Raw genomic sequence first — 93,044 nt, 5'->3', positions numbered from 1 at the left:
ACCGAAGCCAGGCACTCGACCAGGTACGGCATCGCTTCGTACGCCCCGATGATCACAGTCACATCAGGCTGCGTGACGGTCACGTTTCCCCCTTGTCAACGGGATATTTCCCCCGTATCGCCTCATTCGCTACTTGATAGACGGCTGGGTGTTGCAAGCGGTTGCCTCAGGCCCGTGTTTTGGTGGTCCAGATCACATCGCGAACTGACATGGGCTCAGGTGATTCGGGAAGTGGAAGGGGCCCGTCAGAAACAACGAAGCGGCCCCCGAGGATCGCTCCTCGGGGGCCGCTTCGTCGCGTCCGTGGGTCAGGCGGTCAAGTCGTCCCCGTCCGCCGACCCCCGCGGCACGGGCACGGTCGCCGGCACGGGGTCGGGCTCGGGCTCGGGGTCCATGTCGGCTCCGGCCGACACCCGGGACTCCTGGCCGACGTTGCGCGTCTCGGCCTTGATCGCGAGGTTCGCCACCGCGGTGTTGAACTGCTCGATGGACGTCGGCTCGTCCGGGCCGAGCAGGTACCGCTTGAGCTCCACGCGGTCCTCGGCCAGCGCATCGGCGGCCGGATCCCGTACGGCGTCCAGCAGCTCGCCCAGTTCGGCCGCGCTGTTGGACAGGATCGTCGCGGCGCGCACCGCGGTGTTCGCCCGCTTGAACTCCTCCACGCCCAGCTCGGCGGAGTCCGTGACGGCGTACGGCTTGCCGCTGGCGATGAAGTCGGAGACCACACTGGAGATGTCGGAGACCATCGCGTCGGAGACGTTGAAGCAGTCGTACAGGCGCGGCTCGGCGCCCGTGATGACGCGGTGCTCGTGGCCGGGGAAGGAGCGCCAGTACGCGGTGTTCCACTCGGCGCGCAGCCGGGCGACCTCCTCGTGCCTGGCGATGTCGACGAGCCCGTCACGGGTGGCCTCGGCCTCGTCACCCTTGCCGTTGCCGTTGCCCTTCCCGTTGCCCTTGCCGGACAACTCGGCGAGGCGGGTCTCGATGCGGGCCAGCTCGGCCTTGGCGGCGGTCAGCGCGGCGGCGTCGACCGCGAAGCGCGCGTCGGTGCCCCGCTCGGCGGCGGCCTGCTCGACCAGGGCGATGATCCGCCGGTGCGCGGCGCCGGCCTCCTTGCTGACGGTGCCGGTGAAGGGGTGCGGCTTGTACAGGACGCGGACCGGCGGGTCGGCCGAGACCAGCTTCGTCACGATGGACTCGCCGGCGAGCACGATCGAGGTGTTGCCGGGGTTGCCGTCCCAGCCCTCCCAGGTCGGCGCGTAGAGAACCGTCGGGATCCGGTCCTCGGGGGCACCGCTGAAGCCCTGGATCGGCGCCAGCTGCGGGCGGCCGACCTCGACGATGTCGGCGTCGCGGACACCGACGTCGGCGATGGCGTAACGGTCGCGGCCCGCGCGCCCGGCGGTCCACACCTCGTCGTAGACCTTGCTGTACGGGTTGACGCTGGCCAGCTTGTCGCTGTCGCCGTGGCCGATGAAGACGTGCTTCATGGTCGGGACGCGCAGCAGGTGGATGTTCTTGCCGACGTTCGCGGCGTACAGCGCGACGCGCACGTTCGACAGGTCCAGGTTCATCAGGTGCACACCGCCGGGCACGCAGATGACGGGGACCGTGGTGGGCGCGAGGTTGTTCAGGATGACGCGCTCACGCAGGATGATCAGCGGCTTGGAGTCCAACTGCTCCATGGTCTCCAGCCACATGTTGACCTGGTACGCGGAGTCCTTGGAGCCGGAGAAGTACAGCACCGTCTCGGGCCGGTACTCGGCCAGCCAGTCGTCGACGGCGACCAGGACCTTCTCGGCGTTCGGCGGGATCTTCGCGCCGCGGACGTACGGCACGAGCGCCAGCACGTAAAGGCAGCCCACGCCTACCGTGATGCCGATGCCGATGAAGCCGACGACGGCCGACTCCAGGGACGCGGAGACGAGGATGCCGGCGACGGCCGCGAGGTCGAGGTGCAGCATCTTCTCGGCGGAGCGGTGCAGCAGCCTGCGCGGCGGGGCGTCCGGGATGCGGATGCGCGAGGCGAGATCGACGTTGCGGGTGGCGACCGGCATACGGCGGCGGTTGCGGATCAGGGTGACCAGCGCGCCGTGCGGGGCCTGGAGGCCGTAGAAGGCGATGAAGCAGGCGATCGCGCCGTAGTAGATCAGGTCGTCCGCGAGGCCGAGCCGGGCCAGCAGCAGGATCAGCAGCAGCTGCCTGATCAGAAAGCGGATCGACAGACCTGCCCGCACCTTGCTCAGGCGGTTGACCAGATAGCTGCCCTTGCGGTGCAGATAGTGGTCCGCCAGGTACGTCACGGCGGCCGCGGCCGCGAAGGCGGGAACGCTCGGGACGAGCGCGGCCAGCATGAGTGCCGGGAAGCCCAGCATCATGAGGGCCGCCGCGGCCAGCTCGGCCGCGCTGCCCACCCGGGCGACGCGAATAGCGGTGGATATCACGGAGAACCTGCTCAGGGAGAGGGGCCGGTCTGAAGGGGGAAGGACTCAGGCCCCTGTGAATTCTTCGTGAACGAAGAATCGCAGAGGCCTGAATTCCATAAGGCTATTAACTGATGATTATGCCATGCCGTCCTGGCGGTCCAGAACACTGGCCAGCGCCTGCTCGAACCCGGACGCCTTGCCGGCGGGCGCCGTCGGGTCCTGCTGGCGGACGTCGATCACATGGCCGGTCAGCTCGGAGAGCAGCACGTCGAGGGACGTACGGGCGACGGCCTCGGAGGAGAGCAGGCTGCCCGAGGGCTCCTGACCGAAGGCCTTGGTGCGCATCGGGGTGGCGGTGCGCTCCGGGTTGATGCAGTTGACGCGGACGCCGTCGCCGGCCCACTCGTCGGACAGGGCCTGGGTGAGGTTCACCATGGCCGCCTTGGTCGAGGAGTACAGGCTGTACTCGGCGCGACCGCGGGTGTAGCTGCTGGAGGTGTACAGCAGCAGCTGGCCCTTGGTCTCGGCCAGGTACTTGTACGAGGACCGCGCGATCTGCACCGGGGCGAGGTAGTTGACCTTCAGCGCCTCCTCGATGGTGGCGTTGTCGGTCTCGGCGAGCTTGCCGATGCGCAGCACGCCGGCGGTGTTGACGACGTAGTCGATGCGCCCGGTCTCGGCGTACGCCTTGGACAGCGCGTCGTCGACCTCCTCCGGGTTCTCCACGTGGGTGCCGGTGGTGGAGCGGCCCAGCGCGTACACCTTCGCGCCGTAGGACTCGGCGAGTTCGGCGATGTCCTTGCCGATGCCGTAGCTGCCGCCGAAGACGACGACGGTCTTGCCGGTCAGCAGCTCGCGGTAGGTCTCCTCGCTGACCTGCTCGGGCGTGGCGGTGGAGGCCAGCTGGAAGAGCTTGTCGGCGATGAAGACGTCGACGGGCTGGGTGACCTTCATGTTGTACTCGTCGCCCGCGACGACGTGGATCGGCACGTCCGGCAGGTACTTGAGCACGACGGAGCAGTCGTCCGTGGCCTGGAAGTTGGGGTCACCTGCGGCGACCTCGTAGGCCCGCTTGATCGTGGACAGCTTGAACGCCTGCGGCGTCTGGCCGCGGCGCAGCCGGGAGCGGTCCGGGATCTCGGTGATGAACTCGCCGTCGTCGCCGTGGGTGCGGGTCACGATGATGGTGTCCGCGGACGGGATGGCGACGTCGACGGCCTGGAAGCGCTCCAACGCCACGACACAGTCGTCGATGACACGCTGGGACAGCAGGGGGCGCACGGCGTCGTGGAAGAGGACGTTCAGGTCCTCGCCCTCGGCCAGGCCCTCGCCGAGGGCGTCGATGGCGCGCTCGGTCGTCTCGTTCCGGGTCGAGCCACCCTCGATGATCTTCTTGACCTTCTTGAACCCGGCCTTGGAGACGATCTTCTCGATGTCCGGCACGTAACCGGGCGCCATCAACACGATGATGTCGTCGATCGAGTCGGCCTTCTCGAAGGTGGTCAACGTGTGCTCGATGACTGCCTTGCCGGCGATCTTCAGCAGCTGCTTGGGGATCGACAGACCCACGCGCTGGCCGGTACCGCCCGCAAGGATCACTGCGGTGGTACGGGGCTTGGCTATGTGCTGGGACACAGGTGACCTACCTTGTGGCGACTGGGAACTTGGAAATGGTCCCACTTGGGGTTACCGCAGTGCAAGGTGAGCGTCCCCGGCTGCATATGTGCGCGCAACCTGTCATTCACCTTGTACGCATGGTCATTGCGATGAAGCCCGCCGGAAGTTCCCGCCAGTTGCCGTGAGTAACGACACAGGCTCACCGAAGCCGCAGCCGCTTGAGGCAACGGTGACCGAGTACCCGCACCAGCTCCTTCGACGACGTCTGGTGAACGGTGCGCGATTTGGCCGGCGCGGCGTGCCGTACGGGAGCGCCCGCCGCCGCGGCAAGGGCCCCGTACAACGCATGCGCCGCAGCCTCGGGGGCGATGCGCGGCACGGCACCTGTCCCGGCCGCCGGCTTCTGCACGGCGGACAGCTGCATGGCGGACAAAAGGTTCATGTCGCCGACGATCCGTACCCCCGTCGACTCGATCCGGTCCGCCATTTCGGCACCGATCCCGGCGGCGACTTCGACGGCCCACTGCGGGGTGCAGATCTTCACGTCTCCGGGACCGGGAGCGCACGTGTTCTTCATATGCATCACGGCGCCGTTCCGGACGAGCTGTGAATAGAGCTCCTCGGGCAGTTCATTGGCGCGGAATTCCTTATTAAGATTCCGCAGCATTTCGGTCTCGGCGAGGGTGAGGGAGCGATTCGCCGCGTCCGGAATCGGCCGCAGTAGCTGCGCGGGCAGTCCGAGCAGCGCCTCGAAGGTGCGCAGCAGGCTCTCCCGGTCCCGGTCGTCGACCACGACGACGGTGACCCGCTCTGCGCCGACCACCCGCGCCCAGCGCTCGACGAGCCGGTCATGCCGGTGCCGGCGCCAGAAACTGGGGGTGGGCCTGTCGTACGGCGGCTTCCTGAGCAGGTGCTCCAGCCAGTCCTCGTAGCTCATGCGCAGGCCGTTCTGCACGTACTGCTGCCACTGCGAGGGCATGATCCGAGCGAGCGGGCGCAGCGTGACCAGGACGTGCACGCGCTCGCCGCCGAGCTGCTCGACGATCCGCTCGACGGTGTCGTCGTCGGGGGCGTCGGCGAAGAACTCGCTGCTGATCACGGACGTACGCCGTCCCGTGCCGCGCACCTGCTCCAGCAGCCGCTCCCAGTGCCGCTCGGTGGGCGCGGGGTCGCCCATCATGCCGGTGCGGGCGCAGGCGGCCAGGACCGCCTCCATGGGGTGCCGGGTGGCGGCGGGCCACACGACGCCGTGCCGGGCCATCTCGGCCCGCGCCTCGAACAGGGCGCCCTGGATCGAGGTGGTGCCCGTCTTGTGCGGGCCGATGTGCAGCAGGCGGGTCCCGGTGGCGAGCGGGGTGATCACGTCGCCGTTGGCCGGGAGTTCAGCTCTCGTACAGTCCGTCTCCATGGTCAGAGGACGGTAAGAGAGCTTGCTGAGAGAGCGCTGAGAGTGACCTGGGACACGGATGAGTCCCAGGCCCTCCAGCAGGCGTTACGGAAGTGACCGAGGTTGCCGGAGTTACACGACCTCGACGCCCGGCTCGCCCGACTCGACCCGCAGCCGGGCCAGCGTGCTCGGCGTGGCCGTCGGCGTGCGCACCGTGTCCACGATCCGCACCTGCGCGTCGATGCCGTCGCGGCGGATGTCGAAGAGGTGGTAGCCGCGATGGGCGTCGAGGAGCTTCCAGTGCGGGTTGTCCGGCAGGCGCGGGTCCCACTCCTTGTGGAAGGCGTCCTGGTCCTGGTCGCCGTTGCTGGAGATGGACGTTCCGACGAACTCGGCGCCCACCACGTCCGAGCCCGGGTCGGCGTAGTCCTCCTTGAGGTCGCTGATCATCGTCAGATGACGGTCGCCGGTGAACACGACCGGGTTGCGGACCTGCTTCAACTCCTGCATCAGAGCGTTGCGTTCGACCTGGTAGCCGTCCCAGGCGTCGTAGTACCAGAGCTTGCCCTCGCCGACCTTGAGGTCGGTCTCGGCCATCATGATCTGCGAGCCGATCATGTTCCAGCGGGCCGGCGAGTGACGCAGTCCGTCGATCAGCCAGCTCTTCTGCTCGGCCCCCAGCATGGTGAGGGACGGGTCCTGGGCCGCCTCCTGGCTCTTGACCTGGTCGCTGCGGTACTGCCGGGTGTCCAGCACGCTGAGCCGGGCCAGACGGCCGAACTCCAGGCGGCGGTACATCTGGATGTGCGGGCCGTTAGGGATGGCGCTCGCGCGGACCGGCATGTGCTCGTAGAACGCCTGGTAGCCCGCGGTCAGCCGGGCCACGAACGCCTCGTGCGGCTGCTTGTCCGGGTCCTGCGGGATCTCGCCGGCGAAGTCGTTGTCGATCTCGTGGTCGTCGAAGGTGACCACCCAGGGCGCGTTCGCGTGCATCGCGGCCAGGGCCGGGTCGGTGCGGTACTGCGCGTACCGGTTGCGGTACTGGACCAGGCTGTACGGCTCACCCGTGCCCTCGTGCCGGCGCACACCCGTCGCCGACGGCGTGGACTCGTAGATGTAGTCGCCGACGAACAGGACGAAGTCGGGGTCCTGGTCGAGCATGTCGGCGTACGGCGTGAAGTAGCCGTGCTGCCAGTTCTGGCAGGAGGCCAGCGCCATGCGCAGTCGACCGCCGGAGCTCGTCGGGTGGGGCGCGGTGCGGGTACGGCCGGTGGGCGAGAGCTGGCCGCCGGTGCGGAAGCGGTACCAGTACGTACGGCCCGGGCGCAGCCGTCGTACGTCGACATGGACACTGTGCCCCAGCTCGGGCCGGGCTTGGGCGACCCCGCGGCGCACCGGTTTGCGGAACCGCTCGTCCTCGGCGATCTCCCACTCGACGGAGACCACGCGGTCGGGCATGCCGCCGCCGTGCAGCGGGTCCGGGGCGAGGCGCGTCCACAGCACGATGCCGTCGGGCAGCGGGTCGCCGGAGGCGACTGAGAGGCTGAACACGCCGTCGGGCAGCGGAGTTTCGGCGGCCCGGGCAGCGGACGGCAGCCACAGCTGGGCGGAGGCCGCGGCGCCGAGCACCGCGGCACCCGCGGTCAGAAAGCGGCGTCGGTCGGGCGATACGGATCCGGAAACACCGGTCATCGGCGAACTCCCCTGCCTCGCTGGCCTCTTGGACACTTCGGATGCTCACGCCCGAGGGCGGCCTGACTGCTGAACTGTGAGCTTCGCGTGCATGACAACTAGGGAGACAACGGAAGACCCGCTGCGGCACGGCAAGGTGCCCTTGCCACAACGGGTCTGCCGGTCGATCAGTGAATGAACCCGGCTGGATCAGTAGTTGAACCCGGAGCCCAACTTCGCGTTCGCGGCGACCGTGCCGAGGGTCCCGGCGCCGAAGGTGAGCGAGCCCGCCGGGGTGATGCCGGCCGAGGTGGACTTGAACACCCACACCGACCCGGCGTTCGCGTTCTCCCCCGGTGCGCCTACGACGAGTTCCGCGCGGCCGTCGTGGTTGGCGTCCACGAGGTGGGTCGCGCCGCCGAAGGCGTCCTTGGTCTCCGCCGCGCCCGGCACACCCTCGGTGGCCTGGTTGACTCCGCCTGCGCCGGTGCCGGTCAACCCGTTCGCGCCGCCGCGCAGTACGACGGCACCGCCGGCGTCGCTCAGCCCGTCGAAGTCCTCACCGGGCACGCCCGTGGAGACGTCGGCGTACCCGTCGCCGTCGACGTCGGCGACCGAGACGTCGGAGCCGAAGCCGTCGCCGCGCTCGGCGGCGCCGGGGACTCCGGCGCTGTCCTGGTTGACGTACATCGCCTTCGTACCGACGGGCCCGTTCGCGGAGCCCGGTATGAAGGCGACCCGGCCGCCCGTGGGGATCGGGGTGTCGAGGTCGCTGTCGTAGCCGTCGACGGACCGGCCCACCACGATGTCCTCGTACCCGTCCCCGTTCACGTCACCGAGGTCGAGGGACTCGCCGCCCTGCACCCGCCAGTCCCTGGCGTCACGGAGCACGATCCCCTCGGCGAGGCCGTCCGGCGCGCCCCGCCAGTACGTGATGCGGCGGGCGTCGTACTCGTCGCCGTCGTGCATGGTGCCGACGACGTCGTCGACGCCGTCACCGTTCACGTCGCCGGTGGCCAGGTCCAGGAACCGGGGGTCGGAGTCGTCCAGGACGATCTGCTCCCCACCGCTCGCGGAACCGTCGCGACCGAAGGGGCCCTTGACGACCCGCAGCTTGACCTGGCTCTCGACGACGACCAGGTCCGGCGCCCCGTCACCGTTCACATCGCCGACGGTCAGCTGCCCCTTGGCGCTGAGCCGGTCATAGGTCTCGCGCCCGTACGCCAGCGCCGCCCCGCCGGACAGCCCGTTCGCCCCGCCCCAGACGACCTGCACGATCCCGGTCTCGGCACCGCCCTCGACGGAGTCCTCACCGGTGGCACCGACGATCAGGTCCGCGTAGCCGTCCCGGTCGAGGTCGGCGCTGCTCACCGCGCTGCCGAACAGGTCCTCCGTCTCGGCGGAATCGGTGACGCCGGCCGTGTTCTGGCTGATGACCTGCTTGGAGGCGGTCTTGAGCCCACTGTCCGACCCGTACACCACGGCGACGTAACCGGCCTTCGACTTCCCGTCGACGGTCGCCTCGGGCGCCGCGACCGCGAGGTCGGAGTAGCCGTCGCCGTTGAAGTCGTCCCGCAATTCGACGGCGGGCGGAGTGTCCCCGGCCGCGTGGGCGACGGGCACAGCGACCGCTCCCGTCACCGCCATGACGACGGCGAGTCCCGTGCGCCAGGTTCCTGTGCGCCTGTTCATGGTGCTGTCTCCTGTCGTTTTCGTGGGGGGATTTCGGTACGAGCCTGTGGCCGCTCTCAGTCGGCCAGCGACGATCCGAACTGCGCCGCGGTCACGGTCAGGCCCATGGTGGCCGGACCGAAGGAGAAGGAATTGGCGGCGGTGACGCCGCTGGAGGTGGCGGAGAAGACCCACGCGGACCCCATGTTGTAGTTCTCGGCCGGGTCCCCGACGACCAGGCCGTGCCTCCTGTCACTGTTGCCGTCGACGAGAGCGGTCTTCTGGCCGAAACGGTCCTGCCCCTCGGCGGTACCGGGCACCTTGCCGGTGTTCTGGCTGAACGACTTGTAGCCGGTGGCGGTCAGCCCGCTCGCGCTGCCACGCAGCACGATCACGGTGCCCGCGTCGGTGAGGCCGTCGAAGTCCTCGCCGGGCAGCCCGGTCGCGACGTCGAGGTAGCCGTCGCCGTCGGTGTCGCCGATGGACAGCCCCGAGCCCATGCCGTCGCCGTGCTCGCCGGCGCCGGGCACACCGGCGGTGTCCTGGTTGATCCACACCGGCTTGCGGGTGCTGGAGACGCCGCCGGGACCGCCGTAGACGACGGCCAACGCACCACCCTTCGTGGGCAGTTCGACGTCGCTGTCAAGGCTGTCGTTGGAGTGACCGACGACGATGTCGCCGTATCCGTCCTTGTTCAGGTCGCCGATCCTCGCGTCCTCGCCGCCGACGATCCTGCCCTGGGCGTCCTTGAGATTGCCCTGGTAGGTGAGGCCGTCGGGGCCGCCCGTGAGCAGGGACACCGCGCGCGAGTCCGGCTCGTCCTGGGAGGAGGTGCGCACGGCGAGGTCCGCAGTGCCGTCTCCGTTCACATCACCGGCCGTCACGGAGTGGTACGTCGAGTGCCCGTCGGGGTCGATGTCGAAGGAGCCCGTCTTCGCGGGCTTGCCGGTGCGGGTGAACGGGCCGTGCCACACCCTGCCGGGTGACTCGGTGTCCGGCCTGTCGTCGCTGACCATGACCACATCCGGTCGCTTGTCGCCGTCCACGTCCGCGACGGTGAACCGGCCGCCCCACTCATAGCCGGTCCTCCAGGTCAGTCTCGTCGGCGTGGCCGACAGCCCCTTCGGGCCACCCCAGTTGACGACGAGGGCGAACCCGGAGTCGACGTACGGCGTCTCCGACTCGGCGGTCGACAACAGGTCCGCGTATCCGTCCCCGTCCAGGTCCGCGCTCGTCAACTGGGCCCCGTAGTACCCCTCGTTCGTACGGTTGGGCCACGTCAGCACCTGCTTGCGCGAGGTCGACAACCCGCTGGAAGAGCCGTACAGCACACTGATCGCGCCGCGCAGCGGTGCCCCTCCCACCGCTGCGAACGGGGAACCGATCGCCGCATCGGGATATCCGTCGCCATTGAAGTCGTCGTGCAGCCGCTTGCTGCTCGGCGTGGCGGCCTTGGCCTCGGTGGCGGCGTTGACGGCGGGCACCACCAGTGCCCCGGCGACGAGCGCGACGCCGGTGGCGAGGACGATCCGTCTGCGGCGGAAACGCGGAGTACGGCGGTGGGAACGCGAAGCCATGTGATTCCTGACGTAGGAAGGTGTGGGTGATGGCGTGATGGGGGGCCGCTGATCAGCGCGGGAACCGGTCACCGAGCCGGGCGCCGCTCGCGACCGTGCCGAGGGCGCCGGCGCCGAAGGCGAAGGAACCCTTCGCGGTGACACCGGCCGAGCCGGACCGGAACACCCACACGCCTCCGGCACGCGCGTCCTCCCCGACCGCGGCGACGAGACGCACGTTCTCGCCGAAGCGGTCGTCCCTCTCGGCGGTGCCGGGAACGTCCGCACCGTTCTGGGCGAGGAGTCTGCCGCCGGCCCCGCTCGGCCCGTCCGGTCCACCGGGTACGACGACGAACGCGCCGGCCTGCTGCACCGTGCCCAGGTCCTCGTACGGGTCGCCGGCCAGGACGTCGCCGTAGCCGCCGCCGTTGATGTCGCCGACCGCGAGGTCGTAGCCGAGCACGTCCCCGGCCTCGTCGGTGCCGGGCCTGCCCGGCGTGTCCTGGGTGATGGTGCGGGGAACGACGGAGGCGGCCGGGCCGCTCTCCGTGCCGTTGAGGAAGCTGAGCCGTCCATGGCCCATGACGATGTCGTCGCGGTGGTCGCCGTTGACGTCGCCGAGGGCCGACGTGTGGCCGGGTCTGATCCTCTCTCCCTGGGCGTTCCTGAGGACGACGAGGGGACGCAGGCCGTGACGGCTGCCGCGCAGGAAGTTCAGGTGCTCGCCACGGTTGCGGTTGCCCTCGTCGTCCGCGTCGAACGAGCGGGCCAGGGTGACGAGGTCGGTGATGCCGTCGCCGTCCACATCGCCGGCCACCACCCTGACCAGGCCGAGGTCGCCGTCGACGAGTTGCGCTCCGGTCGTGCCGGCGGGCTGACCGCCGCGCCCGAACGGCCCGTACTCCACACGGCCGTTGTCGAGCAGGTCGTGATGCCCGTCGCCGTTGAGGTCACCGGTGACGGTCCCGTCGCCGCTCTGGTACGGGCTGTCTCCGACAGCGGGCCGCACCTTCCCCGAGGTGAAGCCGCCGGGGCCGCCCCACAGCACGGTGCGGCTGCCCTCCCGGGTGATGCCGCCCTGCTCCCACCGCTCGTCATCGGCGGCCACCTGCAGGTCGCTGTATCCGTCACCGGCCTCGACGCGAGTCGCCGCGTGGGCGGGCCCCGCCGGCAGTACACCGACACTCGCGGCCACCAGAGGGGCAGCCATGGCGGCGCTACGCCGCGTTCTGCGCGAAACAGCCTCGACCACGTCGACTCCGGGAATCCGATGGGCAGTTGACGGTGGTGAGGCCTCGAAAGTTCAAGATCCTCATCCCACGCCGCCCAGTACGACTCACCGGGGATCGAAGGGGTTGCCCTGGGATACGCCGCGAATTTTCCTGGAGTTAACCAATCCGGCCAGCGGCACACGCCGGCGCCAGGACACCGGCCCAGACGTCCCAGCCCGTCCGCGGTGCACTCTGAACGACAGCCCAGGCAAAGTCAGCCTGTCCGGCGCTTGAGGACGAGGCTGTTCAGGCCGAAGCGGGGGCCCGGGGGGCAGCCCCCGGTCGACGGCACCGACAACGCCGCACGCCCCCCAGGCCTCAGAACGGCTCGAAGTCGTCGAACTCCCGGAGGGCCTCGTCCCGTTCGGCCTCCTTGTCACGCCGCCGCTGCGCAGCAGGCCGCGGCGCCTCGAAGCGGTGGTCCTCGCCACGCCGGCCGAGCATCTCCGCCCCGGACATCAGCGTCGGCTCCCAGTCGAAGACGACGGCGTTGTCCTCGGGCCCGATGGCCACGCCGTCGCCGGACCGGGCGCCCGCCTTCATCAACTGGTCCTCGACACCGAGCCGGTTGAGCCGGTCGGCGAGGTAACCCACGGCCTCGTCGTTGTTGAAGTCGGTCTGCCGCACCCAGCGCTCGGGCTTCTCACCACGCACCCGGAACAGCGGCTCGCCGCCGAAGTCCTCGCGCGTCACGGTGAAGCCGACGTCGTCGACGGCCTTCGGCCGGATCACGATCCGCGTCGCCTCTTCCGTCGGCTTCGCCGCCCGCGCCCTGCCCACCAGGTCGGCCAGCGCGAACGACAGCTCCTTGAGGCCGAGATGTGCCACCGCGGACACCTCGAAGACCCGGTAGCCACGGGCCTCCAGATCCGGCCGCACCATCTCGGCGAGGTCCTTGCCGTCCGGTACGTCGATCTTGTTCAGGACGACGATCCGCGGCCGGTTGTCGAGCCCGCCGTACTCCTGCAGTTCCGCCTCGATGATGTCGAGGTCGGAGACGGGGTCCCGGTCGGACTCCAGCGTCGCGGTGTCCAGGACGTGCACGAGCACACTGCACCGCTCGACGTGGCGCAGGAACTCCAGGCCCAGGCCCTTGCCCTGGCTGGCGCCCGGGATGAGCCCCGGGACGTCGGCGATGGTGTAGACGGTCGAGCCCGCCGTCACGACACCCAGGTTGGGCACCAGCGTCGTGAACGGGTAGTCCGCGATCTTCGGCTTCGCGGCGCTCAGCACCGAGATCAGCGAGGACTTGCCAGCGCTCGGGTACCCGACCAGCGCCACGTCGGCGACGGTCTTCAGCTCCAGGACGATGTCCTGCAGGTCCCCCGGCTCACCGAGCAGCGCGAACCCGGGTGCCTTGCGCCGCGCCGACGCCAGCGCGGCATTGCCGAGCCCGCCCCGGCCGCCCTGCGCGGAGACGTACGACGTGCCGTGCCCGACCAGGTCGGCGAGCACATTGCCCGCCTTGTCGAGAACGACGGTGCCGTCCGGCACGGGAAGGACCAGGTCCTGCCCGTCCTTGCCGGAGCGGTTGCCGCCCTCACCGGGCTTGCCGCTGGTGGCCTTGCGGTGCGGGGAGTGGTGGTAGTCGAGCAGCGTGGTGACCGACTGGTCGACGGTGAGGATCACGTCCCCGCCGCGCCCGCCGTTACCGCCGTCGGGCCCGCCGAGCGGCTTGAACTTCTCACGGTGGACGGAGGCACAGCCGTGGCCTCCGCTACCCGCGGCGACATGCAGCTCGACGCGGTCCACGAAGGTGGTCATGGGATGTGCCTCCAGTTACGTACGGGGTGTTCTTTGAGAACTAACACGCGAAAGGCGGACCCGCTTCCCGTGAGGGAAGTGAGGTCCGCCTCGCGAAAGTTTCCGATCAGGCGACCGGAACGATGTTCACGACCTTGCGGCCACGGTGGGTGCCGAACTGCACCGAACCGGCCTGCAGGGCGAACAGCGTGTCGTCGCCGCCACGGCCGACGCCCGCGCCCGGGTGGAAGTGGGTGCCGCGCTGACGGACCAGGATCTCGCCCGCGTTGACGACCTGACCGCCGAAGCGCTTCACGCCGAGGCGCTGAGCGTTGGAGTCACGACCGTTACGGGTGGACGATGCGCCCTTCTTGTGTGCCATCTCTCCTCAGTCCCTTACTTCGCAGCCGCGGGGATCTCAGTGACCTTGATCGCCGTGTACTGCTGGCGGTGGCCCTGACGACGGCGGTAGCCGGTCTTGTTCTTGTAGCGAAGGATGTCGATCTTGACGCCCTTGTGGTGGTCCACGACCTCGGCCTGAACCTTGATGCCGGCCAGCACCCACGGGTCACTGGTCACAGCGTCGCCGTCGACAACGAGCAGGGTCGAGAGCTCGACCGTGTCGCCAACCTTGGCAGTGGAAATCTTGTCAACCTCAACGATGTCGCCGACAGCAACCTTGTGCTGGCGACCACCGCTGCGCACGATGGCGTACACGCGGATCTCACTCTCTCGCTCGGGAACGGCACCCCCGCAGTCCAGCCGCCCGGCACGCGAGCGGCCTCTCCAGAACACCCAGTGCTCCGGAGGGATGAGGTTTACGGGGATGTGGCGTGCCTATATCTACGGACACGCCGACGGTCAAGGTTACGGGGCCGCGGGCAAGGGGGTCAAACCGGGCCGGGCTTCAACGCAGTGCGGCCGGTCACATGGACCGGCCGCACCACGTATCAGGCGTCGCGCGTCACTCGTCGGTGGCGGCCGAGACCGTGGTCTTCTTCGCCGTCGACTTGGCAGCGGCCGTCTTGGTGGTCTTCGCCGCCTTCTTGGCCGTCACCTTCTTCGCGGCCGTCTTCTTGGCCGCGGTCTTCTTGGTGGCGGCCTTCTTCGCCGTGGCCTTCTTGGCCGTCTTACGGGCCGTCTTCTTGGCCGGAGCCGCCTCTTCGGCGTCGTCCTCGGCGGCCGGGGCCTCCGCGGCGATGGCGGACTCCGCCTCAGCGGCCGGGACGACCACGACGGCCGTCTCCTCGGACGCGGCCGGCGCGGTGGCCTTGCGCACGGCACGGCGCCGGGTCCGGGCCGGAGCGGCGCTCTCGGCAACAGCCTCGGCCGGAGCAGGCTCGGCCTGCTCCGAGGGAGCCTCGGCCGGGGCCTGCTCGGACGCCGGGGAGGCGACCTCGCCGACCGTCACGACGGCGGCCTCGGCCCCCGCGGGCGACCCGGCGGGTGCGGACACCTTGCGGGTCGCACGACGCCGCGTGCGCCCCTTGGGCGCGGCCTCCTCGGTGGCCGGGGCCTCGACGACCGCGTCCTCCACGGCCATCGGCTCGGCCTTCGCCTCGGCGGCCGACTCCGGCTGCACCGGACGCTCGACCTCCTGCTCGACGGTGACGTCCTGAGCCGTGGGAACCGCCTCGGACTTCCTCGGCGCACCCGCCGGAGCGGACGCCCGCCGACCGCCACGGCGGCGCGAACGACCGCCACGCCCGGCCGCGGCCTCCGCCTCGGCGACGCTGCTGTACAGCTCCTCGTCGGGCGCGAAGGCAGGCTCCGGGAGTGCGGCGGGCCGGACGGCCTCGGCAGCGACCTCGGCCTCGGACTCCGCCTCCTCCTCGGCCGTCTCGGCCGGCTCGACGGCGACGGCGGCCTCGTGCACGTGCTCCGGACCGGCACCGGCCCGCGCGCGCTTCTTGCGCTTGCCGCCGCCTCCGGCGGAGGTCGGCTGCTCCATGTGCACGATGACACCGCGGCCGTTGCAGTGGACACAGGTCTCGGAGAAGGACTCCAGCAGGCCCTGGCCGACCCGCTTACGGGTCATCTGCACGAGCCCCAGCGAGGTCACCTCGGCGACCTGGTGCTTCGTACGGTCGCGGCCCAGGCACTCCAGCAGGCGCCGCAGCACCAGGTCCCGGTTCGACTCCAGCACCATGTCGATGAAGTCGATGACGATGATGCCGCCGAGGTCGCGCAGCCGCAGCTGGCGGACGATCTCCTCGGCCGCCTCCAGGTTGTTCCTGGTGACGGTCTCCTCGAGGTTGCCGCCCTGGCCGGTGAACTTGCCGGTGTTGACGTCGACGACGACCATCGCCTCGGTCCGGTCGATCACCAGCGAACCACCGCTCGGCAGCCAGACCTTGCGGTCCAGCGCCTTGGCGAGCTGCTCGTCGATCCGGTACGTGGCGAAGACGTCGACCTCGGACGTCCACTTCGACAGCCGCTCGGCGAGGTCCGGCGCCACGTGCGAGACATAGCCGTGGACGGTCTCCCAGGCCTCGTCACCGCTGACGACGACCTTGGAGAAGTCCTCGTTGAAGATGTCCCGGACGACCCGGACGGTCATGTCCGGCTCGCCGTACAGCAGCGTCGGCGCGTTGCCGTTCTTGGCCTTCTTCTGGATGTCCTCCCACTGCGCCTGCAGTCGCTCGACATCGCGGCGCAGCTCGTCCTCGCTCGCGCCCTCCGCGGCCGTACGGACGATGACGCCCGCGTCCTCGGGGACGATCTTCTTGAGGATGGTCTTCAGCCGCGCCCGCTCGGTGTCGGGCAGCTTGCGGCTGATGCCGGTCATGGAGCCCTCGGGGACGTACACGAGGTAGCGGCCCGGCAGGGAGACCTGGCTGGTCAGACGCGCGCCCTTGTGCCCGATCGGGTCCTTGGTGACCTGGACGAGGACGGACTGGCCGGACTTCAGGGCGGACTCGATGCGGCGCGGCCCGTTGGCCATGCCGAGCGCCTCGAAGTTGACCTCACCGGCGTACAGGACGGCGTTGCGTCCCTTGCCGATGTCGATGAAGGCGGCCTCCATCGACGGCAGCACGTTCTGGACCTTGCCCAGGTAGACGTTGCCGACGTACGAGGTCGACTGCTCCTTGTTGACGTAGTGCTCGACGAGCACGTTGTCCTCGAGGACGCCGATCTGCGTACGGTCGCCGTGCTGGCGGACGACCATCACGCGCTCGACGGCCTCGCGGCGGGCCAGGAACTCGGCCTCGGTGATGATCGGCACGCGGCGGCGGCCCTGCTCACGGCCTTCCCGGCGGCGCTGCTTCTTGGCCTCCAGGCGCGTGGAGCCCTTGATGGACTGCACCTCGTCGGACGGCTCGGCCTTCGGGCGGGGCTCACGGACCTTGACGACGGTGCGCTCGGGGTCGCCCTCGCCGGGCTCGGTGTCCACGGAGGAGTCACCGGCGCGACGACGGCGGCGCCGGCGACGACGGCTGGAGGCGGAACCGCCGTCCTCGCCTCGGGCGTCGTCGGCGTCCTCTTCGTCCTGCTCGGCGGTGTCCTCGGCGTCCTGTGCGGCCTGCGCCGCGGCGACCTCGTCGCCCTCGGCGTCACCGCCCTCGGACTCGGAGTCCGCGGACTCACCCCGACGACGACGCCGGCCACCACGCCGACGGCGCCGGCGCGACCCGGTCTCCTCGGTGTCGTCACCGTCGGCGGCGTCCTCGGTCTCCGCGTCTTCGGCTTCCTCGGTCTCGTCCTCGGCGGCGGCCTCGACGCTCTGGGCGGCCTCGGCCTCGTCGCCGTACCCGGCACCCCGGCGCCGGCGACGACGCTTCGACGCGGCGGGCTGCTCCTCCGCCGCGAACTCCTCGACGTCCTCGGTCTCCGCCTCGGCGGCGGCCTCGGCGGCCGCGCGCTGGGGCGTCTGGAACTGCGGCTCGGTGAACACGGGCGCCTGGAACACGGCCACGGCAGGCCGCGCGGGGCGCTGCGCCTCGCCGCCCTCGGCGGCGGCGGACTGAGCCGGCGCCGCGAAGCCGGTGGCGGCCCGCTGGACGACCCGGCGACGGCGGCGGGGGGCGGCCTTCTCGTCGGCTTCGGCGGCGGGTGCCTCGGTGGGCTCGCCGACGCCGGCGACCGCGGCGGTCACGGTGTCGATACCGGAGGTCACGGGCGTCGCCGCCGTCACCGGCGTCTCGACGGGGGCCTCGGCGGCACTGGTCTCGGGGGTCTCATCGGCACCAGCGGACCCACGCCGCGTGGCGCGTCGGCGCGTACGACGCGGGGCAGCCTCGGCGGCCTCCTCGGCGTCGGCGGAGGCCTCGTCACTCACGGGCGCCTCGGCGCTCTCGTCGGCCACCGCAGAGGCAGCGGTCTCGTCGGCGGGAGCACCGGCGGGCACGGAAACCCGACGGGTCGCACGGCGACGCGTACGACGCGGCGCGGCCTCCTCGGCGTCCTCGACCGGGGCTGCGGCTTCAACGGCGGCAGGCACTTCAGCGGCCGTACCGGACGCATCCGAGACCACTGTCTCGGCGGCCTCCGTCGGCGCGGGAGCACCGGCGGGTGCGGACGCGCGACGCACCGCGCGGCGACGCGAACGCGGCGGCGCCGTCTCCTCGGCCGCGGGCTCTTCGGCGGCGGCGGGCGCCTGCTCGGCGACGGGTGCGGCGGCAGTCACCGGCACCACGGTCTCGGCGACCTCGGCGGCCGCCGGCGTTCCGGCCGGCGCGGAGGCGCGGCGCACCGCACGTCGACGCGTACGGCCGGCAGGGGCGGCCTCCGCCGTCCCCTCCGCCTCTTCGGCGTCCTGGGTCTCTTCGGCGTCCGCGTCCTCAGCAGTCGCCTCGGCCACGGCGGCCACGACGGCGTCGATGTGCTCCTGGGGCTTCTCGGCCGTCTCGGCGTCTTCGGTCAGGGCCGCCACATCGGAGGCGTCTGCGACCGGTATGGCCGGCTCGACCACCTCTGTGGGCTGCGCCTCGGCGGGAGCCGTCGGCGGGCCCGCCGGGCGGGACGCGGCACGGCGCCGCCGGCGCGGCGGCAGGGTGTCGCTGGGAGTGTTCAGTTCGGAACCCTCGTTGGGTTCGGTCGGTTCGAGCATGCGGGCGTTTCTCCCGTCAGGCTCCCGGGCGCCGCACCTGGTCCGGCGGTATGCCGGTGACGTCCGCGGCTCGCGCATTGCGCGACTGCCGCCGTCCGGGGCGCGGGCGCCGCACGGGAGCTCTCTGTGTCCTGTCTCGCCGGTTCCGTACGCCGAATGCGTACGGCCTGGCGAAAGTCTTCTGGTCGGTGCGCTGCCCGACCCAGGTGGCTCCCGAGTACGAGGGCGGCGCTTCGACGACCGTCCCTACGCGGAACCTTCCTTACGCCGGCGCCGTCGCGGCGGCAGCGGTCTCGGCCTCGGTTGGGGCCGTCGCTGCCTCGCGGTCGGGCGCGAGCGGGTCGGTCACCGTGCTGGTCTCTTCATCGAACAGCCCCTGCGCCAGCCTGGTCACCGCTGCGGGGACCGGCGGCGCCAGGTCGGCCACGGCGCGGAGACCGGACAGGACGTCGTCGGGTCGTACGGCAGGCGTCACGTGCCGAACAACCAGCCGCAGTATCGCACAGGGCTGGTCGGTCGGCCTATCAGCCGTTTCACTCTGTGTTTCAAGTTGTACGACCGCGGGGCGGGCGTCGAAGGTGCGGACGCCGTTCTTGGTCATCCGCTGGACCTCGACCGCCTCGGCGGCGTTGAAGGCCGCCACGGCTCGCTCGGCCTCGGCAGGCTCCACACCGTCCAGCCGCAGCTCCCACACGGAAGCGGTGAGCCGGTCGGCGAGCCCCGGGGTCCGGGCCTCGACCGCGTCGACGATGTCGAGGCCGGTGGGCAGCGACTCGTCGAGGAGAACCCGCAGCTTCTCGGGATCCCGCGCTGTGGTGAGCGCGATCTCCAGATACTCCGCCTCACTGCCCGTGCCGGTGGGTGCGGCATTGGCGTACGACACCTTCGGATGCGGCGTGAACCCTGCCGAGTACGCCATCGGCACCTCGGCACGGCGCAGCGCACGCTCGAAGGCGCGCTGGAAGTCACGGTGGCTGGTGAACCGGAGGCGGCCGCGCTTGGTGTAGCGCAGTCGGATGCGCTGCACCGCGGGTGCGGGCGGCGGGCCTTCGGGCTGTCGCTTGCCCAGTGTCGTTCAGTCCTTCGTGAGAGCGGTCGTACTGCTACCAAGAGTACGTGTCTCACGGCCGAGAGGTTCCCGTCGGTCCACGGTCTCCCGCTGCTTCGGCTCTCCGAACAGCATCCGCCGGACGTCGGCCCGCGCCTGCCGTACGGACTCCCGGGCGCCGGCGAGCGCCTGCCGGGTGGCCCGCCCCACACTGCGCGCGGCCTCGGCGGCGGGCCGCAGGACCGCGTCCCGGACGACGTGCCCGACCGGTGTGAGGACCGTCCGGTACACCCAACGCACCGGCTCCACGAAGATCCACCTGAGGAGGGTCGCGAGGAACCGTCCGACGGCGAGCGAGATCCGCCCGGCGACCCGCCACGCATGCCCGAGCGCCTCCCAGATCTCCCTGCCGATCACGGCGAGCACACGGCCGACGGGCGCGAGGACCCACCGGTACACGCCCAGCGCGGGCAGCACGAACAGCACCCGCCCGATCCAGTAGAGCGCCGTCCCGATTCCGGTGAGGACCGTGCTCACGGCCCACAGAAGGCCCCTCGCACACCAGGCGATCGCCCGCCCGAGGGGCGTGAGCACCCACTCGTACACCCACACGGCCGGAACGACGAGGAGATACCGCACCAGCCACGCCACGACGGCGAACGCGCCGAGCCCGAACGCGGCGAGCACCGCGCCGAGCCCCCTGAGGGCCCACATCGCCGCATGCCCGATCGGTGCGAGCACGCGCGCGTGCAGCCACCCCAGCCCGGCCCCGATCCCCCGCGCCAGCCACGCGCACGCGTGCCCGACGGGAGTGAGCACGTACCGGTACAGCCACACCAGTGGAACGACGACGAGTACGTTCCCCAGCCAGGCGAGCCCTATCGCGACGGGCACGACGACGTACCGCCACAGCCCCACGAACGGCCACACGAACAATGCCCGGCCGAGCCACAGCAACGCCCGCCCCAGCGGCCGCAGCATGGTGTCGTTCAGGAAGCGCCCGGAGACGACGAGCGCGTCCCACACCATCCGCACCGGCACGACCAGCACCAGCGCGACGATCCGCACGGGCAGCCGGATCGCGACGACGAGGCATCCTTCCGGCGCCGACGGCTGCTCGCGCCTGGCCGGTGGCTGCTGTGGGTCCGTGGCCGGGGGCTTCTCAAGGTCCATATTCGTGTAGACGCCACAGCCACCCGTCCGGATCCCATCGGTGCGCACAACCTCCGGCCCGAGGGCGGGCGTTCGCATTGCGGGATGCGCCGACCGGGTGAACAGTGGATTCGTAGAGTCGAGTCGGCCGAGTCGGCAAGCAGATGATGCAGTACACCGCACAGCGCATCTGGGACCACCATGGCCAGAACCACTCGGCGGTACGCCTTCCACAGGGTCAACGCATCTCTCCTGGCCGCGGCACTCGCACTGCCGGCAGGCCTGACGAGCGCGGTGGCAGCACAGCAGACCCCCACCGCGAGCGGGCGCCACGCCCCCGCCCGGACAACGCCGCCCCCGTCACCCGCGTCGACGCCGCCTCCCCCGACGACAACAGCCACTACCCCTACGGCCCCGCCCTCCACGCCGACCACGTCCACGCCCCCGACCGATACGTCGGATTCGGACTACACGCCGACGACTGATGACTCGTCGGGTACCGCCACCGCCACCCCGGACCAACCCGCGTCCAAACCGCCGTCGGAACAAACGCGGGCGATCGACGAGGTGGCGGCGGCCCTGAACAAGACACGGGGAGACGTACCCGAGGAACTCACGTCGACCGTCGACACCCTGACCGCCGCGCTCAGGACAGCGACGGACCCGGCGACGACAGCCCAGGACAGGGAAGCGGTCACCGAGAGCGCGAAGAAGCTGGCGTCGGCGCTGTCGGTCATCAGCGACGACAGCACGCCCCGTGAGCTCCGGGACCAGCTGACGGTGCTCGTGAAGCAGATGACCTCCACCCTCGCGGTGGGCCAGGAACCCGGCGTGCCGCCCGAGGACGGCGCACGGCTCCTCGTGGTGGTGGAGCGGACGGCATCCGCCCTGGACGCGGTCGGCGATTCCAGGACACCGAAGAAGCTGCGGGGGGAGCTGGCGGCGATCGTGGAGGAAGTGAGCTACGCCCTGGAGCAGAGCCGCGGCCAGGGCGAGATGGGCATTACGGCGTTGTGGGTGAGTTCGGCGCTGGGCTTTCTCACCCCCTCGACCGCACAGCCTGAGGAGACACCCACGCAACCGGAGCCGTCGCGCACACGATCCGAGCAGTCGGGCACACCGCAGCAGAAGGACCCGCTCGCGAAAGCGATTCATCAGGTCAGTCAGCCGATGAAAGAGGCGACCGACTCCAGTAACTCACCGGAGAATCGGAATGAAGCCCGGAAAGAGATGAGAGAGCGGACCGCCCGGATGAAGGATGAGCAGGACAAAGCCGCCTCGGAGCAGGAGCCGCCTGATGCCCCTGTGGGGAAGGCCGCCGAAGTGTGCACCAACGCCATACTCGAGGCCGTCCCGGACCCGAGACTCGAAAAGGGGTTGAAGGACCTGACTCCCTCGAACTGGGACAGCGCAGGGGTCAAAGACTTCTGGAAGGCCAAGGAAAACGGAAACGACGTGCTCGACGTCCGCGCCCAGTTGGAGAACGACGAACACGCCCACGCCCCCTTCGACATCGGGCCGCTCATCGAGGAGCTCGCCGACCTCCTGCCGGGGAAGGAACTGAACGCGACCCTCGGGCAGCCGGCCCTCCACTGCAGGCAGACGGCTGTGTACCTGTACCAGGACGGGATCACGGCAGGGACCTGGCTCGGCGACGAGTAGGCGGCGAGCCACTCGTCACGGCGAGCCACTCGTCACGGCGAGCCACTCGTCACAGCCCGGAGGATCTCATCAGTTCCGCGACGGACACCTCCGCGTCGGCCCGGACCCGCCCGGCTCCGTACCTGTCCAACTCCCTTCTCACTTCCTTGTAGGAACCGCCTTTGAATTTCCGTGATGAAATGATGGAAAAAGGCGGGAACCCGGGCGCCCAGATCGCTGCGACAAAGCGCGGTTTACGCGTCACGTTGATAAGGTTGTTGTTATGCCGCAGCCGTCCCTGATATACGAGCTGCTGCCCGCACACCTGCCATGCGCAGTAGAACTCTTCGTCTTCGTCCCACGAAGAGTGAGCAGTACTGAACTCGTCCACGTCCAGCTTTCCTCGATCCTTCCTCATATAGGAAACCTGAACGTCGACGCTCACCGTGTCGTACTGCGCCCCTTTGGGGACTTCGAAAACACGCTCAAGGTAATACTCCTGCCCGACTTCGAGCCACTTACCGGGGCCGTACAAGTGGCCACTGCTCAGTGTGGTTTTCTCGAGATCACTGACATGGAGGTCCGCCTCCCCGGTCGGGTAGCCCGGCTTGCCCACACTCTCCCGCCACTCACTCAACAATTCCTCATTGCCAGGGAATTCGGAGTACTTGGCAGCCCTGCCACGGACCGTGTAGCTGTCGTTGAGGATGTAGACGGGGATCCCGCCGGTGTTTTTCATGCGGAGCGACAGCGGCACGTGGACGAACGGCAACCCGCGGTCCTCGCGCGCAGCTCCGAACTTCGCGCGCAGGGTGAAGTGCATGGGGGCGGCGCTGGGTTGGTACATGGTCGAGTACGCCAGGCTGACGGCGGTCAGAAGCGCGGTCGCGACCACTCCGGCCGCGAACCGCTTGGGCTGCGGGACTCCTGTCCAGGATTTCTCCCTGACGAGCAGGACGAGCGCCCACAGGGACCAGCACCACAGAGGCAGGAAAACCAGCAGATAGGGCGTGTATTCCGCTTCCTCGAGCCACATGAGGAGGAGGAGACTGTCCGTGGCGAGCGAAATGAGAACACCCAGCAGGACGACCGCCCCGGAGACCTTGAACTGCCGTCGTCCCCAGTGGTCGAGCGCCATCAGCGCGGCTGCGCCCTGCACCAGACCGGACAGCACGAAGAAAACCCCGGTCACCCGTTGCGCAAAAGTCAGCGCGCCGGCGGCGTCCGGCCATCCCACAACCGCGTTGAGCCCCATGGAAGCCAGCAGCCCGACCGTCATCAGCACGAGGATTGCGCGTCTTCTCCACGCCCGGTCGGGCCACGTGCCGCTGTCACCGCCGCGCCAGCAGATGAGTGCCCGGTCTTCCAGATCCACGTCCTCCGGAAAACCGAGGCGGCCGAGCATTTTGCGCAGTTCGCCCAACGACCAGGCACTGCCCACCGTCTCACTGCCCACGGTCACCCGGCGAAGCCCTCGACTGTCCGGCGACTCGACGACGACCCAGGGACGCAGGCTCATGCCTAGCTCGCGGTGCGGTTGAAGCTGGTGATGTTGAGTTTGACGCCCTTCGCGGTCTTGAGCGTCGTGGGGGACTCACCCCGGGCCGTCTGGCCGGGTTGAACGGCGGTCTCCAGTTCCCAGCCGTTCTCCAGCCGGGTGCCACTGGCATCGACCGCTTCCCATTCCCATGAGTAGTCGGACTTCTCGCTGCTGCTGTTCTTGATGGTCCAAACGGCCCAGATATCAGTGATGCCGGCTGTCGAGCGATCGTCCAGCTGAAACCTGACCAGATCCGCCCGCTCACCCTGCGGTTCCTGCTTCTCCCCCTGTGACGCCTTCTCGGTCGCCGCGTCGGTGGGAGCGGATGTGGTGCTCTCGTCGTCATCCCCCAGCGAGGCCAGCAGCACAACCACGACGATGACAGCCACCACGGCCGCAGCCAAGGCGCCGACGCACCCCCAAATACACGCCCGCCCCCGCCCTTTCTGCTGCGGCGGCCCGGCGGGAGTCGCCCACTGCCCGGCAGGGGGAGGGCCTGCGCCAGGTCTCTCCCACTGGGGCCCGTCCGCACGCGGATCGTTCGCCGGCATGGTCGCCTCCTCCGTGGCGGATATCGCCACGGTAGGCAGCCAGGGGGAACCTCGCGAGCCGGAAGCAGCCAGCCAGGCGACAGCCGTCGGGTACGACGACAGCCCGTTACCCGGCGCGCAGGACCGAGGCGGCTCGGCCGGCCATCGTGAGACCGAAGCGGGCGGCGGTGTGGAGGAGTTGCGGGACACCCTCCTGGGTGAACGACCCCGCGTGCTCGGCAGCGAAAGCCTCGATGGTCCGCGGGGACCGCCCCGTCAGGTCCCGCACGGTGGTGCTGACCGTCGCGCCGGCACCGGCACGGAACAGCTCCGCCATCTCGACGAGATGCTCGACGTACCATTCGGGCTTCCCCTGACGCCGGAGCACGTTCGCGGCAAACCCGGACGGCATGCTGACGTAACGGACGCGTTGCCCGGTCGCGTCGGCAAGGACCGCGGCCAGTTCCTCGTAACCGAACGCGCGCGGACCGGTGACGTCGTACACCCGGTCGTGGTGGCTGTCGCCGGTCAGCACCTCGGCGGCGACGGCGGCGATGTCGCGTGCGTCGACCATCGCGATCGGTGCACCGCCCATCGGCGCCGCGAGCAGACCGAGCTTGGAGACCATCGGCGCTGCCGTCTCCAGGAGGTTCTGCATGAAGAAGCCGGGGCGCAGGAACGTGAACGGCACGCCCGACTCTTCGATTCGGTGCTCGGTCCGCCAGTGCTGACGGCCGATTTCCGCCGGGCCGCCGGGTGAGACCGAGGGCGCGATGCCGGACACCTTGACGATGTGGCCGACCGTTGAACGGAGCGCGGCGTCGACGGCGTTGCCCTGCAGTTCGGCCTGTCGGAGGTCCTGGGCCGAGACGAGGAACACGCGGTCGACGCCCTGCATCGCAGCGTCGAGCGAGGCGGCGTCACCCAGGTCGCCGGTAGCCGGCTCCACGCCTTGGCGGGCGAGGGCCTGCGCGGCTGCCTTCGAGGGATCGCGGACCAGTGCTCGTACCGGCGATCCGGTCGAGACGAGCAGGCGGGCGACCTCACCGCCGATTTTTCCGGTGGCCCCAATGACGAGAATCATGCGCGGCCGACCTCCTTCTGACTTCGGGATTTCAGGACTTCGGGCTTCTCGGCTTCAGGGCTTGGGGCTTCAGGGCTTCAGGACTTCAGGGCTTCAGGGCTTCAGGGAGCGAACCTTCTGCGCGCTTGGCGGCGGGGAGGCCGTGCCACGCACCAACGACCTGTACAAGTCCGCTACGCCGTCGAGGCCGCGAATGTCCGGCATCGCGAACACGATGCGATCCGGTCGCACGATCGCGAAGTCACCGCCGTGCCGGTCGAAGAAGTCGAGTGCGTAGCCGTCGAGGTCCTCGACGGCGACGGTGCCGGCCTCGCACGGTGTCCGACGCTGACCGGGGCGGCTGATGGACAGGTAGGCGGCACCGAGCGACGTCCACAGCGCGCGGCTCTCCGAACGCAAGTGGACCTGCGGATCGAGATCGCGGCCGAGGAGGGCCCAGCCGCTGCCGATGAGATCGTCGAGGGGCCGCAGCCGTCCCTCCGAAGTGCGGACCGTGGGCTGAGGGAACGCATGCCCGGCGCCCGCGCGACGTCCGGAACCGTCAAACGCTCCGGAGGAGTAACGAAGGTCGGGCTTGAACCGTCCTTCGGTGAAGTAGGGCAAGTGCGCCGCCCTCTTCAGAATCGCGTCCCGAACCGTGGCGACGCGACGACGGCGGGTCTGGACCATGGCGCCGGAGAAGCGGGTCAGCCGGGTCATACGTGTGACGTGCGGGCGTCGCTCGTCCTCGTAGCTGTCGAGCAACGACGGGGCGGCACCATCGGCTACGACGGCCGCGAGCTTCCAGGCGAGGTTGTGGGCGTCGCGCAGCCCCGAGCTCAGCCCCTGCCCGGCGAAGGGCGGCATGAGGTGGGCCGCGTCACCGGCGAGAAGCACCCGTCCGGAGCGCCACTGGGCCGCGGCGCGGGCGTGGAAGGTGTAGACGATGTGCCGGAGGATGGTGATCCGGTCGGGGTCGACCCACGGGGAGACGAGTCGCCGAGCGTTCTCCAGGGTTGCGAGTTCAGCGTGGTCCTCGCCCGGGAGGACCATGAACTCCCAGCGGTGGTGCGTCCCGGGCAGCGGCAGTGTCACGCCAGGACGGTCCGGGTTCCCGATGAAATGGAAGGACGTGACGTCGGTCAACGGGGCGTCGAGCTCGGCGTCGACGACGAGCCACGGCTGGGCGTACGTGGAGCCGGTGAACGCGATGGAGCGGAGACCGCGGACGGTGCTTCGCCCGCCGTCACAGGCCACGACGTAGCGGGCGCGGGTCGCGGTCTGCCGGCCTCGGTCGCCCTCGCGGGCCCACACGGTCACGCCGTCGCCGTCCTCGTGGAGCCCCTCGACGCGGACGCCCATCCGGACGGTGACATGGGGATACCGCGCGACCCCCTCGTGGAGCACCCGCTCGAGGTCGGGCTGGTAGAAGAACGCGAGCTGCGGGAACCCGTTGCGGCCCCCGCTGGGGCGCATGGTCACCAGCCGATCGCCGCGCACCGAGAGGAACTCCGTGCTCTGCCCCAGGTCGAGACCCGGGAGGAGTTGATCGACCAGGCCCGCCGCCTGAAAGACGCGGAGCACTTCGTCGTCGGTGGCGCCCGCGCGCGGCATGGTGTGCGGCTCGATATCACGTTCGAGCACGATCGTCCTGACCCCGGCCTGGCCGAGAAGGTTCGCCACCATCGCGCCGACCGGCCCGTAGCCGACGATCACCACATCGGCGCCCTCGGGGTCGTCGCCGGTCATGGCGCCCGCGTCCGACTCGGTCCGAGCTCTCATCAACATGGACTGTTTCTCCCGTTAGAGGGTCAGCCGTCTTGGAAGGCCAGCCACCACCGGATTGAAGATTTCCTCAACATCGAGGATATCTTCAGTTCACAAAGCGTCAAGAGATCGCACACGCAAGTGAGCCCCGGCATGATGCTGCTGCGCGCGGGGCGGTGAGAGTCGCTGTGTCCATGCCATCGGCCACTGCTACATTGCGCCCTCAAGATCAGAAAAACGGCCCTGGAGAGCGCCCTGCACGAGCTGGCCGACAAGGTGTGGGTGTCCAAGGCGAACCATCAGGGCGCCGAGCACGCCTCCATCAGGGGCATGAGCGCCGCGGGCGGCGAGGGCGTGACGACGATGCCCGCGCCCGGCACGCCGCCGCGCGGCCTGTCCGACTTCGGATGAGCGTCCTCCGCACCGCGTACGAGTCCGCGCTCCTGCCCTCACCACGACAGAAGGCCGCACCCGTCATGCCCGACGCCTACGGCGTCCACCTGCCCGCCCAGTGAACGGAAGGCCGATCCCCGTGAAGTCCCGCCACCGCCTGTCCACCGCCCTGGCCTTGCCGCTGACGGCCGTGATGCTGTCCGGGTGCGGCCTCTTCGGCCCCGAGACCTTCGAGGCCGACGAGCGGTCCATCGAAGTGGACGCGGGCGACACGTTCGAGCTGACGCTCCCGGCCAACCCCTCGATGGGCCAGGACTGGAGCATCGTGCGCCCCGGTCCCGACCATGCAACGGTGCGCCAGGAGGGCGGCCGGGAGGAGGACTTCGAGGGCGACAGCGGTGTCGACGGGGGTGGTGACGGTACGCAGACCTTCACCTTCCAGGCCGTTGCCGCGGGCACCACGAAGATCAAAATGAGCTACTGCGTGCTGGGCGACTGCCCCGACGGCGACGACCGCACCGCGACGGGCAGCCCAGGCAACGACCCGGCGTACTTCATCTACACCGTCACCGTGCGATGACCGGAACGGAGGTACCAATGAACCCAGCAAGACCGAGGAAGAGTCGGCCAGGCCGACGTCGCCATGCTCCTGCGCTACGGCATCGGCGCCCCGGGCCCGCGTCGCAGCGACCTGTTCGGCGACGGAGCCGTGGGCGCCGCGGTCACGCTCGACCGCCTCGGGGTCCAGCCCCGCCCGGTGACGTTCCTCGGCAGGACCGTCGCAGCGGTGGCACCGGCTACACCGCCCGGCTGCCGGAGCTACTGCCCGAGCCGGCGGCCTCGGACCTGATGCGCGCCCGGCTGGATGCGGCCTCGTCGGTGGCCCGGCCCGTGGAGGGGGACGAGGTCGTGGCCCGCTGGCTGGAGGCGGTCGCCGAACTCATCGGGCTGCGCCACACCACCCGGGAGCGCGCCGCCCGCTGTGCTCAGCCCTGCGGCCCGGTGGGGACTGCGTCCACATCGGTTGCCAGACGCGCCGACCGTCGCCCGGTGCACCGGCGGAGCAACATGCCGCGAAGAGAGGGCGCCGCCCCGCAACAGACCGCTCGGCGACGCCCCGCCGGACTCGGCGCTGTCGTCTCTCGCTCGCCCCGCCAACACCTCAAGCACCCGATCGAGGGCCTCGCCCACCTCAGTGCGAGTGCCCGCTCCCCGCAGAAGCCGGCGCCGCGTTCTTGACCGTCAGGGGCAGCAGCTTCTTGCCCGTCGGGCCGATCTGGATGTGTGTGTCCATCTGCGGGCACACCCCGCAGTCGAAGCACGGCGTCCAGCGGCAGTCCTCCACCTCGGTCTCGTCGAGGGAGTCCTGCCAGTCCTCCCAGAGCCAGTCCTTGTCGAGGCCGGAGTCGAGGTGGTCCCAGGGGAGGACCTCCTCGTAGGTGCGCTCGCGGGTGGTGTACCAGTCGACGTCGACGCCGAAGGGGACCAGCGCCTTGTCGGCGCACTGCATCCAGCGGTCGTAGGAGAAGTGCTCGCGCCAGCCGTCGAAGCGGCCGCCGTCGTCGTAGACCGCGCGGATGACCGCGCCGATGCGGCGGTCGCCCCGGGAGAGGAGGCCCTCGACGATGCCCGGCTTGCCGTCGTGGTAGCGGAAACCGATCGAACGGCCGTACTTCTTGTCGCCGCGGATCTTGTCGCGGAGCTTCTCTAGACGGGCGTCCGTCTCCTCGGCCGACAGCTGCGGGGCCCACTGGAAGGGGGTGTGGGGCTTCGGGACGAAGCCGCCGATCGAGACCGTGCAGCGGATGTCGTTCGAGCGGGAGACCTCACGGCCCTTCGCGATGACCTTCGTCGCCATGTCGGCGATCTGCAGGACGTCGTCGTCGGTCTCGGTCGGCAGGCCGCACATGAAGTACAGCTTCACCTGCCGCCAGCCGTTGCCGTAGGCGGTGGAGACCGTCCGGATCAGGTCGTCTTCCGAGACCATCTTGTTGATGACCTTGCGGATACGTTCCGAGCCGCCCTCCGGGGCGAAGGTCAGACCGGAGCGGCGGCCGTTGCGCGTCAGCTCGTTCGCCAGGTCGATGTTGAAGGCGTCCACGCGGGTGGACGGAAGCGAGAGGCCGATCTTGTCTTCCTCGTAACGGTCCGCCAGGCCCTTCGCCACGTCGCCGATCTCGCTGTGGTCCGCCGAGGAGAGGGAGAGCAGGCCGACCTCCTCGAAGCCCGTCGCCTTCAGACCCTTCTCGACCATGTCGCCGATGCCGGTGATCGAGCGCTCACGCACCGGGCGCGTGATCATGCCGGCCTGGCAGAAGCGGCAGCCCCGGGTGCAGCCGCGGAAGATCTCGACCGACATGCGCTCGTGGACCGTCTCGGCGAGCGGCACGAGCGGCTGCTTGGGGTACGGCCACTCGTCCAGGTCCATGACCGTGTGCTTGGACACGCGCCACGGGACACCGCTCTTGTTCGGTACGACACGGGCGATACGGCCGTCCGGGAGGTACTCGACGTCGTAGAACGCCGGGATGTACACCGAACCCGTCCTCGCCAGGCGGAAGAGGACCTCCTCGCGGCCGCCGGGGCAGCCCTCCGCCTTCCACGCGCGGATGATCGCCGTCATGTCCAGCACGGCCTGCTCGCCGTCGCCGATGATCGCCGCGTCGATGAAGTCGGCGATCGGCTCGGGGTTGAAGGCGGCGTGGCCGCCCGCCAGGACGATCGGGTCGTCGATGGTCCGGTCCTTGGACTCCAGCGGGATGCCCGCCAGATCCAGGGCCGTGAGCATGTTCGTGTAGCCGAGCTCGGTGGAGAACGACAGGCCGAACACGTCGAAGGCCTTCACCGGCCGGTGGCTGTCCACCGTGAACTGCGGGACGGCGTGCTCCCGCATCAGCGCCTCCAGGTCCGGCCACACGCTGTACGTGCGCTCGGCGAGGACGCCCTGCTGTTCGTTCAGGACCTCGTAGAGGATCATGACGCCCTGGTTGGGCAGCCCGACCTCGTAGGCGTCGGGGTACATGAGCGCCCAGCGGACGTCACAGGAGTCCCACGGCTTGACCGTGGAGTTGAGCTCTCCGCCGACGTACTGAATCGGCTTCTGCACATGCGGGAGCAGAGCTTCGAGCTGCGGGAAAACCGACGCAGCGACTTCGGCAGGCATCTCGCGAACCTTCGTGAGCTGGACTGGACTGACAGGGGTGACCATCTAGCCTAACGCGACCGCGGACACCCTCAGCACGTCCGAGGACTCAGAGGACGTCCGCCCCGCCCTTGACCCCGTCCCAGACTGCGGGCAGCTGGTCCTCCACGGCCGCCGCCCGGTGCTCCTCGCGCCCGTACAGCAGCCCGTAGGTGAAGGCGCTCTCCCCGGCCGCGTGGGCGACCGCGGACAGCTCGCTCAGGGTGTGGCGGGCCATGACGCTGTCCTGGTGCTCGCCGAGCAGGTTCTGCAGGGACTTCATGGTCTTGACCAGGCTCTTGGCTGGCTTGCCGAGCGCCGGAACCGCCGCCTCCGCCGCGTAGCGGGTGCGCTTGGTCTTCTTGCGGGCCTCGTGGATGGCGACGTCACGGTCGCTGCCGGGCTCCAGCTCCAGAGCCTGCTCGACGAGCGCGGACACCTTGCCGAAGTCCTTCCGCACGGCCTTCGGCAGCGCGTTCCCGGGCTCTTTTCCGGCCGCCTTCAGCAGCGGCGGGTCGGCGAGCAGCCCGTCGACGGCATCGAGCAGGGCCAGGTAGCGGTGGGAGTCCAGGACCCCGATCAGCCGGCTGCTCGCCCCGCCGGGCCTGTCCCCCGCCCAGTGGCTCAGCCGCTCGGTCACAGGACCGTAGACCAGCGTGTGGGGCACCTCGTCGAGAGCCGCCGACAGGCGTTCGTTCAGCACCTCGCGGTCGCGGTCCACGCCCAGCTCGCCGGCCAGCCACTTCAGCTCGTCGCCGATCGGGTCGGTGACCGCCCGATCCAGGATCTTGCCGAAGGACTTGAAGGTACTGCGCATCCGGCGGGTGGCGACACGCATGCTGTGGACGGAATCCTCGACGTCCTGGCGTACGGCCGGGTCGAGCTCGACGATCGCGTCCCGCTGGGCGCGGACGTACGCGAGCACGTGGTCGCCGGCGGTCACGGGGTCCTCGACGGACACGGGGGCGAGCTTCATCGGGGCGGTCTCGGCCAGGGCGCGCGCCAGCTTCGACGCCGACTCCGACGGCCGGACCCCCGCCTTGCGCAGCCGCTTCTCCACCTTGTCGAGCACTTTCGGGTCGACGCCGTCGGCCAACTCCACCTCGATCTCGGTCCACTGCGCGGTGCCGCTGCCGCCTGCAAGGCGCTCGGCCTGTACGGCGTCCACACTGACCTCCGCGAGCAGCCCGCCGTCGGCGTCCACGAGATGCCGCACGTCACGCTCGGAGCGGAGCCGGACCATGGGCACCAGCTCGGCGTCCCGGACCCGGGAGCGGACGAGCCCGGCGAGGGTGTCGGGCAGCGTGTCGGACAGCGGCGCCTGGACCTCGTCCCGCACGCCCGGGGCCACGGGGAACTTCAGATGCCAGCCCGCGTCGGACCCGCCCGTCCGGCGCCGCAGGGTGATCGAGGAGGCGGCGAGCCGCTCGTCCGCGGTGTCGTAGTAGGTGGCGTCCAAATGCGCTACACCCTTGTCGATGACGGCATCGACCCCGGCGACCCCGGTCAGGTCGGGCAGGCCGCTGTCGTCGGACTCATACTTCCGCTCGATTTCGCGCTTCGTGTCCGCCATGCCCTGAATCTAGTGGCAGTCACGACGGGATGACAGGGCTCACCAGCCATGAACGCCGGGAAGACAGGGGGCGGCGGTTGGGAAACGGGCTGATGGAGTCCAATTCTGCGGCTGGACACCCGGCGCCCGCTCGGGCACCGCCGTGCCAGTCATGGGGACCCCGGCACGGCGCCCGTTCGACCGACCACCACTGCCCGCCACGACCCCCACCGGCCGCACCGGCCGCCGCACCGGCCAAGCCAGGCGCTCACGCCGACAACGGACGTTGCACCCGGATGGATTGCAGCAACCCCACCGCCACCCACACCGCGAACATCGACGACCCTCCGTACGACACGAACGGCAGCGGCAGACCGGTCACCGGCATGATCCCCAGCGTCATCCCGACGTTCTCGAACGCCTGGAAGGCGAACCACGCCACGATCCCCGCCGCGACGATCGTCCCGTACAGCTCGGTGGTCTCACGGGCGATACGGCAGGCCCGCCACAGGATCACGCCGAGGAGGAGAAGGATCAGACCGCCGCCGAGGAAGCCCAACTCCTCCCCCGCCACGGTGAACACGAAGTCGGTCTGCTGCTCCGGCACGAACTGGCCGGTCGTCTGCGAGCCGTGGAACAGCCCGGAGCCCGTGAGCCCGCCGGAACCGATCGCGATGCGCGCCTGGTTGGTGTTGTACCCGACGCCCGCCGGATCGAGCTCCGGGTTGGCGAAGGCCGCGAAGCGGGCGATCTGGTAGTCGTCCAGGACGCCCAGCTGCCAGACCGCGATCGCTCCCATGGTGCCCGCGCCAATCAGCCCGAAGACCCAGCGGTTGGAGGCGCCGGACGCGAGCAGCACGCCCAGCACGATCACCACCATCACCATGACCGACCCGAGGTCGGGCATGAGCAGCACGATCAGCATCGGCACCGCGGCCAGGCCCAGCGCCTGCACGACCGTGCGGTGGTCCGGGTACTGCTTGTCCCCCGCGTCCACTCTCGTCGCCAGCAGCATCGCCATGCCCAGGATGATCGTGACCTTCACGAACTCCGAGGGCTGGAGCGAGAAGCCGCCGGGGAGCTTGATCCAGGAGTGGGCGCCGTTGATCGTGGAGCCGAGCGGGGTGAGCACCAGGAGGATCAGGAACACCGAGACGCCGTACAGGATCGGCACGGCCGTGCGCAGGGTGCGGTGCCCCAGCCAGACGGTCCCGATCATCAGCGCGATCCCGATGCCGGTGTTCAGGATGTGCCGGATCAGGAAGTAGTACTGGTCGCCCTGGTTGAGCTCGGTGCGGTTGCGTGTCGCCGAGAAGACGAGGATCGAGCCGATCAGCGACAGGGCGATCGCCGCCAGCAGTATCGGCCAGTCCAGTCGGCGGGCGAGCGAGTCGCGGGCGAACAGGCGGGTCCAGCCCGCCCGTTCCGGCCCGTACCCCGAGACCTGGAAACTGTTGGCGCCGGTCATGTGAGCATCCTCCGGCTTCCGCGCCCGCGGCCCCTGCGTCGTCCGCGCCGGGTGTCCCGGTTCTCGGTCGTCGGCGGCGCGACCGTCCCGGCGGGTTGCTGCTCGTCCGACTCGGCCTCGCCCTTCTGGCCGGCCCGCTGCTCCTTGGCCGGGTCCTTGGAGACCTTCGGCGAGGCGATGGTGCCGTCGGTGCGGACCTTCGGCAGGTTCTTCTCCGGGGTGGGCAGCAGCGCGTTCTTCTTGTTGATCGCGCCGTCGTCGGCGACGCCGTACAGCGCGTCGTAGATGTTGCGCACGGCCGGACCCGAGGCGCCGGAACCCGTACCACCCTGGGAGATCGTCATGACGACCGAGTAGTCCTTGGTGTACGTCGCGAACCACGAGGTCGTCTGCTTGCCGTAGACCTCGGCGGTACCGGTCTTGGCGTGCATCGGGATCTTGTCCTGCGGCCAGCCGACGTCCGCGAACCGCCAGGCGGCGGTGCCGCGGGTGGCGACGCCGGCGAGGGCGTCGTCCATCGCAGCCAGCGTCTGCTTGCTTATGGGCAGCTTGCCGTGCGACTTGGGCTTGATCTCCTCGACGGTCTTGCCGTCGGGGCTGACGACGGCCTTGCCGACCGTGGGGTCGTAGAGGGTCCCGCCGTTGGAGATGGCCGAGTAGATGGTCGCCATCTGGATGGGGGTGACGAGGGTGTCGCCCTGTCCGATGGAGTAGTTGACGGAGTCACCCGCGCGCAGCCGGTTGCCTTCGAGGCAGTTCTCGTAGGCGATCTTCTCGGCGTAGCTGCCGTCCCGCTTGCCGTACTTGCACCAGGCGTCCTTGTTGGCCTTCCAGTAGTCCTGCTTCCACTGGCGGTCGGGGATGCGGCCGGTGACCTCGTTGGGGAGGTCGATACCGGTCTCCGCGCCGAGGCCGAACTGGTGGGCGGTCTTGTAGAACCAGTCCTCCGCGTTCTTCTTCGGCTTGGTGCCGCCGTCACGCTTCCACTCCTCGTGGGAGAGGCGGTAGAAGACGGTGTCGCAGGAGACCTCCAAGGCGCGGCCGAGGCTGATCGGGCCGTACCCCTTGGACTCGAAGTTCTTGAAGACCTGGCCGCCGATCGAGTACGAGCTGGAGCATTGGTACGGGCCGTCGAAGGAGTAGCCCGCGTTGACCGCGGCGGCCGTCGGGACGACCTTGAAGATGGAGCCGGGGGCCGACTGGCCCTGGATCGCCCGGTTGAGCAGCGGGTAGTTGGAGGACTTGCCCGTCAGCGTTCTGTAGTCCTTGGCCGAGATGCCGCCCACCCAGGCGTTCGGGTCGTACGACGGGTTGGACGCCATGGCGACGACGCGGCCGGTCTTGGCCTCCATCACCACGACGGCGCCCGAGTCGGCCTTGTACGGCTCGTTGGTGTTGCGGTCCCACTCCTTGCGGGCTTGCTTCATCGCCTCGTTCAGCTCGTACTCGGCGACTCGCTGCACGCGGGCGTCGATGCTGGTCACGAGGTTGGCCCCGGGCTGGGCGGCGTCCGCCTCGGCTTCGCCGATGACGCGGCCGAGGTTGTCGACCTCGTAGCGGGTGACGCCGGCCTTGCCGCGCAGCTGCTTGTCGTACTCCCGCTCCAGGCCGGAGCGGCCGACCTGGTCGGAGCGCAGATACGGCGAGTCGGTGTCCTGGGCCTGCTGGAGCTCCTCGTCGGTGACCGGGGAGAGATAGCCGAGGACCTGGGCGGTGTTGGAATTGCCGGGACTCGGGTACCGGCGCAGGGCCTGCGGCTCGGCGGTGATGCCGGGGAAGTCCTCGGCGCGCTCCCGGATCTGCAGGGCCTGCTTGGGGGTGGCCTCGTCGGTGATGGGGATGGGCTGGTACGGCGAGCCGTTCCAGCAGGGCTGTGGGGTCTCGGCGTCACAGAGCCGGACCTTGCCCATCACGTCCTCGGGCTTCATGCCGAGCACTCCGGCCAGCTTGGCCAGGACGCCCTTGCCGTCGTCCTTCATCTTCAGCAGGTCGGTACGGGAGGCGGAGACCACCAGCCGTGTCTCGTTGTCCGCGAGCGGCACGCCGCGCGCGTCCAGGATCGAGCCGCGCACTGCAGGATCCACGACCTGCTGGACGTGGTTGCCGGACGCCTCCTTGGCATACGCGTCGCCCTCGCGGATCTGCAGGTACCACAGGCGCCCGCCGAGGGTGCCCAGGAGGGAGAGGACGAGGATCTGGATGACGACGAGCCGGATCTGGACGCGTGGCGTCCGGCCGGTCTCGGGGATGTTGCTCACTGCGGCTGCCTCCCCCTCTCAGTGCGAGTACGAGTGCGGATACGACTGTGTGTCTACGACTCTTCGTACGACCGTGTGCACGACGCCGCCTACGACCGCGTGTACGAGTGATGAACGTCCGGCCCGCGCGGCCCGGTTCCTCCCGGACTCACCCGTCCGGGTGAACTCCCCTGTCCTCACAGCCGCTTGACCCCCTTGATGCGCCCGGCGCGCGCCGTCCGCGCCCGCACCGCCTTCACCTTCAGCCCGCCCTTGAGGCCGCCCTTCAGGCCCCCCATCCCGCCGCGCTGGCCGCCGATGCGCAGGCCGGTGCCGCCGGAGAGCCAGCCGGTGGAGATGTCGGCCTTCTTCGCCTGGGACTTGGTGTCGGCGAGCGGGTCGTTCTCCGCACGCCTGGCCAGCGCCATGATCCCCGGGACGACGAACGGGGCGAGCAGCAGGTCGTACAGCGCGGCCGTGAAGAGCAGACTGCCGAGGCCGACGTGGCGGGCCGCGGTGTCCCCGACGAGGGCGCCGACACCGGCGTACAGCAGGGTCGTGCCGATCGCGGCGACGACCACGACGACCATCGGCCCGGTGGCCGACTTGAGCCGGCCGTTGTCCGGCTTGATGAGCCCGGCGAGATAGCCGATGACGCACAGCACCAGCGCATAGCGGCCGGCGGCGTGGTCGGCGGGCGGGACGAGGTCGGCGAGCAGACCGGCGCCGAAGCCGACGAGGGCGCCGCCGACATGGCCGTAGACCATGGCGAGGCCCAGGACGGTGAGCAGCAGCAGATCGGGGACGGCGCCCGGGAGATGGAGGCGGGCCAGGACGCTGACCTGGATCACCAGGGCGACGACGACCAGGGAGGAGGAGAGCAGGACTCGGTTGACGCGCATCTGGCTTCAGCTCCTACTGCTCTTGCTCGTACACGTCTTGCTCGTACTGGTTCCGGCCGTCGGCCGGAGGCGGATCCTGGCCGTCGGCCTGCGGCTGGTTCTGGCCGTCGGCCGGGTCCTCGGCGCCCGGCGTGACGGTGACCGTCACGGTCGGCGTGGGGGTCGGCTCGGGCTTGTCTGGAAGCACCGTGTCGCGCGGGTCCTTCGCGGGGGCCTGGACGACGACGCCGACGATGTCGAGCTTGCTGAACCCGACGTACGGCGTGACGTACAGGGTGCGGGTCAGGTTGCCCCCGGACGGATCGACGCGGGAGACGACGCCGACGGGGACACCGGGCACGAACGGCTTGTCGGCCTGCGAGCCGAACGTGACGAGCCGGTCGCCCTTCTTCACCTCGGCCTTGCCGTTGAGGAGTTCGACGCGCAGCGGACGGTCGCCCTGGCCGGAGGCGAAGCCGAGTTCGTCGCTGGCCTCCATGCGGGTGCCGACGGTGAAGTCGGGGTCGTTGGCGAGGAGCACGGTCGCGGTGTTCGGACCGACGGTGGTGACGCGCCCGACCAGCCCGTCCCCGTTCAGGACGGTCATGTCGCGCTGGATGCCGTCGTTCACGCCGACGTCGATGGTGATCGTCCAGGAGAAGCCCTGGGCCGCTCCTATCGCGATGACCTGCGCCCCCTTGATGCCGTACTGGCCGGCGCCCGCGACCTTCAGCACCTTGTCCAGCTGCTTCAGACGGCTGCGGTTACGGTCGTCGCTGCCGAGCTTGGCCTTGAGGGCGGCGTTCTCCTGCTCCAGCCGGGCGAGCCGGTCGTGGCGCTCGCCGGAGTCGCGGATCGCGGCGACCGCGTTGCCGACCGGGTTCACCGCGGCCGACACGCCGTCCTCGATCGGGCCGAAGACCGTGGCAGCGGCATGGCGGGCACCGTCGACCGGCGAATCCTCACCACCGCGGATGTCCACCGTGATCAGCGCGAACGCGATGGCGATCAGCAGCACCAGGAGCAGCCGGCTCTCTCGTGTGTCCCTCACGTGCGGCGGCCGTGCCCTTCCTCAGTAGGAATTCGGGAAACCTCGGGTAAACCCGAGGGGCTCTGTATGCGGAGTTGGCTACGAACTTGTAAGCGGAGCTTGTATGCGGGGCTTGCGTGCGGCGCTTCTCTGCGAAGTGCCGAAGTTCGAAGGGTCGAGGTTTCGACCCTCTTCAGGGAGCTTATGCCTCTATATCAACGATCCGCCGTACGAGAGGAGATCATCCCGTACGGCGGAATCGAAGAGTTACGTCATCTGCGCGGCTGGGCGTCCAGCACCTGCTGCAACGCCTCGAACTCCTCGACGCACTTGCCGGAGCCGAGCGCCACGCTGTCCAGCGGGTCCTCGGCGATGTGGATCGGCATGCCGGTCTCGCGGCGCAACCGCTCGTCGAGGCCGCGCAGCAGCGCGCCGCCGCCGGTCAGAACGATTCCTCGGTCCATGATGTCGCCGGACAGCTCCGGCGGGCACTTGTCGAGGGTCGTCTTCACGGCGTCCACGATCGCGTTGACCGGTTCCTCGATGGCCTTGCGTACCTCGGCCGCTGAGATGACGACGGTCTTCGGCAGCCCGGAGACCAGGTCCCGGCCGCGGATTTCGGTGTGCTCGTCAGCGTCGAGGTCGTACGCCGAACCGATCGTGATCTTGATCTGCTCGGCCGTCCGCTCACCCAGCAGAAGGGAGTACTCCTTCTTGATGTGCTGGATGATCGCGTTGTCCAGTTCGTCGCCCGCGACGCGAATGGACTGGGCGGTGACGATGCCGCCGAGGGAGATGACCGCGACCTCCGTGGTGCCGCCGCCGATGTCGACCACCATGTTGCCCGTGGCCTCGTGGACCGGCAGGCCGGAACCGATGGCCGCGGCCATGGGCTCCTCGATGATGTGCACCTGGCGGGCGCCGGCCTGGGACGACGCCTCGATGACGGCGCGGCGCTCGACGCCCGTGATGCCGGAGGGCACACAGACGACGACCCGCGGACGAGCCAGATACCGCCGCTTGTGGATCTTCAGGATGAAGTAGCGGAGCATCCGCTCGGTGATCTCGAAGTCGGCGATGACGCCGTCCTTCAGCGGACGCACGGCAACGATGTTGCCGGGCGTGCGCCCGATCATCTTCTTCGCTTCGGCGCCGACCGCGAGAATGCCACCGGTGTTGGTGTTGATCGCGACGACGGACGGCTCGTTGAGTACGATCCCGCGACCCCTGACGTACACCAGCGTGTTGGCGGTCCCGAGGTCGACAGCCATGTCACGGCCGATGAACGACATTGAGTTCCCCATCAGGATTCGTCTGGCCTTCCTGGGAGCTTTTGATGGCTTTTCAGGTCGGCGAAGTGGGTGCTGTGACGTGAAGGCTTCTATCGTAGACGCGCCTTCGCGAACACTGCGGGAGGGTCTTCGCCATTGTCAGCAGACGGCGAGTCGCCTCGCTTGTGGAGACGGGCCATCGGAGGCACTCGTTCCCTCGATCGCCACGCATATGCCGCTGGGCGGCCGGGTTTCTTCGACCGTCCCAGTTCGGGCCGGGTGTAGGGGTCAGGCGCGGCCCGGGAAGAAGATCTTCACCTCGCGCTCCGCGGACTCCTCGGAGTCGGAGGCGTGGATGAGGTTCTCGCGGACGATCACGCCGAAGTCACCGCGGATGGAGCCGGGCGCCGCGGCGATCGGGTCGGTCGGACCGGCCAGCGCGCGCAGCCCCTCGATGACCCGCTCACCCTCGACGATCAGGGCCACGACCGGGCCGGACGCCATGAACTCCACCAGCGGCTCGTAGAAGGGCTTGCCCTTGTGCTCGCCGTAGTGCTGCTCCAGGGTCTCCTGGTCCAGGGTGCGCAGCTCCAGCGCGGTGATCTGCCAGCCGGCCTTGCGCTCGATCCGGCTGATGATCTCGCCGGTCAGGCCACGGCGGACTGCGTCGGGCTTGAGCAGGACGAGGGTGCGCTGGGTCACGACGAGCTCCTTATTACCTACAGGTGTGCGGTGGGACGAGGTTACAGGGCTGAGCTGGGCGCTCGTCACGGAGTGTCAGCTTGTGCAGGTCGCCGGCCCCGGGGGCTGCCCCCCAGGGCTCCGATCGGCCTCGACGGCCTCGTCCTCAGGCTCCGGAAGGGCTGGTTTTGTCCCCTTGCGCCGCAAAGCGCGCCTTCGCCTCGTCGACCTTTCGGCCGTAGTGCACCGACGCCCACCACAGCGCCGCGAACACCGCGCCCAGGAAGAACATCGTCGGGACGATGAAGCCGGAGGCGATGAGGGCGATCTGCAGGGCCCAGCCGAGGGCGACGCCGCCGGGGCGGGTCACCAGGCCGCACAGCAGCAGGCACAGGAACATCGCGATCCCGCTGACCGTCCACACCGTCGACATGGACAGGTCGGGATCCTTCATGGCGACCAGACCGGCGAAGCCGATGACGAAGAACTCGCCGATCAGAGTCGAGGAACAGAGCGTACGCATCTTCGAAACTCAGCCCTTCCCCAGCAGCAGCCGGGCCTCGCCGACCGTGATGACGGACCCGGTGACGAGCACGCCGCCGCCCGCGAACTCGCCCTCCTCCTCGGCCAGCGTGATCGCGGCCTCCAGGGCGTCCGGCAGCCGCGGCTCGACCTGCACGCGCTCGTCGCCGAACACCTCGACGGCGATGGCGGCGAGTTCGTCGGCGTCCATGGCGCGGTGGGAGGAGTTCTGGGTGACGACGACCTCGGCGAAGATCGGCTCGAAGGCCTCCAGCAGCCCCCGCACGTTCTTGTCGCCGCTCGCGCCGACGACTCCGATCAGCCGGCTGAAGTCGAAGGCCTCCCCGATCGCCTCGGCGATCGCCCGCGCGCCCGCCGGGTTGTGGGCGGCGTCGAGCACGACGGTCGGCGAGCGCCGTACGACCTCCATGCGGCCCGGAGAGGAGACGGCCGCGAACGCCTTGCGGACGGTGTCGATGTCCAGGGGCTCGGCCCGCGCGGCGCCGACGCCGAAGAACGCCTCCACGGCGGCGAGGGCGACGGCGGCATTGTGCGCCTGGTGCGCGCCGTGCAGCGGCAGATACACCTCGGTGTACTCACCGCCCAGCCCGCGCAGGGTCGCCAACTGCCCGCCGACGGCGACCTGACGCGACACAACCCCGAACTCCAGGCCCTCGCGCGCGACGGTGGCGTCGACCTCCACGGCCTTCTTCAGCAGCACCTGCGCCGCGTCCACCGGCTGCTGGGCCATGATCACGGTGGCGTCCTGCTTGATGATCCCGGCCTTCTCGCCGGCGATCTCGCCCGGAGTGCTGCCGAGCCGGTCGGTGTGGTCGAGGTCTATGGGGGTCACGACGGCGACATCACCGTCGATGACGTTCGTGGCGTCCCAGGAGCCGCCCATGCCCACTTCCACGACGGCGACATCGACGGGCGCGTCGGCGAAGGCGGCGTACGCCATGCCCGTCAGCACCTCGAAGAAGGACAGCCGGTACTCCTGCTGCGCGTCGACCATCTCGATGTACGGCCGGATGTCCTGGTACGTCTCGATGAACCGCTCGGCCGAGATCGGCGCCCCGTCGAGGCTGATCCGCTCGGTGATCGACTGGACGTGCGGGGAGGTGTAGCGGCCGGTGCGCAGCTCGAAGGCACCGAGGAGGGCCTCGATCATGCGGGCCGTCGACGTCTTGCCGTTGGTGCCGGTGATGTGAATGGAGGGGTACGCCCGCTGCGGCTCGCCCAGCACGTCCATGAGCGCGGCGATCCGGGTGACGGACGGCTCCAGCTTGGTCTCGCCCCAGCGGGTGGCGAGCTCCGCCTCGACCTCGCGCAGCGCCTTGTCGACCTCGGGGTCCTCGGGGCGTGCGGGCACGTCGGCGCTGGGCGGGCCGCCCTGGGTGCGCAGGGTGCGGCTGCCGGCCTCGATGACCGCGAGATCCGGGTCGCGGTCGGTCTCGGCCGCGATGATCTCTTCGAAGGGGTCGAGGGGGTCGGGCTCGTTCTGGTCGCTCACGGGGCCAGTCTACGGAGGGGGACTGACAGGGCGCCCACCCAGTGGCGTGTCCTGGGTCGGCGGGCGGCTGCTGGTCCATTGTGGCTGGTCACGCCCACGCGGCGGAGCCACATCGGTACAGCCTCACGCCGCTGAGGTACGCGCAGGCCCCCGGCGCCTGACAGCACCGGGGGCCTCATGGCCGTAGCACCGACTACGCCTGCGGCAGGCGGTCCAGCTGTGCGGCGATCCGTGCGATGTCCTCTTCCGCCTTCGCCAGCCGGCCGCGGATCTTCTCCACGACGTTGTCCGGCGCCTTCGCGAGGAACGCCTCGTTGCCGAGCTTGGCGTTCGCCTGGGCCTTCTCCTTCTCGGCCGCCGCGAGGTCCTTGGCCAGTCGCTTGCGCTCGGCCGCGACGTCGATCACGCCGGAGAGGTCGAGGGCGACCTCGGCGCCCGCCACCGGCAGGGTCGCCGTGGCCGTGAAGGACTCGCCCTCCGGCTGGAGGCGCAGCAGCTGGCGGATGGCCGGCTCGTGCGGGGCGAGGGCCGTGCCGTCCAGGCTCAGGCGGGCCGGGACGCGCTGGCCCGGCTGCAGGCCCTGGTCGGCGCGGAAGCGGCGGACCTCGGTGGTGACCTGCTGGAGAACGGCGATCTCCTGCTCGGCCGCCGTGTCACGGAAGCCGCTGTCCTTCGGCCACTCGGCGATCACGATCGACTCGCCGCCCGTCAGCGTCGTCCACAGCGTCTCCGTGACGAACGGGACCACCGGGTGCAGCAGCTTGAGGGTGACGTCGAGGACCTCACCGAGGACGCGCTTGGAGACCTCGGCCGGCTCGCCGCCCGCCTGGAACGTGGTCTTGGACAGCTCGACGTACCAGTCGAAGACCTCGTCCCACGCGAAGTGGAAGAGCGCGTCGGACAGCTTCGCGAACTGGAAGTCCTCGTAGAACGCGTCGACTTCGGCGACGACGGAGTTCAGGCGGGACAGGATCCAGCGGTCCGTCGACGACATCGCCGACGGCTCCGGCAGCGGGCCGTCGACCGTGGCGCCGTTCATCAGCGCGAAGCGCGTCGCGTTCCAGATCTTGTTGGCGAAGTTCCGGGAGCCCTGGACCCAGTCCTCGCCGATCGGGACGTCGACGCCCGGGTTGGCACCGCGCGCGAGGGTGAAGCGGAGCGCGTCGCTGCCGTACTTGTCCATCCAGTCCAGCGGGTTGACCGCGTTGCCGAAGGACTTCGACATCTTCTTGCCGAACTGGTCGCGGACCATGCCGTGCAGGGCGATGGTGTGGAACGGCGGGGTGCCGTCCATCGCGTACAGGCCGAACATCATCATCCGGGCGACCCAGAAGAAGAGGATGTCGTAGCCGGTGACCAGGACGGAGTTCGGGTAGAATTTCGCGAGCGACTCGGTCTGTTCGGGCCAGCCGAGCGTGGAGAAGGGCCACAGGCCGGAGGAGAACCAGGTGTCGAGGACGTCGGTGTCCTGGTGCCAGCCCTCGCCGGTCGGGACCTCGTCGTCGGGGCCGACGCAGACGACTTCACCCTCCGGGCCGTACCAGACCGGAATCCGGTGACCCCACCACAACTGCCGCGAGATGCACCAGTCATGGAGGTTGTCGACCCAGTCGAAGTACCGCTTCTCCATCTCCTGCGGGTGGATCTTGACCTTGCCGTCGCGGACCGCGTCACCGGCGGCCTTGGCGAGCGGGCCGACCTTGACCCACCACTGCATGGACAGGCGCGGCTCGATGGTGGTCTTGCAGCGCGAGCAGTGGCCGACGGAGTGGACGTACGGCCGCTTCTCGGCGACGATCCGGCCCTCGGCGCGCAGCGCGGCGACGATGGCCGAGCGGGCCTCCAGACGGTCCAGGCCCTGGAACGGGCCGTGGGCCGTGATGACGGCGTGCTCGTCCATCACCGTGAGGGACGGCAGGCCGTGGCGCTGGCCGATCTCGAAGTCGTTCGGGTCGTGGGCCGGGGTGACCTTGACGGCTCCGGTGCCGAACTCGGGGTCGACGTGCTCGTCGGCGACGACGGGGATACGGCGGCCGGTGAGCGGCAGCTCGATGTCGCGGCCGACGAGGTGGCGGTAGCGCTCGTCATCGGGGTGGACGGCGACCGCGGTGTCGCCGAGCATCGTCTCGGCGCGGGTCGTGGCCACGACGATGGCGTCGTCGCCGTCGCCGTACCGGATGGAGACGAGCTCGCCGTCGTCGTCCTGGTACTCGACCTCGATGTCCGAGATGGCCGTCAGACAGCGCGGGCACCAGTTGATGATGCGCTCGGCGCGGTAGATCAGCTCGTCGTCGTAGAGGCGCTTGAAGATGGTCTGGACGGCCTGGGACAGCCCCTCGTCCATGGTGAAGCGCTCGCGCGACCAGGCGACGCCGTCGCCGAGGCGCCGCATCTGCCCGCTGATCTGCCCGCCGGACTCGCCCTTCCACTGCCAGACGCGCTCGACGAACGCCTCACGCCCGAGGTCGTGCCGGGACTTGCCTTCCTTCCCCAGCTCCCGCTCGACGACGTTCTGCGTGGCGATACCGGCGTGGTCCATGCCCGGCTGCCACAGCGTCTCGTAACCCTGCATGCGCTTACGACGCGTCAGGGCGTCGATGAGGGTGTGCTCGAAGGCGTGCCCGAGGTGCAGGCTGCCGGTGACGTTCGGCGGCGGGATGACGACGGTGAACGGCGGCTTGTCGCTCTTCGCGTCCGCCTCGAAGTAACCGCGCTCTACCCAGCGCTCGTACAGCGGCCCCTCTACATCGGCCGGCGCGTACTGGGTCGGCAGTTCGGTGTCGGGCGCTGGTGGCTGCTGCTGAGCGTTCTCGGTCACCCGCTCAGTTTAGGGGTGTCGCGGGCGTGTCCCGAAACGCGTTTGTTCTGTAACGGTGGGCACCCCGATGCCATGCGTTGCCTGAGTCTGGGCCAGGATGTCAGGAACACATAAGCATCTGGAGGGGAACCCAGAAATGAGCTACAACCAGCCGGGCCCGTACGGCGGGCAGCCCCAGCAGCCCGGTCCGTACGGCCAGCCGCAGCAGCCCGGCCCGTACGGCCAGCCGCCGCAGGCGCCCCAGCCCGGCTACGGCTACCCCCAGCAGGCCCCGCCGGCCCAGCCCCAGCCCGGTTACGGCTACCCGCAGCAGCCCCCGGGCGTCCCGCCCCAGCAGCCGAACCCCTACGGCCAGCAGCCCCAGTACGGCCAGCAGCAGCAGTACGGCATGCCCCAGCCCCCGGCCCCGGGCGGCGGCGGCAAGAAGGCGGGCCTGATCATCGGCGCCGTGGCCGTCGTGGTCGCGATCGGCGTGGGGGCGTACTTCGTGCTGGGGGGCAGCGGCGGCGCGGGGGGTGTGGAGGACGACGGCGCACACAAGCTGGCTACGCCGGCGACGGTGCTCAGTGAGTACAAGCGGGTCGGTGGAAGCAACCAGTCCTCCGACGCCGACGATGTGAAGGACATGGAGAAGAGCGGCGTCAAGAACGGGACGGTCGTCGTCGGGAGTTGGTCCACCGCCGACCTCAGCAACTACGACCCGCAGGACCCCTCCACCCTGCCCAGCCAGGCGGAGCTGCTCACCGCCAAGGGAGTCACGTTGGTGGGCGGTTACGGAGAGATCGCGGACCCCCAGTCGACCCTGGACAAGTTCTTCGCCTCCATCCAGAAGGAGGTCAAGGAGAGCTCTTCGGATGACTCGCCCACCATGCGGAACGCCGAGCTGGTGGGCGAGCCCGAGGAGGTCGAGATCGACGGCGCCGTCGCCAAGTGCCAGTCGACCAAGTCCACCAACGCACTCACCAAGAAGCAGTCCATCGACTGGTTCTGCGCCTGGGCCGACTACAGCACTGTCGCCATGGTCTCGCCCGGTGACAACACCGGCACGGGCGTCGGCAAGGACACCGCGGTCGACCTCACCAGCAAGCTGCGTCAGGAAGTCCGCGAAAAGGCCTGACGCCGCACGCACCACCTACGAAGGGGCCCCGTCTCTCGACCGGGGCCCCTTCGTACGTCTGCGGTGCTGCGGACGGCTACGCCGTCTTCTGCTCCCCCGACCCCCGCCCCCGCGCATCCCGCGGGATCAGCGTCGGGTTCACGTTCGACTGGACGACTTCGGCCGTGATGACGACCCGGGCGACGTCCTTGCGGGACGGCACCTCGTACATCACCGACATCAGGACCTCCTCCATGATGGCGCGCAGGCCGCGCGCGCCGGTCTGGCGGAGGATGGCCTGGTCGGCGATGGCCTCCAGGGCCTCGCGCTCGAAGTCGAGTTCCACGCCGTCGAGTTCGAAGAGGCGCTGGTACTGCTTCACCAGCGCGTTGCGCGGCTCGACGAGGATCTGGAGCAGGGCCTCGCGGTCCAGGTTGTGGACCGAGGTGATGACGGGGAGGCGGCCGATGAACTCGGGGATCATGCCGAACTTGACCAGGTCCTCGGGCATGACGTCCTCGAACTGGTCCTTGGCCTCCAGCTCCCGCTTGGAGCGGATCGTCGCGCCGAAGCCGATGCCCTTGGCGCCGGCCCGGGACTCGATGATCTTCTCGAGGCCCGCGAACGCGCCGCCCACGATGAACAGGACGTTCGTCGTGTCGATCTGGATGAACTCCTGGTGCGGGTGCTTGCGGCCGCCCTGCGGCGGGACCGAGGCCGTCGTGCCCTCCAGGATCTTCAGCAAGGCCTGCTGGACGCCCTCGCCGGACACATCGCGCGTGATCGAGGGGTTTTCGCTCTTCCGGGCGACCTTGTCGATCTCGTCGATGTAGATGATCCCGGTCTCGGCCTTCTTGACGTCGTAGTCCGCCGCCTGGATCAGCTTCAGCAGGATGTTCTCGACGTCCTCGCCGACATACCCGGCCTCCGTCAGCGCGGTCGCGTCCGCGATGGCGAACGGAACGTTCAGCATGCGGGCCAGGGTCTGGGCGAGCAGCGTCTTGCCGGAGCCCGTGGGGCCCAGCAGCAGGATGTTGGACTTCGCCAACTCGATGGCGTCCTCGCGGCTTTGACCGCCGCCGTTCTCGCCGGCTTGCACGCGCTTGTAGTGGTTGTAGACGGCGACGGAGAGCGCCTTCTTGGCTGCTTCCTGGCCGACCACGTAGCCCTCGAGGAACTCGTAGATCTCGCGTGGCTTGGGCAGTTCCTCCCAGCGGACCTCACTGGTCTCCGCGAGCTCTTCCTCGATGATCTCGTTGCAGAGATCGATGCACTCGTCGCAGATGTACACACCAGGGCCTGCGATGAGCTTCTTGACCTGCTTCTGGCTCTTGCCACAGAACGAGCACTTGAGCAGATCGCCGCCGTCACCGATGCGTGCCACGGTGTGCTTCCCCTTCGCCTGGGAGACGACTGGACGTTTTCGAATCCAGCGGCTCCTGGTGCTGCCTTATGTCGACGGTACCTTGCTTGGCCCCCCGTTCGGGCCCCCCTTGGCGCGGTTCACTTTGACGTGCACCGTCCCAAACCGTGCCAAGGGGCAGCAGACACTACCGGGTCCGCGTCAGCGAACGTCGGCGTTGTTCATCTTCCGGGTGGAGATGATCTGGTCGATCAGCCCGTACGACAGCGCGTCCTCGGCCGTGAGGATCTTGTCGCGCTCGATGTCCTCGCGAATCTTCTCGATCGGCGTGGTGGAGTGCTTGGCCAGCATCTCCTCCAGCTGCGAGCGCATCCGCAGGATCTCGTTCGCGGCGATCTCCAGGTCGGAGACCTGACCGCGGCCGGTCTCGCTGTACGGCTGGTGGATCAGCACACGGGCGTTCGGCAGCGCCATGCGCTTGCCGGGCGTGCCGGCGGCCAGCAGCACGGCCGCGGCGGAGGCCGCCTGGCCCATGCAGACCGTCTGGACGTCCGGCTTCACGAACTGCATCGTGTCGTAGATGGCCGTGAGCGCGGTGAAGGAGCCGCCGGGGCTGTTGATGTAGACCGAGATGTCCCGGTCGGGGTCCATCGACTCCAGGCACAGCAGCTGCGCCATGACGTCGTTGGCGGAGGCGTCGTCGATCTGCACGCCGAGGAAGATCACGCGCTCCTCGAAGAGCTTCGCGTACGGGTCGTACTCGCGGATGCCCTGCGAGGTGCGCTCCACGAACCGCGGGATGACGTAGCGGGACTCGGCGGCGGGACCCGTGTACTCGGCGCGCGTGCGGTCGTACAGGCCGCTGCCGGGGAAGTCGTTCACTGTCTGTCTCCTAGGAGCTGTGGCGGTCGGCTGAGGGGCTTGCTGGGGCCTCTTCGGTCCCACGGGGCGGTCAGGCCCCGGTGCCGCCGCCGCCCGGGATGCCGGCAGCTGTGGTGATGACGTCGTCGATGAGGCCGTACGCCTTGGCCTCCTCGGGGTCGAACCAGCGGTCTCGGTCCGAATCACGGGTGACCTGCTCGACCGACTGGCCGGTGTGCTGGGCCGTGAGCTCGGCCATGCGCTTCTTGGTGTGCAGCAGCCGCTCGGCGTGGATCTTGATGTCCGACGCCGAACCGGCGAGGCCGGCGGAAGGCTGGTGGATCAGGATCTCGGCGTTCGGGAGGGCGAACCGCTTGCCCGGGGTGCCCGCGCTGAGCAGGAACTGCCCCATGGAGGCGGCGAGGCCCATGGCGATGGTCATCACGTCGTTCTTGATGAACTGCATGGTGTCGTAGATCGCCATGCCGGCCGTGATCGAGCCGCCCGGGCTGTTGATGTAGAGGTTGATGTCCTTGTCGGGGTCCGCGGCGGCAAGGAGCAGCAGCTGTGCGGTGATCTTGTTCGCGATGTCGTCGTCGACCGGCTGGCCGAGGAAGATGATCCGCTCGTTGAGCAGCCGGTTGTAGACCTGGTCGCCGAGGCCACCACCGATTGAAGGCTCGCCGGCGGCTGAGGGCATCAGATTCGTCACGTATCCACCTGCTCGTCTTGCGACGGCGCCGGGCCGTCTCACGTTTCCCTGCGGGCTGGAGCCATTTCGGGGACTCCCCTGCCCTCGTATTCATGGACCCTAACGCGCGGCACCTGCGGCGCAATCCCGGTTCCAGGGGTGTTCGCTGTGAGCGCATGCCTGCGCTGCGTGGGCGGGCCCGGCGCCCCGGAAGGGCACCTTCCCACCGTACGTCGAAGGGCCCTGGGGTGTTGTGCTCCCCCAGGGCCCTCCGTACGGCCTACAAAGTGCCGTGGGCTCAGCCCTCGGACTTCTCCTCGTCGGCGGCGTCGGCGGTGCCCTCGGCGACCTCCACCGTCTCCGTGGCCTGCTCGGTCTCGTCCTCGTCGTCCAGGTCGATGACCTCGCCGTTGGTGTCCTTGACCACGGCCTTCTCGACGACGACGGCCAGGGCCTTGCCGCGGGCGACCTCGCCGACCAGGAGCGGAACCTGGCCGCCCTCGACGACCGCCTGGGCGAACTGGTCGGGGGACATGCCGGAGGAGGCGGCGCGGCGCATGAGGTGCTCGGTGAGCTCCTCCTGGTTGACGTTCAGCTTCTCCTGCTTGACGAGCTCGTCGAGGACGAACTGCGTCTTGATGCCCTTGACCGCGGCTTCCTTGGTCTCGGCGTCGAACTCCTCGACCGTCTTGCCCTGGATCTCGAGGTACTTCTCGAGGTCGAGACCCATCTGGCCGAGCTGGTGGTGCTCGAGGTTGTGCTTACGGGTGTTGATCTCGTCCTCGAGGAGCTTCTCGGGGACGGGCACCTCGACGAGCTCCAGCAGCTTCTCCAGGACGCGCTCCTGGGCCTGCGTGGCCTGGTCGTACTGCTTCATGTTCTCGAGGCGCTTGCGGCTGTCGGCCTTGAGCTCGTCCAGGGTGTCGAACTCGGAGGCGAGCTGCGCGAACTCGTCGTCCAGCTCGGGCAGTTCGCGGGCGGCGACCTGGGTGACCTTGACGGTGACCTCGGCCTCCTTGCCGGCCGCCGAGCCGCCCTTGAGCTCCGAGGCGAAGGTGGCCTCGGCACCGGCCTCCAGGCCCTTCACGGCGTCGTCGATGCCGTCCAGCAGCTCACCGGAGCCGATGGTGTAGGAGACGCCCTCGGCGACACCGTCCTCCAGGACCTCGTCGTCGACCTTGGCCTGCAGGTCGATCGTGACGACGTCGCCGTCCTCGGCGGCACGCTCGACCGGGGAGGTGGAGGCGAAGCGCTCGCGGAGCTGCTCGACCGACTTCTCGACGTCCTCGTCGGTGACCTCGACGGCGTCGACCTCGACCTCGATGCCGGAGTAGTCCGGGATCTCGATGGTCGGGCGGATGTCGACCTCGGCGGTGAAGTTCAGCGTCTCGCCGTCCTTCAGCTCGGTGATGTCGACCTCGGGCTGGCCCAGGACGTTGAGGTCGGCCTCGTTGACCGCCTCGGTGTAGAACTTCGGCAGCGCGTCGTTGACGGCCTCCTCCAGCACGGCGCCACGGCCGAACCGCTGGTCGATGACGCGCGCCGGGATCTTGCCCTTGCGGAAGCCCTTCACCGTGACCTGCTGGTTGATCTTCTTGTACGCCGCGTCGAGGCTGTCCTTGAGCTCCTCGAAGGGCACCTCGACAGTGAGCCGAACCCGAGTCGGGTTCAGGGTCTCCACGGCGCTCTTCACGGTTCGGTCTCCTTGTGGCTGACTTCTTGGGTTCTGCCGGGACCAGACTGGCCCGGCGGATTTCGCCGCCCGGGAGGACTTCATCAGATGGAGAGACACACGGGCGTGCAGCTTGCATAGTAACGGCAGCGGCGACACGCCCCAAAGGCGATCACTGGACGCGATCACACGAGGTCGTCGCGCATGTGGCCGGTCTTGACCGGTCCTGGTCGGGGTGGCGGGATTTGAACCCACGGCCTTCCGCTCCCAAAGCGGACGCGCTACCAAGCTGCGCCACACCCCGTGCTGGTGCGACACGTAGGGTACATGGCCACAGGCAGCGCGGCCCCCGCATTAACGGGGTGTGCGGCGAGGGGTGCCGACCCGCTACGATGCCTTCTGTGCCGCGGTCACCTGACCTGCGGCGCGTCGCGTGCGGGCGTAGCTCAATGGTAGAGCCCTAGTCTTCCAAACTAGCTACGCGGGTTCGATTCCCGTCGCCCGCTCCATACGACTCAGGGCCAGGTCAGAGGATGTTTCCTCCGCCTGGCCCTGATCGTTTCCGAGGAGCCTGAGGCACGGCCGGGGTCAGAGGTTGCGTACGTCCAGCGTGTAGACCGAACGGATGCCGTACGGCCTTGGACAGCCATACGGTCGAACAGGACGGCCGACGTCACTCTGCGCAAGGTCATCACGTGGTGCGTGCTGCTGCCGATGTCGTCGGGGGTCGCGTCGATGGGGCGCCCCCACGGGTTGCTGACGTCGGCCAGGGCCAACCGGGTCGTCATGACCTCCCGTCGACGACGCGAAGGGCTGCCTCGTAAGGGCTCGGGCTGTCGAAGGGGGCCGTGACCGGTGGCGGCGTAGGCGACGACCGAGCCGAGGAGGAGGGTGTCCGCGGCCGGGCCCACGTCCTGCGGCGAGGAGAACTGTTTCCGGGGACATGAAGGGCGCTGCGCCCTCCTCCACTCCTGGGCGAGCTGCACATTGGCCGGTTTCAGGTCCCGGTGGACCATCCCCGCACGATGGACGTCGCGCAGGGCCTCGGCGAGGCAGACGGCGAGTTCGCGCAACTTCGGCTGCGGCAGGGGGCCGTGGCGGCGGAGGTCGGGTATGCGTCGGCGTACTGCGCGTGCACGACCTTGAGGGCGAGGCGGCGGCCGGTGGCGGAGCGGGGCAGGTGGACCACCCACCTCCGTCGGGTCCGTCTCGCGCAGCGCCATCCCGTACGCCCCCGCTCCGTACCGTTCGACGACCGCGAACGAGGGTACCCGTACTCTTCCGGGCCACCCCTGGGACCCCGGAAGCCGCGCTCACGGACCCTAGAACTGGATCGAGTTGATGGTCTCCGCTATCGAGTTGAGGAACCGCTGGATGTCGTCGGCCATGCCTGTCGAGGCCAGGAAGAAGCCGAACAGCACGGCGACGACGGCGGGGCCGGCCTTCAGGGATCCGCCACGGATCAGCACCACCAAGATGATCGCCAACAGCAACACCACTGACAGCGAAATGGCCACAACAGATCACACCCTCGGTCGGTCCGCTCTCCCGGCCCGGGGATGCGACCCCGCGCACCCCCGCCAGAACCATCGTGCCACCAACCGGGCCTGGCTATGCGGCACGTGACGTTTCGTTCGCCACACCTGTGCCGGATCTGTGCGGGTGCGTCGGACGCGGTCACCTCTCGCGTTGCGCCCGTACAGCAATTCGAGGGAACTCCGGCGGAGAGAATTCGACGGGTTCGTTTCCATCGACACACAACGTGTTCGCCGGCAATTCGAATTATGGATGAGTTGATCATTCCATCGGAGTCGGCTCCTGACCATATGCACCTTTTAGTCGGGATGAATCCGGACAAGGAGGGTGTCCAACTGGTGTCTGCCAGGTGCACGTTCGTTGTACACGCGAGTTCGAACGCAATAACCAGGAACGACCTCGCAGGTTTTACGAAATCCCATAGGCAACGCTAGGGTGCCTCAGATGTTCCATGCTGCCTCGTCCCCCGCATGCGCAGCGAGGGCCTGGATCGACTCCCCCGGCTTCCGGTGGGAGGGTCTGTGAACAACTCGCTGCGACCGCACGGCCACAACAGAGCGCCACTCCCCCCGGCAGAGTCGTCGGCGGACGGACTGCCGAGTCCGCGCTCGCCGCAGAGCAAGAAGGCTCAGGCGGACAACAGACCCGCGTCCGGCGGTGCCAAGCAGCGCGACGCGTTCTTCGACAACGCCAAGTACCTGGCGATCGTGCTCGTCGCCATAGGCCACGCCTGGGAGCCGATCAAGGGCGACAGCCGCATCCTGGAGGCCGTGTACACCGTCGTGTACACCTTCCACATGCCGGCGTTCATCATCATCTCCGGCTTCTTCTCGCGCAGTTTCGACGCGAGCCCCAACCGGCTGAAGCGGCTGATCACCGGCGTCGCCGTGCCGTACATCGTCTTCGAGACGGCCTACCCGCTCTTCAAGCGCTGGATCGACGACGACCCCAGCCAGAACATCAGCCTGCTGGACCCGTGGTACCTGACGTGGTTCCTGTGTGCGCTGTTCATCTGGCGGATGACCACCCCCATCTGGAAGATGGTGCGCTGGCCGCTGCCGATCGCGCTCGGCCTCGCCATGGCGGGCACGGTCACCCCGGAGATCGGTGACGACCTGGATCTGCAGCGGGTTCTGCAGTTCCTGCCGTACTTCGTGCTGGGCCTGTGCATGAAGCCCGAGCACTTCCACATGGTGCGCACGCGCACGGTGCGGATGCTGTCCGTGCCGGTGTTCGCGGTGGCGCTCGGCTTCGGCTGGTGGGCGGTGCCGCGGATGAACACCGCGTGGTTCTACCACCGTGACGCCGCGCAGGAGCTGGCCGCGCCGTGGTGGAGCGGGCCGGTCATGGTGCTGGCGATGTTCGGCTGCTCGCTGGTGCTGACGGCCTGCTTCTTCGCTTGGGTGCCGCGCCGGCACATGTGGTTCACGGCGCTCGGCGCGGGCACGCTGTACGGCTATCTGCTGCACGGCTTCGTGGTGAAGGCCGGTGACTACCAGGGCTGGTTCGAGCACGCCTGGCTGCAGCGGCCGCTCGGCGAGATCTTCGTCACCGTGCTCGCGGCCGCCGGCGTGACGCTGCTGTGCACCGCGCCCGTGCAGCGGGTGTTCCGGTTCGCGATGGAGCCGAAGATGGAGTGGGCGTTCAAGCGGGACGCCGCGGAGTTGGCTCGGGAGCGCGAGAAGCGGGAAGGGTCCGCCGCTCGCGAGAAGGTCAACGCCTGAGCCGATCAGTCCGCTTTCAGACCGAGAAGTGCGCGCATCCGTGCGTACTTCTCGGTCAGTCGTTTCCGGGTCGGTTCGTCGAGGGTGGCGAGGCGGTCGGGGTCGGCGTTGTGGGCCAGGTCTGCCTGCTTCACGAGGAGTGCGCCGGGGGTTTCGAGGATGCGGGCGGCGTAGGTCTCGGGGGGTTCTCCGGGGCGCTTGGTGAGGGCCAGAACCATGGCCTTGGTGCGAGGGCTCAGGGGAGCCTCTTCCAGCCACTGGGCGGTCAGGGCGTCGTCCTCCACGGCGTCGTGAAGCCAGGCCGCGGCGATCTGGTCCTCGTCGCCGCCGCGCGTGCGGACGCCTTCGGCCACGGCTGCGAGGTGCTCGGTGTAGGGGCGTCCGGCCTTGTCGGTCTGGGTTGCGTGGGCGGTTCGGGCGATGTCCTCTACGGCGGTCAGGGACAGCGGCGTTCTGGAGGTCTCGGTCACGCGTCCAGTGTCTCGCCCCACCGCCCCTGCCCTTCCCGCCCTTCCTAAATGCCTGGACCGGCGCCGCAAAGGGCCGGTCAGTGCGGCAGGGTTGTTTGGGCCGTTGGGCCCTCTCGGCAGATCAGTAGGAGGGCTCGGTCGTCGTTGACGTCCTTCGCCACCGCTTCGATGAGGTGCCAGGCGGCGCCGTGGAAGCCGCCGGCGACGTAGCGGTCGGCCTCTCCGGTGAGGCGGTCGATGCCCTCGACGATGTCGCGGTCCGATGTTTCGACGAGGCCGTCAGTGAAGAGCATCAGTACGTCTCCGGGGCGGAGGGAGCCCTTCACCGGGTCGAACTGGGCGCCGTCGTACACGCCGAGGAGGGGGCCCTCGGCGGCCTTCTCCTCCCAGCGGCCGCTGCCCGCGCTGAGCTGGAGGCCCGGGGGGTGGCCCGCGGAGTAGAGCTCGTAGTCGCCCGAGTCCAGGTCCAGGACCAGGTGGATGGACGTGGCGAAGCCCTCGTCCCAGTCCTGGCGGAGCAGGTAGCCGTTGGCCGCCGGGAGGAACGCGTGTGGGGGCAGGCTGCCGAGCAGGCCGCCGAAGGCTCCTGAGAGGAGGAGGGCTCGGGAGGCCGCGTCCATGCCTTTGCCCGAGACGTCCGTCAGGACGACCTCCAGGGTGCGGCCGCCGTTGGTGCGGGCCGCCACCACGAAGTCGCCCGAGAAGGACTGGCCGCCCGCCGGACGCAGGGCCATCTCGCGATGCCAACCGTGCGGCAGCTGCGGCAGCTTGCTCTGGACGCGGATGCGTTCGCGCAGGTCGAAGAGCATCGTGCCGCCGCGCCGCCAGGGCACGCCCACGCGGCTGCGGAACTGTGCGATGAGCAGGCCGAAGAAGCCGCATGCCGCCACGACCAGGACCACGCCCGGGGTGACGCGGGACGGGCCCTCCGTGTACGGGCCCAGCTGCACCGACTCGACGATGAGGGCGGTGGCCGCCGCCGCGTACAGGCCCAGCAGGCTCGCCGGGCGCAGCAGCAGTCCGCCCGCGACGATGGGGAGCACCAGCGCGGCCGGCGAGAACCACACCGGATTGGCCATCGTCACGGCGCAGATCAGCGGGACCGTCAGCAGCAGGCCGGCCAGCGCGATCCAGTCGGAGCCGTCACCGCGGAAGTAGTCCACGGCACTTCTGCGCACGCCGACGCGGGCCCGGTGCCACTGCATCTTCAACCGGGCCGTGAACGTCTCGGCCACCGTGCGCCGCTCTCGTCCTGCTGCCATTAGTTCGGGACCCTATCCATCGGACCAGCTGCTTGGCACGGGAGGTCCCACTTGTCCCCCGTCCGAGGTTCGACTTCACAGTGAACTTCACGGAAAGCCGCCTTGGCGTCGGCACCGAGAAATTCCCTCGCTCGTCCCGCAATGCCCTGGTAGGCATGTTTCATGGCGAAAGACAGTGCGAGCGGCAGCGACCGTCCAGACCCCGCCGGCCCCGAGCTGCGGGTGCTACGGCAGGACGAATGGGGCATCTGGTACGACAGCCTGATCCGTGCCTTCAGCGGAGTGCCGGAGGCGGCCGAGGAGCGGGAGTTGTGGGACTCCCTCACCGAGCTCGACCGTTCCCTCGGCGCCTGGGACGGGGACACCTGCGTGGGGACGGCCGGCGCGTTCAGCTTCCGGCTCACCGTGCCCGGCGGAGCCGCCGTGTCCGCCGCCGGGGTCACGATGGTCAGCGTCGCCGGTACGCACCGCAGGCGCGGCGTCCTTACGTCGATGATGCGCCGGCAGCTGGACGACGTACGCGAGTGGGGCTGGCCGGTGGCGGTGCTGACCGCCTCCGAGCCGGAGATCTACGGCCGGTTCGGCTACGGCGTCGGCACCTTCCAGGTGAGCGCCGAGATCGACACCGCGCGCGTGCGGCTGTCGGTGCCGGCCGGCACCGACGACGTACGTCTGCGCTACGCCGTACCGGCCGACGTCCTCGACGTGTGCGAGTCGGTGTACGCGCGCAAGGTGTCGGGCCGGCCGGGGATGCTCGCGCGGCTGCCCGGCTGGGAGCGGCTCGGGCTGCTCGACCCGGAGAGCGACCGGGAGGGCGCGTCGCCGCTGCAGTGCGTGCTGGCCGAGCTGGACGGCGAGGTCGTCGGGTACGCACGTTTCCGCGTCAAGCCGGAGTGGGACGGCAACGGCCCCTGTGGTGCCGTGCACCTGCGGGATGTCCAGGCCCTGACGCCGGCGGCGGAGGCGGCGCTGTGGCGGTTCCTGTTCGGCATCGACCTGACGTCCAGGGTGACGGTGCGGTCGCGGCCGGTCGACGAGGCGTGGCAGCACCAGGTGTCGGACATCCGGCGGTGCGGTGTACGGGTGAAGGACGCCCTGCACGTACGGCTGGTGGACGTCGGGCCCGCGCTGGCGGCGAGGACGTATCAGGCGCCGGTGGACGTCGTGTTCGAGGTCGAGGACGCCTTCTGCCCCTGGAACTCGGGGCGTTGGCGGCTGGTGGGGGATGCCAAGGGCGCGTCGTGCGAGCGTACGACGGACGCCGCCGATCTCTCCTTGTCCGTACGGGAGTTGGGGGCGGCCTATCTCGGCGGCGTGAGCCTGGCGGCGCTCGGTGGCGCCGGGCGGGTGCGGGAGCTGCGGCAGGGGGCGTTGTCCGAGGCGTCCGTGGGGTTCGCTTCCGCGGTGGCTCCGTGGCTGCCGCACGGGTTCTGACGCCGGGTCAACCGGTCGCGGGGACCGGTCGCGGGGGCGGTCACGGTGTCTGGCAGTTCGGGCACCAGAAGAGGTTGCGGGCGGCCAGGTCGGCGGTGCGGATCTCGCCGCCGCAGATGTGGCAGGGCAGGTTGGCCCGGCGGTAGACGTAGACCTCGCCGCCGTGGTCGTCGACGCGGGGCGGGCGGCCCATCGCCTCCGGGGTGTGCTCGGGGCTGACGGTGTCGATGCGGTTGTTGCGGACGCCCTCGCGCATGAGGTCGACGAGGTCCGTCCAGATGGCGTCCCACTGGGCGGGGGTGATGTCCCTGCCCGTGCGGTACGGGTCGATGCGGTGCCGGAAGAGGACCTCGGCGCGGTAGACGTTGCCGACGCCGGCGATGACCTTCTGGTCCATCAGCAGGGCGGCGATGGTCGTACGGCTGCGGGAGATTCTGCTGTAGGCGGTGTGCGGGTCCGCGTCGGCTCGGAGGGGGTCCGGGCCCAGGCGGTCGTGTATCGCCCGCTTCTCCGGGTGCGTGATGAGGGCGCAGGTGGTGGGGCCGCGGAGGTCGACGTATGCGGTGGTGTTCGCGAGGCGCAGGCGGACGGTGTCCGTGGGTGGGGGTGCGGGGGCGTCGCCGAAGTTGACCTTGCCGAAGAGGCCGAGGTGGATGTGGACCCAGTCGGTGTCGCGGAAGGCGAGGAAGAGGTGTTTGCCGTGGGCCTCGGTGTGGGTGAGTTCTGCGCGGTCGAGGAGGGCCGCGGCGTCTGAGAACTTGCCCTGGGGGCTGGTGACGCGGGGGGTGGTGCCGAGGAATGCGGTGGCGTAGTCCTGGGCCAGACGGTGGATGGTGTGGCCCTCGGGCACGGTGGCTCCTTGCTGGTGTGCGGGTGCCTGCGGCGGCGGGGCAGGGGATTTCGCCCCCGCCGCCCCTACCCTTCCCGTCCTCCAGGGGCTGCCGCCCCTTCGACCCCGGGTCTGGGGGCTGCCGCCCCCAGACCCCCGCTGTCGGCCTGAACGGCCTCGTCCTCAAACTCCCCCAGAGGGGGCACCCCCAGACCGGCTGAAATGCCCGGACCGGCGTCTTCGGGTGCCGGCCTGTGACTACTGCTGCGGGTGGTGCGGCGGGATCGGGGGGAGGTCGCCCGTCGTTTCGTAGGCCGAGAGCATTTCGATGCGGCGGGTGTGGCGGTCCTCGCCCGAGTACGGGGTGTTGAGGAAGGTCTCGACGAACTTGGTCGCCTCGTCCTGGGTGTGCATGCGGGCGCCCACGGCGACGACGTTGGCGTCGTTGTGCTGGCGGCCGAGGGAGGCCGTCTCCTCGCTCCAGGCCAGCGCCGCGCGGACGCCCTTGACCTTGTTGGCGGCGATCTGCTCGCCGTTGCCCGAGCCGCCGATCACGATGCCGAGGGCGTCGGGGTCCGCGGCCGTCTTCTCCGCCGCGCGGAGGCAGAAGGGCGGGTAGTCGTCCTGGGCGTCGTAGATGTGGGGGCCGCAGTCCACCGGGTCGTGGCCGGCCGCCTTGAGCCAGTCGACGAGGTGGTTCTTGAGTTCGAAGCCCGCATGGTCGGAGCCGAGATACACGCGCATGGAACGAGTGTGACACGGCTGATACAGGGCAGCAGCGCCGGGTGTCGATCGCGTCAATTGTGACGCAGGCCATGGAAGCTCAAGGAAACCTCAAGTAACAATCCCGAATCAAAGGTTCCCGAATCCGTTCTCCTCCGATTCACTGGTCCGACTCGTACGCCTCATGCACCCCGCTAGTACGAGAACCGCTCACCACGGCGCAAAGGAAATCCGTTCCATGACTTCGCAGCCGACTCAGAAAACGGCCGGACCGGCCGAACCGGCCGCAGGCGGCCACGGTCTACAGGCCGGGCTCAAGAACCGCCATCTGTCCATGATCGCCATCGGCGGTGTCATCGGCGCCGGGCTCTTCGTCGGGTCCAGCTCCGGTATCGCCACCGCAGGCCCCGGCATCCTTCTCTCGTACGCCCTCGTCGGCACGCTCGTGGTGCTGGTGATGCGGATGCTCGGTGAGATGTCCGCGGCGAACCCGACCTCCGGATCGTTCTCCGCCCACGCCGACCGCGCGCTCGGCAGCTGGGCCGGCTTCTCCATCGGCTGGCTGTACTGGTTCTTCTGGGTGGTCGTGCTGGCGGTCGAGGCGACCGCCGGTGCGGTGATCCTGGAGGGCTGGATCCCGTCCGTCCCGCAGTGGGCCTGGGCCCTGATCGTGATGCTGGTGCTGACCGCCACGAACCTGGTCTCCGTGGGGTCGTACGGCGAGTTCGAGTTCTGGTTCGCCGGGATCAAGGTCGTCGCCATCGCCGCGTTCATCATCATCGGCGGGCTGGCCGTCTTCGGGCTGCTGCCCGGCGTCGACAGCGACCAGGCGGGGCTGAGCAACCTCACCGAGCACGGCGGATTCCTGCCGAACGGGCCCGGTGCCATCCTCACCGGTGTGCTGCTCGTCGTCTTCTCCTTCATGGGCAGCGAGATCGCCACCCTCGCCGCCGGTGAGTCCGAGAACCCGCAGCAGGCCGTCACCAAGGCCACCAACAGCATCATCTGGCGTGTCGCCGTCTTCTACCTCGGCTCGATCTTCGTCGTCGTGGCCCTGCTGCCCTGGGACAGCAAGTCCATCGCCGAGGACGGCTCGTACGTCGCCGCGCTCGACTCCCTCGGCATCCCGCACGCCGGTCAGATCATGAACTTCATCGTGCTGACCTCGGTGCTGTCCTGCCTCAACTCCGGTCTCTACACCGCCTCCCGTATGGCCTTCTCCCTCGGCCAGCGCGGGGACGCGCCGAAGTCCTTCGCCCGCACCACCGGCAACGGCGTGCCGCGTACGGCGATCCTCGCGTCCGTCGCGTTCGGGTTCGTGGCCGTGTTCTTCAACTACAAGTTCCCGGACTCCGTCTTCCTCTTCCTGGTCAACTCCTCCGGTGCCGTCGCCCTGTTCGTCTGGCTGGCCATCTGCTTCTCGCAGCTGCGCATGCGGAAGATCATCAAGGCCGAGGCGCCGGAGAAGCTGGTCGTGAAGATGTGGCTGTACCCGTATCTGACCTGGGCCACGGCCGCGCTGATCGTGTTCGTCCTCGGCTACATGCTCACCGACACCGAGCACGACGGCCGCAAGACCGTGCTGCTGTCGCTGCTCGTGGCCGCGCTCGTGCTGGCCGTCGCCTTCATCAAGCAGAAGGTGCGCGGCGGACACGGCCCCGCGAGTGTCGAGGGCGCTGCCGCGTCGGACGCGCCGCGCGACGAGGTCAAGACCGGCTGACCCGGACCGGCTGACCTCTGCCCCCCTCGGCCTCGGGCTGAGAATGGGGCTGAGAGAACAAGCCGAGAAACAGGCCGAGGGGCCCTTGGGACGCTTGCGCGTTCCGAGGGCCCCTCGGCTTTTGTGCTCACAGCACGGTGAAGCTGCCCTTCACCTTCTCGTAGGTCTTCAGTGCCTGCTCTTCCATGTCCGGCTGGTACCACGTGTTGATCTGGTACGACTTCCCGTCGACCGTGAAGCCCAGCAGCCGGGCGTGCCAAGGGAGATCGTTGAGGGTGAAGGTGTACTCCCAGACCACCGCCGGGTGTCCGCGGAACGTCGTCCGCTCCAGGCGGATCTTGTTGTAGTCCCGGCCCTGTTGGGCGTTCTGCTCCGACTTCCGCCAGGAGTCCATGAGGTCGTTGCGGGCCAGGGAGGACTTGGCTGCGAGTTCCTGCTTGGCGTCCGGTGACGTGTAGTGCACCTCCGACCCGGTCTTGACGTCCCGCTGCCAGCCCTCGGGGGGCGCCCACGCGAACCCGCCCGCCTCACGGCGCGCGCCGGGCGGCAGGCTCTGCGGCCTCGACGTGCCCTCCACCGTGGACGAGGGGCCGGCGCCCGGGGACGACGCGGCCGAGGCGAGGGGTGACGGGGAGGAGCTTGCCTTGTCGTCCTCGGGCGAACCGGAGTTGGCCACCAGGACGACCGCCACGACGGCGCCGGCGGCGACGCTTGCGACGGCGGCGATGAGAGTCGTACGCCGATGTCGCCCGCGTCGGCGTTCGGCCGGGGCGGCGGGGCCGGGGAGTTCGCCGGGCGGCATGACGGGAGGGGTGGGAGGCCTGGCGCCGTAGGGCCCGGTACCGGGGCCGGTACCGGGGCCGCCGGGTGCGGGCCCCGGCCCCGGCGCCGGCCGCTGCTCGGTCACCGCTTCGGAGCGCACCAGGGAGACGCCGTTGCGGCGGGGAGCCGCGCCAACGGAATCGCCGGCCGGGGTGGGCGAGCGCACCTCTGAACTGGCCCGGGTGGCGAGCTCGGTGGAGGCGTTGGGGGCACGAGGGGGCTCCTCCGCCGCTGGGGGCGGGGTGCCGTTGGAGGGAGCAGCGGCGGCCGCTTCGGTCGCGGGCGCCTTGGCCTCGGGTGCGGCCGGGACGCGAGCGGTCGGGGTTGGGGTGAGGGGTGGGGTGGGTGTGGGTGTGGGTGTGGGGTTCGGCGGCGGTGGCGGGATGGCGTCGTGTACGTCGACCGGCTGCCGGGGATCGGGCCTGGTCGGGACGCGGGGAGTCTCCAGGTAGGCCGGGGTGGGCGATTCCCCCGGGGACTTCGGGTTCCAGGGGAGGTGAGGGGTCGGCGTTGCCGATGCGGGGTGGTCGGGGGTGGCTGCGACGGAGTCCGGGGCCGCGCCGCCGCGTTCGGGCTCGGGCTCGGGCTCGGGCTCGGGCTGAGACTCGGGGCGGGCAGGTTCAGGGGGCGGGCTGGGTATGGGTTCGGGTCCGCTGTGACGTACAGGGGCGGGGCTTCGTCCAGGGGCCGGGCCTCGTGCGGAGTCGGGGCTGCGTGCGGGGTCGGGGCCGGGTGCGGGTGCAGAGTGGCGTACGGAGTCGGAGCCCGGCGCGGGTTCAGAGCCGCGCATGGGATCAGGGCCACGTGCGTAGTCGGAGCCCGGTACGGGTGCAGAGTGGCCTGCGGAGTCGGAGCCCGGCGCGGGTTCAGAGCCGCGCATGGAATCAGGGCCACGTGCGTAGTCGGAGCCCGGTACGGGTGCAGAGTGGCCTGCGGAGTCGGAGCCCGGCGCGGGTTCAGAGCCGCGCATGGGATCAGGGCCACGTGCGTAGTCGGAGCCCGACGCGGGCCCAGAGCCGGGTGCGGAGACGGAGCCGCGGTCAGAGCCAGAGCCCCATACGGAATCAGAGCCTCGTACGGAGTCAGGGCCCCGTACGAGGCCAGAGCCCCGTACTGCTTCAGGCCCATGCTCTGCGTCCCGCTCGGAACGCGGCACCGGTTCGGGCCCCGCGCCGACCGCCGGGCCGGCTTCCGGCACGGACGTGCTCGGCGGGGCTGGGTCGGGTGCCGCACCACGGGCGGGACCTGGGGTCCCCTCGCCCAGCACTCCAGAGCCAGTAGCGGTCCCCGCACCCAACGCACCTGGCCCGGCAGCGCCCTCGGCGTCCAACCGCCCGGGGCCGACGCCAGGCCTCGCGTCCAACCGCCCGGGAACCGCAGCAGTCCTCGCCTCCAGCTCACCGGAATCGGCAACGCTCTCCGCGTGCAACCGCCCGGGGCCGTCGGCAGCATCCGTGTCCAACCGCCCGGAGCCGTCGGCAGCATCCGTGTCCAACCGCCCAGGCCCGGCGCCGGCCCCAGCGCCCCACCGCCCAGGGACGGCACCAGTCCCCGCGTCCAACACACCGGAATCGGCAGCGCCCTCGGCGTCCAACCGCCCGGAGCCGTCGGCAGCATCCGTGTCCAACCGCCCGGGCCCGGCGCCGGCTCCAGCCTCCAACTGGCCGGGGCCGTCGGCAGCTCCCACGCGCAACCACCCGGAGCCCGCAGCAGCCCCCGCGTCCAACGCGCCGGAATCGGCAGCGCCCTCGGTGTCCAAGTCACCGGGCCCAGCGGCACCCCCAGCGCCCGACCCCCCAGGCCCCGCCATGGTCTCTGGCTCGCCACCCCCCGGCGCACCCATGACCGGCGCCGGTGGTGTCACCGGCATCGTCGGGGTGGGTGCCGGGAAGGCCACCGGCTGGAGGGCCGTTTCCAGGGCGTCCAGGCCGGGGCGGAGGGTGGGGTCCTTGTCCAGGAGGGCGGCGAGGATGTTGCGCAAGGGGCCTGCCGTGGGCGGGAGTTCGGGCTCCTCGTACAGGACCGCATGCAGGGTCGCGAGGGTCGTGTCGCGGGAGAAGGGGGAACGGCCGGCGAGGGCCGCGCACAGGGTGGCGCCCAGGGACCAGATGTCCGACGGCGGGCCCTGGGGGCGCCCGGAGATGCGCTCGGGGGCCATGTAGTCGGGCGACCCGACCAGCATGCCGACCATGGTGAGCGCCTTCGCGTCCTGGATCGCCGCGATGCCGAAGTCCGTCAGGACGACCCGGCCCCGCCCGCGTGCCACCTCCGTCTCCACCAGGACGTTGCCCGGTTTGATGTCACGGTGGAGCACCCCCCGGTCGTGGACCTGGCGCAGCGCCGCGAGCAGGCCGATGCCGATCCGGGCCGTCTCGCACGGGCCGAGCGGGCCCTCCTCCGCCATGATGCGTTCCAGGGAGCGGCCGGCCACCAACTCCATGACGATCCACAGGCGTTCGCCCTCGTCGACCACGTCGTAGACCCGTACGACGTTGAGGTGGTCGATCCTTGCCGTCGCCCTCGCCTCACGCAGGGTGCGTTCGCGGCGTGTGCGGGTGTCCTCCGGGTCGAGGCCGTCGATGCGCATTTCCTTGACGGCGACCAGACGATCAAGGATTTCGTCGACCGCTCGCCACACACGCCCCATTCCCCCCTGGCCGATACTCTCGACCAGTCGATAGCGCCCCGTCACCAGTAAACCTGGAACCCCACCGCTCCTCGTATTTCCCATATTCCCCGGCAATCCACTGCACCCCCCTCGATGCCGCACCAGACATTCGCCATTGAAACACAATGGTCACACTTCAGGCTGTACCAGCATAGTGCGGAGAAATCTTGTGGTACCTCTTCAAGTACTGCGAATTCAGGCGCAGGCAAGGGGGACGAACATGAGTTCTCGTCGCACGACGGCCATCGCGGGATCGCTGGTCGCGACATCTTTCTCGGTAGTGATGATCCTTTCCTTCACTGCCAGTGCGGATGACCAGGGACCCGGGAGCAGCAAGGGGGGAAAGGTCATCGACGAGGCACCGGCGGGCGTGAAGCTCACCACCGAACTGCCCGAGAAAATCTCGGTGAACAACAGTTCGCAGGAAACCGAGATCACTGCCACCGTCAAAAACGAAGGGACCAAGGACAGCGGAAAGATCCAGCTTTTGGTCGTCGGGTTCGACGGCCTGACGGTCAAGAATGTCGAGGGCTGCTCGGCGATCGAGAAAAACAGTCTTCCGGAGGGCTCGAACAGCGGTTTCGCCTGCCCCGTCGACAATCTCCCCGCCGGTGACTCGAAGTCGTATGCCGTGGACGCGACGTACGACCTCGGCAAGGAGGGCAAGATCTGTCTGCCCGTCCAGCCCGGTGACGGCAAGAAGACGTACTGGCAGCAGGGCCCGGTGCCGTTCGGCACGACGAACCCGTCACCGGATGCTCCGGCCACCCCGCTGCTGCTCGGCACCGACAACAAGCCGGTCGCTCCGGGCGCCGACGAACTGCCCAAGACCGGCCTCGGCCGGGACGTCCTGCCGCTCGGCGCGGCCGGCGCGACGCTGATCGCGGCCGGTGCGGCCGGGCTGTGGTGGTCTCAACTGCGGCGGCCTCGGCGATCGCAGGAGGCCTGAGACAGGAGGGCTGAGACAGGGGGCTGAGACAGGGGGCTGAGACAGGGGGCTGAGACAGGGGGCTGAGAGGCGACTGGGCCCGTCCGGCACGGAAATGGTCCACTCCGGCTCAGAAAATGGCCTCTCCGACGCGGAACACGAAGAGGCTCGCCCGGGTGCAGTACGACCCGGCGAGCCTCTTTCGTGAGAACTACGGCCTCAGCGGTTGGCGAACTTCCAGGCGGTGGGCAGCGCGCCCATCGCGAGGGCCGCCTTGAGGGCGTCGCCGATCAGGAACGGGGTGAGGCCGGCCGCGATCGCGGCGGTCGCCGACATGCCGGTGGCGAGGGCCAGGTAGGGGACGCCGACGGCGTAGATGATCGCCTCGCCCAGCAGCATGGCACCCGCGGTGCGCAGGGCGGTGCGATCGGCGCCGCGGCGGGCCAGGGCGCCGACGACGGTGGACGCGAGGATCATGCCGAGGATGTAGCCGAAGGACGGGGCCGCGGCGCCGGAGGTGCCGTCCGCGAACCACGGCACGCCCGCGATGCCCGCCAGCGCGTACAGCGCGAGGGAGAGGAAGCCGCGGCCGGCGCCGAGGGCCGTGCCGACCAGCAGCACCGCGAGGGTCTGGCCGGTCACCGGCACCGGGGAGCCCGGCACGGGCACGGCGATCTGGGCCGCGAGGCCGGTGAGCGCGGCACCGCCGACGACGAGCGCGATGTCGCGGACGCGGGAGGCCGGGAGCAGGTCGGCGAGGACCTGTCCGGTGCGGGCGGGGGCGGCGGCAGCGGTGCTCATGGGGACTCCGCGGGGTGAGGGCAGTACGGGACGCTGTGACGCTATCCCAGCGTGTGCATGCCCATCACCGTCAGTAGTCGACAAAGGGCGGATCACGGGGTTGGTGGGCTCCGGACAAAGGGTGGGGGTTACACCGGGTACGAGGTGACGCCGGTCACTGAGGCGGGGACGTTCAGCTCACAGGCCGGTCTGCCGTCTCGCCCGTCGGTCGCCGTCTGGGCAGCGGTGGGCCGTTTTGCTAGCTTCGAGCGCATGGTCGCCCAGTCCCGGAACTTCTCGTCGCGTCGCCACGTCGACCTGCGACGCGTGGGCGCGGCCGCCTGTCGCCGTACGGGGTGAGTCGGCCCGTCGGTTCGGCTCGCCCGCATCAGACGGCGCAGTGTCGGACCGGCTCCCGAGGAAGTTCCCCATGTCCCGTATCGCGGCACCCACCCTTTCCGCTTCGGCCTCGACGTCGACCTCGACGTCGGTCGCGGCCTCGCATTCGTCTCCGATCCCCCGTCTCTCCGACAGCGACCGGCGCCGGACCAGCGCCAGCGTCATCCTGCGGTCCGTCCTTGAGCACGGGCCGGTGGCGCGCAGCACCATCGCCCGGCTGACCGGCCTGTCACCGGCGTCCGTGACCGACCACTGCGCCCGTCTCACCGAGCTCGGGTTCGTCCGGGAGGCCACCGCACCCCGGCGGTCCAACGGCGTCGGCCGGCCGCACGTACCCCTCGACATGGACGACTCGCGGTTCGTGGTGGGCGGGGTGCACGTGGCGGTGCCGTACACCACGGTGGCGCTGCTCGATCTGCGCGGACGGGTCGTCGCAGAACGGGAGTTGAAGCACTCGGGTGCCCCGGATCCGTACGGCGTCCTGGCCCGCGCCGCCGACGGGCTCGCCGCGCTGCTGGACGCGGCGCCGGGCAGCCGGCCGCTCGGCGTCGGCTTCGCCGCGGGCGGCTGGGTGGACCGGGACTCCGGGACCGTCGTCGAGCATCCGATGCTGGGCTGGCGCGAGGTACCGGTGCGGGAGGTCCTCGGCGCCCACACCGGGCTGCCGGTCCATGTGGACGGGCACGCGCGGGCGTTGGTGAACGCGGAGCGCCTCTTCGGACGGGCGCGCGGCAGCCGGAGCGTGCTGCATCTGTTCGTCGGCAATGTGGTCGACGCGGCGTTCGCCACCAACGACGAGGTGCACCACGGCCCCCGCTCGCAGGCAGGCGCCATCGCCCATCTGCCGGTGCCCGGCGGCACGGAGACCTGCGACTGCGGGCGGGTCGGCTGCCTCCAGGCCGAGCTGAGCGAGCGGACGTTGTGCCGACGGGCGCGGGCTGCCGGCGTCATCGACGGGACGAACCCGACGCATGTCGTGCGCGCGGCGGCGGGCGGGGACCCGGTGGCGGTACGGCTGTTGACCGACCGGGCACGGATGACGGGCCGGGCGGTGGGGCTGCTGCTCGACGTGCTCAACCCGGAGACGGTCGTCGTCACCGAGATCGGCATTCTGAGCCGGGAGGACTGCCTGGGCTCGCTGCGCGCAGCGGTGGGGAACGAGCGGGCGGCGGCCGTCGTGCCGTCCAGTTTCGCGGATTCCGTGCTTGCCACGGCCGGTGGCTCGGTGGCGCTGGACGTGCTGTACCGGGATCCGCTGGGCGCGTCGGGCGCGGCTTTCGAGCGCGTCACCTGAGGCTATTTAATTCAGAAACTCGGAATATTGACAGGGACCGCCGATGACCAGGAACATCCTGCTCATGAGCCCGTTCGTGAGCTGTCGCACCCACTGTTGCTGACACGTTGCCGCGTGTGAAGCGCTCATTTCTTCCTGCGTGAATTCCCTCTCTCCGGCTTCCCCTGCCCGGAATTCCGCATGCTTTCTTGCCCTCTTTTCTCACTCACGGAGCCCTCCCATGTCCTTTTCTCCTGTGCCGGGTGTCGACCGACGGTTCTTCCTCACCTCCCTGCTCGGCGCCGCGGCCGGCGTCGCCGGACTCAGCGGCTGCGCCGACGGCAGCGCGGCCGCCGCCGACAAGGGCGCCTCGACCGCCCCGCTGGCCAAGAATGTGCCCGCCGGTACGAGCCTGAAGATCGCCTCGTACCAGAACACCCAGCAACTTCAGTTCAGACTGGCCAAGTTGGGCGATCCGCCCTTCAAGGTCAGCAACTGGCTGAACATCGGCGCCGGGCCCGATGTCATCAACGCCTTCCGGGCCAAGTCCCTGGACCTCGCCAACAACGCGGGCATCCCGCCGATCCAGGCGTACTACCAGGGCTTCGACGCGAAGATCGTGGCGATCAACATCACCCGCAAGCCCAACTACCTCTTCGCCACCAAGCCCGGCAGCGACATCCGGTCGGTCGACGACTTCAAGGGCAGGCGGCTCGCCTTCTCGCAGGGCCAGGCGCAGGGCGTCGTCCTGTTGCGTGCCCTGAAGAAGGCGGGGCTGAAGTACGACGACGTGGAGCTGGTCCCGCTGACCAGCAACCAGTTCCTCACGGCCCTGCAGTCCGGGCAGGTCGACATCGCCCCGCTCGCCAACAGTCAGGCGCCCGCCTATCTGAAGCAGTACGAGGGCAAGGGCGCCCGCATCGTCACCACCGACGTCGTGGACCTGCTCAGCCTGCTGTGGGCGCCGGTCTCCGTGCTGAACGACTCCGCGAAGGCCGCCGCGATCGCCGCGTACATCCCGTACTGGGCCAAGGGCCAGGTGTGGACGTACGAGCATCCCGATGTCTGGAACCGCGAGTTCTACGTCAAGACACAGAATCTGACCTTGCCTCAGGCCGAGGCGATCACCGAGCTCGCCAACAAGCCGCTGTTCCCGCCGAGCTGGGACGAGGCCATCAAGTGGGAGCAGGAGACCGCGGATCTGCTCGCGGAGGGCGGGTTCGTGAAGAAGTTCGACGTCAGCGAGCTCTTCGACCATCGCTTCGAGGGCATCGCCGCGAAGTCCGTACCGGCCGAGTACCGGAAGTGACCGCCATGACCACGACCACCCTGCACAAGGCCGCGGACGTCGTCGTCACCGACGAGCGGCCCCGTAAACGCCGCCGCGGGCTCGCACCCGGCAAACGCCTTCCCGCCGCCCGGCTCGCCGGGCCCCTGCTGGTGCTCGTCCTGTGGGCCGTCGCGTCCGCAGCCGAGGCGCTCGACCCCGCCGCGATTCCCGCGCCCTGGACGGTGGTGGAGACCGGCGCCCAGCTGTGGAGCGACGGGACCCTGATCACCGACATCCTCACCTCGTTGCAGCGGGCCGCGTCCGGCTTCGCGATCGGTCTGACCGCCGGCGTCGTGCTGGCCCTGGCCTCCGGACTCACCCGCACCGGGGAGGCGCTGATCGACGGCACGGTCAACCTCAACCGGGCCATCCCGACCCTCGGTCTGATCCCGCTGTTCATCCTCTGGCTGGGCATCGGCGAGACCTTCAAGATCGCGATCATCGCGATCGTCGTCTACATCCCGATCTACCTCAACACGCATGCCGCCCTGTCCGGCATCGACAACCGGTTCGTCGAGCTCGCCGAGGTGCAGGGCCTGTCGAAGCTGCGCTTCATCCGGGAGATCGTCGTCCCCGGCGCGCTGCCCGGGTTCTTCGTGGGACTCCGGCTCGGCGTGACCGGCTCCTGGCTGGGCCTGGTGGTCCTGGAGCAGATCAACGCCACCAGCGGCCTCGGCTACATGATGTTCCAGGCCACGAACTACGGCCAGTCGGACGTCATCCTCGTCGGCCTGGTCGTCTACGGCATCTTCGGCCTCGCCTCGGACAGCACGGTCCGCCTCATCGAACGGAGGGTGCTGTCGTGGCGCCGCACACTGAGCAGCTGACCCGTCCCGCCGTCCAGCTCCGCTCGCTGACACGCTCGTTCGACCAGCGTGTCGTGCTCGACGGCATCGACCTGGACATTCCCGCCGGCCAGTTCGTGGCCCTGCTGGGGCACAGCGGCTCCGGCAAGAGCACCCTGTTGCGAGCGGTCGCCGGTCTCGACCACGAGGTCACCGGCAGCGGACAGCTCACCGCCCCGGACCGGGTGTCGGTCGTCTTCCAGGACTCCCGGCTGCTGCCCTGGCGTCGCGTCCTCGCCAACGTGCTCCTCGGGCTGGAGGGCAAGGAGGCGGAGCGGAAGGGGCGCGAGGCCCTCGCCGAGGTCGGGCTGAAAGGCCGCGAGCGCGCCTGGCCCAACGAGCTGTCCGGCGGCGAGCAGCAGCGCGCGGCGCTGGCCCGCTCACTCGTCCGTGAGCCCGAACTCCTGCTGGCCGACGAGCCGTTCGGGGCGCTGGACGCGCTGACCCGCATCAGGATGCATGCCCTGCTCAGGGAGCTGTGGGAGCGGCACCGGCCCTCGGTGCTGCTGGTCACGCATGACGTGGACGAGGCGATCGTGCTCGCGGACCGGGTGCTCGTGCTGGAGCGGGGGCGCATCGGGCTCGACCTGGCCATCGACTGCGATGCGCATGCGCGCGGCGAGTACCGGTTGCGGCTGCTCGCGGCGCTGGGCGTGACCGAGGACGTCAGGTGACCGCCGGTTGCCGTGCGTCTTTCGCCCCCGCCGCCCCTGCTCGTCCCGTCCCGGGGGCTGCCGCCCCCGCACCCCCGCTGTCGGCCTGAACGGCCTCGTCCTCAAACGCCGGACGGGCTGACTTGCCTGGACCGGCGCTCGTGAGGCAATCCCCCGACTGTCCAGAACGAAGGACACTGCATGCCCCGGCAACTCCACCTCAACGCCTTCCTCATGAACACCGGTCACCACGAGGCCTCCTGGCGGCTCCCCGAGAGTGACCCGTACGCGCACGTGTCCCTGGCCCACTACGTCAACCTGGCCCGCGTCGCCGAACGCGGCACCTTCGACTCGCTCTTCCTCGCCGACGGCCCCCAGCTGTGGAACAACCTCGCGCAGCGTCCCGCCGGCGCTCTGGAGCCGCTCACGCTGCTCACCGCGCTGGCGACGGCCACCGAGCACATCGGGCTCATCGCCACCGCCTCCACTTCCTACAACTCCCCCTACAACCTGGCCCGCAAGTTCGCCTCCCTCGACATCATCAGCGGCGGCCGGGCGGGCTGGAACATCGTCACCACGGCGGGCGCGGAGGCCGCCCGTAACTTCGGGCTGGACGCGGAGCCCGCACACGCCGAGCGGTACGCCCGCGCCGCCGAGTTCCTGGACGTGGCCCTGAAGCTCTGGGACAGCTGGGAGGACGACGCGATCGTCGCCGACAAGGCCGCCGGCGTGTGGGGCGACGACGCCAAGATCCATCCGCCCCGGCACGCAGGGACGTACTTCAGTGTCCAGGGCGCCCTCAATGTGCCACGTACACCGCAGGGTTACCCGCTGCTCGTGCAGGCGGGTTCGAGCGAGGACGGCAAGGGCTTCGCCGCCCGGTACGCGGAGGCGGTGTTCACCGCGCAGCAGACGATCGAGGACGCGCGGGCCTTCTACGCCGACCTCAAGGCACGTACGGAGGCGGCCGGCCGCGACCCCGAGCACATCAAGGTGCTCCCCGGCATCGTCCCGGTGATCGGCTCGACGGAGGCCGAGGCGCGGGCGGCCGAGCAGGTCCTGGAGGACCACATCGTGCACACGCACGGAGTGGGACGCCTGGAGAGCCTGCTACAACTGCCGCCCGGAACACTGGAGTTGGACTCCGAACTCCCCTCCGATCTGCCGCCCGAGGACGCCATCGAGGGCGCCAAGAGCCGCTACACGCTCGTGGTGGAGCTGGCCCGGCGCGAGCGGCTCACCGTGCGGCAGCTGATCGGGCGGCTCGGCGGCGGACGCGGCCATCTCACCTTCGCCGGTACGCCGGAACAGGTCGCCGACGCCATCGAGACCTGGTTCACACAGGGCGCCGCCGACGGCTTCAACATCATGCCGCCGGTCCTGCCCTCCGGCCTCGACGCCTTCGTCGACCATGTCGTCCCGATCCTGCGCGCCCGCGGTCTGCTCCGCACGGAGTACGGCCCGCGCCGGACCCTGCGCGAGCGCTACGGCCTCCCGCGCCCCGCCAACCAGTACGTCAGCAGCCCCGCAACCGGCACCCCCGCCCTCGTCTGAAAGGACCGCACATGTCCATCGAGATCCAGAAGGTCACCGCCAACATCGGCGCCCGCGTCTCGGGCGTGGACATCTCCCAGCCCCTCGGCCAGGAAACGGTCGCCGCCCTGCGCGAGGCCCTCACCGCCCACAAGGCGCTCGTCTTCGACGACGTGAACCTCGACGACGAGACTCAGCAGGCCTTCGTCCGCCACTTCGGCGACGTCACCACCGCCCACCCGACGGTCTCCTCCGTCGCCGGCACCCCGAACGTCCTGCCCGTCGACAGCGAGCGCGGCCGTGCCGCCAACCACTGGCACACCGACGTCACCTTCGTCCTCAACCCGCCGCAGGCCACCACCCTGCGCAGCATCACGATCCCGCCGTACGGCGGCGAGACCCTGATCGCCAGCTCGGCGGCCGCCTACCGGCAGCTGCCCGAGCCGCTGCGGAACCTGGCCGACAACCTGTGGGCGGAGCACACCAACGACTACGACTACGCCGTGCCGGACGAGGACGTCGACGACGGGCAGGCCGCCCAGCGCGCCGAGTTCACGTCGATCAAGTACCGCACCGTCCACCCGGTCGTCCGCGTCCATCCGCTGTCGGGTGAGCGCGGCCTGTTCATCGGCGGGTTCGCGCAGCGCATCGTGGGCCTCTCGCCGGGCGAGTCCCGCAGGATCCTCGACCTGCTCCAGGCGTACGTCACCCGGCCGGAGAACATCCTTCGCCACCGCTGGTCCGGGAACCAGCTGGTCGTCTTCGACAACCGCATCACCCAGCACTACGCCGTCGACAACTACGACGGGCTGCCGCGCCGCCTGCACCGGGTGACCGTGGCCGGTGACGTGCCGGTCGGCATCGAGGGCAAGGAGAGCTACTCGATCGAGGGGGACGCGTCGCACTACACACCGGTCGCCGCGTAGTCGGCCTGTCACAGTCGGTGCGGTAAGTGTCCGCATAGTGGGCAGCCTCTCCTCGTCAGCGGAGAGGCTGCCCAGACTGTGGGCGTTTTTGCCCACCTTCTGCATTGGACGAGCCGCGCCCATGCCCAACAGCACCACGGAGACGCCCCCGCAGGCGGACGACGTCTCCCCAGGACTGAATCACGGCCTCAAGCAGCGCCACCTGTCGATGATCGCCCTCGGTGGTGTCATCGGCGCGGGCCTGTTCGTCGGGTCCGGCGCCGGTATCGCCGCCGCCGGTCCTTCGATCGTCATCGCGTACGTCCTCTCCGGCCTCCTCGTGATGCTGGTGATGCGGATGCTCGGCGAGATGTCGGCCGCCTATCCCTCTTCGGGGTCCTTCTCCGCGCACGCCGAGCGGGCGATCGGCCCGTGGGCCGGCTTCACGGCCGGCTGGTCGTTCTGGGTGCTGCTCTGCACGGCCGTCGGCCTGGAGGGCATCGGCGCCGCGAAGATCGTCACGACCTGGCTTCCGCACTCCCCGGAGTGGGCCTGGGTGGCCCTCTTCATGGTCGTCTTCTGCGGTGCGAACCTCGCCGCCGTGAAGAACTTCGGCGAGTTCGAGTTCTGGTTCGCGGCCCTGAAGGTCGGCGCGATCGCGCTGTTCCTGGTGCTGGGCGGGCTTGCCATCGCGGGCGTCCTGCCGGGCACGGACGCGCCGGGCACCGCGCACCTCACCGGTGAGGGTGGATTCCTCCCGAACGGCACCGAGGGCCTGATCATCGGCCTATTGGCATCAGTCTTCGCCTATGGCGGCATGGAGACGGTCACCATCGCCGCGGCCGAGTCGGAGAACCCGGTCAGCGGCGTCGCGAGCGCGGTCCGCACGGCGATGTGGCGCATCGCCCTCTTCTACATCGGCTCCATGGCGGTCGTCGTCACCCTCGTCCCCTGGGACTCCAAGGAGGTCGTCGAGAAGGGCCCGTACGTCGCCACCCTCGACCACCTCGGCATCCCCGGCGCCGGCCAGCTGATGAACGTCGTGGTCCTGGTCGCCCTGCTGAGCGCCATGAACGCCAACATCTACGGCTCCTCGCGCATCGCGTACTCGCTCGTCCAGCGCGGGCAGGGACCGAAGATGCTGGGCCGGGCGTCGGGCGGCGTCCCGCGCATCGCCGTCCTGGCGTCCTCGGTGTTCGGCTTCGTTTGCGTGGTGCTGAGCTACTGGCGGCCGGACGACGTCTTCCCCTGGCTGCTGAACATGATCGGCGCCGTCATCCTGGTCGTCTGGATCTTCATCGCCGTCTCCCAGCTGCGACTGCGCAGCCGCATGGAGCGCGAGGCGCCGGAGAAGCTGGTCGTGCGGATGTGGGCGTTCCCGGTCCTGACCTGGGTCGCGCTGGCCGGGATGGCGGCCATCTTCGTCCTCATGGCCCGGGAGCCGGACACCCGCGTGCAGCTGTACTCGACGGGCGGCATGACGCTGTTCCTGGCGGTCGTCGGGTTCGCTTGGCAGAAGGCGCGCGCCAAGGGCTGACACGCCCCCGGACGGCGGTCCGACGGCATCGAAGCCCCCGTGTCATCCACACGGGGGCTTTTTGCTGTTAGCTTGTTGTTGCAAGCTACTTGCAACAAGGCGTCCTGCCTCGTGATCGTCTTCTCACCCTTCACGAAGCAGGCGGAATGAAGGAAGCCCCCGCGAGGACCTGACTCGCGGGGGTTTTCCCGTGCCGCCGGAGGGCGTCAGGGCTTGCGGCCCAGTCCGCCGTGCTGGCCGATCGGCCGCGGCTCCTCGTCGGACGGCTCCGGGTGCCACAGCGGAACGGAGACGATGCCGGGCTCCACCAGGTCCAGACCCTCGAAGTACGCGGTGATCTGGTCGACCGGGCGCAGGAAGTACGGGACCGCGCCGGTCTCGTTGTAGGCGTCCTGGGCCTGCTCGTAGTCCGGGTCGGTGCCCCGGGAGCCCTCGTTGAGGGAGAGGTAACTGCCGGAGGGCAGGCCCGCCAGGAGGCCGCGGACGATGCCGCGTGCCTGCTCGTAGTCGGTGACGTGACCGAGGATGCCGCTGAGGATCAGGGCCGTCGGGCGGGAGAGGTCGAGAGTGCGGGACGCCGCCTCCAGGATCTTCTCCGGGTCGTACAGGCTCAGGTCCTCGTACGCCGTCACACCCTCGGGCGTCGAGGTGAGCAGGGCGCGGGCGTGGGCCAGCACCAACGGGTCGTTGTCGACGTAGACGATCCTCGACTCGGGGGCGAGGCTCTGGGCCACCTCGTGGGTGTTGTCGACGGTGGGCAGGCCCGTGCCGACGTCGAGGAACTGGCGTACGCCCGCCTCCGTGACCAGGTACCGGATGCTGCGGCCCAGGAAGGCGCGGCTGCTGCGGGCGATGGTGACGATGCCGGGGTACACGGCGGTGTAGGCGTCGCCGGCGGCCTCGTCCACGGGGTAGTTGTCCTTGCCGCCCAGCCAGTAGTTCCAGATCCTGGCCGAGTGCGGTACCGAGGTGTCGATCTCCGTCATGGGCACATGGTCCTACGAGACGTCCGGCTCGCACGGCACATTGAGGGAGAGAAGTGCCGCGGAACCGTCGGTTCTCATGTGGAGTTCGCTGATCGCCACGTTGCGCAACCTCGGGAACACTCTGCGGTACTCGCCGGCCGGGATCGACAGCAGCGTGCACAGCACCAGCCGGAACAGGGTGTTGTGCGCGACGACGAGGACGCGCTCGCCGGGGTGGGCGGCGGCGATGCGGCGCAGGGCGGCGGCTCCGCGTTCGGCGGCGGCGACGGGGTTCTCGGCGCCTGGGAACGGGTGGGCCACCGGATCGGCGCGGAAGGCCTCGGCCGCCTTCGGGTCCTCGGCCCCGAACTGCGCGAGCGTACGGCCCTCAAGGACGCCGAAGTCGCATTCGCGCAGGCCGGGTTCGCGGTGCGGGGTGATGCCGAGGGCCCGGCAGGCGGGGTCGGCGGTGGCCACGGCACGGGACAGGGGCGAGGTCCAGATCGCGTCGACCGGGTGGGCGGCGGCCCAGCGGCCGAGGGCCTCGGCCTGGGCGCGCCCCGTGTCGGTGAGGGGCACGTCGCTGATCCCCGCGTAGCGGTTCTCGGCATGCCAGATCGTCTGTCCGTGCCGGGCCAGCAAGAGCGTCGTACTCGTGCCCCGGTCCATGCCCATGCCCGCTCCCTTGCCTCTGCTCTCGCCCTTGCCCGTGCTCATGAAGACGAAGTATCCGCGTCCAGGCGCGCGAGTGCGTGCGCCGCGACCGGTGGCGGGAGCCAGCCTCGGGCGGTCAGTTCGTCGACCAGGCGCGCGTACGGCCCGGCGAAGCGGGCGGTGCGGTCGGGGCGGGGTTCGACGGTCCTGCCGATGCGGAGCATGCCCTCCGCGGCCTGAGCCAGACCGGGGGCCGCACCCGCTCCGTACGCCGCCAACGCGGCCATCCCCAGGGCCGGTTCCGTCTGCTGCGGCACGCGTGCCGGGCGGCCCAGGATGTCGGCGCGCAGCTGGTTCCAGTACGGGCTGCGGGCGGCGCCGCCCGTGAAGGTGAGGGGGCCGTCGAGGGGGGCGCCGAGGTGGTGCAGATAGTCCAGGCACAGGCGTTCCGTGAAGGCGACGCCTTGGAGGAGCCCGGCCCACAGGTCGGCGTCCGACTCGGGTTCGCCCAGGACGAGCGCGACGGCCTTCGGGGCCAGGAACGGGAACCGCTCGCCGGGTGACACGAGGGGGTACGTGATCGCCCCGGACGGCTCGTAGGAGGCGGCCAGCGTGTCCATGGCCGCCGGGTCGGCGCCCGAGAACGCCGCCGTGAGCACGCCCGCGCCCACGCTGGAGGCCCCGCCGGGCAGCCAGCTCCCGTCCGGGGCGCGGTGGTTGTAGACCACTCCGGTCGGGTCCCGGATCAGGGTCGGGGACGCGCCCTTGAGGACCAGCGTGGTGCCGAGCACGGAGTTCCAGGAGCCGGGGCGCAGGGCGGCGGAGGCGATCTGGGCCGCGCAGCCGTCGGTCATCCCCGCGACGACGGGGGTTCCGGCGGGGATGCCGGTGGCGTCGGCGGCGGTCGGGGAGACCTCGCCGAGGGGGGTGCCGGGGCGTACGACGTCCGGGATCACCGCGTCGGGCAGGCCCAGCCGGGTCAGCATGGCCGGCCAGGCGTCGCGCTCCAGGTCGTAGCCGGTCTTCAGGGCGTGGCTGGAGTCGGCCGGGGGCAGCTCGCCGGTGAGGAGGGAGACGACCAGGTCCGGCTGATGGGTGACCCGCCCCTGCCCGTACGTCTCGGTCAGCCACAGCGCCTTCGGCAGCGCCCAGGTGTCCTGCACCGCGAGCCCCGCCATCCGCGCCCGCGCTCCCTGGACCGTCGCCCGCCCGTCGTCGTACATCAGCGCGGGGCTCGTCGGCCGCCCCGCCCCGTCCGTCAGCAGCACGGTCCCGGACGTCCCGCACACCGCGAGCCCGCCGATCCGCACCCCTCGCGGGGAACCGAGCGCGGCCCGGGACGCCGTGCACACCGCGTCCCACCACTCCCCCGGATCCTGCTCGTGCCGCACCCCGTCCCGGTGCCCGCCGAGGGGCGCCGAGCCGCTGCCGAGCACGGTGCCGTCCCCCGTGACCAGCAGGACCCGGACGCTCTGGGTGCCGAGATCGATCCCGAGCCATGCGTCGTCCTGATCGTGCGTCATACGGGGCTGTTCGTGTGCCATACCGGACCTCCAGCACATCTCGATCCGTGAACTTCACACTCTGCCCTGAGATTTTCCCTTGCGCGAGGGATTGACGCCCAACTTCCGCCGTTCCACCCTCTGTTAACGAGTCGACTCGCCGTGTTAACCCCTGCACACGGATGGCCCAACCCCACGTGGAGGTCACGGATGGACATGCACGTGCACGACCGCCGGCGCTTCCTCGCCCTGACCGCCGCCGCAGCAGCAACCCCGCTGCTCGCGGCCTGCGGGGCCGGGTTCGGCGGTGACGACGACAAGAGCGACGGGTCGGCGGCGGACGACGTCACCGGCTCCTTCGACTGGAAGCGGGAGAAGGGCACGACCGTCAAGGCGCTGCTGAACAAGCACCCGTACACGGACGCGCTCATCGCCGACCTGAAGTCCTTCACCGAGAAGACCGGCATCAAGGTCGAGTACGACGTCTTCCCCGAGGACAACTACTTCGACAAGCTCACCGTCGACCTGTCCAGCGGGCGGGCCTCGTACGACGTCTTCATGCTCGGCGCGTACATGGTCTGGCAGTACGGCCCGCCCGGCTGGCTGGAGGACCTCGGCCCCTGGATGCGCAACTCCTCGGCGACCGGCGCCGAATGGGACCAGGCCGACTTCTTCCCGAACCTCCTCCAGGCCGACCAGTGGTCCCTCAAGGCGGGCGCGCCGCTCGGGCAGGGCGGGCAGTACGCGCTGCCGTGGGGCTGGGAGACCAACGTCGTCGCCTACAACACGGACGTCTTCAAGAAGCTCGGCCTCAAGCCCGCCGAGACCTTCGACGAACTGCGCGAGATCGCCGGGACGATCAAACGGAAGGCGCCGGGCGCCGGCTTCGACGGCATGTACGGGATCGCCGTCCGCGGGTCCCGGAGCTGGGCCACCATCCACCCCGGTTTCATGACGATGTACGCCCGCAACGGGCTCAAGGACTTCACGGTCAAGGGCGGGAAGCTCACACCGGCCATGAACAGCCCCGCGGCCGTCGCGTTCACCGAGGACTGGGCCGGCATGGTCAAGCAGGGCGGGCCGCCGTCCTGGACGTCGTACACCTGGTACCAGTGCTCCAGCGACCTCGGTGCGAAGAAGGCCGGGATGCTGTTCGACGCGGACACGGCCGCCTACTTCCAGGCGGTAGAGGGGGCGAGCCCGGCCTCCGGGAAGATCGCCTTCCACCCCGGCCCGAAGGGACCGGACGGGTCGCTCGCCACCAACATGTGGATCTGGTCGCTCGGCATGAACGCCAAGAGCAAGAAGAAGAGCGCCAGTTGGCTGTTCCTGCAGTGGGCGACCGGCAAGGAGCACCTGCGCAAGAGCGCGATCACGCACAACCACATCGACCCGGTCCGCAAGTCGATCGCCGACGACAGCGCGTACAAGGACAAGATGCGGCATCTGCCGGGCTTCATCGAGACCTTCGAGACCGTCGTCGACCAGACGAAGATCCAGTTCACCCCGCAGGCGCAGTTCTTCGACGCGACCACCAGCTGGGCCGCCGCCCTCCAGGAGATCTACGGCGGCCAGGGTGCCAAGGGCGTCCTCGACGGGCTGGCGGGCGATCTCGCCGACAAGGTGGGCTAGCCGATGGGATGGCGGCTCGCCCTTCGCCCGTACGTCCTGATCGTCCCCGCCCTGCTCCTGACCTGCGGAATCCTCTACCCCTTCGGGCTCGGCCTCTACTACACCCTGTTCGACTTCTCGGCGAGCAAGCCCCAGCCGGACATGGTGCGGTTCGAGAACTACGAGACCGTCTTCACGCAGGAGGCCTTCTGGAACTCGGCGTGGGTGACGGTGCTGTACGCGGTGGGGGCCGCCGCCGTCGAGACGGTCCTCGGGGTCGCCGTCGCCCTGCTGCTGCACCGGTCGTCGCTGGTCGGGAGGGTGCTGGAGAAGATCCTCATCCTGCCGCTGATGATCGCGCCGGTGATCGCGGCGATCATCTGGAAGCTGATGCTCCAGCCGTCGGTGGGGGTGATCAACTACCTGCTGAGACCCTTCGGGCTGGGCGGAGTCCAGTGGACGGACACGCCGACCGGCGCCCTGCTGTCGTCGATCGCCGTGGACGTCTGGGTCTACACCCCGTTCGTGGCGATCCTCGCCCTCGCCGGCCTGCGTTCCCTGCCGACCTCTCCCTTCGAGGCGGCGGCCGTCGACGGGGCGGGCTGGTGGTACACCTTCCGGCGTCTGACGCTGCCGATGCTGTGGCCGTACGTCCTGGTGGCGGTGATCTTCCGGTTCATGGACTCGCTGAAGGTGTTCGACATCATCTACGCCCTCACCGAGGGCGGGCCGGGCGACTCGACCGTCGTGCTCCAGATCCGCGCCTACCTGGAGGCGATCCGCTTCCAGCGGTACTCGTTCGGGATCAGCTACACGATCGTGCTGTGGGCCGTGGTGTATCTCGCCGCGATGGTGCTGGTGAAGCACCTGGGGAAGATCCAGCGGAAGGCCGCGGAGGTGAAATGACCGTCAAGAAGCGCCTGTTGGGGTGGCTGGCCGACGCCGCCCTCATCCTCTACTTCGTCTTCGCGCTGTTCCCGATCGCCTGGATGGTGATCCTGTCGCTGAAGCCGACGAACCAGCTCTTCTCCACCTACTTCTCCTTCTCCCCCACCCTCGACGGCTACCGCACGGTCCTCGGCGACAGCGAGGGCATCCCGTTCGTGCGGTTCTTCGTCAACAGCCTGGTGGTGTCGGTGGGAGCGGTCGTGCTGTCGCTCCTGGTCGGGCTGCCGGCCGCGTACGCCTCCGCACGCTGGCGTTTCAAGGGCTCCGAGAACCTGATGTTCACGCTGCTGTCGTTCCGGTTCGCACCCGAACTCACCGTGATCATTCCGCTGTTCGTGCTGTACCAGAAGCTCGGACTCTTCGACACGTACGTCGGCATGGTGTGGGTGCTCCAGCTGGTCACGCTGCCTCTGATCGTGTGGATCATGCGGTCGTACTTCGCCGACCTCACGCCCGAACTGGAGCAGGCGGCGCTGCTGGACGGCTACACACGCAAACAGGCGTTCATGAGGGTGGCGCTCCCGCTGGTGAAGCCGGGAGTGGCGGCCGTGTCCCTGCTCGCCTTCATCTTCGCCTGGAACAACTTCGTCTTCCCGCTGATCCTGACCTCCAACGAGGCGCAGACCGTGACCGTGGGCGCGCTGTCCTTCCTGGGCGGGGACCGGCCCAAGTACAACCTCACGGCCGCCGCCGCGCTCGTCTCCGTCGTACCGCCGCTGCTGCTGGCCCTCACCATCCAGCGGTATCTGGTGCGGGGGCTGTCGTTCGGGGCGGTGAAGTCGTGATCCGCCTGAGGGAGATCCGCAAGGCGTACGGCAAGGTCACCGCGCTCGACGGGCTGGAACTGGACGTGCACGAGGGCGAGTTCTTCTGCCTGCTCGGCCCGTCCGGCGCCGGCAAGACCACCACCCTGAAGACCGTCGCCGGGCTGGAGACGCCCGACGCCGGCACGGTCGAACTCGACGGCAAGGACATGCGCGGCATCGAGCCCTACGACCGTGGCGTGGCGATGTGCTTCGAGAGCTACGCCCTCTACCCGCACAAGTCGGCCTACGACAATCTCGCCTCGCCGCTCCGCTCCCCCCGGCACCGCCTCCCCGCTGCGCAGGCCCGGGAACGGATCGGCGAGGTGGCCGAACTCCTCGGCATCTCGGCCCTGCTGGACCGTCCGGTCGGCCACCTCTCCAACGGCCAGCGGCAGCGCGTCGCCCTCGGCCGCGTCCTGGTCCGCCCGGCCCGGGCCTTCCTCCTCGACGAGCCCCTGTCCCACCTCGACGCCAAGCTGCGCCAGCAGATGCGGGCCGAGCTGAAGGCGATCGGGGCGGTGCGGCGCACGACCACCCTCTACGTCACCCACGACTCCGTCGAGGCGCTGGCGCTCGGCGACCGGATCGGGGTCATCCGGGGCGGGCGGATCGTGCAGACGGGGACGCGGGAGGAGATCTGGTACCGGCCCCACGACACGGAGGTCGCCCGCGCTTTCGGGCGGCCCCGCATCAACCTGCTGCCGGGAGCCCTCGCGCCCGACGGGAGCTTCCGCTCGGCGGACGGCAAGGTCGAGCTGCCGATGCGGGCCGACGCCGCCCCCGGCACGGAGGTTCTGGTCGGCGTCCGCCCACGGGACATCGAGCTGAACGGCCGGGGACACGAGCTCACCGGCACCGTCTACGTCACCGAGGTGCTCGGCCGGTCCGTGGAGGTCACCGTCCGGCTCGGCGAGCAGCACGCGTCGCTGGTCGCCCCGCGCGGCGACGCGGCCGGCCTTCGACCCGACGATCCGGTCCGGCTGTCGGTCCGGCCTGAGAACCTGCTGCTGTTCGAGGCCGACCGGCCGGAGCGTCCAGGACGACGGATCGAGACACGATGAGCAGCAACCACAGCGGCGGTCAGCAGGGCCCCGCGGCCCGCCAGGCCGCCATGGCCGAGCAGGTCCTCGCCGACGGCTCGGCGACGGCGGCCGAGTTGGCCGAGCGGTTCGGCGTGAGCCTGATGACGATCCACCGGGACCTCGACGAACTCGAACGGCAGGGAATCGTACGGAAGTCGAGGGGCGGGGTGACCGCGCAGCCGTCCGGTGTCTTCGAGTCCAACGTCCAGTACCGGCTGAAGACCATGCGGGCGCAGAAGGCCGCCGTGGCCGACCGTGCGCTGAAGCTGATCGAGCCCGGCATGGCCATCATGCTGGACGACTCCACCTCCACCCTGGAGATAGCCCGCAGGCTGCGCCTCGGCGAGGTCACCCCGCTCACGGTCGTGACCAACTTCCTGGAAGCGATCAACCTCCTCTCCGACCAGCGCGGCATCCACCTCATGGCTCTGGGCGGCGATTACGACCCGCTGCACTCGTCCTTCCTCGGCGTCTCCTGCGTCGAGGCGATCGAGCAGCTGCGCGTGGACGTCTGCTTCGCGTCGACGTCGGCCGTGCGCGGGGGTTTCGCCTACCACCAGGAGCAGCACATCGTGTCGGTGAAGCGGGCCATGCTCGACGCGGCCGCCCGCAACATCCTGCTGATCGACCACACCAAGCTCGCCCGCGTCGCCCTGCACCGGGTGGTCCCCCTCTCCCGCTTCGACCTGCTCCTCGTGGACGACGGGGCGTCGGCGGAGGCACTGCGGGACCTGGACGAGCACAAGGTCCGTTACGAGGTATGCGCGACGAAGGGCAGCGATGACCGAGCTGGAGCTACGTGATCTGCGCAAGACCTACCGGGCACGGGGCCGCCCGGCCGTGGACGCCGTGCGCGGCATCGACCTCGCCCTGCGCTCCGGGGAACTGCTCGGCCTCCTGGGCCCGTCGGGCTGCGGAAAGTCCACCACCCTGCGCATGATCGCGGGGCTGGAGACGGTGACCGGCGGGGACATCCTGGTGGGCGGGGCGTCCGTGACCGCGCGATCGGCCCAGCAGCGCAACATCGGGGTCGCGTTCGAGAACTACGCGCTCTACCCGCCGCTGACGGTGGCGCAGAACCTTTCCTTCGGCCTGAGGGCACGCAGACGAGCCGACCGGGCCGACGTCGACCGCAAGGTCAAGGAGATCGCCGCACGCGTCGACCTCACCGCCATCCTGGACGCCCACCCCGCCGGCCTCTCCAGCGGCCAGAAGCAGCGCGTGTCCCTGGCCCGGGCCCTGATCCGCGAACCGGACGTCCTCCTCCTCGACGAGCCGCTGTCCCACCTCGACGCCGCCCAGCGCGACACGACCCGCCGCGAACTCAAGCGCATCCAGCGCGACCTGGGCCATACGACCATCCTGGTCACCCACGACCAGGAGGAGGCCCTGTCTCTCGCCGACCGGATCGCCGTGATGAAGGACGGCGTCATCCAGCAGCTCGGCACCCCGTACGAGATCTACGACAGCCCCGCCAATGTCTTCGTCGCGGACTTCGTCGGCGAGCCCGCGATCAACCTCCTCCCCGGCATCACGGACACCGACGCCCACGCCCGACTCTCCGACACGGTACGGATCGCGCTGCCGGTACCGCTGCCGGAGGGCCGCGAGGTGGTGGTCGGCATCCGCCCCGAGGACCTGACCCTGACCGGCGAGGACGACGGCGGCCTGCCCGCCCGCGTCGTCGCCCACGAACCACTCCTGGAGTCGGGCATCGCCACCCTCGCCCTCGACGGCGTCGAGAACCCCCTCGTCGTCCTCACCGCCCCCGAGGTCCGCCTCGCCCACGACGACCGCGTCCACGTCACCGCCGACCCCCACCTCACCCACGTCTTCGACGCCGAGACAGGAGACACCCTGCGATGACCAAAGGGAACAGCGTGCGTGTGGTGGCCGCGGGCGACCACTTCATCCTGCCGTCGCTGATCAGAGCGGCACTCGGCCCCGAACTCGCCTGCGACGTGGCCGAGTTGACCCTCGGCTGGCCGCTCGACCCCTTCGGCCCGGTGGCGGAGGTGACGGAGGCGAGCGATGCCGAGGACGAGCTGATCGAGGCACTCGCCGGTGCGCAGGTGCTGGTCACCCAGATGGGCCCGGTCACGGAACGCGTCCTCGACGCCTGTCCCGACCTCCGCCTGGTCGTCGTCTGCCGCGGCGGCCCGGTGAACGTCAACCTGGACGCGGCCAAGCGGCACGACGTCCGGGTCTGCTACGCGCCCGGCCGCAACGCCGCCGCCACGGCCGAGTTCACGGTCGGCCTGATGCTCGCGGCGCTGCGCCGCATCCCCCAGGCCCACGACCTCCTTGCCCGGCAGGGCAGTTGGGAGGGGGCCACTTATTACACCTACGAGCACAGCGGCCTGGAACTGGAGGACCTGCCGGTCGGCCTGGTCGGCTACGGGGCCGTGGGCAGCAGGGTCGCGCGCGTGCTGTGCGCCTTCGGGGCACGGGTCATGGTCCACGACCCCTACGTCCACGGCGAGATCCACGGCCTACGGGTCGCGTCCCTGGACGACCTCCTGCGCGCCTCCCGGGTGATCACCCTCCACGCCCGCCTCACCACCGAGACCCGAGGCCTGATCGGCGCCCGCGAACTCGCCCTGCTCCCGCGGGGCGCGGTGGTCGTCAACGCGGCCCGCGGCCCACTCCTGGACGAGGACGCCCTGTGCACCGCACTGGAGAACGGCCATCTGTCGGCGGCGGCCCTGGACACGTACGCCCAGGAGCCGTTGCCCCCGACCTCCCGCCTGCACGCCCTGGCCGACCGCGTCGTCCTGACCCCCCACCTGGGCGGAGCGTCCCGCGCGGTCGCGGAGAAGGCGGCCCGCATCGCCGCCGAGGAAGTGAGCCGCTGGCTGCGCGGAGAGCCCCTCGCGCACTGCCTGACCTGAGGTGAGGTTGGAATGTACGTCGGTATCGATGTAGGCACGTCCACGGTGAAGGCTGCCGCGTTCGACTCGGCGGGCCGTGAACTCGCGGTCGCCGCCCGCCCGGTGGACCTGGCCCTGCACGGCGGGTTCGTCGAGCAGGACATGGAGGAGGTGTACGGGGCGGTGGTGGCCGTCCTCCGCGAGGTCACCGAACGGGTGCCGGAACAGATCGAGCTGGCCGGTCTGACCGGCCAAGGCGACGGCGTATGGCTGGTGGACGCCGACGGGCTCCCCGTGCGCCCCGCCGCCTCCTGGATGGACGGCCGGGCGCACGAACTGGTCGACCGCTGGCTGGCGGACGGCACGTTCGAGACGGTGTTCCGGCGGACGGGCGGCGCGATGTTCCCGGGGTCTCCGGGACCGCTCCTCGCCTGGCTGGACAGTCACGAGCCGAAGGCGCTGGATGCCGCGAGGGCCGCGCTTTACTGCAAGGACATGGTGTTCCAGCGGCTGACGGGAGCAGTCCCGACGACGGACGTGTCGGACGCCTCCATGCCCTTCCTCGACCCCCGCACCCGGACCTACGACAACCGAGTGGTCGAACTTCTGGGCCTGGCCCACCGCCGCGGCCTCCTCGCCCCGGTGAGCGACCCGGTCGCGACCGCGCAGACCCGTGGCGAGGGCCTCCCGCCCGGGACCCGCATCGCGAACGGCCCGTACGACCTCCCGGCCTGCGCGCTCGGCGCGGGCGTGACGTCCCCCGGCGACGGTCTGCTCATCGTCGGCACCTGTCTGGCCAGCCTGGTCGCGACCACCGACCTCGACCTGACCGGCGAGCCGGCCGGGCTCTACATCAACACCGACCGCCCGGGGCACTGGCTGCGCGCGATGCCCGCGATGGTCGGTACGGCCGCGCTGGACTGGGTGCTGTCGACGACGGGCGTCCGGCACGAGGAGGTCGACGGGCTGCTGGCCGAGACCCCGCCGGGCGCGCACGGCGTCCGTGTCCTGCCGTACTTCGCGCCGTCGGGTGAGCGCGCGCCCTTCGTCGAGCCCCGTCTGCGCGCCGAACTGACCGGTGTCTCCCTGGAGTCGACCCGCGCCGATCTGGTCCGGGCGACCTGCGAGGGCATCGGCTACGCGGCCCGGCACTGTCTGGAGGCGGCGGGCCTCACCGGGACGCTGGCCGTGTGCGGCGGCGGCACGCGCAGCCCGGCCTGGATGCGGCTGCTCGCCGATGTCCTCGGGCGCCCGCTGCGGGTCGTCGAGGGCGAGGTGGGCGCGCGGGGCGCGGTGCTGGCGGCGGCCGAGCGGTACGGGGTGGCGCTGGACGCGGAGGCGTGGACGCGGCCGACGGCTGTGGTCGAGCCGGACGGAGAGCGGGCGGCGTACTACGTGAGGGCGTACGAGGACCACCTGGCCCGCCTGACCGAGGCGCGCCACCGGGCACGACGCATCTGAAGAGGCGTACGAGGAAAGGGAGTTGCATGCATCCGAGACGTAGATCCCTGCTGCTCGCGGCCGCCGGCACCACGGCGGCCGCGGCCGTACCCACACCGGCGACCGCCGACCCCCGCCCTTCGACGCGGCCGGTCGTCATCGGCCATCGCGGCGCGGCCGGGTGGCGCCCCGAACACACGGCGGCCTCCTACACGTACGCCGTGCAGACCGGCGCCGACTGGATCGAACCGGACCTCGTCCCGACGAAGGACCACGTCCTGGTCGTCCGGCACGAGAACGAGATCTCGCAGACGACGGACGTGGCGTCGCACCCGGAGTTCGCGGACCGCCGGACGACGAAGACGGTGGACGGGCGGGCGGTGACCGGCTGGTTCACGGAGGACTTCACGCTGGCGGAGCTGAAGACGCTGCGAGCGGTGGAGCGGCTGCCGCTGGTCCGCAACCGCAACACGGTGTTCGACGGCCGGGAGGAAATCCTCACCTTCCAGGAGGTGGTGGACCTCGCGCGCCTGCTGTCGAAGACGTACGGCCGTACGATCGCCGTCTTCCCGGAGACCAAGCACCCGACGTACTTCCGCTCGATCGGCCTGCCGTTGGAGCCGAAGCTCGCGTACGTGATCCGTCGCAACCGGCTCGGCTCACGTGAGTGCGTGGTGCAGTCCTTCGAGCCGACGAGTCTGAAACGGATCGCGGCTCAGCGGCTGAGGGTGCCGCTGTGGCAGGCGCTGGGGACCACGGGTGGGCCGTACGACCTGGTCTCGGCCGGTGATCCGACGACGTACAAGGACATGATGAGCCCGGCGGGGCTGGCGCGGATCGCCGAGTACGCGGACTGGATCGGGCCGGACAAGTCGTCGGTCGCCGGTACGTCGCTCGTCGCGGACGCGCATGCGGCGGGGCTGCGGATCGGGCCGTACACCTTCCGCGCGGAGAACCAGTTCCTGCCCGCGCAATTCCGGCGCGGTAGCGGAGCGAACGATTTCGGGGACGCGTTCGCCGAGTACGCGCTGTACTACGGGCTGGGGGTCGATGCGGTGGTGACCGACTTCCCCGATCTGGCGGTGATGGCGAGGAGGGGTTGATGAGGACCCGCACACTGGATTGCCCGACCTGCGGCACCATGCAGATCTTCCGGTACCTCGACAAGGAGGAGAGGGCGGCGGTACGGGAGAAGGAGGGGCCGGGCTTCTTCGTGGACAACCTGTGGCGGTGCACCGGCAAGGACTGTCTGACGTACTACCCGCAGTTCAACAAGGCCGGCTACGGCCGCCTCCCGGAGAAGTTCCTCGCAAAGGAGACCGCAGCCGGCGACTGAGCCCTACAGGTTGCTGAAGTCCGGCCCCTTCGTCCGCGTCCGCTTGATCTCGTAGAAGCCCGGCACGGAGGCCACGGCGAGGGTGCCGTCCCACAGCTTCGCGGCGTCCTCGCCCTGGGGGGCCGGGGTGACGACCGGGCCGAAGAAGGCGATCTGCTCGCCGTCGGCGCCGGGGACGGCGATGACGGGGGTGCCGACCTCCTGGCCGACCTTGTCGATGCCCTCCTTGTGGGAGGCGCGCAGCTGCGGCTCGTACTCGGTGCCGTCCCAGTGGTCTATGAGGGAGTCCGGCAGGCCGGCGTCCTTCAGGGCGGCGGCGACCGTCTCCTTGCCGAGGCCCTCGCCCTGGTTGTGGATGCGGGTGCCGAGGGCGGTGTAGAGGTCACCGAGCACTTCGGCGCCGTGCAGCTCCTGCGCGGCGATGACGACCCGGACCGGGCCCCACGCCTTGGTGGCGAGCATGTCGCGGTATTCCTCGGGCAGGTCGTCCAGCTTGTCCTCGTTGAGAACGGCCAGGCTCATCACATGCCAGCGGACCTCGATGTCACGGACCTTCTCCACCTCCAGCACCCAACGGGAGGTCATCCAGGCCCAGGGGCACAGCGGGTCGAACCAGAAGTCGACGGGGGTCTTCTCCGACATGTCTCTCCTCATGAGGCAAGCAGGTCTCAGCCGAACCTCTCGGGCAACACCGCTGCTCGCCCCGCCATTCCCCGGTGCCGTGGGTGAGAGGTGCATGGCAGGATCGGGGCTGTCCGCATACTGAACACCACCCGAGGGAGTACCGCTCGTGCCCGGTGAGAATCTGTCCCGCGATGAGGCCCGCGAGCGGGCCGCCCTGCTTGCCGTCGACGGGTACGACGTGTCCCTCGACGTGCGTTCCGCACTCGGCGACGGGGACCTTGAGAGCGGGGCCCCGCGCACCTTCCGCTCGGTCACCACGATCCGTTTCCGGTGCGCCGAGCCCGGCGCGACCAGCTTCGCGGACCTGATCGCGCCGAGTGTGACGGCCGTCTCCCTGAACGGCAGGGACCTGGACCCGAGCGAGGTCTTCGACGGCTCGCGGATCGTCCTGGAGGACCTCGCCGCGGACAACGAGCTCGTCGTCGACGCGCAGTGCGCCTACTCCCGCACCGGTGAGGGCATGCACCGCTTCGTCGACCCGGAGGACGGCGAGGTCTACCTCTACACGCAGTACGAGCCGGCCGACTCCCGCCGCGTCTTCGCGAACTTCGAGCAGCCGGACCTCAAGGCGCCGTTCCGCTTCGAGGTGCGGGCGCCCGAGGGGTGGACGGTGTGGAGCAACGGGGCCGGTGAGCTCGCCGACGGCACCTGGCGGTTCGCGGAGACCAAGCCGATCTCGACGTACATCACGTGTGTCGTGGCGGGCCCGTACCACTACGTCACGGACTCGTACTCCCGCACGTTCGCCGACGGCGCCACGCTTGAGATCCCGCTCGGCGCGATGTGCCGCAAGGGGCTCGCCCCGTACTTCGACGCCGACGACGTCTTCCTGGTCACCAAGCAGGGCCTGGACTTCTTCCACGACCACTTCGACTACCCGTACCCCTTCGGGAAGTACGACCAGGCGTTCGTGCCCGAGTACAACCTCGGCGCGATGGAGAACCCGGGGATCGTGACCTTCCGGGAGGAGTTCATCTTCCGCGGCAAGGTCACGCGGTCGTCGTACGAGGGCCGGGCGAACGTCATCCTGCACGAGATGGCGCACATGTGGTTCGGCGACCTGGTCACCATGGAGTGGTGGGACGACCTGTGGCTGAAGGAGTCCTTCGCGGACTTCATGGGCACGTTCGCGAACGTCGGCGCGACCCGCTTCAAGGACGCCTGGATCACCTTCGCCAACCGCCGCAAGGCCTGGGCCTACCGCGCCGACCAGCTGCCCTCCACGCACCCGATCACCGCGGACATCCGCGACCTCCAGGACGCGAAGCTCAACTTCGACGGCATCACATATGCCAAGGGCGCTTCGGTACTGAAGCAACTCGTCGCGTACGTCGGGCAGGACGCGTTCCTGGAGGGTGCGCGGCGCTACTTCAAGCGGCACGCGTACGGCAACACCCGGCTCGGTGATCTACTGTCGGCGCTGGAGGAGACCAGCGGCCGGGACTTGGGCGTATGGGCGCGCTCCTGGCTGCAGACGGCGGGCGTCAACTCGCTGACCCCGCAGGTGCTGTTGGACGCCGAGGGCCGGATCGACGAGCTCGCGGTCGTGCAGGAGGCGGCGGAGTCGCACCCCGAACTGCGCCCGCACCGGGTGGCGGTGGGCCTGTACCGGCGGGGCTCGGACGGTTCGCTGGAGCGGTACGCGCGGGCCGAGGTCGACGTCGACGGTCCGCGCACGGTCGTGGCGGAACTGGCGGGCGCCGAGGCGCCGGAGCTGGTGATGGTCAACGACGACGACCTGACGTACTGCAAGACCCGCTTCGACGAGACCTCCCTGGCGACGCTGCGGGAGCACCTGGGCGCGCTGACCGACCCGCTGGCCCGTGCCCAGTGCTGGTCGGCGCTGTGGAACATGACGCGGGACGCGCTGCTGCCGGCGCGGGAGTTCGTGGATCTGGTGCTGCGGTTCGCGGGGCGCGAGTCCGACATCGGCGTGCTGCAGATGCTGCATGCGTGGGCGAACTCGTCGCTGGTCAACTATGTGGCGCCCGAGTGGCGGCAGACCGGCGAACGGCTGCTGGCCGAGGGTGCGTTGCGGGAGCTGCGGGCCGCCGCGCCGGGCAGCGAGCAGCAGTTGGCGTGGGCGCGGTTCCTCGCGTCGGTGGCGTCGGGGCCGGAGGACCTGGGGCTGCTGCGGGGGCTGCTGGAGGGCGCGGAGAAGGTCGAGGGGCTGGATGTCGACCAGGAGCTGCGCTGGGCGTTCCTGGAGCCGCTGGCCGCGCACGGAGCGGCCGACGAGTCGGTGCTGGCTGCCGAACTGGCCCGGGACGACACGGCGTCCGGCAGGCGTCACCAGGTCCGCTGTCTCGCCGCCCGGCCGTCGGCGGCCGTGAAGGCGCAGGCGTGGGCGCAGGTCGTCGAGTCCGACGCGCTGTCCAACGCCCTGGTCGAGGCGAGCATCTCCGGCTTCTCCCAGCCGTCCCAGCGGGAGCTGCTCGCGCCGTACGCCGAGAAGTACTTCGCCGCCATCGAGGGGGTGTGGGCCGAGCGGTCCATTCAGATCGGCATGGTCGTGGTCCAGGGTCTGTTCCCGGCGCTCCAGCAGTCGCGGGCCACGCTGGACGCGACGGACGCGTGGCTCGCGGCCCACGAGGACGCGGCGCCGGCGCTGCGGCGGCTGGTGCTGGAGGCGCGGGACGATCTGGCGCGGGGGCTGCGGGGGCAGGCGTGTGACGCGGCGGCCGCCGACGCGTCAACCGCCGGATGACCTATGGCCAACGATCACGGCCGTCCGTGACCGTTACGGAATTCAGGCAATAGCAGCCGTAACCCCTGGCCCCACCCGAACGGACCAGGGGTTTTCCGTGCCTACTCGGCATCCGAACACGCGTCCTTTAGTGCCATGTTGTCCGTATTTGTCGACGGCCGTGTAACAGCGGTTAAAGGGCCGATCCGACGCGGGAACCTCCGGGTCATGAACCACAACGCCCCGCTCCCCCCGCTCTCCCCCCGCCCCCTTCGTCACCTCTCCGAGGTGCACCGCCGCGTCATGACGGCCGCACAGCTGAAGTCCCACGGCGTCGCGAACGCCGACATGAACGACCAGTGCCGCCCGGGCGGCCCCTGGCAGCAGATCCTGCCCGGCGTCTTCCTGCTCCACCCCGGCCCGCCGACCAGCGAGGAGCGCCTGCACGCGGTGCTGATGTACGCGGCACGGGAGCGGACACCGGGGGTGCCGTCCCAGCCGAACGCGGACGAGGACCACGCCACCCCCCGCTACCCCGACGCGGTGATCACGGGCCTCGCGGCGCTGACCCTGCACGGCTTCTCCGCCACACCGCCGCTCACCGCGCTGGACACGGTCGACGTCCTGGTCCCGCGGATGCGCCGACTGCGCTCCACGGGCTGCGCCCGCATCCTGCGCACCCCCGCACTGCCCACCCCTCAGCAGGTGACGGGTCTCCCGGTCGCCCCGGTGCCGCGCGCCCTGGCCGACGCGGTGGCCGAGCTGACGGACGCGGGCGCAGTACGCCGGCTGCTGACCGAGGCCGTCCGGGGCGGTCACTGCGAACCGGCTGCGGTGGTACGGGAGTTGAACCAGGCGAAGCTGCTGTCCCGCCCGCACGTGGTGGACGCGGTGGACTCCCTGCTCGCGGAGGGCCGCGCGATCGCGGAGGACCGCCTGTACGAGATGGTCCGCGACCACGGCCTCCCCGACCCCGTCTGGAACGTCGACCTGCGCCTGCCGGGCGGCCCTCACCTGGGCGGCCTCGACGCGTACTGGCCGGAGCACTCGGTGGCCGTCGAACTCGACACCCGGGCCCCGCGCCAGGGCGACCGGCAGGACGACGACGCCCTCTGGTCCGAGTACGCCCGCAAGCGCGAGCATTTGGAGCGGCTCGGCATCACGGTCGTGCACATCACCCCGAAGAAGCTGCGGGAGTCGATGGAGCAGCAGGCGGCGGTGGTCCGCACGGCGCTGATGGCCGCGGTGGACCGTGATCCGGCCGCGTATGTCGTGGTGCTGCCCCGGTAGTGACGGACCGGGACGGCAGCACCAGGAGGGGAGAGGAGGGGCCGCGGGGCCGGAGAGCCCCGCGGCCCCTCCTCATGCCGTCAGCTGAGGTTGGGGCCGCGTGCCCCGGTGCGCCCGGCCGTCGTGCCCTCTCCCTCCCCCTTGCCCTTCCCGCCCTTCCCGCAGAACTCGGCCTCGATCACCGCGGCGGTGTCCCCCGCCCAGTCGCCGTTGAAGTTGAAGGCGAGGGCGTGGCGGCCGTCGCGGGTCGTGATCCCCTCGGATATCGAGCCATGGATGCCGCCGCCATGGCCCCAGACCGTGACGCCGCAGGTCAGCTTGGTCTTCATCAGGCCGAGGCCGTAGCTGTTGGCCTCGTCGAGGGGGATCGTCGTGGTCATCTCGGCCAGCTGCTCGCGCGGCAGGAGCTTGCCGCGCAGGAGGGCCGAGTAGAAGCGGTTGAGGTCGGCCGAGTTGGAGATCATCTCGCCGGCCGCGTAGGCCAGCGACGGGTTGAGCTTCGTGACGTCGTACGTCGGGCCCGTCGCCGTCTCCGCCAGCTTGGAGTAGGCGCGGCTGCTGGGGCCCGGGACGCTCACCCGGGTGCCGGGCACGGACGTGGCGGTCAGGCGCAGGGGCTTGATGATGCGGTCGCGGACCTCGGCGCCGTACGGGCGGCCCGTGGCCTTCTCGATCACCATTCCGGCGAGCACGAAGTTGGTGTTGGAGTAGTTCCACGACGTCCCCGGCTCGAAGTCCGGCTTGTGGGTCATGGCGAGCGCGACCAGTTCCGCGGGCTTCTTGGTGTCGTAGCGGTGCTCGAAGAAGCCGTCCTTGAGGAAGTACGTACGGCCGAAGTCGTCGTCCGCCGTGTAGTTGTAGATGCCGCTGGTGTGGTTGAGGAGCTGGCGCAGGGTGATCCGGCCGCCGTCATGGCCGTTGCCCCGCACCACGCCCGGCAGCCACTCCTCGACGGTGTCGTCCAGGGACAGCGCGCCCTCCGCCTCCAGCTGGAGCAGCACGGTGGCGACGAAGGTCTTGGTGATGCTGCCCACCCGGTAGCGGTCGTCCGCCGCACGCGGCTTGCCCGTCCTGAGGTTGCCGACGCCCGCTGTCGCCGACCAGGTGCCGCGGCCGTCCTTCGCGGTCGCCGTCACGCCGGGCACGCCGGTGTCGACGGCGGCCTCCATGGCCTTGCGGGTCGCGTCGTGCCCCTGTGCGGCGGGCGTGGCCGCCAGCGCGGGGACCGCGAGGGCCACGGACAGCGTCACCGCCGTCGCCGCCACGAGGGCGGTGCGGGTCGTACGTACGCTCATGTCTTTCCCCCATCTGCCCGCTCACTTCGAGCGTGGTCGGGGGGAGAGACCGGGCGGGAGCCGCCAAGGTTGAAGAGGGGGACGGCAGTTGAGCGTGTTTCGGCCGTTGTGCGGCTCAGGGCTGCTTCGGGGCCCGCTCAG

Annotated in this window: 73 protein-coding genes, 2 tRNA genes and 1 pseudogene (1 of these 76 running past the window's edge); 29 read left to right on the top strand and 47 right to left on the bottom strand. The window is 69.9% G+C overall.

Annotation, left to right across the window (positions count from 1 at the left end):
* Positions 1–308: 308 nt before the first annotated feature.
* The 13 genes from ACZ7L5_RS27100 to ACZ7L5_RS27040 form a co-directional block, all read right to left on the bottom strand.
* Positions 309–2,414, bottom strand: coding sequence for a hypothetical protein (locus ACZ7L5_RS27100; RefSeq protein ID WP_471519506.1), 2,106 nt, complete (start codon positions 2,412–2,414; stop codon positions 309–311).
* A gap of 147 nt (positions 2,415–2,561) precedes the next feature.
* Positions 2,562–4,061, bottom strand: coding sequence for a D-ribitol-5-phosphate cytidylyltransferase (locus tag ACZ7L5_RS27095; RefSeq protein WP_471519480.1), 1,500 nt, complete (start codon positions 4,059–4,061; stop codon positions 2,562–2,564).
* A 181-nt stretch (positions 4,062–4,242) separates the two neighbouring features.
* Entirely contained in the window at positions 4,243–5,451 is a 1,209-nt protein-coding gene (locus tag ACZ7L5_RS27090; RefSeq protein ID WP_471519479.1) for a hypothetical protein, read from the bottom strand.
* A 111-nt stretch (positions 5,452–5,562) separates the two neighbouring features.
* Positions 5,563–7,122, bottom strand: coding sequence for an alkaline phosphatase D family protein (locus ACZ7L5_RS27085; protein ID WP_471519478.1), 1,560 nt, complete (start codon positions 7,120–7,122; stop codon positions 5,563–5,565).
* Positions 7,123–7,311: 189 nt separating this feature from the next.
* Entirely contained in the window at positions 7,312–8,793 is a 1,482-nt protein-coding gene (locus ACZ7L5_RS27080) for a VCBS repeat-containing protein (RefSeq protein ID WP_471519476.1), read from the bottom strand.
* A gap of 56 nt (positions 8,794–8,849) precedes the next feature.
* Positions 8,850–10,349, bottom strand: a complete 1,500-nt coding sequence (locus ACZ7L5_RS27075) for an FG-GAP repeat domain-containing protein (RefSeq protein ID WP_471519474.1) — start codon at positions 10,347–10,349, stop codon at positions 8,850–8,852.
* Positions 10,350–10,401: 52 nt separating this feature from the next.
* Positions 10,402–11,538, bottom strand: a complete 1,137-nt coding sequence (locus ACZ7L5_RS27070; RefSeq protein WP_471519473.1) for an FG-GAP repeat domain-containing protein — start codon at positions 11,536–11,538, stop codon at positions 10,402–10,404.
* Between the two features lie 379 nt (positions 11,539–11,917).
* The gene (gene obgE / locus ACZ7L5_RS27065) at positions 11,918–13,363 is read right to left on the bottom strand and encodes a GTPase ObgE (RefSeq protein WP_471519472.1); all 1,446 of its coding nucleotides are present in this window, start codon (positions 13,361–13,363) and stop codon (positions 11,918–11,920) included.
* A gap of 106 nt (positions 13,364–13,469) precedes the next feature.
* The gene (rpmA, locus tag ACZ7L5_RS27060) at positions 13,470–13,724 is read right to left on the bottom strand and encodes a 50S ribosomal protein L27 (protein WP_010041940.1); all 255 of its coding nucleotides are present in this window, start codon (positions 13,722–13,724) and stop codon (positions 13,470–13,472) included.
* A gap of 14 nt (positions 13,725–13,738) precedes the next feature.
* A complete protein-coding gene (gene rplU / locus ACZ7L5_RS27055) occupies positions 13,739–14,059 on the bottom strand; it encodes a 50S ribosomal protein L21 (RefSeq protein ID WP_007381993.1) in 321 nt (106 codons plus the stop codon).
* Positions 14,060–14,306: 247 nt separating this feature from the next.
* Positions 14,307–18,392, bottom strand: a complete 4,086-nt coding sequence (locus ACZ7L5_RS27050; RefSeq protein WP_471519469.1) for an Rne/Rng family ribonuclease — start codon at positions 18,390–18,392, stop codon at positions 14,307–14,309.
* Positions 18,393–18,654: 262 nt separating this feature from the next.
* Positions 18,655–19,419: a TIGR03936 family radical SAM-associated protein gene (locus tag ACZ7L5_RS27045; RefSeq protein ID WP_383235352.1), complete on the bottom strand. Its 765-nt coding sequence runs from the start codon at positions 19,417–19,419 to the stop codon at positions 18,655–18,657.
* A 48-nt stretch (positions 19,420–19,467) separates the two neighbouring features.
* The gene (locus ACZ7L5_RS27040; RefSeq protein WP_471519467.1) at positions 19,468–20,613 is read right to left on the bottom strand and encodes a hypothetical protein; all 1,146 of its coding nucleotides are present in this window, start codon (positions 20,611–20,613) and stop codon (positions 19,468–19,470) included.
* Positions 20,614–20,756: 143 nt separating this feature from the next.
* Between ACZ7L5_RS27040 and ACZ7L5_RS27035 the strand changes: the two genes are divergently transcribed.
* Positions 20,757–21,077, top strand: coding sequence for a hypothetical protein (locus ACZ7L5_RS27035; RefSeq protein ID WP_471519466.1), 321 nt, complete (start codon positions 20,757–20,759; stop codon positions 21,075–21,077).
* An 82-nt stretch (positions 21,078–21,159) separates the two neighbouring features.
* On the top strand, positions 21,160–22,254 hold the full coding sequence (locus ACZ7L5_RS27030; protein WP_471519464.1) for a hypothetical protein: 1,095 nt from the start codon (positions 21,160–21,162) through the stop codon (positions 22,252–22,254).
* 49 nt (positions 22,255–22,303) lie between these two features.
* Here the strand turns inward: ACZ7L5_RS27030 and ACZ7L5_RS27025 are convergent, their stop codons facing one another.
* From ACZ7L5_RS27025 to mhpA, 4 genes are all read right to left on the bottom strand, one after another.
* Positions 22,304–23,752, bottom strand: a complete 1,449-nt coding sequence (locus ACZ7L5_RS27025; protein WP_471519462.1) for a Yip1 family protein — start codon at positions 23,750–23,752, stop codon at positions 22,304–22,306.
* A gap of 2 nt (positions 23,753–23,754) precedes the next feature.
* Complete coding sequence (locus ACZ7L5_RS27020) at positions 23,755–24,165, bottom strand: hypothetical protein (protein WP_471519461.1); 411 nt, start codon at positions 24,163–24,165, stop codon at positions 23,755–23,757.
* Positions 24,166–24,430: 265 nt separating this feature from the next.
* Complete coding sequence (locus ACZ7L5_RS27015) at positions 24,431–25,387, bottom strand: SDR family oxidoreductase (protein WP_471519459.1); 957 nt, start codon at positions 25,385–25,387, stop codon at positions 24,431–24,433.
* 93 nt (positions 25,388–25,480) lie between these two features.
* Entirely contained in the window at positions 25,481–27,115 is a 1,635-nt protein-coding gene (gene mhpA / locus ACZ7L5_RS27010) for a bifunctional 3-(3-hydroxy-phenyl)propionate/3-hydroxycinnamic acid hydroxylase MhpA (protein WP_471519504.1), read from the bottom strand.
* A 300-nt stretch (positions 27,116–27,415) separates the two neighbouring features.
* On the opposite strand from mhpA, the gene ACZ7L5_RS27005 reads away from it, so the two are divergent.
* Positions 27,416–27,544 (top strand): hypothetical protein, encoded by a 129-nt coding sequence (locus ACZ7L5_RS27005; RefSeq protein ID WP_471519458.1) that lies wholly within the window; start codon positions 27,416–27,418, stop codon positions 27,542–27,544.
* 121 nt (positions 27,545–27,665) lie between these two features.
* The gene (locus tag ACZ7L5_RS27000) at positions 27,666–28,106 is read left to right on the top strand and encodes a protease inhibitor I42 family protein (RefSeq protein WP_471519456.1); all 441 of its coding nucleotides are present in this window, start codon (positions 27,666–27,668) and stop codon (positions 28,104–28,106) included.
* 612 nt (positions 28,107–28,718) lie between these two features.
* Here ACZ7L5_RS27000 and ACZ7L5_RS26995 read toward each other — a convergent pair.
* The 11 genes from ACZ7L5_RS26995 to ACZ7L5_RS26945 form a co-directional block, all read right to left on the bottom strand.
* Positions 28,719–30,689, bottom strand: a complete 1,971-nt coding sequence (locus ACZ7L5_RS26995; RefSeq protein WP_363038244.1) for a TIGR03960 family B12-binding radical SAM protein — start codon at positions 30,687–30,689, stop codon at positions 28,719–28,721.
* Positions 30,690–30,777: 88 nt separating this feature from the next.
* Complete coding sequence (locus tag ACZ7L5_RS26990) at positions 30,778–32,280, bottom strand: CYTH and CHAD domain-containing protein (RefSeq protein ID WP_471519455.1); 1,503 nt, start codon at positions 32,278–32,280, stop codon at positions 30,778–30,780.
* Between the two features lie 247 nt (positions 32,281–32,527).
* Positions 32,528–33,727 (bottom strand): rod shape-determining protein RodA, encoded by a 1,200-nt coding sequence (gene rodA / locus ACZ7L5_RS26985; protein ID WP_328881658.1) that lies wholly within the window; start codon positions 33,725–33,727, stop codon positions 32,528–32,530.
* Complete coding sequence (mrdA, locus tag ACZ7L5_RS26980) at positions 33,724–35,985, bottom strand: penicillin-binding protein 2 (protein WP_471519453.1); 2,262 nt, start codon at positions 35,983–35,985, stop codon at positions 33,724–33,726. The genes rodA and mrdA overlap by 4 nt, the downstream gene beginning before the upstream one ends.
* A 176-nt stretch (positions 35,986–36,161) precedes the next feature.
* Positions 36,162–36,866 carry a rod shape-determining protein MreD gene (gene mreD, locus ACZ7L5_RS26975; protein ID WP_328881656.1) on the bottom strand — a complete coding sequence of 235 codons (705 nt, stop codon included), beginning with the start codon at positions 36,864–36,866 and terminating at the stop codon, positions 36,162–36,164.
* Positions 36,867–36,879: 13 nt separating this feature from the next.
* Positions 36,880–37,896 carry a rod shape-determining protein MreC gene (gene mreC, locus ACZ7L5_RS26970; RefSeq protein WP_471519452.1) on the bottom strand — a complete coding sequence of 339 codons (1,017 nt, stop codon included), beginning with the start codon at positions 37,894–37,896 and terminating at the stop codon, positions 36,880–36,882.
* Between the two features lie 251 nt (positions 37,897–38,147).
* The gene (locus ACZ7L5_RS26965; RefSeq protein ID WP_004931372.1) at positions 38,148–39,167 is read right to left on the bottom strand and encodes a rod shape-determining protein; all 1,020 of its coding nucleotides are present in this window, start codon (positions 39,165–39,167) and stop codon (positions 38,148–38,150) included.
* 267 nt (positions 39,168–39,434) lie between these two features.
* Positions 39,435–39,848 carry a nucleoside-diphosphate kinase gene (ndk, locus tag ACZ7L5_RS26960; RefSeq protein WP_030052239.1) on the bottom strand — a complete coding sequence of 138 codons (414 nt, stop codon included), beginning with the start codon at positions 39,846–39,848 and terminating at the stop codon, positions 39,435–39,437.
* 145 nt (positions 39,849–39,993) lie between these two features.
* On the bottom strand, positions 39,994–40,350 hold the full coding sequence (locus ACZ7L5_RS26955) for a DUF4233 domain-containing protein (RefSeq protein ID WP_328881654.1): 357 nt from the start codon (positions 40,348–40,350) through the stop codon (positions 39,994–39,996).
* A gap of 9 nt (positions 40,351–40,359) precedes the next feature.
* Positions 40,360–41,862 (bottom strand): bifunctional tetrahydrofolate synthase/dihydrofolate synthase, encoded by a 1,503-nt coding sequence (folC, locus tag ACZ7L5_RS26950; protein ID WP_471519450.1) that lies wholly within the window; start codon positions 41,860–41,862, stop codon positions 40,360–40,362.
* Positions 41,863–42,055: 193 nt separating this feature from the next.
* On the bottom strand, positions 42,056–44,680 hold the full coding sequence (locus ACZ7L5_RS26945) for a valine--tRNA ligase (protein WP_384190765.1): 2,625 nt from the start codon (positions 44,678–44,680) through the stop codon (positions 42,056–42,058).
* A gap of 136 nt (positions 44,681–44,816) precedes the next feature.
* Here ACZ7L5_RS26945 and ACZ7L5_RS26940 point away from each other — a divergent pair, with 136 nt between their 5' ends.
* Positions 44,817–45,797: a hypothetical protein gene (locus ACZ7L5_RS26940; protein ID WP_471519448.1), complete on the top strand. Its 981-nt coding sequence runs from the start codon at positions 44,817–44,819 to the stop codon at positions 45,795–45,797.
* Between the two features lie 76 nt (positions 45,798–45,873).
* Here the strand turns inward: ACZ7L5_RS26940 and clpX are convergent, their stop codons facing one another.
* The 5 genes from clpX to ACZ7L5_RS26915 form a co-directional block, all read right to left on the bottom strand.
* The gene (gene clpX, locus ACZ7L5_RS26935) at positions 45,874–47,160 is read right to left on the bottom strand and encodes an ATP-dependent Clp protease ATP-binding subunit ClpX (protein WP_383613191.1); all 1,287 of its coding nucleotides are present in this window, start codon (positions 47,158–47,160) and stop codon (positions 45,874–45,876) included.
* Positions 47,161–47,340: 180 nt separating this feature from the next.
* A complete protein-coding gene (locus ACZ7L5_RS26930) occupies positions 47,341–48,021 on the bottom strand; it encodes an ATP-dependent Clp protease proteolytic subunit (RefSeq protein WP_328881649.1) in 681 nt (226 codons plus the stop codon).
* Positions 48,022–48,091: 70 nt separating this feature from the next.
* Positions 48,092–48,712: an ATP-dependent Clp protease proteolytic subunit gene (locus ACZ7L5_RS26925; protein ID WP_328881648.1), complete on the bottom strand. Its 621-nt coding sequence runs from the start codon at positions 48,710–48,712 to the stop codon at positions 48,092–48,094.
* A 277-nt stretch (positions 48,713–48,989) separates the two neighbouring features.
* Positions 48,990–50,384, bottom strand: a complete 1,395-nt coding sequence (gene tig / locus ACZ7L5_RS26920) for a trigger factor (protein WP_471519445.1) — start codon at positions 50,382–50,384, stop codon at positions 48,990–48,992.
* 206 nt (positions 50,385–50,590) lie between these two features.
* Positions 50,591–50,667, bottom strand: a tRNA-Pro gene (locus ACZ7L5_RS26915).
* A 131-nt stretch (positions 50,668–50,798) separates the two neighbouring features.
* Between ACZ7L5_RS26915 and ACZ7L5_RS26910 the strand changes: the two genes are divergently transcribed.
* Positions 50,799–50,872, top strand: a tRNA-Gly gene (locus ACZ7L5_RS26910).
* 290 nt (positions 50,873–51,162) lie between these two features.
* Here ACZ7L5_RS26910 and ACZ7L5_RS26905 read toward each other — a convergent pair.
* Together ACZ7L5_RS26905 and ACZ7L5_RS26900 are read right to left on the bottom strand one after the other, a co-directional pair.
* Positions 51,163–51,552 (bottom strand): annotated as a pseudogene (locus ACZ7L5_RS26905) (protein kinase family protein); the annotation flags it as partial.
* Positions 51,553–51,685: 133 nt separating this feature from the next.
* Positions 51,686–51,880, bottom strand: a complete 195-nt coding sequence (locus ACZ7L5_RS26900; protein ID WP_030044846.1) for a hypothetical protein — start codon at positions 51,878–51,880, stop codon at positions 51,686–51,688.
* Between the two features lie 540 nt (positions 51,881–52,420).
* Here ACZ7L5_RS26900 and ACZ7L5_RS26895 point away from each other — a divergent pair.
* On the top strand, positions 52,421–53,623 hold the full coding sequence (locus tag ACZ7L5_RS26895; RefSeq protein WP_471519443.1) for an acyltransferase family protein: 1,203 nt from the start codon (positions 52,421–52,423) through the stop codon (positions 53,621–53,623).
* Between the two features lie 5 nt (positions 53,624–53,628).
* Here ACZ7L5_RS26895 and ACZ7L5_RS26890 read toward each other — a convergent pair whose 3' ends face one another.
* Both ACZ7L5_RS26890 and ACZ7L5_RS26885 read right to left on the bottom strand, forming a co-directional pair.
* Positions 53,629–54,093 carry an HD domain-containing protein gene (locus tag ACZ7L5_RS26890; protein WP_443052577.1) on the bottom strand — a complete coding sequence of 155 codons (465 nt, stop codon included), beginning with the start codon at positions 54,091–54,093 and terminating at the stop codon, positions 53,629–53,631.
* Positions 54,094–54,170: 77 nt separating this feature from the next.
* Entirely contained in the window at positions 54,171–55,355 is a 1,185-nt protein-coding gene (locus tag ACZ7L5_RS26885) for a PP2C family protein-serine/threonine phosphatase (RefSeq protein WP_363041246.1), read from the bottom strand.
* 162 nt (positions 55,356–55,517) lie between these two features.
* Between ACZ7L5_RS26885 and ACZ7L5_RS26880 the strand changes: the two genes are divergently transcribed.
* On the top strand, positions 55,518–56,789 hold the full coding sequence (locus ACZ7L5_RS26880; RefSeq protein ID WP_471519440.1) for a GNAT family N-acetyltransferase: 1,272 nt from the start codon (positions 55,518–55,520) through the stop codon (positions 56,787–56,789).
* 40 nt (positions 56,790–56,829) lie between these two features.
* On the opposite strand, the gene ACZ7L5_RS26875 is transcribed toward ACZ7L5_RS26880, so the two are convergent.
* A complete protein-coding gene (locus ACZ7L5_RS26875; protein WP_471519438.1) occupies positions 56,830–57,639 on the bottom strand; it encodes an Fpg/Nei family DNA glycosylase in 810 nt (269 codons plus the stop codon).
* 237 nt (positions 57,640–57,876) lie between these two features.
* Positions 57,877–58,362 (bottom strand): ribose-5-phosphate isomerase, encoded by a 486-nt coding sequence (locus ACZ7L5_RS26870; RefSeq protein ID WP_471519436.1) that lies wholly within the window; start codon positions 58,360–58,362, stop codon positions 57,877–57,879.
* Positions 58,363–58,579: 217 nt separating this feature from the next.
* Here ACZ7L5_RS26870 and ACZ7L5_RS26865 point away from each other — a divergent pair, with 217 nt between their 5' ends.
* Positions 58,580–60,061 (top strand): amino acid permease, encoded by a 1,482-nt coding sequence (locus ACZ7L5_RS26865; protein WP_471519434.1) that lies wholly within the window; start codon positions 58,580–58,582, stop codon positions 60,059–60,061.
* A 127-nt stretch (positions 60,062–60,188) separates the two neighbouring features.
* Here ACZ7L5_RS26865 and ACZ7L5_RS26860 read toward each other — a convergent pair whose 3' ends face one another.
* Entirely contained in the window at positions 60,189–63,530 is a 3,342-nt protein-coding gene (locus ACZ7L5_RS26860; RefSeq protein WP_471519432.1) for a serine/threonine-protein kinase, read from the bottom strand.
* Positions 63,531–63,771: 241 nt separating this feature from the next.
* On the opposite strand from ACZ7L5_RS26860, the gene ACZ7L5_RS26855 reads away from it, so the two are divergent.
* Entirely contained in the window at positions 63,772–64,500 is a 729-nt protein-coding gene (locus tag ACZ7L5_RS26855) for a hypothetical protein (RefSeq protein WP_471519430.1), read from the top strand.
* A 198-nt stretch (positions 64,501–64,698) separates the two neighbouring features.
* Here the strand turns inward: ACZ7L5_RS26855 and ACZ7L5_RS26850 are convergent, their stop codons facing one another.
* A complete protein-coding gene (locus tag ACZ7L5_RS26850) occupies positions 64,699–65,280 on the bottom strand; it encodes a biotin transporter BioY (RefSeq protein ID WP_328881638.1) in 582 nt (193 codons plus the stop codon).
* A gap of 409 nt (positions 65,281–65,689) precedes the next feature.
* Between ACZ7L5_RS26850 and ACZ7L5_RS26845 the strand changes: the two genes are divergently transcribed.
* The 7 genes from ACZ7L5_RS26845 to ACZ7L5_RS26815 all read left to right on the top strand — a co-directional run bounded on the left by ACZ7L5_RS26845 (position 65,690) and on the right by ACZ7L5_RS26815 (position 73,734).
* On the top strand, positions 65,690–66,952 hold the full coding sequence (locus ACZ7L5_RS26845) for an ROK family protein (RefSeq protein ID WP_471519427.1): 1,263 nt from the start codon (positions 65,690–65,692) through the stop codon (positions 66,950–66,952).
* Between the two features lie 220 nt (positions 66,953–67,172).
* The gene (locus ACZ7L5_RS26840) at positions 67,173–68,240 is read left to right on the top strand and encodes an ABC transporter substrate-binding protein (RefSeq protein ID WP_471519425.1); all 1,068 of its coding nucleotides are present in this window, start codon (positions 67,173–67,175) and stop codon (positions 68,238–68,240) included.
* 5 nt (positions 68,241–68,245) lie between these two features.
* Positions 68,246–69,088: an ABC transporter permease gene (locus tag ACZ7L5_RS26835; RefSeq protein ID WP_471519423.1), complete on the top strand. Its 843-nt coding sequence runs from the start codon at positions 68,246–68,248 to the stop codon at positions 69,086–69,088.
* Positions 69,064–69,780, top strand: coding sequence for an ABC transporter ATP-binding protein (locus tag ACZ7L5_RS26830; protein ID WP_471519421.1), 717 nt, complete (start codon positions 69,064–69,066; stop codon positions 69,778–69,780). The genes ACZ7L5_RS26835 and ACZ7L5_RS26830 overlap by 25 nt, the downstream gene beginning before the upstream one ends.
* Before the next feature lie 180 nt (positions 69,781–69,960).
* Entirely contained in the window at positions 69,961–71,313 is a 1,353-nt protein-coding gene (locus ACZ7L5_RS26825; protein ID WP_471519419.1) for an LLM class flavin-dependent oxidoreductase, read from the top strand.
* An 11-nt stretch (positions 71,314–71,324) separates the two neighbouring features.
* Entirely contained in the window at positions 71,325–72,218 is an 894-nt protein-coding gene (locus ACZ7L5_RS26820; protein WP_471519417.1) for a TauD/TfdA dioxygenase family protein, read from the top strand.
* Positions 72,219–72,339: 121 nt separating this feature from the next.
* A complete protein-coding gene (locus tag ACZ7L5_RS26815; protein ID WP_471519415.1) occupies positions 72,340–73,734 on the top strand; it encodes an amino acid permease in 1,395 nt (464 codons plus the stop codon).
* A 206-nt stretch (positions 73,735–73,940) separates the two neighbouring features.
* On the opposite strand, the gene ACZ7L5_RS26810 is transcribed toward ACZ7L5_RS26815, so the two are convergent.
* From ACZ7L5_RS26810 to ACZ7L5_RS26800, 3 genes are read right to left on the bottom strand one after another with little or no spacing between them, the layout of a single operon-like run.
* Positions 73,941–74,720 carry an SAM-dependent methyltransferase gene (locus tag ACZ7L5_RS26810; protein ID WP_467480995.1) on the bottom strand — a complete coding sequence of 260 codons (780 nt, stop codon included), beginning with the start codon at positions 74,718–74,720 and terminating at the stop codon, positions 73,941–73,943.
* A 12-nt stretch (positions 74,721–74,732) separates the two neighbouring features.
* A complete protein-coding gene (locus tag ACZ7L5_RS26805; RefSeq protein ID WP_471519502.1) occupies positions 74,733–75,368 on the bottom strand; it encodes a histidine phosphatase family protein in 636 nt (211 codons plus the stop codon).
* 44 nt (positions 75,369–75,412) lie between these two features.
* Entirely contained in the window at positions 75,413–76,876 is a 1,464-nt protein-coding gene (locus tag ACZ7L5_RS26800; protein ID WP_471519413.1) for an FGGY-family carbohydrate kinase, read from the bottom strand.
* A 189-nt stretch (positions 76,877–77,065) separates the two neighbouring features.
* Here ACZ7L5_RS26800 and ACZ7L5_RS26795 point away from each other — a divergent pair, with 189 nt between their 5' ends.
* Genes ACZ7L5_RS26795 through ACZ7L5_RS26750 form a run of 10 tightly spaced genes read left to right on the top strand, consistent with a single transcriptional unit; the run spans position 77,066 to position 86,948 of the window.
* Positions 77,066–78,487 carry an ABC transporter substrate-binding protein gene (locus ACZ7L5_RS26795; protein ID WP_471519411.1) on the top strand — a complete coding sequence of 474 codons (1,422 nt, stop codon included), beginning with the start codon at positions 77,066–77,068 and terminating at the stop codon, positions 78,485–78,487.
* 3 nt (positions 78,488–78,490) lie between these two features.
* Positions 78,491–79,372 (top strand): carbohydrate ABC transporter permease, encoded by an 882-nt coding sequence (locus tag ACZ7L5_RS26790; RefSeq protein ID WP_363041212.1) that lies wholly within the window; start codon positions 78,491–78,493, stop codon positions 79,370–79,372.
* The gene (locus ACZ7L5_RS26785; RefSeq protein ID WP_391395333.1) at positions 79,369–80,199 is read left to right on the top strand and encodes a carbohydrate ABC transporter permease; all 831 of its coding nucleotides are present in this window, start codon (positions 79,369–79,371) and stop codon (positions 80,197–80,199) included. Before ACZ7L5_RS26790 ends, ACZ7L5_RS26785 begins: the two co-directional genes overlap by 4 nt.
* A complete protein-coding gene (locus ACZ7L5_RS26780) occupies positions 80,196–81,281 on the top strand; it encodes an ABC transporter ATP-binding protein (protein ID WP_471519408.1) in 1,086 nt (361 codons plus the stop codon). The genes ACZ7L5_RS26785 and ACZ7L5_RS26780 overlap by 4 nt, the downstream gene beginning before the upstream one ends.
* Positions 81,278–82,105: a DeoR/GlpR family DNA-binding transcription regulator gene (locus ACZ7L5_RS26775; RefSeq protein WP_471519406.1), complete on the top strand. Its 828-nt coding sequence runs from the start codon at positions 81,278–81,280 to the stop codon at positions 82,103–82,105. Before ACZ7L5_RS26780 ends, ACZ7L5_RS26775 begins: the two co-directional genes overlap by 4 nt.
* Complete coding sequence (locus tag ACZ7L5_RS26770; protein ID WP_471519404.1) at positions 82,083–83,168, top strand: ABC transporter ATP-binding protein; 1,086 nt, start codon at positions 82,083–82,085, stop codon at positions 83,166–83,168. Before ACZ7L5_RS26775 ends, ACZ7L5_RS26770 begins: the two co-directional genes overlap by 23 nt.
* Positions 83,165–84,193: a 2-hydroxyacid dehydrogenase gene (locus tag ACZ7L5_RS26765; RefSeq protein WP_471519402.1), complete on the top strand. Its 1,029-nt coding sequence runs from the start codon at positions 83,165–83,167 to the stop codon at positions 84,191–84,193. Before ACZ7L5_RS26770 ends, ACZ7L5_RS26765 begins: the two co-directional genes overlap by 4 nt.
* A 12-nt stretch (positions 84,194–84,205) precedes the next feature.
* Positions 84,206–85,633, top strand: coding sequence for an FGGY family carbohydrate kinase (locus tag ACZ7L5_RS26760; protein ID WP_471519400.1), 1,428 nt, complete (start codon positions 84,206–84,208; stop codon positions 85,631–85,633).
* A 26-nt stretch (positions 85,634–85,659) separates the two neighbouring features.
* Positions 85,660–86,715, top strand: a complete 1,056-nt coding sequence (locus tag ACZ7L5_RS26755) for a glycerophosphodiester phosphodiesterase family protein (RefSeq protein WP_471519398.1) — start codon at positions 85,660–85,662, stop codon at positions 86,713–86,715.
* Positions 86,715–86,948 carry a hypothetical protein gene (locus tag ACZ7L5_RS26750; protein ID WP_471519397.1) on the top strand — a complete coding sequence of 78 codons (234 nt, stop codon included), beginning with the start codon at positions 86,715–86,717 and terminating at the stop codon, positions 86,946–86,948. Before ACZ7L5_RS26755 ends, ACZ7L5_RS26750 begins: the two co-directional genes overlap by 1 nt.
* 3 nt (positions 86,949–86,951) lie before the next feature.
* Here ACZ7L5_RS26750 and ACZ7L5_RS26745 read toward each other — a convergent pair whose 3' ends face one another.
* Positions 86,952–87,590: a mycothiol-dependent nitroreductase Rv2466c family protein gene (locus tag ACZ7L5_RS26745; protein ID WP_471519395.1), complete on the bottom strand. Its 639-nt coding sequence runs from the start codon at positions 87,588–87,590 to the stop codon at positions 86,952–86,954.
* Between the two features lie 148 nt (positions 87,591–87,738).
* On the opposite strand from ACZ7L5_RS26745, the gene pepN reads away from it, so the two are divergent.
* Both pepN and ACZ7L5_RS26735 read left to right on the top strand, forming a co-directional pair.
* Complete coding sequence (gene pepN / locus ACZ7L5_RS26740) at positions 87,739–90,339, top strand: aminopeptidase N (protein WP_471519392.1); 2,601 nt, start codon at positions 87,739–87,741, stop codon at positions 90,337–90,339.
* 207 nt (positions 90,340–90,546) lie between these two features.
* Entirely contained in the window at positions 90,547–91,608 is a 1,062-nt protein-coding gene (locus ACZ7L5_RS26735) for a hypothetical protein (RefSeq protein ID WP_471519391.1), read from the top strand.
* An 80-nt stretch (positions 91,609–91,688) separates the two neighbouring features.
* On the opposite strand, the gene ACZ7L5_RS26730 is transcribed toward ACZ7L5_RS26735, so the two are convergent.
* Both ACZ7L5_RS26730 and ACZ7L5_RS26725 read right to left on the bottom strand, forming a co-directional pair.
* Positions 91,689–92,903, bottom strand: a complete 1,215-nt coding sequence (locus tag ACZ7L5_RS26730; protein WP_471519389.1) for a serine hydrolase domain-containing protein — start codon at positions 92,901–92,903, stop codon at positions 91,689–91,691.
* A 137-nt stretch (positions 92,904–93,040) separates the two neighbouring features.
* On the bottom strand, positions 93,041–93,044 hold the 3' portion of the coding sequence (locus ACZ7L5_RS26725; protein ID WP_471519387.1) for a TIGR03767 family metallophosphoesterase. Its footprint extends 1,784 nt past the window's final position; 4 of the gene's 1,788 nt are visible here — the last part of the coding sequence; its start codon lies beyond the right edge, outside the window; its stop codon occupies positions 93,041–93,043.

Source organism: Streptomyces sp. NPDC107528 (assembly GCF_055639295.1).
The sequence above is the reverse complement of the archived record's forward strand: the minus strand, read 5'-3'. Positions and strand labels throughout refer to the sequence as shown.

Excerpts from the sequence above, each read along its gene's own strand:
- ACZ7L5_RS26810 (WP_467480995.1), bottom strand. The coding sequence starts at position 74,720 with ATGACGGAGATCGACACCTCGGTACCGCACTCGGCCAGGATCTGGAAC.
- ACZ7L5_RS26735 (WP_471519391.1), top strand. The coding sequence starts at position 90,547 with ATGAACCACAACGCCCCGCTCCCCCCGCTCTCCCCCCGCCCCCTTCGT.
- ACZ7L5_RS26790 (WP_363041212.1), top strand. The coding sequence starts at position 78,491 with ATGGGATGGCGGCTCGCCCTTCGCCCGTACGTCCTGATCGTCCCCGCC.
- ACZ7L5_RS27090 (WP_471519479.1), bottom strand. The coding sequence starts at position 5,451 with ATGGAGACGGACTGTACGAGAGCTGAACTCCCGGCCAACGGCGACGTG.
- ACZ7L5_RS26765 (WP_471519402.1), top strand. The coding sequence starts at position 83,165 with ATGACCAAAGGGAACAGCGTGCGTGTGGTGGCCGCGGGCGACCACTTC.
- obgE (WP_471519472.1), bottom strand. The coding sequence starts at position 13,363 with ATGACCACCTTCGTGGACCGCGTCGAGCTGCATGTCGCCGCGGGTAGC.
- ACZ7L5_RS26815 (WP_471519415.1), top strand. The coding sequence starts at position 72,340 with ATGCCCAACAGCACCACGGAGACGCCCCCGCAGGCGGACGACGTCTCC.
- ACZ7L5_RS27035 (WP_471519466.1), top strand. The coding sequence starts at position 20,757 with ATGATGCAGTACACCGCACAGCGCATCTGGGACCACCATGGCCAGAAC.
- ACZ7L5_RS26860 (WP_471519432.1), bottom strand. The coding sequence starts at position 63,530 with ATGGGGCGTGTGTGGCGAGCGGTCGACGAAATCCTTGATCGTCTGGTC.
- ACZ7L5_RS27075 (WP_471519474.1), bottom strand. The coding sequence starts at position 10,349 with ATGGCTTCGCGTTCCCACCGCCGTACTCCGCGTTTCCGCCGCAGACGG.
- ACZ7L5_RS26855 (WP_471519430.1), top strand. The coding sequence starts at position 63,772 with ATGAGTTCTCGTCGCACGACGGCCATCGCGGGATCGCTGGTCGCGACA.
- ACZ7L5_RS26750 (WP_471519397.1), top strand. The coding sequence starts at position 86,715 with ATGAGGACCCGCACACTGGATTGCCCGACCTGCGGCACCATGCAGATC.
- ACZ7L5_RS26885 (WP_363041246.1), bottom strand. The coding sequence starts at position 55,355 with ATGGCAGCAGGACGAGAGCGGCGCACGGTGGCCGAGACGTTCACGGCC.
- ACZ7L5_RS26835 (WP_471519423.1), top strand. The coding sequence starts at position 68,246 with ATGACCACGACCACCCTGCACAAGGCCGCGGACGTCGTCGTCACCGAC.
- ACZ7L5_RS26990 (WP_471519455.1), bottom strand. The coding sequence starts at position 32,280 with ATGGCGGACACGAAGCGCGAAATCGAGCGGAAGTATGAGTCCGACGAC.
- ACZ7L5_RS26730 (WP_471519389.1), bottom strand. The coding sequence starts at position 92,903 with ATGAGCGTACGTACGACCCGCACCGCCCTCGTGGCGGCGACGGCGGTG.
- ACZ7L5_RS27025 (WP_471519462.1), bottom strand. The coding sequence starts at position 23,752 with ATGAGCCTGCGTCCCTGGGTCGTCGTCGAGTCGCCGGACAGTCGAGGG.
- rpmA (WP_010041940.1), bottom strand. The coding sequence starts at position 13,724 with ATGGCACACAAGAAGGGCGCATCGTCCACCCGTAACGGTCGTGACTCC.
- ACZ7L5_RS26940 (WP_471519448.1), top strand. The coding sequence starts at position 44,817 with ATGAGCTACAACCAGCCGGGCCCGTACGGCGGGCAGCCCCAGCAGCCC.
- ACZ7L5_RS26825 (WP_471519419.1), top strand. The coding sequence starts at position 69,961 with ATGCCCCGGCAACTCCACCTCAACGCCTTCCTCATGAACACCGGTCAC.
- ACZ7L5_RS26800 (WP_471519413.1), bottom strand. The coding sequence starts at position 76,876 with ATGACGCACGATCAGGACGACGCATGGCTCGGGATCGATCTCGGCACC.
- ACZ7L5_RS26785 (WP_391395333.1), top strand. The coding sequence starts at position 79,369 with ATGACCGTCAAGAAGCGCCTGTTGGGGTGGCTGGCCGACGCCGCCCTC.
- ACZ7L5_RS26845 (WP_471519427.1), top strand. The coding sequence starts at position 65,690 with ATGTCCCGTATCGCGGCACCCACCCTTTCCGCTTCGGCCTCGACGTCG.
- ACZ7L5_RS26795 (WP_471519411.1), top strand. The coding sequence starts at position 77,066 with ATGGACATGCACGTGCACGACCGCCGGCGCTTCCTCGCCCTGACCGCC.
- ACZ7L5_RS26995 (WP_363038244.1), bottom strand. The coding sequence starts at position 30,689 with ATGCCTGCCGAAGTCGCTGCGTCGGTTTTCCCGCAGCTCGAAGCTCTG.
- mhpA (WP_471519504.1), bottom strand. The coding sequence starts at position 27,115 with ATGACCGGCGACGACCCCGAGGGCGCCGATGTGGTGATCGTCGGCTAC.
- ACZ7L5_RS27080 (WP_471519476.1), bottom strand. The coding sequence starts at position 8,793 with ATGAACAGGCGCACAGGAACCTGGCGCACGGGACTCGCCGTCGTCATG.
- ACZ7L5_RS27070 (WP_471519473.1), bottom strand. The coding sequence starts at position 11,538 with ATGGCTGCCCCTCTGGTGGCCGCGAGTGTCGGTGTACTGCCGGCGGGG.
- ACZ7L5_RS27050 (WP_471519469.1), bottom strand. The coding sequence starts at position 18,392 with ATGCTCGAACCGACCGAACCCAACGAGGGTTCCGAACTGAACACTCCC.
- ACZ7L5_RS27015 (WP_471519459.1), bottom strand. The coding sequence starts at position 25,387 with ATGATTCTCGTCATTGGGGCCACCGGAAAAATCGGCGGTGAGGTCGCC.
- ACZ7L5_RS26955 (WP_328881654.1), bottom strand. The coding sequence starts at position 40,350 with ATGCGTACGCTCTGTTCCTCGACTCTGATCGGCGAGTTCTTCGTCATC.
- ACZ7L5_RS26850 (WP_328881638.1), bottom strand. The coding sequence starts at position 65,280 with ATGAGCACCGCTGCCGCCGCCCCCGCCCGCACCGGACAGGTCCTCGCC.
- ACZ7L5_RS26965 (WP_004931372.1), bottom strand. The coding sequence starts at position 39,167 with ATGTCGTTCATCGGCCGTGACATGGCTGTCGACCTCGGGACCGCCAAC.
- ACZ7L5_RS26820 (WP_471519417.1), top strand. The coding sequence starts at position 71,325 with ATGTCCATCGAGATCCAGAAGGTCACCGCCAACATCGGCGCCCGCGTC.
- ACZ7L5_RS26775 (WP_471519406.1), top strand. The coding sequence starts at position 81,278 with ATGAGCAGCAACCACAGCGGCGGTCAGCAGGGCCCCGCGGCCCGCCAG.
- mreD (WP_328881656.1), bottom strand. The coding sequence starts at position 36,866 with ATGCGCGTCAACCGAGTCCTGCTCTCCTCCTCCCTGGTCGTCGTCGCC.
- ACZ7L5_RS27040 (WP_471519467.1), bottom strand. The coding sequence starts at position 20,613 with ATGGACCTTGAGAAGCCCCCGGCCACGGACCCACAGCAGCCACCGGCC.
- ACZ7L5_RS27085 (WP_471519478.1), bottom strand. The coding sequence starts at position 7,122 with ATGACCGGTGTTTCCGGATCCGTATCGCCCGACCGACGCCGCTTTCTG.
- ACZ7L5_RS26770 (WP_471519404.1), top strand. The coding sequence starts at position 82,083 with ATGACCGAGCTGGAGCTACGTGATCTGCGCAAGACCTACCGGGCACGG.
- ACZ7L5_RS26745 (WP_471519395.1), bottom strand. The coding sequence starts at position 87,590 with ATGTCGGAGAAGACCCCCGTCGACTTCTGGTTCGACCCGCTGTGCCCC.
- ACZ7L5_RS26865 (WP_471519434.1), top strand. The coding sequence starts at position 58,580 with ATGACTTCGCAGCCGACTCAGAAAACGGCCGGACCGGCCGAACCGGCC.
- ACZ7L5_RS26870 (WP_471519436.1), bottom strand. The coding sequence starts at position 58,362 with ATGCGCGTGTATCTCGGCTCCGACCATGCGGGCTTCGAACTCAAGAAC.
- ACZ7L5_RS26880 (WP_471519440.1), top strand. The coding sequence starts at position 55,518 with ATGGCGAAAGACAGTGCGAGCGGCAGCGACCGTCCAGACCCCGCCGGC.
- ACZ7L5_RS26840 (WP_471519425.1), top strand. The coding sequence starts at position 67,173 with ATGTCCTTTTCTCCTGTGCCGGGTGTCGACCGACGGTTCTTCCTCACC.
- ACZ7L5_RS26760 (WP_471519400.1), top strand. The coding sequence starts at position 84,206 with ATGTACGTCGGTATCGATGTAGGCACGTCCACGGTGAAGGCTGCCGCG.
- ACZ7L5_RS26805 (WP_471519502.1), bottom strand. The coding sequence starts at position 75,368 with ATGGACCGGGGCACGAGTACGACGCTCTTGCTGGCCCGGCACGGACAG.
- ACZ7L5_RS26755 (WP_471519398.1), top strand. The coding sequence starts at position 85,660 with ATGCATCCGAGACGTAGATCCCTGCTGCTCGCGGCCGCCGGCACCACG.
- rodA (WP_328881658.1), bottom strand. The coding sequence starts at position 33,727 with ATGACCGGCGCCAACAGTTTCCAGGTCTCGGGGTACGGGCCGGAACGG.